Annotated in this window: 104 protein-coding genes, 1 tRNA gene, 1 pseudogene, 1 riboswitch and 3 other annotated features (2 of these 110 running past the window's edge); of the genes and pseudogenes, 17 read left to right on the top strand and 89 right to left on the bottom strand. The window is 45.7% G+C overall.

Annotated features, from left to right (window positions below; genetic code table 11):
• From ACQCV8_RS06590 to ACQCV8_RS06470, 25 genes are all read right to left on the bottom strand, one after another.
• Positions 1-793, bottom strand: partial view of a site-2 protease family protein gene (locus ACQCV8_RS06590; RefSeq protein WP_426843763.1) — the 5' portion only. Its footprint begins 74 nt before the window's first position; 793 of the gene's 867 nt are visible here — the first part of the coding sequence; its start codon is at positions 791-793; its stop codon lies beyond the left edge, outside the window.
• Positions 786-1574 (bottom strand): peptidoglycan DD-metalloendopeptidase family protein, encoded by a 789-nt coding sequence (locus ACQCV8_RS06585; protein WP_426843762.1) that lies wholly within the window; start codon positions 1572-1574, stop codon positions 786-788. The genes ACQCV8_RS06590 and ACQCV8_RS06585 overlap by 8 nt, the downstream gene beginning before the upstream one ends.
• Positions 1575-2388: 814 nt before the next feature.
• The gene (minD, locus tag ACQCV8_RS06580; RefSeq protein ID WP_426843761.1) at positions 2389-3192 is read right to left on the bottom strand and encodes a septum site-determining protein MinD; all 804 of its coding nucleotides are present in this window, start codon (positions 3190-3192) and stop codon (positions 2389-2391) included.
• Positions 3193-3194: 2 nt separating this feature from the next.
• Positions 3195-3887 carry a septum site-determining protein MinC gene (gene minC, locus ACQCV8_RS06575; protein WP_426843760.1) on the bottom strand — a complete coding sequence of 231 codons (693 nt, stop codon included), beginning with the start codon at positions 3885-3887 and terminating at the stop codon, positions 3195-3197.
• Between the two features lie 108 nt (positions 3888-3995).
• The gene (mreD, locus tag ACQCV8_RS06570; protein WP_426843759.1) at positions 3996-4511 is read right to left on the bottom strand and encodes a rod shape-determining protein MreD; all 516 of its coding nucleotides are present in this window, start codon (positions 4509-4511) and stop codon (positions 3996-3998) included.
• Positions 4508-5395 (bottom strand): rod shape-determining protein MreC, encoded by an 888-nt coding sequence (mreC, locus tag ACQCV8_RS06565; RefSeq protein ID WP_426843813.1) that lies wholly within the window; start codon positions 5393-5395, stop codon positions 4508-4510. The genes mreD and mreC overlap by 4 nt, the downstream gene beginning before the upstream one ends.
• Positions 5396-5491: 96 nt before the next feature.
• Positions 5492-6514, bottom strand: a complete 1023-nt coding sequence (locus ACQCV8_RS06560) for a rod shape-determining protein (RefSeq protein WP_426843758.1) — start codon at positions 6512-6514, stop codon at positions 5492-5494.
• 117 nt (positions 6515-6631) lie between these two features.
• Positions 6632-7321, bottom strand: coding sequence for a RadC family protein (gene radC, locus ACQCV8_RS06555; RefSeq protein WP_426843757.1), 690 nt, complete (start codon positions 7319-7321; stop codon positions 6632-6634).
• A gap of 33 nt (positions 7322-7354) precedes the next feature.
• Complete coding sequence (locus ACQCV8_RS06550) at positions 7355-7936, bottom strand: Maf family protein (protein ID WP_426843756.1); 582 nt, start codon at positions 7934-7936, stop codon at positions 7355-7357.
• Between the two features lie 119 nt (positions 7937-8055).
• A complete protein-coding gene (locus tag ACQCV8_RS06545; RefSeq protein ID WP_426843755.1) occupies positions 8056-9156 on the bottom strand; it encodes a GerAB/ArcD/ProY family transporter in 1101 nt (366 codons plus the stop codon).
• A complete protein-coding gene (locus ACQCV8_RS06540) occupies positions 9153-9320 on the bottom strand; it encodes a hypothetical protein (protein ID WP_426843754.1) in 168 nt (55 codons plus the stop codon). The genes ACQCV8_RS06545 and ACQCV8_RS06540 overlap by 4 nt, the downstream gene beginning before the upstream one ends.
• On the bottom strand, positions 9310-10500 hold the full coding sequence (locus ACQCV8_RS06535; protein ID WP_426843753.1) for a Ger(x)C family spore germination protein: 1191 nt from the start codon (positions 10498-10500) through the stop codon (positions 9310-9312). The genes ACQCV8_RS06540 and ACQCV8_RS06535 overlap by 11 nt, the downstream gene beginning before the upstream one ends.
• On the bottom strand, positions 10497-12023 hold the full coding sequence (locus ACQCV8_RS06530; protein ID WP_426843752.1) for a spore germination protein: 1527 nt from the start codon (positions 12021-12023) through the stop codon (positions 10497-10499). Before ACQCV8_RS06530 ends, ACQCV8_RS06535 begins: the two co-directional genes overlap by 4 nt.
• A gap of 337 nt (positions 12024-12360) precedes the next feature.
• Positions 12361-13329, bottom strand: coding sequence for an SPOR domain-containing protein (locus ACQCV8_RS06525; RefSeq protein WP_426843751.1), 969 nt, complete (start codon positions 13327-13329; stop codon positions 12361-12363).
• Between the two features lie 98 nt (positions 13330-13427).
• The gene (locus ACQCV8_RS06520) at positions 13428-14246 is read right to left on the bottom strand and encodes a hypothetical protein (RefSeq protein ID WP_426843750.1); all 819 of its coding nucleotides are present in this window, start codon (positions 14244-14246) and stop codon (positions 13428-13430) included.
• The gene (locus ACQCV8_RS06515) at positions 14230-14886 is read right to left on the bottom strand and encodes a hypothetical protein (RefSeq protein ID WP_426843749.1); all 657 of its coding nucleotides are present in this window, start codon (positions 14884-14886) and stop codon (positions 14230-14232) included. The genes ACQCV8_RS06520 and ACQCV8_RS06515 overlap by 17 nt, the downstream gene beginning before the upstream one ends.
• Before the next feature lies 1 nt (position 14887).
• On the bottom strand, positions 14888-15895 hold the full coding sequence (pilM, locus tag ACQCV8_RS06510; RefSeq protein WP_426843748.1) for a type IV pilus biogenesis protein PilM: 1008 nt from the start codon (positions 15893-15895) through the stop codon (positions 14888-14890).
• A gap of 40 nt (positions 15896-15935) precedes the next feature.
• On the bottom strand, positions 15936-16700 hold the full coding sequence (locus tag ACQCV8_RS06505; protein WP_426843747.1) for a prepilin peptidase: 765 nt from the start codon (positions 16698-16700) through the stop codon (positions 15936-15938).
• A gap of 89 nt (positions 16701-16789) precedes the next feature.
• Positions 16790-17248, bottom strand: coding sequence for a prepilin-type N-terminal cleavage/methylation domain-containing protein (locus ACQCV8_RS06500; protein WP_426843746.1), 459 nt, complete (start codon positions 17246-17248; stop codon positions 16790-16792).
• Between the two features lie 105 nt (positions 17249-17353).
• Positions 17354-18559 carry a type II secretion system F family protein gene (locus ACQCV8_RS06495; RefSeq protein WP_426843745.1) on the bottom strand — a complete coding sequence of 402 codons (1206 nt, stop codon included), beginning with the start codon at positions 18557-18559 and terminating at the stop codon, positions 17354-17356.
• Positions 18559-19599, bottom strand: coding sequence for a type IV pilus twitching motility protein PilT (locus ACQCV8_RS06490; RefSeq protein WP_426843744.1), 1041 nt, complete (start codon positions 19597-19599; stop codon positions 18559-18561). Before ACQCV8_RS06490 ends, ACQCV8_RS06495 begins: the two co-directional genes overlap by 1 nt.
• A 15-nt stretch (positions 19600-19614) precedes the next feature.
• Positions 19615-21276, bottom strand: coding sequence for a GspE/PulE family protein (locus tag ACQCV8_RS06485; RefSeq protein WP_426843743.1), 1662 nt, complete (start codon positions 21274-21276; stop codon positions 19615-19617).
• A 21-nt stretch (positions 21277-21297) separates the two neighbouring features.
• Positions 21298-22653 (bottom strand): VanW family protein, encoded by a 1356-nt coding sequence (locus ACQCV8_RS06480; protein ID WP_426843742.1) that lies wholly within the window; start codon positions 22651-22653, stop codon positions 21298-21300.
• Positions 22654-22667: 14 nt separating this feature from the next.
• A complete protein-coding gene (locus ACQCV8_RS06475) occupies positions 22668-23480 on the bottom strand; it encodes a PRC-barrel domain-containing protein (protein ID WP_426843812.1) in 813 nt (270 codons plus the stop codon).
• 34 nt (positions 23481-23514) lie between these two features.
• Entirely contained in the window at positions 23515-24858 is a 1344-nt protein-coding gene (locus ACQCV8_RS06470; RefSeq protein WP_426843741.1) for a hypothetical protein, read from the bottom strand.
• A 139-nt stretch (positions 24859-24997) separates the two neighbouring features.
• Between ACQCV8_RS06470 and ACQCV8_RS06465 the strand changes: the two genes are divergently transcribed.
• From ACQCV8_RS06465 to ACQCV8_RS06455, 3 genes are read left to right on the top strand one after another with little or no spacing between them, the layout of a single operon-like run.
• Positions 24998-25522, top strand: a complete 525-nt coding sequence (locus tag ACQCV8_RS06465; protein WP_426843740.1) for a type IV pilus modification PilV family protein — start codon at positions 24998-25000, stop codon at positions 25520-25522.
• A complete protein-coding gene (locus tag ACQCV8_RS06460; RefSeq protein WP_426843739.1) occupies positions 25506-26156 on the top strand; it encodes a type II secretion system protein in 651 nt (216 codons plus the stop codon). Before ACQCV8_RS06465 ends, ACQCV8_RS06460 begins: the two co-directional genes overlap by 17 nt.
• Positions 26157-26172: 16 nt before the next feature.
• On the top strand, positions 26173-27846 hold the full coding sequence (locus ACQCV8_RS06455; protein WP_426843738.1) for a hypothetical protein: 1674 nt from the start codon (positions 26173-26175) through the stop codon (positions 27844-27846).
• A 36-nt stretch (positions 27847-27882) separates the two neighbouring features.
• Here the strand turns inward: ACQCV8_RS06455 and ACQCV8_RS06450 are convergent, their stop codons facing one another.
• The 4 genes from ACQCV8_RS06450 to ACQCV8_RS06435 form a co-directional block, all read right to left on the bottom strand.
• Positions 27883-29544, bottom strand: a complete 1662-nt coding sequence (locus ACQCV8_RS06450) for a VWA domain-containing protein (protein WP_426843737.1) — start codon at positions 29542-29544, stop codon at positions 27883-27885.
• Positions 29545-30009: 465 nt separating this feature from the next.
• Positions 30010-31719: a diguanylate cyclase gene (locus ACQCV8_RS06445; protein WP_426843736.1), complete on the bottom strand. Its 1710-nt coding sequence runs from the start codon at positions 31717-31719 to the stop codon at positions 30010-30012.
• Between the two features lie 83 nt (positions 31720-31802).
• Entirely contained in the window at positions 31803-33119 is a 1317-nt protein-coding gene (locus ACQCV8_RS06440; protein ID WP_426843735.1) for a bifunctional folylpolyglutamate synthase/dihydrofolate synthase, read from the bottom strand.
• A gap of 100 nt (positions 33120-33219) precedes the next feature.
• Positions 33220-35865, bottom strand: a complete 2646-nt coding sequence (locus ACQCV8_RS06435; protein ID WP_426843734.1) for a valine--tRNA ligase — start codon at positions 35863-35865, stop codon at positions 33220-33222.
• 45 nt (positions 35866-35910) lie between these two features.
• Positions 35911-36143, bottom strand: a binding site (T-box leader).
• Between the two features lie 160 nt (positions 36144-36303).
• On the opposite strand from ACQCV8_RS06435, the gene ACQCV8_RS06430 reads away from it, so the two are divergent.
• Positions 36304-36495, top strand: a complete 192-nt coding sequence (locus tag ACQCV8_RS06430) for a hypothetical protein (RefSeq protein ID WP_426843733.1) — start codon at positions 36304-36306, stop codon at positions 36493-36495.
• 27 nt (positions 36496-36522) lie between these two features.
• Here ACQCV8_RS06430 and ysxE read toward each other — a convergent pair whose 3' ends face one another.
• The 8 genes from ysxE to hemA form a co-directional block, all read right to left on the bottom strand.
• Positions 36523-37533 carry a spore coat protein YsxE gene (ysxE, locus tag ACQCV8_RS06425; protein ID WP_426843732.1) on the bottom strand — a complete coding sequence of 337 codons (1011 nt, stop codon included), beginning with the start codon at positions 37531-37533 and terminating at the stop codon, positions 36523-36525.
• 114 nt (positions 37534-37647) lie between these two features.
• Positions 37648-38676 carry a stage VI sporulation protein D gene (gene spoVID / locus ACQCV8_RS06420; protein ID WP_426843731.1) on the bottom strand — a complete coding sequence of 343 codons (1029 nt, stop codon included), beginning with the start codon at positions 38674-38676 and terminating at the stop codon, positions 37648-37650.
• A 423-nt stretch (positions 38677-39099) separates the two neighbouring features.
• On the bottom strand, positions 39100-40386 hold the full coding sequence (hemL, locus tag ACQCV8_RS06415; protein ID WP_426843730.1) for a glutamate-1-semialdehyde 2,1-aminomutase: 1287 nt from the start codon (positions 40384-40386) through the stop codon (positions 39100-39102).
• A gap of 25 nt (positions 40387-40411) precedes the next feature.
• Positions 40412-41392, bottom strand: coding sequence for a porphobilinogen synthase (gene hemB / locus ACQCV8_RS06410; RefSeq protein WP_426843729.1), 981 nt, complete (start codon positions 41390-41392; stop codon positions 40412-40414).
• A complete protein-coding gene (locus ACQCV8_RS06405) occupies positions 41393-42169 on the bottom strand; it encodes a uroporphyrinogen-III synthase (protein WP_426843728.1) in 777 nt (258 codons plus the stop codon). It lies immediately after the preceding gene.
• A complete protein-coding gene (gene hemC, locus ACQCV8_RS06400; protein WP_426843727.1) occupies positions 42166-43101 on the bottom strand; it encodes a hydroxymethylbilane synthase in 936 nt (311 codons plus the stop codon). Before hemC ends, ACQCV8_RS06405 begins: the two co-directional genes overlap by 4 nt.
• A 30-nt stretch (positions 43102-43131) precedes the next feature.
• Positions 43132-43962, bottom strand: coding sequence for a cytochrome c biogenesis protein (locus ACQCV8_RS06395; RefSeq protein WP_426843726.1), 831 nt, complete (start codon positions 43960-43962; stop codon positions 43132-43134).
• Between the two features lie 15 nt (positions 43963-43977).
• The gene (gene hemA / locus ACQCV8_RS06390; protein WP_426843725.1) at positions 43978-45330 is read right to left on the bottom strand and encodes a glutamyl-tRNA reductase; all 1353 of its coding nucleotides are present in this window, start codon (positions 45328-45330) and stop codon (positions 43978-43980) included.
• A gap of 242 nt (positions 45331-45572) precedes the next feature.
• Between hemA and ACQCV8_RS06385 the strand changes: the two genes are divergently transcribed.
• Positions 45573-46055, top strand: coding sequence for a LiaI-LiaF-like domain-containing protein (locus tag ACQCV8_RS06385; RefSeq protein WP_426843724.1), 483 nt, complete (start codon positions 45573-45575; stop codon positions 46053-46055).
• Positions 46056-46175: 120 nt separating this feature from the next.
• On the opposite strand, the gene yihA is transcribed toward ACQCV8_RS06385, so the two are convergent.
• The 14 genes from yihA to ilvE all read right to left on the bottom strand — a co-directional run bounded on the left by yihA (position 46176) and on the right by ilvE (position 65524).
• Positions 46176-46766, bottom strand: a complete 591-nt coding sequence (gene yihA, locus ACQCV8_RS06380) for a ribosome biogenesis GTP-binding protein YihA/YsxC (RefSeq protein WP_426843723.1) — start codon at positions 46764-46766, stop codon at positions 46176-46178.
• On the bottom strand, positions 46763-49084 hold the full coding sequence (lon, locus tag ACQCV8_RS06375) for an endopeptidase La (protein ID WP_426843722.1): 2322 nt from the start codon (positions 49082-49084) through the stop codon (positions 46763-46765). The genes yihA and lon overlap by 4 nt, the downstream gene beginning before the upstream one ends.
• Positions 49085-49278: 194 nt before the next feature.
• Positions 49279-50925 (bottom strand): ATP-dependent protease LonB, encoded by a 1647-nt coding sequence (lonB, locus tag ACQCV8_RS06370; protein ID WP_426843721.1) that lies wholly within the window; start codon positions 50923-50925, stop codon positions 49279-49281.
• Positions 50926-51725: 800 nt separating this feature from the next.
• The gene (gene clpX, locus ACQCV8_RS06365; protein WP_426843720.1) at positions 51726-52991 is read right to left on the bottom strand and encodes an ATP-dependent protease ATP-binding subunit ClpX; all 1266 of its coding nucleotides are present in this window, start codon (positions 52989-52991) and stop codon (positions 51726-51728) included.
• Between the two features lie 430 nt (positions 52992-53421).
• A complete protein-coding gene (gene tig, locus ACQCV8_RS06360) occupies positions 53422-54708 on the bottom strand; it encodes a trigger factor (protein ID WP_426843719.1) in 1287 nt (428 codons plus the stop codon).
• 177 nt (positions 54709-54885) lie between these two features.
• Positions 54886-55908, bottom strand: coding sequence for a tetratricopeptide repeat protein (locus ACQCV8_RS06355; protein ID WP_426843718.1), 1023 nt, complete (start codon positions 55906-55908; stop codon positions 54886-54888).
• A gap of 312 nt (positions 55909-56220) precedes the next feature.
• Positions 56221-56811 (bottom strand): 3-isopropylmalate dehydratase small subunit, encoded by a 591-nt coding sequence (gene leuD, locus ACQCV8_RS06350; protein ID WP_426843717.1) that lies wholly within the window; start codon positions 56809-56811, stop codon positions 56221-56223.
• Positions 56786-58225 (bottom strand): 3-isopropylmalate dehydratase large subunit, encoded by a 1440-nt coding sequence (gene leuC / locus ACQCV8_RS06345; protein WP_426843716.1) that lies wholly within the window; start codon positions 58223-58225, stop codon positions 56786-56788. Before leuC ends, leuD begins: the two co-directional genes overlap by 26 nt.
• 25 nt (positions 58226-58250) lie before the next feature.
• A complete protein-coding gene (leuB, locus tag ACQCV8_RS06340) occupies positions 58251-59363 on the bottom strand; it encodes a 3-isopropylmalate dehydrogenase (RefSeq protein WP_426843811.1) in 1113 nt (370 codons plus the stop codon).
• 20 nt (positions 59364-59383) lie between these two features.
• Entirely contained in the window at positions 59384-60928 is a 1545-nt protein-coding gene (locus ACQCV8_RS06335; protein ID WP_426843715.1) for a 2-isopropylmalate synthase, read from the bottom strand.
• The gene (gene ilvC, locus ACQCV8_RS06330; protein ID WP_426843714.1) at positions 60915-61940 is read right to left on the bottom strand and encodes a ketol-acid reductoisomerase; all 1026 of its coding nucleotides are present in this window, start codon (positions 61938-61940) and stop codon (positions 60915-60917) included. Before ilvC ends, ACQCV8_RS06335 begins: the two co-directional genes overlap by 14 nt.
• Before the next feature lie 76 nt (positions 61941-62016).
• The gene (gene ilvN, locus ACQCV8_RS06325; RefSeq protein ID WP_426843713.1) at positions 62017-62532 is read right to left on the bottom strand and encodes an acetolactate synthase small subunit; all 516 of its coding nucleotides are present in this window, start codon (positions 62530-62532) and stop codon (positions 62017-62019) included.
• On the bottom strand, positions 62529-64250 hold the full coding sequence (gene ilvB, locus ACQCV8_RS06320) for an acetolactate synthase large subunit (RefSeq protein ID WP_426843712.1): 1722 nt from the start codon (positions 64248-64250) through the stop codon (positions 62529-62531). The genes ilvN and ilvB overlap by 4 nt, the downstream gene beginning before the upstream one ends.
• Positions 64251-64356: 106 nt before the next feature.
• Positions 64357-64600: a binding site (T-box leader), on the bottom strand.
• Between the two features lie 15 nt (positions 64601-64615).
• Positions 64616-65524 (bottom strand): branched-chain-amino-acid transaminase, encoded by a 909-nt coding sequence (ilvE, locus tag ACQCV8_RS06315; RefSeq protein WP_426843711.1) that lies wholly within the window; start codon positions 65522-65524, stop codon positions 64616-64618.
• 390 nt (positions 65525-65914) lie between these two features.
• On the opposite strand from ilvE, the gene ACQCV8_RS06310 reads away from it, so the two are divergent.
• Both ACQCV8_RS06310 and ACQCV8_RS06305 read left to right on the top strand, forming a co-directional pair.
• Positions 65915-66352, top strand: coding sequence for a hypothetical protein (locus ACQCV8_RS06310; protein ID WP_426843710.1), 438 nt, complete (start codon positions 65915-65917; stop codon positions 66350-66352).
• 55 nt (positions 66353-66407) lie between these two features.
• On the top strand, positions 66408-66764 hold the full coding sequence (locus ACQCV8_RS06305; protein ID WP_426843708.1) for a cupin: 357 nt from the start codon (positions 66408-66410) through the stop codon (positions 66762-66764).
• 278 nt (positions 66765-67042) lie between these two features.
• Here ACQCV8_RS06305 and ACQCV8_RS06300 read toward each other — a convergent pair whose 3' ends face one another.
• Positions 67043-67603 carry a DUF4256 domain-containing protein gene (locus ACQCV8_RS06300; RefSeq protein ID WP_426843706.1) on the bottom strand — a complete coding sequence of 187 codons (561 nt, stop codon included), beginning with the start codon at positions 67601-67603 and terminating at the stop codon, positions 67043-67045.
• 643 nt (positions 67604-68246) lie between these two features.
• On the opposite strand from ACQCV8_RS06300, the gene ACQCV8_RS06295 reads away from it, so the two are divergent.
• The 5 genes from ACQCV8_RS06295 (at position 68247) to ACQCV8_RS06275 (ending at position 73174) form a co-directional block, all read left to right on the top strand.
• Positions 68247-68480: a hypothetical protein gene (locus ACQCV8_RS06295; RefSeq protein ID WP_426843705.1), complete on the top strand. Its 234-nt coding sequence runs from the start codon at positions 68247-68249 to the stop codon at positions 68478-68480.
• 156 nt (positions 68481-68636) lie between these two features.
• The gene (locus tag ACQCV8_RS06290) at positions 68637-69236 is read left to right on the top strand and encodes a helix-turn-helix domain-containing protein (protein WP_426843704.1); all 600 of its coding nucleotides are present in this window, start codon (positions 68637-68639) and stop codon (positions 69234-69236) included.
• 386 nt (positions 69237-69622) lie between these two features.
• Positions 69623-70171 (top strand): tyrosine-type recombinase/integrase, encoded by a 549-nt coding sequence (locus ACQCV8_RS06285; RefSeq protein ID WP_426843703.1) that lies wholly within the window; start codon positions 69623-69625, stop codon positions 70169-70171.
• Between the two features lie 418 nt (positions 70172-70589).
• The gene (locus ACQCV8_RS06280; protein WP_426843702.1) at positions 70590-71705 is read left to right on the top strand and encodes a Shedu immune nuclease family protein; all 1116 of its coding nucleotides are present in this window, start codon (positions 70590-70592) and stop codon (positions 71703-71705) included.
• A 59-nt stretch (positions 71706-71764) separates the two neighbouring features.
• Positions 71765-73174, top strand: a complete 1410-nt coding sequence (locus ACQCV8_RS06275; protein WP_426843701.1) for an HNH endonuclease — start codon at positions 71765-71767, stop codon at positions 73172-73174.
• Between the two features lie 86 nt (positions 73175-73260).
• Here ACQCV8_RS06275 and ACQCV8_RS06270 read toward each other — a convergent pair whose 3' ends face one another.
• The 12 genes from ACQCV8_RS06270 to ACQCV8_RS06215 all read right to left on the bottom strand — a co-directional run bounded on the left by ACQCV8_RS06270 (position 73261) and on the right by ACQCV8_RS06215 (position 83217).
• The gene (locus ACQCV8_RS06270; RefSeq protein ID WP_426843700.1) at positions 73261-74277 is read right to left on the bottom strand and encodes a tyrosine-type recombinase/integrase; all 1017 of its coding nucleotides are present in this window, start codon (positions 74275-74277) and stop codon (positions 73261-73263) included.
• Positions 74278-74440: 163 nt separating this feature from the next.
• Positions 74441-74514, bottom strand: a tRNA-Arg gene (locus ACQCV8_RS06265).
• Positions 74515-74648: 134 nt separating this feature from the next.
• Positions 74649-75161 (bottom strand): metallophosphoesterase family protein, encoded by a 513-nt coding sequence (locus tag ACQCV8_RS06260; protein WP_426843699.1) that lies wholly within the window; start codon positions 75159-75161, stop codon positions 74649-74651.
• Positions 75162-75174: 13 nt separating this feature from the next.
• Complete coding sequence (locus ACQCV8_RS06255; RefSeq protein ID WP_426843698.1) at positions 75175-75771, bottom strand: XTP/dITP diphosphatase; 597 nt, start codon at positions 75769-75771, stop codon at positions 75175-75177.
• Between the two features lie 4 nt (positions 75772-75775).
• Positions 75776-76534 carry a ribonuclease PH gene (rph, locus tag ACQCV8_RS06250; protein WP_426843697.1) on the bottom strand — a complete coding sequence of 253 codons (759 nt, stop codon included), beginning with the start codon at positions 76532-76534 and terminating at the stop codon, positions 75776-75778.
• A gap of 114 nt (positions 76535-76648) precedes the next feature.
• A complete protein-coding gene (locus ACQCV8_RS06245) occupies positions 76649-77719 on the bottom strand; it encodes a GerMN domain-containing protein (protein WP_426843810.1) in 1071 nt (356 codons plus the stop codon).
• A 233-nt stretch (positions 77720-77952) separates the two neighbouring features.
• On the bottom strand, positions 77953-78771 hold the full coding sequence (gene racE / locus ACQCV8_RS06240) for a glutamate racemase (protein ID WP_426843695.1): 819 nt from the start codon (positions 78769-78771) through the stop codon (positions 77953-77955).
• Between the two features lie 9 nt (positions 78772-78780).
• Entirely contained in the window at positions 78781-79227 is a 447-nt protein-coding gene (locus ACQCV8_RS06235) for a MarR family winged helix-turn-helix transcriptional regulator (protein WP_426843694.1), read from the bottom strand.
• A 250-nt stretch (positions 79228-79477) separates the two neighbouring features.
• Complete coding sequence (gene gerE, locus ACQCV8_RS06230; protein WP_155111459.1) at positions 79478-79702, bottom strand: spore germination transcription factor GerE; 225 nt, start codon at positions 79700-79702, stop codon at positions 79478-79480.
• Positions 79703-80054: 352 nt separating this feature from the next.
• Positions 80055-80816 (bottom strand): succinate dehydrogenase iron-sulfur subunit, encoded by a 762-nt coding sequence (sdhB, locus tag ACQCV8_RS06225; RefSeq protein WP_426843693.1) that lies wholly within the window; start codon positions 80814-80816, stop codon positions 80055-80057.
• Positions 80813-82576 (bottom strand): succinate dehydrogenase flavoprotein subunit, encoded by a 1764-nt coding sequence (gene sdhA, locus ACQCV8_RS06220; RefSeq protein ID WP_426843692.1) that lies wholly within the window; start codon positions 82574-82576, stop codon positions 80813-80815. The genes sdhB and sdhA overlap by 4 nt, the downstream gene beginning before the upstream one ends.
• A 32-nt stretch (positions 82577-82608) precedes the next feature.
• Complete coding sequence (locus ACQCV8_RS06215) at positions 82609-83217, bottom strand: succinate dehydrogenase cytochrome b558 subunit (RefSeq protein WP_426843691.1); 609 nt, start codon at positions 83215-83217, stop codon at positions 82609-82611.
• 536 nt (positions 83218-83753) lie between these two features.
• On the opposite strand from ACQCV8_RS06215, the gene ACQCV8_RS06210 reads away from it, so the two are divergent.
• Entirely contained in the window at positions 83754-84209 is a 456-nt protein-coding gene (locus tag ACQCV8_RS06210) for a YslB family protein (protein WP_426843690.1), read from the top strand.
• 158 nt (positions 84210-84367) lie between these two features.
• Here the strand turns inward: ACQCV8_RS06210 and ACQCV8_RS06205 are convergent, their stop codons facing one another.
• From ACQCV8_RS06205 to zapA, 13 genes are all read right to left on the bottom strand, one after another.
• Positions 84368-85597, bottom strand: a complete 1230-nt coding sequence (locus ACQCV8_RS06205; protein WP_426843689.1) for an aspartate kinase — start codon at positions 85595-85597, stop codon at positions 84368-84370.
• Between the two features lie 118 nt (positions 85598-85715).
• Positions 85716-85895, bottom strand: a riboswitch (Lysine riboswitch).
• A gap of 65 nt (positions 85896-85960) precedes the next feature.
• Positions 85961-87733: an excinuclease ABC subunit UvrC gene (gene uvrC / locus ACQCV8_RS06200; RefSeq protein WP_426843688.1), complete on the bottom strand. Its 1773-nt coding sequence runs from the start codon at positions 87731-87733 to the stop codon at positions 85961-85963.
• A gap of 259 nt (positions 87734-87992) precedes the next feature.
• Complete coding sequence (gene trxA, locus ACQCV8_RS06195; RefSeq protein WP_155111453.1) at positions 87993-88307, bottom strand: thioredoxin; 315 nt, start codon at positions 88305-88307, stop codon at positions 87993-87995.
• A gap of 331 nt (positions 88308-88638) precedes the next feature.
• On the bottom strand, positions 88639-89616 hold the full coding sequence (locus ACQCV8_RS06190; protein ID WP_426843687.1) for an electron transfer flavoprotein subunit alpha/FixB family protein: 978 nt from the start codon (positions 89614-89616) through the stop codon (positions 88639-88641).
• Between the two features lie 50 nt (positions 89617-89666).
• Positions 89667-90440 carry an electron transfer flavoprotein subunit beta/FixA family protein gene (locus ACQCV8_RS06185; RefSeq protein ID WP_426843686.1) on the bottom strand — a complete coding sequence of 258 codons (774 nt, stop codon included), beginning with the start codon at positions 90438-90440 and terminating at the stop codon, positions 89667-89669.
• A gap of 89 nt (positions 90441-90529) precedes the next feature.
• Positions 90530-91303 carry an enoyl-CoA hydratase gene (locus ACQCV8_RS06180; RefSeq protein WP_426843685.1) on the bottom strand — a complete coding sequence of 258 codons (774 nt, stop codon included), beginning with the start codon at positions 91301-91303 and terminating at the stop codon, positions 90530-90532.
• A 19-nt stretch (positions 91304-91322) separates the two neighbouring features.
• Complete coding sequence (locus ACQCV8_RS06175; RefSeq protein ID WP_426843684.1) at positions 91323-91913, bottom strand: TetR/AcrR family transcriptional regulator; 591 nt, start codon at positions 91911-91913, stop codon at positions 91323-91325.
• A 133-nt stretch (positions 91914-92046) separates the two neighbouring features.
• On the bottom strand, positions 92047-93729 hold the full coding sequence (locus ACQCV8_RS06170) for an AMP-binding protein (protein ID WP_426843809.1): 1683 nt from the start codon (positions 93727-93729) through the stop codon (positions 92047-92049).
• A gap of 573 nt (positions 93730-94302) precedes the next feature.
• Entirely contained in the window at positions 94303-94707 is a 405-nt protein-coding gene (locus ACQCV8_RS06165; RefSeq protein WP_426843683.1) for a DUF350 domain-containing protein, read from the bottom strand.
• A gap of 18 nt (positions 94708-94725) precedes the next feature.
• Entirely contained in the window at positions 94726-97092 is a 2367-nt protein-coding gene (locus tag ACQCV8_RS06160) for an endonuclease MutS2 (protein ID WP_426843682.1), read from the bottom strand.
• A gap of 20 nt (positions 97093-97112) precedes the next feature.
• The gene (gene polX, locus ACQCV8_RS06155) at positions 97113-98834 is read right to left on the bottom strand and encodes a DNA polymerase/3'-5' exonuclease PolX (RefSeq protein ID WP_426843681.1); all 1722 of its coding nucleotides are present in this window, start codon (positions 98832-98834) and stop codon (positions 97113-97115) included.
• A 60-nt stretch (positions 98835-98894) separates the two neighbouring features.
• The gene (locus ACQCV8_RS06150; RefSeq protein ID WP_426843680.1) at positions 98895-99440 is read right to left on the bottom strand and encodes a CvpA family protein; all 546 of its coding nucleotides are present in this window, start codon (positions 99438-99440) and stop codon (positions 98895-98897) included.
• A gap of 8 nt (positions 99441-99448) precedes the next feature.
• Positions 99449-99706, bottom strand: a complete 258-nt coding sequence (gene zapA, locus ACQCV8_RS06145; RefSeq protein WP_426843679.1) for a cell division protein ZapA — start codon at positions 99704-99706, stop codon at positions 99449-99451.
• 123 nt (positions 99707-99829) lie between these two features.
• Here zapA and rnhC point away from each other — a divergent pair, with 123 nt between their 5' ends.
• Positions 99830-100768: a ribonuclease HIII gene (rnhC, locus tag ACQCV8_RS06140; RefSeq protein ID WP_426843678.1), complete on the top strand. Its 939-nt coding sequence runs from the start codon at positions 99830-99832 to the stop codon at positions 100766-100768.
• Positions 100769-100890: 122 nt separating this feature from the next.
• Here the strand turns inward: rnhC and ACQCV8_RS06135 are convergent, their stop codons facing one another.
• The 5 genes and pseudogenes from ACQCV8_RS06135 to ACQCV8_RS06115 form a co-directional block, all read right to left on the bottom strand.
• On the bottom strand, positions 100891-101394 hold the full coding sequence (locus tag ACQCV8_RS06135; protein WP_426843677.1) for an N-acetyltransferase family protein: 504 nt from the start codon (positions 101392-101394) through the stop codon (positions 100891-100893).
• Between the two features lie 388 nt (positions 101395-101782).
• Positions 101783-102917, bottom strand: a pseudogene (locus tag ACQCV8_RS06130) (IS256 family transposase).
• A 1210-nt stretch (positions 102918-104127) separates the two neighbouring features.
• The gene (gene pheT / locus ACQCV8_RS06125) at positions 104128-106542 is read right to left on the bottom strand and encodes a phenylalanine--tRNA ligase subunit beta (protein WP_426843676.1); all 2415 of its coding nucleotides are present in this window, start codon (positions 106540-106542) and stop codon (positions 104128-104130) included.
• 14 nt (positions 106543-106556) lie between these two features.
• Complete coding sequence (gene pheS / locus ACQCV8_RS06120; RefSeq protein ID WP_426843675.1) at positions 106557-107591, bottom strand: phenylalanine--tRNA ligase subunit alpha; 1035 nt, start codon at positions 107589-107591, stop codon at positions 106557-106559.
• A gap of 379 nt (positions 107592-107970) precedes the next feature.
• Complete coding sequence (locus tag ACQCV8_RS06115) at positions 107971-108726, bottom strand: TrmH family RNA methyltransferase (RefSeq protein WP_426843674.1); 756 nt, start codon at positions 108724-108726, stop codon at positions 107971-107973.
• 114 nt (positions 108727-108840) lie between these two features.
• Between ACQCV8_RS06115 and sspI the strand changes: the two genes are divergently transcribed.
• Both sspI and ACQCV8_RS06105 read left to right on the top strand, forming a co-directional pair.
• Complete coding sequence (sspI, locus tag ACQCV8_RS06110; protein ID WP_426843673.1) at positions 108841-109050, top strand: small acid-soluble spore protein SspI; 210 nt, start codon at positions 108841-108843, stop codon at positions 109048-109050.
• Between the two features lie 205 nt (positions 109051-109255).
• On the top strand, positions 109256-109708 hold the full coding sequence (locus ACQCV8_RS06105; RefSeq protein ID WP_426843672.1) for an N-acetyltransferase family protein: 453 nt from the start codon (positions 109256-109258) through the stop codon (positions 109706-109708).
• A gap of 86 nt (positions 109709-109794) precedes the next feature.
• Here the strand turns inward: ACQCV8_RS06105 and ACQCV8_RS06100 are convergent, their stop codons facing one another.
• Together ACQCV8_RS06100 and ACQCV8_RS06095 are read right to left on the bottom strand one after the other, a co-directional pair.
• Positions 109795-110880 (bottom strand): M42 family metallopeptidase, encoded by a 1086-nt coding sequence (locus tag ACQCV8_RS06100; RefSeq protein ID WP_426843671.1) that lies wholly within the window; start codon positions 110878-110880, stop codon positions 109795-109797.
• Positions 110881-111066: 186 nt separating this feature from the next.
• Complete coding sequence (locus ACQCV8_RS06095) at positions 111067-111561, bottom strand: dUTP diphosphatase (RefSeq protein ID WP_426843670.1); 495 nt, start codon at positions 111559-111561, stop codon at positions 111067-111069.
• 99 nt (positions 111562-111660) lie between these two features.
• Between ACQCV8_RS06095 and ACQCV8_RS06090 the strand changes: the two genes are divergently transcribed.
• Entirely contained in the window at positions 111661-112059 is a 399-nt protein-coding gene (locus ACQCV8_RS06090) for a sigma-w pathway protein ysdB (protein WP_426843669.1), read from the top strand.
• Here ACQCV8_RS06090 and ACQCV8_RS06085 read toward each other — a convergent pair.
• The 5 genes from ACQCV8_RS06085 to thrS form a co-directional block, all read right to left on the bottom strand.
• Positions 112054-112323 carry a DUF1294 domain-containing protein gene (locus ACQCV8_RS06085; protein ID WP_426843668.1) on the bottom strand — a complete coding sequence of 90 codons (270 nt, stop codon included), beginning with the start codon at positions 112321-112323 and terminating at the stop codon, positions 112054-112056. The genes ACQCV8_RS06090 and ACQCV8_RS06085 overlap by 6 nt on opposite strands.
• Before the next feature lie 124 nt (positions 112324-112447).
• Positions 112448-112807 (bottom strand): 50S ribosomal protein L20, encoded by a 360-nt coding sequence (gene rplT / locus ACQCV8_RS06080; RefSeq protein WP_426843667.1) that lies wholly within the window; start codon positions 112805-112807, stop codon positions 112448-112450.
• A gap of 40 nt (positions 112808-112847) precedes the next feature.
• A complete protein-coding gene (rpmI, locus tag ACQCV8_RS06075) occupies positions 112848-113048 on the bottom strand; it encodes a 50S ribosomal protein L35 (RefSeq protein ID WP_035410913.1) in 201 nt (66 codons plus the stop codon).
• Positions 113049-113069: 21 nt separating this feature from the next.
• Positions 113070-113573, bottom strand: coding sequence for a translation initiation factor IF-3 (infC, locus tag ACQCV8_RS06070; protein WP_426843666.1), 504 nt, complete (start codon positions 113571-113573; stop codon positions 113070-113072).
• A 99-nt stretch (positions 113574-113672) separates the two neighbouring features.
• Positions 113673-113802, bottom strand: a sequence feature (ribosomal protein L20 leader region).
• Between the two features lie 123 nt (positions 113803-113925).
• A protein-coding gene (thrS, locus tag ACQCV8_RS06065; RefSeq protein ID WP_426843665.1) for a threonine--tRNA ligase crosses the window boundary here: on the bottom strand, positions 113926-115343 show its 3' portion. It continues 514 nt past the right edge of the window; 1418 of the gene's 1932 nt are visible here — the last part of the coding sequence; its start codon lies beyond the right edge, outside the window; its stop codon occupies positions 113926-113928.

The raw sequence follows: 115343 nt of genomic DNA, 5'->3' as shown, positions 1-115343 counted from the left end.
TTTCATCCAGTTCCGACCACTTATCTCCTTCACGATAAACGATGATGGGATGCTTGCAGCCTCTCTTAAACCTGGACATCACGGCCAGCAGTTCTTCATCGGACTCCACATTTAGAGGATCGAGCTTTTGGATGGCTTTCTGGCTTCCATAGTAGCGGTCCATCAAAAACCGGAGATGAACAAACCGCCGCTGCTTATACTCATGATATAAGCTGTAGCATAAAAAGACGGTAATCATCCATAAATTCAGCTGAAATGGGAAAAGGGTGAGGACCGCCAGCTTGTAAACAATTAAAAAACAGGCAGAAAAAACGATCATTTGCTTATGCGCCGCCGGAAAGGGCTTATAAAGGGAAAACAGGATAAACAGAAGCTTCCCCCCATCAAGAGGCCAGATTGGAAGAAGGTTAAATAGAAAAATGGAGAGATTATAAAACGTGAAAAGCGAAAAATCATCCGGCGATACGAGGCCCGCAAGATACATCATCCAGACGAACCCCTGCATAAGAATATGCTGGCATGGGCCTGCAAGGATGACAGCGAGCTCCTCTTTGATGGAACGGTTGCCGTGCTCCTCCATTTCTGCAGCACCGCCAAATGGCAAAAGCACAATCGACTTCACTCTCCATGAAAAATAAACCGCACATACGGCATGCCCAAGCTCGTGAATCAAAACGATGATCAAAAGAAGGGCAAGCGTTTTAAACTGGGCCGTTGCTGCGCTGATTGCCATCATAACCCACATAAAAGGGTGAATGTGGATTTTCCGGAGCAAAGACCCGTATTTAGTCAAAGGAAATCACCTTATTCGGGTCAACAAAGCTGCCGCCCTGCTTGATTGCAAAATAATACGTTCCCTTTTTATTTTCATTCACCTTAATTGTCCCGACTTCCTTGCCCATTTTTACAAAATCATAAAGAGCAACATCCACTGCGTTAAGATTCCCGTACCACGTTTCACTGCCGTCTGCATGCTGAAGGACGACAGTCAGACCGGTATCCGGCTGCTGGTCCGCAGCAATAACGATCCCTTCGTTCATCGCTTTTACAGCCGGCTGAACAGTCTCCACCAACACGCCCTGGCCGTTCGCTTTAAAATTTTCCATCACCTTACCTGAAGCAGGCAAAGCAAACTCCGTTTTTGGGGACAGCTGCTCCGGAACCCCTTCATTTGGAGCGGCTTGAAACAAGGCAAGCGGGTGGCCAAACTGCTTCTGATACCAGGCTGAAACCGAAGCAAATTGAAATTCCTGGCTTAAAGCCGTTTCGACCGTTCCCCGGACAGGATCAAGTTTTGCGGTATGGTCCTTAAAAACGACCGCCATCGCCAAAACGAGACAGGCTGAAAGAAACAGTTTAAAAAGAAACACTTCGGGCTTAAACAAAGGGTGGCCGGCTTCCTTCAGCGTATCCGGTCCACCCTCATAGGACTGAAGAATTCCTGTATATTTTTCCTCTTCTTCAACAAAGGCTTCTTTTTTCCAGATTAATGGACTATCTGCTTTTTCCGCAGAAGGTTTTGCTTTTCTTCTTCTCGCCATCCGTCTCCTTATTTCATCGGCCCTTCTGGACATCCGCATCCTCCACCCTCTACTAATCATTTGTACAAGTCTATGACTTGTCCGTCGGAAATATGTTTTCTTCAGCATGAAAAAAGCCAGGCGGCGGTGCGCCTGCTCAAGGGATCTGTTTCCTCTGGGGTTCATGCTGCGATTAATAGGCTGACGGGGGCTTCTAACAGAGTTGCTGTGCCTCCTATGCTGCCTGAAGTGGAAAGGATCACCGATGCGGCTGATACGAACATGGCCGTACATGACCTATCTGACCGGGGGAGTGGTCGGTTAGAGGAGTTGGTGTGCAGCAGCGGGGCTTGCTCCTATTGCTAGTAACGGACCTAGCTTTGGCGAATTTTGTCGAAAAGTAATTATATCGAAAGTACGGACAATAAAATGAGGAGTACGGACAATAAAATAAAAGTTAGGACAATAAAATAAAAGTTAGGACAATAAGTTGAGGAGTACGGACAATAAAACAGAAGTAAGGACAATATCCTGATCATCCTCCCCTGAAACAGCTTCACAAGTATAAAAATAAGCTATGAAAAGTGCTCCCATCGCTAAAAATGTGAGTAAACGGTCTTATTGCCTTCAAAAAAGACCTGAAAAGTGCCCGCATGCTTATCCGCCAACTAAGTCCTCACGCTTCATTTCCCGCTTATTCGAAGATTCGGTCTGATGGGAGTCAAAAGGACGCCCCCCACCGCTCCGGACCGCTCTTCTCGCTGTTCAATCTCCGAAATAAACCCTGCTGTGAGAAAGCGTAAATGAAGCCCCGGCGCAAAAAAAAGCAACCCCCTTACAGGGATTGCTTCTGCATAGCCTGGCCCGGTTAAACCCTGGCCCCAAAGAACTTTTTAATTTTATCAATAAAGCCCAGATCCTGCGGATCGAGTGCCTGCAGCGGAACGGATTCGCCGAGGATTCGTCTGGCGATGTTCCGGTAGGCAATAGAGGCGCGGTTATTCGGATCCATCGCGATTGGTTCTCCGCTGTTGGAAGCTTTGATCACCTGATCATCATCGGCCACAATGCCGAGCAGATCAATGGAAAGATGCGCCACAATTTCATCCACATCCAGCATGTCGCCATTCTGGACGAGGTGATTGCGGATCCGGTTGATAACAAGCTTCGGCGGCTCAATGTCTTCTTTTTCAAGAAGTCCGATGATCCGGTCTGCATCTCTGACTGCCGATACTTCCGGGGTCGTGACGACAATCGCCTTGTCTGCTCCGGCTACAGCATTTTTAAAGCCTTGCTCAATTCCAGCCGGACAATCGATTACGATATAATCATAGTCCTGCTTGAGTTCATCGACGAGTTTTTTCATCTGCTCGGGCGAAACGGCGGATTTATCGCTCGTCTGTGCGGCCGGCAGCAGGTAAAGCAAATCATCAAACCGTTTATCCTTCACAAGTGCCTGGTGGATTTTGCAGCGCTCTTCGACAACATCTACTAAATCATAAATAATCCGGTTTTCGAGTCCCATTACCACATCGAGATTACGCAAACCAATATCGGTATCAATCAGACATACCTTTTTGCCCAGTATGGCCAGGGACGTTCCTAAATTGGCAGAGGTAGTGGTTTTCCCAACCCCGCCTTTTCCAGAGGTTACAACAATCGCCTCTCCCACGGTTACATTCCCCCCTCAAGCGTAGTTATATCAGGTCTTACATACATTACATTTTGGAGCCGGTCTCTTTTCATGTGCCCTTCATCGTCTATGTACGCACACTCCATCCCGTGTTCCTCTGCATGGATACGCTCAGGAGCCTGATTAAGAGAATCAAAGATTTTAAGCTGTGCCGGTGCCATGACAGACGCGGCGATAATCGCCCGGCTGTTTCCGCTGTACCCTGCATGTGCCATACCTCTCAGGACGCCGAGCACAAATATGCTGCCGTTCGCAATGACTGTGCCGCCGGGATTGACATCCCCGATTAAAAGAAGATCCCCTTCCACGTGCAGCACTTGTCCGGAACGGACAATTCTTGCAGCTTTCACAACCTCGGCCTCTTTTTTCAGCCTGTTGGCCTCTTCTTTTGTCACAACATCAGACTCGATCTGTTCGACGACAAGATTTTTCTTTTTTCGGATGGTTGTTTTCACCGTTTGCTGCTGCTCTTCTGTGAGAAGGCGCTTGCCGGACTTAACGCTCACCCCGATTAACGGGCCGTTTTCCTGTACGTATTGCTTTGAGGAAAGCATCTCTTCCAGTTCGGAGATCAGCGTTTCATACGTACAGCCATCATCTAAATAAAGAGTGAGGCCATCCTTTGTTCCTTTTATTGTCACATACTGCTGTTTTTGGGCTTTCACGATGTTCACCTCAATAGCATTACAAATTCGACAAACCGATCCGATTCTCCTTTTTTGCCGGTAACAGCTGCCCGGTCAATATTCCCTGCTGTAAAAGAGAGAATACGGCAGGTCTGGTTAGTCCTCTGTTTGCCTTCTCAGAGCAGTCAGGAACGTTTTTAAAGGAAAAATCATGACAAGACCCGCAATTGAATTTACGGCAAGCGTCGGAAGCAGTCTCCGGTTGGTAAATTCATAGAAATTGAGCGGATTTAAGCTGATAATCAGCTGAATTCCATATATATAGAATTCAAAAAGGCTAATGGCGAGCATCCCCACCAGTAATACAACGAAGGCATTGTTCTGAAGAACTCTAAGCGCTCTTCCTGCCATATACGTCAAAAAGGGATAGGCAATCAGATAGACTCCAAGTATTTCTGTGTAGACAATATCATGGAGCAGGCCGAATATGGCAGCATAGGGAATGGCAAAGCTGTCTTTAACGTAAACCGATATGAAAATTAACAGGAGCAGAACGAATCTAGGGATGTAAAACATATCCTCCGAAAAGGCTGGGACCAGAAACAAATCACCTGCTGTACTCTCCATAATAAAGAAAAACAAGACAACAAGCGGAAGAAGAAATCGCCTCAATTGGATTCCTCCTCCGCTTCACCGTCACTGACATCCCCTTCTGGAGGCACAGGGGCATCACGTTTAGCAATAAAGACGTTATCGACATCATATAGATCAGCTGCAGGTTTCACGTAGGCCATTTTCGTCAAGCCGTAGGAATCGGGCTGTACGTCTTCCACCGTTCCTATCAGGAGACCGCCTGGAAACACGCCGCCATTTCCGGCCGTAACGACCTTTTGTCCTTTTTTGATATCCATGCTTGTGTTGATGTTCCGGTACAGCAGCATTTCTTTTTTCTCATCATAGCCCGCAATGAGACCGAAAATCTCTTTGTCCCCCTCAACGATTGCAGGCACCTGGTTCACCCGGTCCTGGGCGCTTAGAAGCTGAACAGTGGAGGTAAATTCATTCACGCTTTTAATTTTTCCGATGAGCCCTTTGCCGGTCATGACCGCCATATCCTCGGTCACCCCATTTTTGTTTCCGCGGTCGATTGTAATGTACTCATACCAGCGGTCAGGGTTTCTGGCAATAAGCGTTCCCGTAATCGGCTCATATTTGCTCAAGTCTGTTTTGGCGTCAAGGTCGGTCCGAAGCTCTTCATTTTCTTTTCTTAGGCGCTGAACCTCGGAATCGAGGCTTGCATATTTTTCAATTCTGGACTTTAAATATTGATTTTCATCATATGTATTCTTCAAATCTGACATTCCTTCAAAGGCACCGCCGAAAAATTGGGCAGGCTTATGAAAAACAGATTGAAATACACCGGTCGTATCTTTGACAAACTTCTCGGGCCAGGTGAGTTCTCGGTCGCCTTTTAGAGAAAAGCCAATTAATGCAACGAGCAAAATGACGCTTGCCAGCAGCAGAATGAGTCGTTTGTTCATAAAAAAAGGCGGCATCATTTACACCTCTTCACATTTAGAATTCCTTTTCCTTACAATTATGCCTGAAAAGCATTCGGCGCCTCTTTAAAGAGACACCGAACGAATATACCTTCAGCGGAAATTTTTTGTTTTTCCTTTGAACAAATGAATATGCTCCAGAGCTTTTCCCGTTCCGATGGCGACGCAATCAAGAGGATTCTCAGCGATCAGAACAGGCATGTTGGTCTCCTCGCTGATGACTTTATCCAGGTTGCGGAGCAAAGCTCCTCCTCCTGTTAACACAATGCCGCGGTCCATAATATCGGCCGCCAGTTCAGGCGGAGTTTTTTCAAGCGTATTTTTTACCGTATCAACAATCGTGTACACCGTATCACGAAGGGCTTCAGCAATTTCCTTCGCCGTAATTTCGATGGTTTTCGGAAGACCCGTCAGCAAGTCCCGGCCGCGAATTTCCATATTGTCTACACTCTCATAGGATCCGGCAGAACCAACTTCCATTTTAATCGCTTCTGCAGTACGGTCCCCGATCATCAGGTTGTACGTTTTCCGGATATAATTAATGATGGCGTCGTCCATTTCATCCCCAGCTACCCGGATGGACTGGCTTGTGACAATTCCCCCAAGTGAAATGATTGCCACTTCCGTCGTACCGCCGCCGATGTCCACAACCATGCTGCCTGTAGGCTCCCAAACAGGGAGGTTTGCACCGATCGCAGCGGCAAAAGGCTCCTCTATCGTGTAGGCATCCCGGGCGCCGGCCTGTCTTGTAGCATCAATGACTGCGCGCTCTTCAACTGCCGTGATGCCGGATGGCACACAGACCATAACGTATGGCTTTCGTGAAAAAAGGCTTTTGTTTTTCGTAGCTTGCTTTATGTAATACTTCATCATTGTTGCAGTTGTCTCATAATCAGCAATTACGCCATCTTTCATCGGCCGCAAAGCAACCACGTTTCCCGGAGTCCGGCCAATCATATTTTTAGCATCGTTTCCGACGGCAACGATGGATTTGGTATCTGTTTGCAGTGCCACAACTGAAGGCTCACGGAGAACAATTCCTCTTCCTTTTACAAACACGAGGGTATTCGCTGTACCTAAATCTATTCCAAGGTCTCTAGTACCAATTCCAAACATTCATGTATCTCCCTTTCTGAAACGAATCACTTTTTTATTTATAAGGATGTCGTGCAATGAAAAAACTCATAAACCTTATTATAACGTAATTTGTCAAAAAAAAAAGTGAAATTCAGGTTACAAATAGCCTTTTTCCTTTAAGCTGATGTATTTTCTGTCACCAATGATCAGATGATCCAGCAATTCAATTCCAATCATTTTTCCGCATTCGGATAAACGTTTCGTCACTTCAATGTCTTCACGGCTGGGGGAAGGGTCCCCTGAAGGGTGGTTATGGATGCAGATAAACGAAGCAGCGGAGCGCCTGAATGCTTCCTTGAACACCTCCCTCGGGTGGACGATGGAAGCATTCAGGCTCCCAATAAAAACGGTGTGCTTATGAATGACGTGGTTTTTCGTATTGAGGTATAGACAGACAAAATGCTCCTGCGTCAGAAACCGCATTTCTTCCATTACATAGTTGGCTCCGTCCTGCGGCGACCTGATGACATATCTTTCTTCGTTTGAAAGCTTGAGAATTCTTTTTCCGAGCTCCATTGAAGCAAGAAGCTGGGTGGCTTTCGCCTGGCCGATTCCCGAAATCGAAGTAATCTCTTCAATCGAAGCATCCTTAAGGAGCTTCAATCCTTCAAAATGGGCGAGCAGTCTCGAAGCAAGCTGAAGAACAGACTCGCTTGCAGAGCCCGTTCTCAGCAGGATGGCAATAAGCTCCTGATTGGAAAGATTGCCCGGTCCATCGTTCAAAAGCCTTTCTCTCGGTCTTTCTTCTGCAGGGAAATCACGGATTTTAAGCAATGATGGATTCATTGTTCCTCCTTTTCCCTTTTGCGCTCATCTTTGCTAACAGGAAAACCCTATCTCTCTTAATTCACGGATCAGTCTGGAGACCGGGAGCCCGACTACGGAAAAGTAATCGCCGCTGATTTCCTTTACGAATGCTTTTCCCAGTCCCTGGATGCCATAGGAGCCTGCTTTATCAAGCGGTTCGCCCGTTTCAGCATAAGCTTGAATTTCTTCTCCGGACAAATTCCAGAATGTTACGTCTGTTGAAGTAAAAAAGGACTTTTCCTTTTTTCCTCTGAAAATGGAAACTCCGGTCAGCACCCTGTGAGTCTTGCCTGAAAGCTGTCCTAACGTTCGGATGGCATCTGATTCATCCCGCGGTTTGCCGAGAATCTGCCCGTTCAAAACCACAGCTGTATCCGCAGCGACAATAAAGGAGTCGGGAAAAGATTCTGCAATATGCATGGCTTTTCTCCTTGCAAGCTGCTGAACCGCTTCTTCAGGAGACACCTCTCCTTCAATGGTTTCATCGACATCGGTAATGATTACATTGAACGGAATTTGAAGACCTTCCAGCAATTCTTTTCTGCGGGGCGAACCAGAAGCTAAAATAAGGTGCTGCTTTAAATGTGCCTGCATAAAATAAACATTCATCCTTTCAAAAAGTGATTCTAAAGGGAGATACAGAAGTATCGTATCAAATAGCCCAATGAAGCACAATTTCTGAAATACGCCATTTACCGTGCCAAATCTGTTTTTTACCTGCCTTTTGTTTTTGCATGGTGTTTTTTCAGAACGATCCCGGCGGACAGCACAAGAATCATCAGGAGATACAGGACAAACCACCACAGCGTCCAGTATTTAAGGACGAAATTATTGAAATCTACCAGGCTTTCGTGTGTTTTATTTGCCATGATCCAGACAAACAGAGCAGATGGAAGGATAAAGGGTCGATAGGTGGAATGCTTTGTAAGAGTTTTAAATCCGAGCATTGCAGACTGCAGGCAAAACGTAATTTTAACAAAAATTCCAAATATCCAAAATACGCCAATCAATACTTCAACCCGTTCAAAAAGCTTCACAATGGTAATGTCCCTCATCATTTCAAAGGTGGAATAGGTTTGTCTTATGACAAGGTCATAGCCCTGAATGCCGATACTCAGCAGCACGATGACAGATAGGATCACCCCCCCAATGAGCAAGCCCGCCAAATACGTTCTTCCAAGTTTGTTTTTATCGCTCACATACGTAAAAACACACGACATGAGTATAATTTCAATAAATGGAAAGCCAAGGACTGTATACGCTCCATGCCAGATTGCGTGGAAGCCCCGTGAAAAATAGGGCTTTAGGTTCGCAAGTTCAAATTGATTCATAACTAGTAGAACAGAAAACAGCAGCAGGAGGATCATGACAGGAGTAAAAAATTCATTGACTCTCGCAACGTTGTTTAACCCGAAAAAAACGGAGTACATCACAACCAGCAAAATGAGGATTTGAAAGACGGCAGGACTGCTTTCAGGGCTTATGGAGCTGGTCATAAAGTTGCTTAAGTTTCTTAAAATGTATGCCGCAAGGTGCAGGGCGTAAAAAATGATAAGGACATTTACCAATACACTTGCATGCTTTCCAAGCACCTTTTCACAAACTTCAAATATGGATGCGTAATGATATTTTTTCAAAAGAAGGATTAAGGCAAAATTTAAGAGAAGTCCGATAACGAATGCAAGAATCATTGATAACCATGCTTCATTTTTGGCAAAGCCTGCAGTGAGACCCGGTGCCATTAAAACAGAGCTGCCCGTTATAAAACTGATGGTGATGTATAAGAGCTGCCGCTTGGAAATCACTTGATTCATGGCTGGTCTCCCCCTTCAAACAGGATAGAATAAAGAGGGTCAAGCGCAGCTGAAATCCATTCATCTACTGGAAAAACCTCGATTTGGAAAAAAGAGAAAATGCCATATCCAGCAGTGAAGAACCAGACAATCGCAAGCACTGCCTTGTATTTTTTATTTTTCATAAACACTCTTCACCCTCAACCCAGTCTGTTCAATGCTGATATCCACTGCCGGTTCAAGCTTTGCTGTTTTATAAAGCTGTTCCCATTGTTTTTTCATTCTCCTCCAGTCTGAATAATGATTTTCATAAAGCAGCTGTCCAAGCCCTAATGGATCTGAACCAGAAGAAACGGTTTTGGAAAAGGTTTTTTGCATCTCTTCTTTAAGTTTTTGCTCTGCTTTTTTTTCGATTTCTTTAAGGCCGCTGCCTTTTTCCAGAATAACGGGACATGTTACCTCTTGAATCACTGCTTTCGCTGAAATTCCAGCTGTATAAAGCAGTGGCTCCAACGAACTGACCCTGATCCGCCCTTTCGTCTGCTTAAACCGGAGCCCAACCTGCTCTCCCGGGTATCCGGGGCAATCGACACTGGTTTCAAATTCTGCTGCTTTACCTGTTAGCAAAGCCCATCCGCGTGATTCCTCCTGTGTAAACCATCCCGAGAGTTTACGATCCCCAAAGTATGCAAGCCCCGTCATTTCAAACATCTTTTGATCACCATCAATTTGTTCAAGCACAGAGGTTTCAGAAGCATCCATCTCGATTTTCTTTCTAATTCCCGGTATGACGGGATCTATGTATGAACCGAAGCTCCAGCGGACAACATCCTGGATTTCAATTCCTCTCTCCAGCCCCATGCTGCCCCCGTATATTTCAATTCTTCTGCTGATGGAGAGGGCAGGCATATTCTGAATTGGCAGATATACAGAAAGGATTTCCTTTGCAGAGCTTTCCTTTGCAACGAACATATTGATGTTATCCCTAATTTGGTAATAACGCTCCAGATAATCAATAATCGGGAGAAACCCTTTCTTTCTCGCGAGCTGCTCACCAATCAGAATAACGGACACATGAGAAAAATAGACTTTGCGAGAAAACAGATTTCTGGCTTTTTCCATGATTTCTGTAATGTTTCGGCCAGTAATAGTATAGGTAAATACAGATCCACCCGTACCTCCCGAATCATTTGCGCCTTTCGACTTTGCTGTAGCACCCGGATTAACGAGCTGCATGGACATACTGAGGCCCTCGGAACTTTCATCAAAACCGAGTCCGGAAATAATAGCAAGTTCGTTCAATTCTACTCTTCCACAGGATGCCAGCAAAATGCATATTGCTATTAGGAGCGGCCATTTTTTCATTGCGCACCACCGTTCTCCTGCCTGGCTTGGAGCCGCTTATACAGCTTTGTATTCGTAATCCATAGAGGCATTCTTAAAAAGCTGTCCTTCTGATCATCCAGTTTGAAAGGAGCAAACGGCTGAAAGTAAGGAACACCGGCAGACTCAAGCGATGCAAGATGAATGACGAGAGCGATAACGAATAAAGTCATTCCATATATTCCAATGGTTGAAGCGGTCACCATTAAGGCAAAGCGCAGCAGCCGGCTGGCGCCTGCAAATGAATAATAAGGAGCAACAAAGCTCGAAATCGCTGTCAGCGATACGACGATAACGATTCCAGGGGAGACAAGTCCTGCTGCAACCGCCGATTCCCCTATTACGATCGCACCTACAATCGATACGGCAGAACCGACCGGACGGGGCATACGGACCCCTGCTTCCCTTAAAATTTCAAAAATGACCTCCATTAAAAGGGCTTCAATGAAGGCAGGAAAAGGAACCCCTTCTCTCTGAGCAGCCAGACTGATTAACAGTTCAGATGGGATCAGCTCCTGATGAAATGTTGTCACAGCTATATATGTAGCAGGAAATGCAAGGGATATGATATAGGCAAGGAGCCTGATGACCCTCACAAGGGAAGCAATATCATAGTTTTGATAGTAATCCTCTGCAGCTTGGAAAAACGACCAAAACGTCGCTGGGGCAATTATGCAAAAAGGAGTGCCTTCCATCAGGATGATTACTTTTCCTTCGGTAAGAGCAGATGCCGCAACATCCGGCCTTTCCGTAGATAAAAATAGCGGGAAGGGCGTAAACAGGTTATCCTTAAGCAATTCCTCAATCATGCCCGTTTCGAACAATTTATCTGTTTCCAGTGTAGACAGCTTTGAATGGAGGTGATTGAGCACCTTTTTATCTGCAAGTCCTTCAACATATCCGATAATCAGCTTCGTTTGCGTAATTTTCCCTGCAGTCATGGATTGGAAATGAAGAAGCGGTGTTGAAATTCTTCTTCTGATCAGCGGAAGATTTTCAGAAAGAGTTTCCACGAATCCTTCCCTGGGCCCCCGGACCATTGTCTGTGACTGGGGTTCTTCGATCGTACGCGATCTCCAGGATGTCAGAGGAATTGAATAGGCTAAAGACAGCCCGTCTGCAAAAAGCAAAACTCCCCCTCTTAATAGAGAATCCGTTGATTCATTAAACTCCGTCAGATGCTGCATTCCTGCAGAAACCGCGAGCGTATCTTTTATCCATTCCGGACCGCCCACTGGAATATCCTGCTGCAGCTTCTGAAGAATAGGAGCTACGATAAATTCTTCAATTTGCTGTCTGTCTGTCATATTCTCAAGATAAACGATCATAAAGGAAAACGATTCTCGCTCATACAATTGAACAATTAAATCATCACTATTTCCGAACAGTTTGACAAGTGTCGCTTCATTCTCATATAACCGGTCCGAAACCGGAAGAGCGGCCCATTCCGACCTCTTTTCATCAAGCTCCCTGATCCGGTCTTTCTTCATTTTCAGATTTACCATAGAGCGCCCCTCCTCCCGGAACATTCGCTGCCAATAGTATGCTTCACAGAATTTTCCTTATTCAGCTATTTATGGCGGGCTGCACTAGTTGACGGGATTTGGAACGTGACGGATGGAATCAATGCTAATGCAAGGGGGCTAAGCGGCAAAACCCTGGAAAACAATAGGGGATACAGGCCCGGGTGAGTGGATGTGTTGCATGATCTGAAGGACATTAGGGGGAATAGCGGGTAGAACGTTGCTGGATAAAGGCTCGTTTAAAAAAACAATGACGGCTCTAGGGCCGCCACGAAAATGCCAATCTGACTTTTTTGCTTTCTATTTATGGGCAAGCCGTTTATTTCCCGACGTTTAGCCCATCCAGAATCATTTGCTGAGCCTTCCAGCCGCTTGCTGGCGAAGACTCTTTAGACAGCTGGCTGACAGCTTCAAGCAGGCTGCTGCTTAAAGAAGGCGAGGCGGATTTTATCTCTTCTGCTGCTTTTAAAGCTTCTTTCAGCTTACCTGCATCCAATTGGCTTCCATTAATGGCGGCTATGGCAAGCCCGGATGCATCTCCAACAGCTTTTTGCATATCTGCCGCAGCTTTTTCAGAGCCAGCCACTTCCCATTGGGCCTGCTTGCCTCCCCATGCGTCCAGCTTGCTTTCCTGATAAACCTTGCTCAGCCCGGCTGTTTCCTCCTTGGAAAGGCCAATTCCTCCATATACAAAGAACGAACCGTCCTCCTCACGGATGGCAGCTGCATACCCTTTGCCTTTTATTTCTCCTGCTACCTGATCAGCGGAAGCTTTTGAGGAAAATTTTCCATTCTGCACAACATAGGAAGTCAGATTTCCTGTCACAGCTTTTGCTCCATCTGCCGGCTTAGCATCAAGTGCGGCCGGAGCGGTTTCCCCTTCGCCTGCAGAGCCCTCCGTTTGAACAGCAGCCGGCATCTCATCATTGGAAATCACATTCAGCGCGATAAAACCAAACGAAACGCCTAATACAACAGCGACAATCACCGTAAATAAAAATTGTTTAACCGGGAACAGACGATCCTGGAGACCTGAGCTGCTTTCGCCCGCAAATGAAAATCCTTTCTTCTTTTCTTTTTTCTGAATGAGCACCTTAGGATCCTCTTCATATACTTCCGCGTCGTCATCAGGCAGCACCCAGTTAAACTCGTCTTTTTTCTCCGAAGCTGCGGCTGACTCTTTAGCAGCATTTTCTTCCCATGAAGAAAAAGGAATAACGGTCGGCTTCACCGATTCCCCGTTCATATTTATTTTAATGGTCCTTCCTTTTTTCTGCTGCTTGTCCATTTGCTCACCGCCCCTGCTGGCCATTTTCTTTCATGCTAGCATAGGAAATATAAAAAAAAACAAGACCTGTGTCGTCTTGTTTAAAAAGCTTTCGCCATCTATTCGGCTGATTCGCCAATGTTTTCAGTGGACGGAGATTCAAACGGATCTATGACGCTGCCGGGATTCGTTTTCGGAAACGGCGGCAGATCATCCTTCAGCTCTTCTAAGTTCGGCATATAGTAAGCAGAAACAATCACATCATATTTCAGCGTCTCCTCCACAGCTTCTTCCGGTATTGCTGTTTCCGGATTTGAAAGCGCCACAGACTCGATTTGGGTGATTCGCTTTAACGATTCCAGCGTTTCCAGAAATCGTCGAACGGAGCTGTAATCATCGGATTCAAGAGAAACCGTAACTGAAATTTTTTCCATCCCTGATGGAAGGGATGGTTCATCGGAAGCAGGCTGCGCTTCCACAGCCTTCTCTTCTTCTGACCCTTCTGCCGGTTCATCCGTCTCGTTCCCGGCATCAGCCGCTTCGTTCTCAGCGGTCTCTTCAGCCGAGCTGTCTTCCTCCGGTGCCTGCTCAGCTGTTTGATCAGAAAAGGTCTCATCAGCGAAGGCTGCTGATTTCACGGTGCTTCCGGATAGTGTTTCCGCTTTTTCAAGATCTAAAAGGAATTGCTCTTCAAAGCGGTTATTTGGCACTTCCATTTGAAGCTCAGCGAGAGAATACTGATTAAGAACAGCGCTCGGCGCCCCCGAGACATTCGCTGAGGAAAGTTCCTCCTCCAGACTTTCGATATTCTTCTCCTGCGTCTCCTGCTTCTGGACAAGCGGGCTGATAAGCAGGGATTGAAACGCGGCGTAGCCTGCACCAAGAAGGGCGAGTGTCAGAATGGAAGCAATAAGGTGTTTCTTATTGAATTGAATCATCCTGCACCCCCTCCTTCTCATTGTCTTCCGCTGCATCCTCCTGAAGCTCTTTCCATGCTGCCCTGTCCAGGTCCATTTCATAGGTGGCGGTATACGGCAGAGCCTCCTCCAATCCGGAAGGGACTTCCTCGCCTTCTTCGCTTGAGAGAGCGGGTTCCTTTCGTTCCTCGGCGTTCATCTCAAGCAGACGGACCGAGCTGAAATAAGGAATCTCCTTTAGCCTGTTAAGCAAAAAGGCCCCCTCCCTGGATTCTTCCAGTTTAACGGATAGAAGCAGCTTATTGGCTTCGGTATAGCCAATCTCCTCTATAAATCCCCCGTTCGGGAGCTTCAGTCTGAGCTCGTCCATGATCGGCGCAAAATCCACCGGGTATTCCTTCGTCCAGACAACCGCATCTGCGAGCGTCTCAAAGGCGTTCCCTCCTGAATTTTTATCGGCTGATTCCGCTTGCGCAATCATCTGCTCCTGGATCGTAAGGTATTCCTGCTCCTGCTTTTTTAAATGGCTTTCTTCAGTGGTATATTGATGCTGCATTAATAGCAGGACTGCAACAGCAGCCAGCGCAAGCAGGCCAAACAGAGCAAGGGTGGCATAATTTTTCCGTTTTCGTTCCGGAAGCAGGTTGATTTCGGCCAGCATGCTAATCCACCTCTTTCAGCGCAAGACCAAGCAGCACATTAAATTTCCCGGGCAATGCTTGATTATCCGGCGTGTATACGGTTTGGCTGCGGATATTGTTCACCGGCATGACAGCAGAGTCCGCAATTCTTTCCGTTAATTCACTGAGCAACGGATGGTCGCCGGTGACAAAAAGTTTTTCGATCTTCCGGCTGCCTTCATTTAACGTAAACTGATAAAAATTCATCACCCGTTCAATTTCCTTTAAGCTGTCCTCGAATGCTGAGAGGACTTCATCCGGAGACTGCGTTTTATGGATAAGCTGAAAATAATCTCCCGATACAGCCGAGTATTCACAATCCCATTCTTTAATTTGCGCATCAATCGGCAGGCTTCTCATCATCAGAAGCTCATCCTTTTCAAAAATAGAGAAAGTGACGCTCTTTACATTGGCCTGAACAAGGAGACTGCTGTTCTGCTCTCTGTTTTCACCCTGCAATTGATTGTGCAGCCTGAATAAGCAAAGCGGCGAAATATCGGCAGCGGAAGGCGAGAGCTTATGGGCCTCTAAAAACTGAGAATAATCGCGGACAACAGCTTCCGGTGCAGCAAACAGACAGACGTCCCGCTTTTGCCCGGGCCGGTCCAGGATCTGGATGTCAAAAAGAGGGTCCTCAAAGGGCAGATGAATGCTGTTTCCAAGCTCTACATACAAATAACTTTTCAATTCATCTCCGGGAATGTCTTCCGGAACTTCAATCTTCTTCACAACCACAAAGGAATCGGGAACGACAAACCGGATTTTCTTCTTTTTCAAATTCCATTCTTCCTTGCATTCTTCAAGAATAAGAGAAAGCTTTTCGGGGTCCTGAATTCTGCCGCCCGAAATAATCCCTTCTGGCAGGAAATGCTCCCCAAACCGGCTGACCCGGAGAGGATCTGCAGAGTGGAGCTCAAGGTATTGAATCGAATAATCCGTAAAAAGCAAGTTGGCAGCTGCTGATCTGGTGCGAAATAGTGATCGTTTCATACAAAAGCTCCTTTAGTAAGAATGACCGGCACTCCCGGCATTATAATGAAAACCATGATAAATACCAATCAATCAGTTCATAGCCCTTAAAGTACGAAACCAAAGCGCCAAGAACGAGGTAAGGACCAAACGGAAACGGTTTGCCCTTTTTCACTTTTCCTGCCGCCATGCCGGTCAGACCGGCGGCGGTGCCAAATAGTGTGGCAAGAAAAAACGCAAGCAGCACAAGCTTCCAGCCAAGAGCAAGCCCAAAAACTCCGAGCAGCTTCATGTCCCCCGCCCCCATTCCTCCCCCGCTTGCGAGAATAATAACGAACGGGATCAATGCGCCGAGCAAAAGACCCGCAATCGGATCCCACCAGGGTGCAAGCGGGATGAAAATGCGCTCTGCCGCGAGCAAGGGCAGGAAAAACAGGAGCACTTTATCCGGGATGATCATATAGCGGATATCTGAAACCATGACAATCAGGCAAAGGGAAATGAGTGTCCAGGCAACCACTAATTCCATCGTCCAGCCGATCAGCAGCGGAGTCATGGTAAAAAGCAGCGCCGCCGCCAGCTCCATAGCCGGATAGATGGGAGAAATAGATGTGCCGCACCTGGCACAGGATCCTTTTTGAAGAAAAAAGGAGAAAATCGGAATCAGTTCTTTCGCTGCCAGCTGATGACGGCAGCCTGGACAGGCAGAACGGGGACGGACAATGGACTGTCCTTCAGGTACACGAAGGCCGACGACGTTAAAAAAAGATCCAAGAACGGCACCGAGCGTGAAGAGATATGTATGGATGATGATTGGGAGGGTCATGGGTTCGGTTCACCTTCCTGCTGGAGTATAGAAGATTGAGTTAGTTATAGAAAAAGGGAGAAGTCCTCCCGGGGGAGGACTTGGAAAATTTATTCTTCTTTATAATCATCTCTTGTCAAATCTTTTGCGTCTATTTCATCTACACCATCAAGATAAGTACGATCACCGTTGGTTAGGGTAACATAGTAGGAAACAACATTATCATTGTCGTCAAGTTCCATAGTTACAGAAGAAGTGTTATCATATAGAGCATTATTATTACCTTCCGGATCCTTAACCTCTTCAACATGGCCTTCTGAAATCAGTGTAGCCAATGTAACTGTATCGTTTCCTTCAGCAGTAACATCTATCTTTTCAGTAGTTACATATAATCTGGCTCCGTTAGCTATTTGCTGTGCATTTGAAATATGCGAATCAATCTTAGAATTCTGAATCAAAGCTCCAATAGCCGGAATCGCAATCGCCGCAATAATCCCCAAAATAACAATAACAGCCAATAGCTCAATCAATGTCAGTCCGCGTTCATTTTTAAACAATTTCTTAAACATAGTCTTGGTTTCCCCCTAAATAATAGTTAGTAAATTTAACCTAATTTACTAGAATGATTATACAATATGATTGGTTATTTAGATACAGTTATTTGACAATTTTTATTACTGTATGTGGTTAAATATGTCGAACATCGGGACTATTATCGCTATGACAATGGTACCGACAATTCCGGCGAGAAGGACGATCATGAGCGGTTCGATAATCGATTTGAGACGGTCGGTGCTGTTTTCAACTTCCTCTTCATAAAAGTCGGCGACTTTGCCGAGCATGGCGTCGAGGGAGCCTGTTTCTTCTCCGATGGCAATCATCTGGGTGACGAGCGGCGGGAAGGCCCAGTGCTTGCGCATCGGCTCTGTCAGAGAGTATCCGTTTTCGAGGGAATTCCTCGATTCTGCGATGACTTTGGCGATGACGTCATTTCCGACGACTTTTTCAACGATTCCCATTGCCTGAAGAATGGGAACAGAGCTTGAAAACAGCGAGCTGAGCGTTCTCGTCATCCTGGCCAGCACTGCTTTTTGGATCATTTTTCCGAAAATCGGCATCTTTAGGGCGGAATAATCCAGGTAATAGCGGGTTACAGGTGTGTTTCTCATGACAATGAATGCACCTGCTATCAGGACTGCAGCAATCAGGACAACCCACCAGTAGCCCTGCATAAAATTGCTCGCGTTCAGTACGAGCTTCGTAATGGCTGGAAGCTCTGCACCGAATCCTTCAAACATCGAGACGAATGTCGGCACAACGGACAGGAGAAGGAAAATGACAACTCCCACTGCTACGACGGCGACCGCCATCGGATAAGCGAGAGCGGATTGGATTTTCTGCTTTGTGCGGTTTTGCTTTTCATAGTGCTCGGCAAGCCGTTCGAGCGTTTCATCCATATTTCCGCTCGCTTCCCCGGCCCGGATCATATTGATAAACATACCGGTGAATATTTTCTTGTGCTTTGCAGAAGCAGCGGATAGCGGATTTCCGGACCGCAAATCCTCTTCCATTTGCTCGAGCGCTCTTCTTAATGCTTTGCTTTCGGTTTGATTTGCCAAAATGTTGGTGGAATCTACAACGGAAATGCCGGCTTTGAGAAGGGTTGCAAATTGACGCAGGTAGATGACAAAATCCTGAAGCTTGACCGGATTTCCAATGCTGATGTCTTTAGTAAGTAGCGTCTCCGGCACCTCGGTGAGCTTCGTTACCCGGATCCCGGATTCACCGAGCTTCAGCACCGCTTCCCGTTTGGATGGCGCTGTCAGTTTCCCATTGACTTTCCCTGATTTCCCGCGGCCTTCATACGTATAGCGGCCCATTATTCTGCTGCTCCATTCATATATGGCAAGGCTGTTTCCCTGTCTATGATTCCGCTTTTGACAAATTCATCAAGCTTGCTTTGAAAGGAGTGCATTCCTTGAGCGCGGCTTGTCTGAATCACACTTGGAATCTGATGTGTTTTTTCATTGCGGATCAGGTTGGAAACAGCCGAATTGTTTAAGAGGATTTCCGTCACAGCCCGTCTTCCTTTACGGTCGGAGGTTGGAAAAAGCCGTTGGGAAATGACGCCAATCAATACAGAAGCGATTTGCATCCTGATTTGCGGCTGCTGATTAGCCGGAAATACATCAATCATCCGGTCGATCGTAGTGGCGGCGGAGGATGTATGCAGGGTTGCAAGAACAAGATGCCCCGTTTCGGCCGCTGTAATGGCCGTATGAATCGTTTCTAAATCGCGCAGCTCCCCGACTAGGATCACGTCCGGATCCTGCCGAAGCGCTGCCTTCAGCCCTGCTGCAAAGGTCATTGTGTCGAATCCGACCTCACGCTGCTCGACCACGCATTTTTGATGCTTATGCAAATATTCAATCGGATCCTCGAGCGTAATGATATGCTTGCGGATCGATTTATTCATGTAATCTATCATCGCGGCAAGCGTTGTCGATTTGCCGCTCCCGGTCGGCCCGGTGACGAGAATCAGGCCATGGGGCTTCTCGACGATATCCTTCAGGACGGGCGGAAGCTCCATTGAGTCAATGGAAGGAATGGTTCTTGGAACGATCCTGATAGAGAGGGAGATGCAGGAACGCTGCCGGAACGCATTAATTCTGAAGCGCGAAACACCAGGGATGCCGTAGGAAAAGTCCAGCTCGCCTTTTTCCTCGAACATCACCCATTTGGTTTTGCTTATAATGGTTTTGGCCATCCCCTCCGTGTCTGACGGCATAAGCGGTTTATCCCCGAGCTTTAGTAAATCCCCGTTGATGCGGAGTACGGGGGGTACCCCGACGGACAGGTGAATATCTGAGGCCTGCCGTTCAAAGGCCGTGGAAAGAATCGCATCGATCTCGTTTTTCATATCAGCTTTCCCCTGTTAATCCGGAATGGCGACCCGGAGGATTTCTTCTGTTGTTGTCAGCCCCTGCTTTACCTTTAAAAGGCCGTCATCAATCAGAAAGATTGTTTTATTTTTAACTGCTAAATCGCGGATAACCGATATAGGCTCGTTGTTTAAAATCATCCGCTTCATTTCATCGTTAATCATGAGAAGCTCATGGATGGCGATCCGGCCTTTGTAGCCGGTCATGCTGCACATGCCGCAGCCGGCACCCCTGATGGTTTTTTCAATCCGGAGCCCGCGTCTCGCAAAGATCTCGGCCTCCCGTTTCGTGACCGGCTGCTCCTTTGCGCAGTCTCTGCATACTTTCCGGACAAGACGCTGTGCCACCACTCCGCTAAGAGACGAAGCAACCAAAAACGGTTCAACTCCCATGTCAATCAGCCTTGTGATCGTTCCGAGAGAATCATTTGTATGGAGCGTGCTCAGCACAAGATGTCCGGTCAGAGAGGCTCTAACCGCGATTTCAGCTGTTTCGCGGTCCCGGATTTCTCCTACCATGACAATATTCGGGTCCTGCCTGAGGATGGAGCGCAGCCCCTTAGCAAATGTCATGCCTACGTTGGCATTCACCTGAATCTGGTTGATTCCTTCAAGCTGATATTCCACCGGATCTTCAATGGTGATGATGTTAACCTCTTCACTGTTCAGCCTGTTCAGCGCCGCATACAGGGTAGAGGATTTTCCGGAACCGGTCGGTCCTGTAATCAGGACGATACCGGTCGGCTGTTCGATCAGGCTGTGAAACCGCTGCAGGTTTAAACTGTTAAAGCCAAGCTTATTCAAATCATTCAGCGTACTTCCCAAATCCAGAATCCGCATAACAATTTTTTCCCCGTACACGGTAGGCAGCGAGGAAACACGAAGGTCTATCGGATGCAGGTCAATCGCCGTTTTAATCCGTCCGTCCTGCGGGATGCGGTGCTCTGTGATGTCGAGGTTCGCCATGATTTTGATTCGCGCTGTCAGGACGCTTTGCATATTTTTCGGCAAGGTGCGTTCAGTTTTCAGCACTCCATCGACACGGTAGCGGATGACAATTTTCGTTTCATGCGGATCCATATGGATATCGCTCGCCTTTTGCTGAACGGCGCTCTGAAGAATTTGGTTCACCAGGCGGACGACCGGAGAATCTTCCCCTGTGATGGCCTCTTCCTCCACTTTTTCTTCCGCGGTAATCTGGCTCATAATATCGGTCATGCTGTCGTCGGTATCATAATATTTCGCAATGGCTTTCATGATATCGTCTCTGGAAGCGATGGCCGTCTGGATCTGGAAGCCGGTTGCGAGCCGCAGATCATCGACGGTGTAAAAGTCCATCGGATCTGCCATGGCTACAAACAGCTTGTCTCCTTCTTTTTTCAGCGGAATGACCAGACTTCTTTTTGCCATCTCTTTTGGAACAATGCTCATCAGCTTCTGGTCAAACGGATACCTGAAAAGGCTGATATGAGGAATGCCGAGCTGAAATTCAAGCACTTCAATCAGCTGCTGCTCTGTTACATAGCCTCTTTCAACGAGCGCATCCCCGAGCTTTTGGCCTTTTTGCTTTTCCGAAAGAGATTGATTCAGCTGGTCTTCCGTGATTAGTCCGGCTTCTACAAGAAGATCGCCTAACCGCTTACGGATTGTTGTCATCTTCGTCCGCCCCCGCTGCTGTTATTTTTCAATGGGCTCTTCTGCCTCTTGCTCTGACGCTTCATCTGCCTCGGCAGAATCCTCCGCCGGCACGGTTTCGGTTTCCTCTGAGGGCTTTTCCTCACCCTCAGCGGTCTCTCCGCTTTCGGCCGGGAGCTCTTCCTCTCCTTCAGATGGAACAGCTGGATCTTCAGGGATGGAAGGCAATTCTTGTTCTTCTTCCGGCAAATCCGTTAAGACTTCATCTTGCGGTTCAACCGGTTCTTCATAGCGTTTCTCAATAATTTCATGAATCGGCGGGTAGAAATCCTCTGAAATCTCTTCGCTCTCTTTTTCGTTCCCCTGAAGGTCTGTCACGCTCCTCGTTACTTTTACAAAAAGACCGTCCGTCCCTTCACGGATTCTTCTTTCCTCACCGACAGAAAGAGCAGCGTTGTAGCGAATAATTTGTTTAAATGAAAAGTATTCAGGCTGGTCAATGACTGCTTTATACATATTCAAAAGAGGCTTCCCTGTAACCCTGACAATCAGGCTTTCTCCGCTTAGTTCAAAAGAAAGCGTATAGGCTGTATGATTTGGATTGAAAATCTTTAAGTCCATTTCCTGCGGTACAGCCTTCGCTTCAAAGCCCGGCTCCGTATATTCGGGAACGGTCATCCCTGTATGGCGCTCTACAATGGATAAATTCGTGCTGAGCACGGCTTTGTAAATAGCGGAAGCAATCATGCTGAGCGAATCCTGGCTGGTCGCTTCCGGAAATTGCTCCAGCAGGGACCACTGGGAGAGCGGCTCCATTTTAATAGATGGGTGCAATTCAACGAATTTGCTGATTTCAGGATCCCCAGCGGGAATCACAAGACTCTGTTCGGAAATGAGCTGGTCTTCACCGGCTACGTAGCTTTCCAGATCGTACTCCTGACCGGCTGCAAGGACTGCGGCTGATTCAGAGATCTGTTTTTTTACGTGATCCATATCAATCCGTTCTGCTTCATCTAAAGCTAAATCCAGCATAACCCGGTCTGCAAGCATACTGTCTATTGATACGAGCAGCGGAGAAGATTGCCCGTCTTCTGCTTCCCTGATGCTTTCCGTTACTTTAAACCGGATGGCTTCAGCCGGGAGGACCGCTTCCTGGTCCCGAAACATGAGCTCAACCGGGCTGGAAGCCTGCCATTCTTTAATTGAATCCTCTACTCTTTGTTCTGCTTCCCTTGCAGGAAGACCTGAGATATCAATCGATGCTATTTTCGTGTTGGGCTCAAACCGGTCCCCGTTGCTGAAGTAATCCCACACAGCTTGTCCTGTGTAGGAAAACCCAGTCAGATAAGCGGTACAAACAAGGAGGGCGAGGAATACTTTTAAACCAGAGTTTCTCACCTGTGCATGACTCCTTACATTTCTACATTCATAGATAATTCAACAATAATGCCCGGTCCTTCTTCCTGTGCATGGCGGATAGCCTCTGCCGAAAGCAGGCTGTCCTTTTTCACAAGAATATGGCCTGATTTTGTATAAATGTCTTTTAAAATCCGCTTGCCTTCCAGAAGCTGCAGCTGTTTTTCTTTTATTTCGTCCATCGGCTGGCTGCTGTATCCGTTTGAAAACGACAGCACTGAAGCTGATGGTGGCTCAGCCGGAGTGAGGGCAGGAGATTCTTCAACTACTCCTTCCAGCGCTTCCGGTGTCTCCTCTGCCAGCTCTTCAGGCTCTTCCTCAAGCTGTTCCGGGGCTGTGTAATAATGGACATCCTCTTTCACTACCAGAATATCTTTTCCGAATGTTAAAACATCCGCAGATTCAATAACGACCTGCTTTTCTTTTTGGCCTACCTGGATCCCAAGGATCGCGCCGCTGTCATCATCTACGAAAAATTCATTTGCTTCTCCAAGCAGCTGCCCTTTTCGGGTCATCACGCGGGTATCGTTTATTTTAATGCGCTTGTTAACGAGCTGATTCGCAATCGGAATTTCGTTTAAATCAATAATCGAATTCTCCGACTCGATCGTAACGGCATATTCCCCGATTCCTACAATTTTTTTAAACGGAATGGCTTTCACACTCACTTGCCATTCGGCATGCTCAACCGTTAAAAAATCGACAGTTCCCTTTTCAGGGTTAATAACAAGGGATTTCACTTCCCCAGCTTCTTTTCCTTCTGATATGCATACGATCGGCAATCCAACGATTTCGATACTTTTCTTCATCATTCACCACATCCAATAGATTAATAGATTCTTTTTACTGCTGATTAGTCCAGGATAATTGCTCTGTTAAAGATGGATAAGCCTCCAGATGCTCCAGAGCCTCGTCATATACATATTGAAATGCGCCTTTTTGACCGGCTTCCTGTAAATGGATCAAATACAGCTGAACGAAAACAAAATATTCCCTCACGCCCTTTGATTGAATGAGAACCTCGTCCATCATGGCGCTGAATTCTCCCGCCTCAGACGTATCCTTCAGCATAAGCAGCTGGTCATACAGGGCATGCAGCAGGTCATCCTGCATTCCTTTTTCAGGGATGGGTTCGGGTTCGGGTTCGAGTTCTGGGTCTGATTCCGGTTCCGGTTTTGACTCCGGTTCAAAATCAGCTTCTTCAGAATCGATCTCATAGCCGGAGCCGGACTCTGCGGGATCTGTACTGTCCAGTTCATGGTTGATAGGATTCATTGCCTGCAAATCCAGATCATAGTGCATTTCTTCTTCGTCTGGTTCTTCAAACAGTTTATGAAAAGCTTCTTTTTCTTCAGCGGATAAACTCAAACCGATCTCATCTGCTTCTCCGCTGTTATTTTGTTCCGGGTCTTCTGCTTCAGCCTTGCTCTGTTCAAACCATTCCGTTTCCCAGTCGTCAGACACCTCAGAAGCACTTATCTCCGGCTGGGCATCCAATTCAGTCTGCTTCGCATTTTTTTCGCCCGCACCGTCAGCCGCTAATTCATTTAAAAACTGCCGGTCTTCAGGAACAGAAGCCAGTTCAATACTTCCTGAAGAATCTGAAAGTTCCTGGTTTTCAAACCATTCTTCCAGGAGCTCAGGCTCTGACGGGACTTCAGCAGAAGGCTGTGGCTGCTCCACCTTTAATTCCTCTATCTCAGGATCAGCTGCAAACCATTCCGTTTCCCACTCGTCCGTTTTTTCTTCCTGTTCGTGATCTTCTGCTATCTCTGCAGACTCAAAGTCCTCATTCCGAACGTAGGCCTCTTCCTCATCTGCCGTCTCCGTCATGTCTTTGCTTGCGGCTGAGGAATACAGAGGCGCTTCATCATCCTGCCGGTCAAAATATACCGCCTCCGCCTCATCATCCTCCTCATGGAGCCCTTCAGCTGCAAGGAAGCTTGATCCCTTCTGCTGAACAAAATAAGCTGCCATTCCAAGAAGCAAAACTGTGATCAGGATGGCCTGCCACATTGGCAGCACTTGCGATGCAGCCAGATAAAGGACGGCTAATAAAAATGAAATACCTGTGATCAGCCACTTCCCCTCAGATCGCAATGGAAACGGTACAAGGAGGAATACAGGAATCCAGATCAGCAGCGCAATCAGTAAATATAAAATAAAATCCCAACTAAATAATTCCAATTCATCACCTCAGCCGAAAGTTTTACGCACAAAGAACTATCATACTCTTAAAACCAGTAAAAAAATCCCTAAAATAGACATTATTCGACTATCACTTATTGTATAATAAAGCTATTGAATTGGAAAGAAGGGATTTCCATTGTTTGAAAGATTTATATCTCCCGATAAGAACGGATTTACGCTGATTGAGGTCCTGCTTTCCATATCCATATTCAGTATCCTGACGCTCGGAATGCTGCAGTTTTTCACCCAGGCAATGGACTTTTCCGGTAAAAACGAAGACAAAACGATAGGCATTTATGTCGCGCGCAATATGCTGAATTATATGGAACAGCAAAGCTTCAGTGCCGTAAGCGGACATTATTTAACCGGCAGCGGACCCGTAAATATTACCGGAGAAGCCTGTCAGAGCGACAAGCTGTCTTCAGGCAGAACCGTGCTTAACCAGACGGAACAGATTGTGATCAGCGGAAACAGAACATCTAAATGTGAGCTGAACTTTTCTCCTGAAATCAATAACCGCCAGTATGAAGTTTCCGTTACAATCCAAAAACATTCATCCATAGATCTTCAGGATTCGCTTATTCCTATTACCGTTTCGGTGGAATGGGACGAGGACGATACAGAGCTCGGGGGGTATATCGCCATTGAAAAAAACCGCTAGCGCCCTGAGGAATGAGAAGGGCATCACACTCATTGAACTGCTGGCCGTTTTAGCCGTTTCCGGCATCTTTTTAACGGTCTTTTACAATGTGTTTATGATGGGTATAAAAACCTATGAAAAGACGTCGATCGAGGTTCAGCTGAGAGAAGAAGCAGATTATGTGCTATCCGCCCTACTGGATACACTGGATGAATCGAAAATTGATGCCGCCAGAAGCTGTACATCCATAAACGGTCAGCCCTGTCTCCAATTTATCCAGAACAAGGAGATTCAAAAGCAAAACAGAGCCGACGGCAGTGAAGGGGAAATTTTTGTTGAGGGAGAAGCATTGAGCGAAACGGTCATTACGTTTACCTTTGGAGAACAGGTAACAAAAGAAACGGCCATTGTCACGAAGAATGAAAAGAACGAAGAGGTCAGCAGAGAAGAGGATACCGCCACCCTGACAAGCCAGCCCTATGAGCTCGTCAACCCAACAGCTGACATCATCTGTCTTGAACGCTCCATCGACGAACCGGACAGCTGCACATCCGGTTTAATTGAAATGACGCTCAGCATCCAGGATGCCAACTACACAAAGGAAAGCCCCATTGCCGTTGAACCGATGACCTTAACCAGCCAATTTGGATTTTAATTTGGAGGAGCAGAAAATGCTGAACAATCAAAAAGGGCAAACCCTGTTAACCGTTATGCTCATTTCCCTTGTATTTACCGTCCTCGGTTTGACGATTGCAGCCGGCACGATCGGCGGTACGAAACGGACTGAAATCCGGGTGGATGATATACAGCTTACGGCTCAAGCAACGCGTAAACTAAACGAAGTGATAGCGGATTTTCGGGACAGCGTATCAGACATCAAGCTGACCGGCTCCAATCAAATTACTCAGGTGCACGCAGAGCTTAGAACGATAAACAATTCCTTGCTGGATAAAGAGGGAAAGCTGACCATCACAGATGAGTCTGAAGCGAGCGGCATTAAGGATCCTTCCTCTGTGCTGACGAAAGCCTACAATTTTTCTTATACAGACACAGATGGAAATTTAACAAAGACCGTTTCCAAAAAAGTGTTCCTCAGTCCTACCCCGACCTTTCTGAATTTTGCTGCCGGGACCGGTGATGGTCTTGATGAGTATGGTAATGATGAAGTTGATAAGGGCATTATGGAATTAAACGGGGCTTCAGAGTTTAAGGGAAACATTTATACAAAGGAGCTTAAAACGAAGGATACAGCGCGGTACGTTGATGAGGAAGCCGCTTTAAACAATACAACCGCAGAGACACAAACGAGGTATCCTAAGCTCGACGGGACAGCCACAATCCGGAAATCCATCAATGGAAAAGATATTTTGTCCGACTACTCTGTTCTTAAAGGCTACTTCGAGGAAGGCAGCAAAGTCACGTTCCGGAAGGACACGGAGGACTACATTCCCGTTGATTTTGAGCAGACACTGGCAAAGGTGCTGAATACCGTCAGCGGGACAGCTGACTACGTAAAGGAAGATATTACCGTTAAAAAAATTAATCAGGCACTCTCGAGTCTTAATTTCTGCAGCACTCCCATAACCGGGTGCACACTCCAAGTTGATGATGGGTTTTCGCAGCTGCTGGAAGATCTGAATGGTGCAGGAGAGCCGATTCCTGAAAACGTCATTTATTCCCCGTCAGCGAAATTGGAAGACCCTTTTACGATTGATTCAGATTTCTTGCTCGCCGATGAAAAATGGCTGATTGTAAATGGAAACTTAACCATAACGGCTGACACGGATAAACCGATTAAAGTAGCCGGCAATATCTTTGTAACCGGGGACCTAATTATAGAAGGAAATCAGACAAACTCCGCGGGCGGGACCGAAGCAGCGGAAGATGATGAGGTGCAGGTGGACTCCACCATATATGTGCTGGGCGAAACCTCTATTTCTAACACAAATATTAAAGGGTTAGATGATAAACAGCTTGTGGTCATGTCAAAGGAGAATCTATTCATGTCACGGATTAACGAGTTTAAGGATTATCAGCAATCGGAAGCGATCGACGCTTTTCTTTTCACAGAGCAGTCTGCAGAGCTTTATGGGGTAGGGTCCATCTTTAAAATTAATGGCGGTGTGTTCGCTGAGAAGAAACTGACGATTAACGCCATCAGACAGGACCGGATCAGCCGCTCTAAGAGGCTGGCGGATCAGATTAGTACCCCCTCCTACCAGAAAGGACAAAAATCACGCTTCTATGTTGAACACGATCCGAGCGTTCTGATTGATCAAATGGATGCCCTCCCCCGCGTGGAAACCTATCAAGTTATACTGGACGATACGATAATCAGCCGGTAACGCAGAAAACGCCTCCCAAACTGGGAGGCGTTTTTCTTACCATTTTAATGAGTCAGGGTCTTTTACATAAATCTTTCCTTTTGGCCTGAATACATTGTCACCGCTCAAAATCTCAGCTGTGATGTCATCAAATCCCGGACTTAGGCCGGTAGCCGTGAATATCCCGTTTTCTACGGAGATGGAAAATGCCTGATTGGAAGCGTTGGCCTTCTTTATCTTATCAAGTTTTTGGAAGGCGTTGGCCGGCTCAATCCTCAAAAGCGGATTTAAGGTGACCGTCTCACCGACTTCAATCGTAATCGGATCAAAGGCTGCAGAGGAAACCGGAATCGGCTTAACATTCAATACAGCTTTATTCGTCTTCTTGTATTCTCCCCCGTTGAAGCCCATCTCTAAATCGATGGAATAACTGCCCGGCTGGCTGAAGGTAATTGGAAGCGTGTAGTTGACCTGTTCAGGAATAGGCGTTCTATCGTATTCAATTCTTGTATCAAGATCAATTTGATATTTGCCCCCTGATAGCCTCCTCGCCTTTGAATCCGGATCCAGCGAAGCTCCTTCAGGAAGATTAAATTTAATATAGCCGCCTGTCAGAACCGGGACAGCGGATGAAATATTGCGGGAAATCGTCTGGAAAACCTCAACAATGCTGCTTCCTACCGCATTGATCGCCTGCCCTTTTCCTTTAAGAGAAAGATCATTTAGGAAATCCATGTCAATCTGTGAAGCATTCCGGGCTTCTCCAAATCCAATCGACTGCAGAGAAATGCCCTGGTCTGCTATTAACTGTGCCTGTTCGTGAATATGGCCTTCGATATCTGACTGAACCGCTGATGCGGATTTCAATTCAATATAATACTTGCCGCCGTGTTCTGCTATAACATAATTCTGGCTTGGATTGGAATCAAAATACTGTTTTTTAGTGCCTGTGATATACACATTGCGGTTGCCGGAATCACCGATTACATACGTACCGTTTTTGAAGGTGGTGACCATTCCCGAAAAATATTTAATCCAGAAAGATCTGTTCCCAAACCGGCTCGAGTAGTCGTCGACCTCGATCAGCTCTTTAAAGTTTCGGTTCGCTGCAGTTATTTTCTCTGAGTTGGTCGGCTTGCCGTCCGTCATAAAAATAATATACTGCTTTCGGTCAGCCGAATCCTTCCCCTGCTCCAAAATCTGCCTGGCTTTTTCAAGAGAATTGGTGTAATTCGTTCCCCCTTCAGCACGCATAGCAGAGATCTTCGAAGAAATTCCAGATGTATTCGAGGTAAGGGAAAATTGAGAATTGGCGTCACTGACTCCGGAATCAAAGGCTACCAGTGCAAAACGGTCTGAAACCATCCGGTTTTTGTTATTCTCATTAAAAGTGGAAAGCGCAGCATCCATCGCCTCTTTCGCGTGCTGCAGTTTCGTTTTTCCATTTACGGTGTCGTTCATCGAACCGGATTTATCAAATACAAATACCACATCAATCGGGGGCCGTTCCGTCTTGGGAGCTTCCCCTTTAGCCAGTATTTTCATTTCAAGAGATGAAGAAACGCTTTCCCCATACCCTATATTCATCGTCTCAGGAGAAGCAGATACCGATGTTTCAATATACATCCCGGTTGGAACGGAAGCAGAAGCACTAGGTAAATAGAACGTTGAAATCATCAAAGTCATTAGTAAAATAGCGGCAAAAATCCGTTTAAACATCGAACTGCTCCTCCTATAGTCTCGTATATTCTGTAAAACTTTGTCTTGTCAATCACATTATACCAAATTCATAGAAAAAGATAATCTTTTTTTCCTATTTACAGCCTATTATTTTTTCGGCATTGCCTTTTATTCAATGTGAGCCCTTGATCCAGTAAAAACCAAACCCCAAATTTCCATATAATGGTTTACCTCTTCGGATATCGACCTAAATTTTCGTTTATCGGCTATTATTTGATTTTATCGGCTATTATTGAATTTTATCGGCCGAAAAAAAATGATATCGGCTATTTTTTCAGAATATCGACTTTTCGACAAATTTCGTACAAAATTGCAGCTGACCGACACGGACACCCTGCTAAATTCCCGTTTAAACTCCTCCCATACCAGGGAGCTGGCTTCAAAAACCCAAAATAAAAACCCAAGTCCGCCTCAGCAGCGTTCTTGAGTCTTCGATGATCCCCTCTATTTCGAATATCCCGCCACTTTATTGCGGCCTGCCCGTTTGGCCCCAGTATACATGGCCCGGTCTGCATGGCGGACAAGAGATAACGGGTCATCTGCATCAGCGGGCGCTTCTGCAATGCCGATGCTTGCGGTCACACAGATCGGCTGTCTGGATGCTCCTGTCAGGTCTTGTTCTGCGATGAAGGGCTGATCAGCGATCTCTTTCCGCAAACCTTCCGCGAAGGACAGGGCGGCATTTCGGTCCATGCCGGGGAGGAGGACAACAAATTCCTCTCCTCCATACCTGGCAGCGGTTCCTTTGCTTCCGGTAAATCGCTCGAGTCTCTCAGCCAGCTGAATGAGTACTTCATTTCCAGATTGATGCCCATACGTATCATTGATCCGTTTAAAATGGTCGAGATCAAGGAGAACCAATGAAAACTGTGAGAGTGTCCCTTCCTTTAACCGGGTAAATTCTCTTACAAGCTCCGCTTCCATGAACCGGTAATTGTAAAGCCCTGTTAAAGAGCATTTTATGGTCTGATTTACTGTCTCTTCATGAAACCTTGCGTTTTCAATGGCTACAGCGAGATGGGCAATCAGGAGATTTACGATCATCAGCTGATGATTTTCGAACTTCCGCCTTTTATTGGATGCGAGGATTACGATCCCGACTACCTGCTGACTGCGAAATACCGGAAAGGCCATCAAGCTTTGTGCCGCTTTCGGCATGTATTTGCCCAAGTGCTCCCATTGGGTGCGTTTATGAAAGAGAAAGCTCTTTTTCCTTGCAAATACATATCCGCTGATTCCCTCTGTAATCCTGACGGTTTGATCCGGGCTTTTGTGGTGCTTTCCGTCTTCCATTTTGCGGATGATTCTGAGTGTGTTTTGATCGGTCACATCAATGATGTAGGCATAGTCTACTTGAATCATTGCTGTTATTTTATCCAGGAATACATCCAGGACATCATCTACGTTCAGTCTTTCTGTCAGCTGATAGCCCACTTCACTCGCTTTCTGCAAATACTCATTGATATGCTTCGCCGCATAATAATGATTGAGCATTATAGAGATTACGATAATCGGCAGCCCTACATAAAGGAGGGCCAGATTCCCATGCTCCCCGTACAAAACGTAGAGCAGAAAACCAAAAGGGGAAACGATGCTTGCTGCAAAGCCCTCCCATAGAAAGTCTCTTGAAAAGAACGGGGCTTTTCGTTTGTACATAAACCTCCAGATAATATTGTTCAGGATGAGGTGGTTTACAAACAGAGAGACAACCACATAGATCAATATTTCTCCTGCAAAGCTCCATGTCAGCTCCTGCTGTCCGTGACCGCCGCCCATCCACTCATAAACGGCACCGCTTGCAAGAGAAATAGCAAGAAACATCAGAAAATTAACAGGGTACCGGTACAGATCCTTCCATCCAATTCTTACCCTCAGGAGCAGGACGATCATCGCCAGCTGAATCAGCACCATCTCTGCAAAAAGGCCGAAGTATAAAAATACGGCAAGGGATACCCCTTCCACGAAAAACACCGGTGTGCCATTTACTACAATTGGGATGAGGGCCACTGTACACATTAGAATCAGAAACAAAAGTAAATCTCCGATCGATTTTCCTGCGAGATCAGGAGGCCATACTTGGTACGTTATATAAAAAATCAGCGGTGAAACAATCGCCCATGTCATCCACAAGGTGATTTGCACACGTTTAGCCAACGCAGCCCCCTCCTTTAGCCGTCCTCTATTTGTTCTATATTTTAGCAAATTTTCAGACGGTTGTGTGAATTATTTAGGTCTATTCACCTAAAATCTATTTTTTTATTTTCCGACAAGAACTGTCGAACCTGGGAAATAAAGTACAATGAGCCGCAAATCACAAGGACTTCATCCGGATTCATCCTGTTAGGGAACTCTGCAAGAAATGTTCTCCAGTCTTTAACGGCCGCTTCATTTTTTAAGCTGCCTGCCTCTAATAGCCGCTCACTCGAAGCCGCGCGAGGAAAATCAAACTCAGTTACGTACAGGGTATCCACAGCTTTTTCCAGCACCTGCAGCATTTTTTCGTATTCTTTATCCTCAAGGGCGGTAAACAGCATATGAACCTTTTTTCCCTTTTCGTGCCTGGCAATCGTTTCGGCAAGACTTTCTGCTCCTTCGAAATTATGGGCTCCGTCTAAAATAATCGCTGGATTGCTCCGCATCCTCTCATATCTTCCGCTCCACCTTGCCTTGAACAATCCCCTTCGGATGGACGGCTCTGTGACGCATGCTTTTCCCTTATGGTCCAGCAGGGCCACTGCCATTAAAGCAAGGGCTGCATTTTCAATCTGATGGGCACCGTACATGCTGATGCTTAAGCCGTTCCACTCTTTAAAAGGGGCTGAAAAATTGAATTCCTCCCCCTCCGCCACAGAGCGTATACCTCCGATGCGGAAATCCTCACCTAATACGAGCAGCTCTGCGTTCATTTCCTCTGCTTTAGAACGGATTTGATCCAGGCCTTTTCCCGCTTTCACCCCTGTAACAACAGGAGTATCCGCTTTAATAATCCCTGCTTTTTCAGCGGCAATTTCTTCAATTGAAGATCCTAAAATGTTCATATGATCATAGCCGGCGTTAGTAATCACAGAAAGCACCGGCTTTGCGATATTTGTGGAATCCAGGCGCCCGCCAAGCCCCGTCTCTAATAGAAGGTAATCAGGCGGCTGGACGCTACCAAAATATAAAAAAGCCATGGCTGTGATGATTTCAAATTCGGTCGGGTGCTCACCCAATTCGGCTTCTGCTCTTTCTGCTACACGCTTTACCCCATTCGCAAGATGAATGAGATCGCCGGTGCTGAAAGGCACTCCATTCATGCTGATCCGCTCATTAAACGACTCGATATAGGGGGAAGTAAACGTTCCAACCTGATAACCGGCTTCATTTAAAACAGATCTCATATAGGAAACCGTGGATCCCTTTCCATTTGTACCGGCTACATGAATGACCGGAACATTCAGATGCGGATTCCCGAGCTTTTCCATCATATACGTCATCCGCTCCAATCCGGGTTTAATCCCAAATCGCAGCCTTGAATGAATCCAATTCAGCGTCTCTTCATATGTTTTCAGCATTTTTTTCACCTCAGTAGAATGACGTTCCGGCTTCCGGAAGCTCCTTTTAATCACAATAAAAAAGCAGGTGATCATCTCTGTGATGATCACCCTACACGTTTCAGCCTTTCAGTTCAGCGATTCTGGCTAAAACGGAATCCCGTTTTTCTACGTATTCGTTTTCTTTCTGGCGTTCTTCTTGAATTACTTTTTCAGGCGCTTTTTTTACGAAGCCTTCGTTGCTGAGCTTTTTCTGAACACGATCCACTTCTTTTGTCCACTTTTCGAGCTCTTTCTCAAGACGCTTAATCTCTTCTTCCATATTGATAAGCCCTTCTAAAGGCAGAATCAGTTCTGCACCGGTTACGACGGCTGTCATTGCCTTGTCGTCTGCCGCTAAGTCTGTCCCGATCTCCAGCGTGCACGGGTTGCAGAAGCGGTCAAGATAGGAGCGGTTGTTTTCCAGCTGTCTGGAAACTTCTTCTTGCTTTGTCTTAATTTTTAAATGAATTTGTTTGCTCATTGGTGTGTTCACTTCAGCCCGGATATTTCTTACTGAACGGATGATCTCCATCAGCAGCTTCATATCACTTGCCGCCTGCTCATTGGAAAGCTCCTGTCTGACTTCAGGCCACTTGGCAACCGTGATGGACTCCCCTTCATGCGGAAGGCTCTGCCAGATCTCTTCAGTGATAAACGGCATAATCGGGTGGAGCAGTCTCAGCGTCTGGTCAAGCACATGCGCGAGGATCGACCGGGTTGTATGCTTTGCCGCTTCGTCTTCTCCGTATAATGGTATCTTCGCCATTTCAATGTACCAGTCACAGAAGTCATCCCAGATAAAGTTGTATAAAACACGGCCGACTTCACCAAATTCATACCGGTCAGCAAGCTTCGTCACCTGTTCTATCGTTTCATTCAAGCGAGTCAGAATCCATTCATCCGCCACTGATTTTTTGCCGGTCAAATCAATCTGATCATAAGCAAGCCCATCCATGTTCATTAGCGCAAAACGGGAAGCATTCCAGATTTTATTTGCAAAGTTCCAGGTAGACTCCACCTTTTCAAAGCTGAAACGCAGATCCTGCCCCGGTGAGCTTCCTGTCGCAAGGAAATAGCGAAGAGAGTCTGCCCCGTACTGGCCGATGACTTCCATCGGATCTACTCCATTGCCGAGGGATTTACTCATCTTTCTTCCCTGATCATCGCGCACAAGTCCGTGGATTAACACATCCTTGAACGGACGCTGTTCTGTAAATTCAAGGCCTTGGAAAATCATTCTGGAAACCCAGAAGAAAATAATATCGTAGCCTGTCACAAGGACATCCGTCGGATAGAAGCGCTGATAATCAATGGATTCTGTATCAGGCCAGCCCATCGTCGAAAACGGCCAGAGTGCCGAGCTGAACCATGTGTCCAGTACATCTTCATCCTGCTTCCAGTTTTCCGGGTCTATTGGAGGCTCATGTCCTACGTGAACTTCTCCTGTTTCATTGTGGTACCATGCAGGAATGCGGTGACCCCACCACAGCTGCCTGGAAATGCACCAGTCCCTGATGTTTTCCATCCAGTGCAGGTAGGTCTTCTCAAAGCGCTCGGGAACAAAATTCACTTTTTCCTCAGATGATTGCAGATCAACGGCTGCATCAGCGAGCGGCTGCATTTTCACAAACCATTGTGTGGACAAATAAGGCTCCACTACCGCCCCGCTTCGTTCACTATGGCCAACGGAATGCGGATGGTCTTCTACGCGGAAGAGGATCCCGTCTTCCTGCAGGTCCTTGACGATTTGCTTGCGGCAAGCGAACCGGTCCATGCCCTCGTATTTTCCGGCTTTATCATTCATTGTTCCATCTTCATTCATGACCAGGATCCTCGGCAGTTCATGACGATTTCCGATTTCAAAGTCATTTGGGTCATGAGCAGGGGTAATTTTAACAGCTCCGGATCCAAAATCCATATCGACATAATCATCGCCTACAATTGGAATCTCTCTTCCTGTGATTGGAAGAGTCACCATTTTGCCGATCAGATGCCTGTATCGCTCATCCTCAGGATGGACCGCAACAGCCGTATCCCCAAGCATGGTTTCCGGACGGGTTGTCGCAATCTCAATATGTCCTGAACCGTCTGTCAGCGGATAGCGCATGTGATAAAAGGCTCCCTGAACATCCTTGTAGATGACTTCAATATCGGACAGAGCGGTTTTCGTAGCGGGATCCCAGTTGATGATGTATTCGCCGCGGTAGATTAATCCCTTGTTATAGAGGGTTACAAATACCTCCCGAACCGCTTTTGACAGCCCTTCATCAAGGGTAAAGCGCTCACGTGAATAATCGAGCCCAAGCCCTAATTTAGACCACTGCTCACGGATATGGGAGGCGTATTCATCCTTCCACTTCCACGTTTCTTCCAAAAAGGCTTCACGGCCCAGCTCATAACGGGATTTTCCCTGCTCCTTAAGCTTTGCTTCCACCTTTGCCTGAGTTGCGATTCCTGCATGATCCATGCCGGGCAGCCATAGCACATCATAGCCCTGCATTCGCTTCATGCGGGTCAGGATATCCTGAAGCGTTGTATCCCATGCATGGCCCAAATGCAGCTTCCCCGTTACATTCGGCGGCGGAATCACAATGGTATATGGCTCTTTATCCTGATTGTTTTCGGCTTCAAAATACTTTCCTTCCAGCCAAAATTGATAGCGGTTTTGTTCTACAGCATTCGGATCATATTTAGTAGACAGGTTAGGCTGCTGATGATCGGTCATTTCCGGTTCCTCCTAAAAGTTGACAAAATAAAAACTCCTCCCATCCAAAAGGACGAAAGGAGCTGATTTCGCGGTACCACCTTTTTTCACGGGAAAACAAAGCCCTTTCCCATGCTCTTAAATGTTTTAACGGCCTCCGCCGGTCTTCCCTACTCATCTGTTCAGGAACACTGCTCAAGGGCGACTTCCAGATCCGCTTTCCTGAGAAATCTTTCAGCTGATGATTTCTCTCTCTTTAGGCGCGGGGTGCCTGTACTCTTCCCTATCCAAGCTTTTCATCATATCCTTTTATGCTTCTAGTCATAATAGTATTATATAAATGTTTTTTTCGTCAACATCTTCCCCGTTTTTTTATCATCTTATACGTCAAACAGGGCAGGCACAGGCGAGAAAATCGTTCATATGCTGATTATAACTCAAAGATGGAGGTGAATACCATTGCGAAAACGATTTAATTCATACACAGTTCCCCCCTGGGTAAAAGAGATTCGTGTCACTGCTGTCCAGTTTATTCTTCTGATCACCATCTTCCAGGGAATCAGAACCCTCATCTTTCCGACCGCTTTTGATATCATCCTCCTTGCAGCTCTGATTTTTCTTGCCTTATCCTTTCATCTTGGGTGGCTCTAGGCGCAAGAAAGAGGGGTTTCCCCCTCATCATGCCTGAGCCTCGGCATTTTTCTTATTTTCTGTATCGACGATTCTCATCACGAAGTATTCGTTGTTTTTGAAATACCAGTAGGCTTTGATCAAATCCTTGTTTTTTTGAAGCTGGGATGTACTCCTCCCATCCCGGTCAGGCGAGAGAACCGCGCGGTAAAGGGACTCAGGGTACGAAAGGTAGCTGATGAAAAGCGGCATTTCCTCCTTTGCAAAAGGAAAGTTCTTCTGATAGGTGTAGAACCAGTCCACGCACTCCTCACATCGGATTGGATAGGTGTAAAATGTCTTGTAATAGAATTGCAAAAGATCATTCATCGGAGGGGCCCGGTGCGCTTTTTCAAAATTGATCAAATAGCTTTTCTCGTTTGAATCATACACAACATGCTGGACGGACAGACTGCCGTGGATATAGGAGGTCCGGGCTGTATCATTTTCTTTCATTGACTCGTACCATTCCTCCAGTTTTTCAATTGCAAAATCGGTCGCTCTGGCTGTTTCTGTATAATACGTGAGAGCCTGCAGTTCAAATGGGGACAGATACCATTGCTTTTCGCACTTTTCTACGTATTGTTCATAGGCTTGCTTCTGTCCTTCCCATTGCTTTCTGGCTGTTTCATAGGTGGCTTTCATCTCCTCACCGGTTATTTTCACTTGCTTGACGGTTTGCCGGTGAAGTTTGGCGGCTTCTTTAAACAAATAGTCATGCCTTGCACTCCGTTCATCCGCTTGAGAATCGGGAAGCCATGGCATTAAATAGTAATAATTTTCACTTCCTGCTGTGACCAGATGCCCGTTTATGTTGCGGTAAATGGGCACTAAGCTCGTATAGCCCGCATCATAGACTGAACGGACCCTGTCTGCAAACCGGTCTGCTCTGGACGGCCTCAGTGTTTTCAAGGCAAATGTCCCCTGAGGAGAATACACTTTTACGAGCCTCGGACTATGCTGCTCGGCAAACTCCAGATTAACCTGGTATTGACTGAGTATCGCTTGAAAATCCTCCATTCGCTTTCCCCACTCGCCTATTTTAGTAGTGGCGCACGCCTGCTGCATCCAAAGCCGGGCAGCCCCTTCCATATGAAAAAAAAGCTGAGCAGCATCCTCAGCTTTTATTGCGTTTTACTTGCTGCCGGCATATTGAGGAATATAAAGCGTCTGCCCCTCGAAAACCTCTTTATCCTCCGGAAGATGGTTCACTCTGATCAGCTGCTGGGCCGAGCATTCATACTTTTCACAAATGCCGGCAATGGTATCGCCCTGCTGGACAATGCAGATTTTCAGCCTTGCCAGCTCTTCATCTTCTTCCCGGCCAAAAAGCTTGGTCAGAAGAAGCGAGTTCTCGCTTTTAGGGTCTGCAGCCTCCCGTGCTTCTTTCATCTCAGGACGATGCTCCGCTTGCTGCACCTGTTCTCCTTCCTCTTCAAAAAGGGGCTGGATTTCCTGATAGTCGTGGGTTTGCCTGCGGACTTCCACCTCAATCTCCGGATAATCGGATTCCTCATCCCTCGAAGAAACAGACGGATCCGCCTCATGCTCCATTACAGCTTGATCTTCTCCTCTAAAAGCATAAATTTCCTGGTAAGCCTGATCGTGTTCTTCTATCGGTTCCGCATCAGATGCATCTTCTCTTGACAAAGCTTCTGCTTCCTGGAATTCCACTGATTCTGCCTCTTGCTCCACCTCGTGGATTTCCTGGATGTCCGCTTCTTCATGCTCTCGGCTGTTTTCCGCAATGCCTGTAATAGACAAATCAGCATACAGCTTTAAGCATTTTGCTTCAGGGAGATCGTAGTCAAACGAATCGATCGACACAAACACTTCCTCAAGACGGTCAATTCTGTTTCTCGGGATCGTGATGTCAACCGGGAACCGGTGATGAATTTCGTTAGTCCCGTCTTCTCTTACCACTACTTCATTAACGAATCGGGCAGCAGAAAACTCAAAATCCTTTTCTTCTTGATCCGGATTCAGAACCGCACGGTATTCACCCGTAAGCTGAAGGGCTCCTCTTATAGAAACATACTGATCATGCTCTTCAATCACTATATTCGGATCCAGAGAAATCGATAGCAGTTCAAATACTTCCTGTCCTTTTTGAAACCATACAGACTCTTCAACAGAAAAGCGCAATGCTGCATCCTGTGACAAGCTGTTTCCTCCCTTCTTAAAACTGATCCATAGAATCATGACACTTCCAATTTATGAAGGGGGGGTGAAAAAAAGAACTGGAGAACGCGGCAGCAGGATCCTTAGGCAATTCCTCTGCTATAGGAGGATCCTGGAGCGCACTTGGATGAATCATTCATCTGGGTCCGGCTGTTTGCATGGGCTATTTGTCCACAAAAAAAAGCTCTATTAAACTAGCCGGTTGATTTCCGCTGCAGGCGTTCGCTTATCCAAGGGCGGGCGGTGAGCCTCCTCATCTTCGCGATTGCGGGGTCTCACCTGTCCCGCTGCTCTTGGCTCGGAGTTTCACGCCTTCCGCTCCAATCAACAGGTGTGAAAAATCAATTGTATGCTTTAACAAAGCCAAAAAATAAAAAGCTGTCCAGACATGCCGGACAGCTGATCTTAACGCAGTCTGCTGAACGCTTTTTCAGCTGCAGCAACCGTTTGTTGGATATCTTCATCAGAATGGGCAGTGGAAAGAAACAGCCCTTCAAATTGTGACGGAGGCAAAAAGACACCTTCATTGGCCATTTCTCTGTAATAGCCTGCGAAATAATCCAGATCCGATGATTTCGCTGTATCGTAATCCGTAACCGGCTCGTTCGTAAAGAAGATTCCGATCATGGAGCCGGCGCGGTTGATCGTATGCGGAACTTGATGTTTTTGAGCCGCTTCCGCCAACCCTTGCTCAAGAAGATCCGCTTTTCTGGCAAACTCTTTGTAGCTTTCAGGTGTGAGCTGCTTCAGCGTCTCCAGCCCGGCCGTCATGGCGAGCGGATTTCCCGACAGCGTTCCCGCCTGATAAATGGGACCGCTTGGAGCAATTTGCTCCATAATTTCGGCTTTTCCGCCGTAAGCTCCGACCGGAAGTCCTCCCCCAATGACTTTTCCAAGACACGTTAAATCAGGAGTAACACCGAAATAGCCTTGAGCACAATGATAATCCACGCGGAAGCCGGTCATCACCTCGTCAAAAATCAGCAGGGAGCCGTATTCACTCGTTACATCTCTTAATCCCTCAAGGAATCCCGGCTGCGGAGGGACGACACCCATATTCCCAGCGACCGGCTCCACAATCACTCCGGCGATATCTTCGCCAAATTCCTGAAAAGCTGCGCGAATGCTCTCCAGATCATTATATGGAACGGTAATTGTATTTTTCGCTACTCCTTCAGGCACGCCGGGGCTGTCGGGCAGGCCAAGGGTGGCAACACCTGAGCCCGCTTTGATGAGAAGAGAGTCACCGTGGCCGTGATAGCACCCTTCGAACTTGATGATTTTGTTCCGGCCGGTATATCCCCGAGCCAGACGGAGAGCACTCATCGTCGCTTCCGTGCCCGAGCTGACCATTCTTACAATCTCGATGGACGGAACGCGCTCGATCACAAGGCGGGCGAGTTCATTTTCTAAAAGGGTGGGGGCACCGAAGCTGGTTCCGGATTCCACTACTTTTTTTAAGGAGTCGACGACCTGCTCATTTGCATGTCCATGAATGAGGGGACCCCATGATAAAACATAATCAATGTATTCGTTTCCGTCGATATCATAAATTCGCGATCCTTTGCCGTGCTCCATAAAGATTGGATCGAGCCTGACAGACTTGAAAGCGCGGACCGGGCTGTTGACACCGCCGGGCATCAGCCTCTGTGCTTCCTTAAATGCCTGCTTCGATTTTTCATAGCTTCTCATATTGGTCTGCCCCTTTCCATTCTTTTTACTGCTCCTTTAGCCACCTTGCTGCATCCTTCGCATGGTAAGTGATAATAAGATCGGCACCTGCACGCTTCATGCTCGTCAGTTTCTCCAGAACGATGGCCCGTTCATCGACCCATCCGTTTTGAGCTGCTGCTTTTATCATGGAGTACTCTCCGCTGACATTATAGGCTACTACCGGCAGGCTGAAGCTGTTTTTCACATCCCGCATGATATCCAGATAAGAGAGGGCCGGTTTGACAATGAGGAAGTCAGCGCCCTCTTTTACGTCAGATTCGGCTTCCCTGATGGCTTCTATCCGGTTGGCCGGATCCATTTGATAGGTTTTGCGGTCGCCGAACTGAGGAGTACTGTGGGCTGCATCCCGGAAAGGCCCGTAAAACGCACTTGCATATTTTACAGCATAGGACATTACCGGGATTTCTTCAAATCCGTTCTCATCCAGTCCTTTGCGGATCGCTGCCACGAATCCATCCATCATGTTAGAGGGGGCAATAATATCTGCACCTGCCTTCGCCTGGCTAACCGCTGTGCGGGCAAGAAGATCAAGGGAGGGGTCATTCAATATTTTCCCTTCTTCAATGACGCCGCAATGCCCATGGTCGGTATATTGGCACAAGCATGTATCCGCCACTACCACGAGGTCCGGGAAGCCTGCTTTGATCTGGCGGATCGCTTTTTGGACGATGCCATGATCATGATAGGCTTCTGAACCTACAGCATCTTTATGGTCCGGAACACCGAATACAATAACGGAGCGGATGCCAAGGTCAAGAAGCTCCTGCATCTCTCCATTGAGGTGGTCAAGGGAAACCTGTTCTACACCTGGCATAGACGCTACGGCATTCCGCTTATGTTCTCCTTCCACTACAAAGATCGGATAAATAAAATCCTCCGGACGCAAAAACGTTTCTCGAATCATTGCACGCATTCCTTCACTGGAACGAAGTCTGCGGTGTCTGGCAAAATGCAAATCCATCATTTATTCCTCCTTGGGTGCTTCTATATGATCGATCATTTTCTTTACCATTCCTTCAATGGTATAAGGATCGGCTATAAGACAATCATACCCGTAATTTTTCACCGTTTCAGCTGTCACGTCTCCAATGCAGACAAAAGCTGGGGATGCACCCGGCTGCCTCTGTGCAGCCTGCATGTAGGAACGAACGATTGAAGGGCTTGTAAAGGTAGCAAAGTCAAGAATTCCTTCCTGAAGCAGCTCTGCCAGCTCCTGCTGGGCTCTCTTCAGAGGACTGTTGCTGTATAAAATCAGCTCAGAAGCCTGCACACCCATTTCCTTCATTTTTTTGTAGACTGCCTGCTTAGACAGGCTGCCCCGGATCACCAGTATGCTGTCGCCGGCTGATACTTCGCCTGCCAAAGCCTGTGCCAGCCCTTCTCCCGAGAAGGTGTGGGGCATGAGGTCGGCTTTTAGCCCAGCCTGCTCGAGGCTCTCGGCTGTTTTCTTCCCAACTGCACCTGTTTTGCAATGCTCAGGAAAAGAAAGTCTGAATTTTTCCATGAAACAGGTAAAAAAGCGAACTCCATTTGCACTCGTGAAAATAATCCAATCGTATTGATGCAGTTTTTCCATGCGGCTTTCGATATCGGCCTCATCAGCAGCCGGCTCAATTGCGACAAGCGGGATGACATAAGGGACAGCCCCCAGCTCTTCAATAAGACGCGCAAAAGAAGCCGCTTGGCTTTTCTCTCTTGTAATCAAGATGTGTTTCCCACTTAGCGGCTTCTTTCTATTCATTCTTGGTCCAGCTCCTCTTTCACCCTGGAAATAAGCTCCTTCGCTCCCTGCCCTTCCAGCTTTTTCGCGACTCTTTTTCCGAGCTCAGAGGGATCTGTTCCAACCATCGTTTCCCGGTACACGTTTCTGCCTTCAGGATCTGCAACCAGCCCGGTCAAGCGAACCTGACTCCCGCCCGCAAGCTCTGCATAACCGGCGATCGGAATCTGGCAGCCGCCCTCCATATCCTTCAGGAACGCTCTTTCGGCTTGAACGGTTAAGGAAGTATCCGCGTCATTGACATTTGCGAGAATCTCAAGCAATTCTTTGTCGCTCTCTCTGCATTCAATAGCCAAGGCTCCCTGGCCGACAGCCGGCAGGCATTCAGCAGGGTCCAGGTATTCAGTGACAATTTCTTCGCTCCAGCCCATCCGTGAAAGCCCGGCTGCCGCGAGGATAATCGCATCATAATCTTCATTTTTCAGCTTGCTTATGCGTGAGTCAATATTCCCGCGGATCCATTTAATTTGAAGATCCGGCCTGATCGCAAGAATTTGAGCACTTCTTCTAAGGCTGCTCGTCCCGATTACAGACCCGGGGGAAAGCTCGGAAAGCTTGCGTCCATCCTTTGAAATCAGCGCGTCCCTTACATCTTCTCTGAATGGAATACACCCGATTGTCAAACCTTCAGGAAGCTCGGCTGGCATATCTTTCATGCTGTGGACAGCCATGTCAATCTCTCCATCGAACATCGCCTGCTCGATTTCCTTAACAAATAAACCTTTTCCCCCTACCTTGGAAAGCGTTACATCCAGGATTCGATCCCCTTTTGTAACAATTTCCCTAACTTCAAATTCATAGGGAAGACCCAAGTCCCGGAGTTTTTGGATAAACCAATTGGTCTGGGTCAGAGCAAGCTTGCTTCTTCTAGAACCGATGATGATCTTTCTCATATGAATCCTCCCAATCTCCAATCCCGAAATCTATGAATACACATGAAATCGGGATAAGCTTCCAAACAGGAAAAAATTGATCAGCAGCACGAGAAAAGCTGCTGCATTCCATAAAGCAATCGGTTTCCCCTGCCGGTTTTTTACGATTCTTACATATAGATACACGCTGTATATAACAATGACGCCAAATGAACCCGTTACCTTCGGATCGAACCATTGAAAGTCCGGAAGTTTGATGAACGCCCATATGGATCCAAGAATCAGGCTGAGCAGGAGCATAGGCACTCCGATTACGTTCAATACATAGGCCATGTGGTCAAGCGTAGATAAGTCGTTAATGCGCAGAAGTTTTTTTCCCCACCTTTTTTTCTTAAGCAGCCGGTATTGCAGCAAATATAGCATAGAAAAAACGAAACTGAGAGAAAAAGCTCCATACGATAGAATGGCCATGGTGATATGAATGATGGAAAGCTCTGAAATCAGCTGCTCAGAAAGCTGGCCAGGCTGATTTTGCGAAAGGGCGAATGTGTGAAGAGCAAGCATAATAAACCCGAGCACACTAGTAAAAAACGGGATGAAATCCGCCTTTTGCAGCCAATTCAAAATCAGGGAAATCGTGACGAGCACCCATGTGTAGAAATACAGGCCCTCCGATATGTTCAAAATCGGAAACGTTCGAGAAACGGCTGTTTCATAAAACAAAAAAATTGTTTGCAGCAGCCAAACAATAGAAAGCAACCAGAAGGCAGCTTTGCTGGCCTTCCGGTTCGTATGAACAAAATCAATGAAATAAAAGAGGACACAACATGCATAGATAATAACCGCTGCTTCATTCAGCCGGTTCAGGTCCAACCCAATCATTAAGCCATATCCTTTCTAGTAAGATGGATACGAAACACTCTGAACAGCTTCGGTTTCATAGAACCGTTCAGATTGCCGGTTTTTTTCTTTTTGCTGTTTGACCTGTTCGCTAATATTAAAAATATCTGAGAAAAGCTCCAGCGCTTCTTCTCCATCCTCTTCCGCTGCCAATTCCTTAGCCTTCAGAATCGGATCTCGCAGAAGCTGGTTTATGATGCTTTTCGTATGCTTATTTAAAAGCTTGATATCCCGTTCAGACAAATCAGGCATTTTCCGCTCGATGCTCTGCATCGTATCCGACTGAATCAATAATGCTTTTTCCCGCAGAGCCGTAATGACCGGAACGACTCCAAGTGTATTCAGCCATTGCTTGAACTGGACGATTTCCAGTTCAATCATAAGTCCAACTCGTTCGGCCGCTGCATTCCGTTCCTTCATATTTGCTTCCACGATGCCTTCCAGGTCATCGATATCATATAGGAAAATACTTTCCAGCTCATTTATAGAAGGATCCAAATCGCGCGGTACGGCGATATCCACCATAAACAGCGGATTGCCTTTGCGTTTCTTCTCAACTTCTGCCATCATTTGCTTTGTTACAACGAAGTCTTTTGCTCCTGTCGAGCTGATCACGATATCCGCATCCTTCAGTGCCGCTTCAAGCTCGGCAAAGCTTTTAGGAACTCCGCTGAATTTATCTGCGAGCTGCCTGGCTTTCTCAAAAGTCCGGTTAACAACCGTCACCTGGCTTACACCGTTTCCATGCAGATTTTGAGCGGCAAGCTCGCTCATCTTCCCGGCTCCTAAAATGAGGACACGCTTGGAATTCAATCCTCCAAAAATCTTCTTGGCAAGCTGTACGGCTGCATAGCTGACTGAAACTGCATGACTTCCGATCTCGGTTTCGGAATGAGCCCTCTTGGCAAGCGTCACCGCTTCTTTAAACAAGTAATTAAAGACTGTGCCAGTAGTCTGAAGCTCCTGCCCCTTCAAAAAACTCGTTCGCACCTGTCCTAAAATTTGAGTTTCACCAACAATCATGGAATCAAGACCGCAGGAAACACGGAAAAGATGATCGACGGCTCCGTCATTTTCATAGAACGTTAAAAACGGGGCAAACTGCTCGATTTCAAGATCAAACCATTCGGCTAAAAAGGCTTTCAGATAATATCTTCCCGTGTGAAGCTGATCCGTAACGGCGTAAATCTCCGTACGGTTGCAGGTAGATACAATAATATTTTCAAGAACGCTTTTTTGCGTTTTTAGTTTCTGCATGGCTGATCCAAGTTCAGCAGGATCGAAACTGAGCTTTTCTCGTATATCAACAGGGGCAGTCTTATGATTCAGGCCTACAACTAAAATATGCACGATTTCATACCCCCTATATTCCTTACTTTCATTAGCAATAATTATTCTAAAGTAAAAATAATTCTTTGTCTAATCATTTACATCTCGTCTATTTTATATTATAACATGATAGAAAAGTCTTCATTTGATAAAATGTGAACAGAGTATGAAACAGAAAATGCTCAAATTTATGTATACCACCATGTACAATACCAAAAAAAGCGCTTTCTTTCAAGAGAGAGTCCTGTGAACGAGGTGTAAAAATGAAACAGCGTCCAGCATTCCCAGCCTATTTTCTAATTATCATCGGAGCCTATTTTCTTTTTCAGAAGCTTAACATTGTCCTATTTCCCGAGCAAAACAGCTGGCCGACATTGGTCCTGCTGTTCGGTGCTGTATTTCTCATCAGCAGTTTTACAGCTAAAGACGATGCCTACCTTGTACCGGGATTGATTCTAGCCGGCCTTGGTGTCCACTTTCTCATGTCCGGGAAAAACCCGTCCTGGCCGGATGATGCTGCAGGCATCACAATCATCATCGGAATTGCCCTCCTGATTGCTTCAATAAAAGCGAAAAACGGGTACATAACCGGCGCCATTGTCCTGCTGGCGGGGCTATTCCTCCATTACTTCGAGCAGATTACCGGCTCTTTCAGCCAGCTGGAAGAGGGCATCAGCTATGCCGAAAAATTCTGGCCTTTTTTGTTCATCGCTGCCGGTCTGTTCTTATTATTCAGGAAAAAATAAGAAAGTATACAAGCAAAACGCATCCTTGGGATGCGTTTTTTGTTCTATTGCTGCAGTTTTATACCGAATGAATGAACACCTCAAAAAGAAAACGCACCTTCAGGATGCGTTTTCTTCCTCTTATTTAACTCCAGTCAGTCTCTTAATCGCACCCCATGCTTCATCCTTGCCTTTTCCGGTCTCAGATGAAAACAGGACAATGGAATCCTCTTCATATAGATCGAGGGTTTCTTCTACGATCTTTACATGCTTTTGCCATTTTGACTTCGGAATTTTATCCGCTTTTGTAGCAACGACGATCACCGGGATGCTGTAATGCTTTAGAAAGCCGTACATCATTTGGTCATCGTTCGTCGGTTTATGGCGGACATCGATGATCAGGACGACCGCTTTTAACTCTTCCCGGTTCGTCAGGTACGTTTCGATCATTCTTCCCCAGGCATCCCGCTCGCTTTTCGATACTTTAGCGAAGCCGTATCCGGGTACATCCACAAAGTGGAGGACTTCATTAATAATGTAAAAGTTCAAGGTTTGGGTTTTCCCCGGCTTGGAGGATGTCCTGGCCAGGTTTTTTCGGTTCAGCAGCTTGTTGATAAAGGAAGACTTCCCTACGTTGGACCTCCCGGCGAGAGCAATCTCGGGAAGGCCGGCGTCAGGGTATTGTTCCGGTTTTACTGCACTTATTACAATTTCAGATGTGGTTACTTTCATTTCGTTTCTCCAGTCAATGCATGGTTTAACACTTCTTCAATATTGGAAACCAGGACAAAGGTTAATTCGTTGCGTACACTTTCAGGAATGTCGTCAAGATCCTTCTCATTCTCCTTTGGAATGATGATCTTCTTCAGCCCTGCACGGTGGGCGGATAAAGACTTTTCTTTCAGACCGCCGATTGGCAGAACGCGTCCCCTTAAGGTGATTTCTCCCGTCATGCCTACTTCTTTTCTGACGGGGCGTCCAGTCAGGGCAGAGATCAGCGCGGTGGCCATCGTAATACCCGCGGATGGGCCATCCTTTGGCACGGCTCCTTCCGGAACGTGGATATGAATATCATTTTTCTCGTTAAAATCCGCATCGATCTCAAGCGCAGCAGCCTTTGAGCGGATAAAACTGAATGCGGCCTGCGCGGACTCTTTCATTACGTCTCCAAGTTTACCGGTTAAGATCAGCTTGCCTTTACCGGGCGACAAGGATACTTCGATCGACAGAGTGTCTCCCCCGACCGTTGTATAAGCAAGCCCGGTGGCCACGCCGACCTGGTCTTCAATTTCTGCCTGGCCATAGCGGTAAATCGGCTTTCCGAGAAAATCAGGAAGATTTTTCTCTGATACAATAATCTTCTTTTTCTCCTCAGAAACAATCTTTTTCGCTGCCTTCCGGCAAATGGCCGCCAGCTGCCGTTCCATTCCGCGGACCCCGGCTTCTCTTGTGTAATAGCGGACCACATTTTGGAGAGCTGTTTCTTTTACCTGCAGATTCGCTTTTTTTAATCCGTGAGCCTCCAGCTGTTTCGAAAGGAGATGATCCTTTGCAATTTGGATTTTTTCAAGTTCGGTATAGCCGGCAATCGTGATGATTTCCATACGGTCTTTCAGCGGACCCGGGATGGTCGCCAGGTTATTGGCTGTCGCAATGAACATGACGTTGGATAAATCATACGTTTCTTCTATATAATGGTCACTGAATGTATGGTTTTGTTCAGGGTCAAGTACTTCCAGCAGGGCAGAGGACGGATCCCCTCTGAAATCACTGGACATTTTATCAATTTCGTCCAGCAAAAAGACAGGATTGATGCTGCCTGCTCTCTTCATACCCTGAATAATCCGGCCAGGCATGGCACCGACGTATGTCCGGCGGTGTCCTCTTATCTCGGATTCATCCCTCACTCCGCCAAGTGAAATCCTGACAAAATTACGGTTCAGTGATTTGGCAATGGAGCGCGCCAAAGAAGTTTTCCCTACGCCCGGAGGCCCTGCAAGGCACAGGATAGGTCCTTTCAGAGAGTTTGTCAGCTTTTGGACAGCTAAGTATTCAAGCACCCGTTCCTTTACTTTTTCCAAGCCATGATGGTCATCATTGAGAATTTTTTCAGCTACATTTAGATCAAGCCGGTCTTCTGTTGAATTGGTCCATGGCAGTGAAAGGAGCCAGTCAATGTAATTGCGGATAACCGCGCTTTCTGCTGAGCTGGAAGGAACCTTTTCATAACGGTCTAATTCCTTCAGAGCAGCCGCTTTAATTTCCTCGGGCATGCCGGCTTCTTCTATTTTACCGGAGAGAGAAGAAACTTCCCCTGTTTTTCCTTCTTTATCCCCAAGCTCTTTTTGTATGGCTTTCATCTGCTCACGCAAATAATACTCTTTTTGAGTACGTTCCATGGAGCGTTTTACACGCTGCCCGATTTTTTTCTCAAGGTTCAGCACTTCTTTTTCATTGTTGATCATGCTGATGACTTTATGAAGACGTTCTTTTATATTGACCGTTTCCAGGACTTCCTGCTTTTCCTTTAATTTTAAAGGCAGGTGGGAAGCGACGAGATCAGCTACACGTCCCGGCTCATCGATGTCAGCCACGGAAGCAAACGTCTCCGCTGAAACTTTTTTGGAAAGCTTAATGTACTGCTCGAAATATTCAAGCAGTGTCCTCATCAGCGCTTCGCTCTCTGTGTCTTTTGTCCCCGTGTCTGTAAGTGTTTCAATTGTCACCATCAGGGTATCGTTTTCTTCCTCAAAGGAATGGATTTCGCCTCTTTCCAAACCCTCTACGAGGACACGGATCGTCCCGTTCGGAAGCTTCAGCATCTGCTTAATTTTTGTATACGTACCGACCCGGTAAACATCATCCTCTGCCGGTTCATCTATGGAAATATCCTTTTGTGTTGCCAGGAAAATCATATGATTGTCCATCATTGCCGTTTCTAAAGCTTCTACTGATTTATCCCTGCCTACATCCAAATGAAGAACCATGGTTGGATAGACCAAAAGCCCTCTTAATGGAAGCAAAGGAATGGTTAGTTTATTGTCTGCCATACCTATGCACCTCCGTCTCTTTCTTGATAGCGTATGTGCGAGTTCTTGTCTAATTCTAACTTATTCTTTATAGGGTGTCTATTTGGATGATCATTTTTTGCCTATCGGCGGACCGAACCTATGTAATCAAGCAAATCAGCATAGGAAAACCCCCAGGCAGGCTGGAGGTTCACCGCTCTTAACTATATGCAGACTTATACTGATTTTTTCTCATTCAGCAAAAATTCGGCCGGCGGATTCAGTAGTGCATGATCAAGCACTTCCTGGAAATGTGAAACAGGAATAATCGTGATCCCCGGGATATCCTCAAGGATCGACTGGCTGTTTTCCGCAGGAATGATGACCTTCATGGCCCCGGCCAATTTAGCTGCCTTGATTTTAGGGACCACGCCGCCAATCGGCTTAACGTGCCCATGTATGCTGATTTCTCCAGTCATTGCCACAAGATGGTCGACTGGAATTTTATGAATGGCAGAAAAGATGCCTGATGCCATCGCAATCCCTGCCGAAGGCCCATCCACCGGAACCCCTCCCGGGAAGTTAACGTGAATTTCATAGTTGTCTGCTTCTACTCCCATTGATTTGAGGACCGTAATGACATTTTCCACCGATCCTTTGGCCATGCTTTTTCTGCGGATGGATTTTCCGCGGTCTCCAATGCTTTCTTCTTCCACAATCCCTGTTATGTTCACACTGCCCTTTTCTTTCGCTGGCAGAACCATTACTTCTATTTCAAGGAGAGATCCTGTGTTCGGACCGTGTACAGCCAGTCCGTTCACCAGGCCTATTTTCGCTTCCTCCCCAATCTTTCGGTCATACCTTGGAGACATTTGGCTGGAATGGATGACCCATTCAATATCCTTTAATGTAACTGCGCCGCGGTCTTCGTTCATCGCCATCCCCGCTACAATCTGCATCATGTTGACGATTTCCCGTCCGTTTCTGGCATAGGAGGTCATACGTTCAATACCTTCATCCGAGACATTCATCCCAATTTTCGCCGCTGCTTTGTTTGCGACGATGGAGAGCTCCTTTTGATCAAGCTCCCTGAAAAACACTTCTACGCAGCGCGACCGGATGGCTGGCGGAATTTCATTTGGCGTTCTTGTTGTAGCCCCGATCAGGCGAAAATCAGCCGGCAATCCATTTTGGAAAATATCATGGATGTGGCTTGGTATGTTTGTGTTTTCTTCACTATAATAAGCACTTTCCAAAAATACTTTCCGGTCTTCAAGAACCTTCAGCATTTTGTTCATCTGAATCGGATGGAGTTCACCGATTTCGTCAATAAACAAGACTCCCCCATGTGCATGTGTAACAGCACCTTGCTTAGGCTGAGGGATGCCGGCTTGTCCCATAGCTCCGGCGCCCTGGTAAATCGGGTCATGAACAGACCCGATTAGGGGATCGGCAATTCCCCTTTCATCAAAACGGGCTGTCGTTGCATCAAGCTCGACGAATACGGCATTCGAGCGGAACGGGGATTTCCCATTTTGTTTCGCTTCTTCAAGCACTAGTCTCGCAGCGGCTGTTTTTCCGACTCCTGGCGGTCCATAAATAATCACGTGCTGGGGATTGGGTCCGCATAATGCAGCGCTTAAGGAACGGATTCCATCTTCCTGACCGACTATATCCATAAATGTCTTAGGGCGGACTCTTTCCGCCAAAGGCTCACTTAACCGGATCGATCTCATTTTTTTCAGCTGTTCCATTTCTTTTTTCGATTCCCTGTCGATGGATACCTTTTGGGTGCGCTGGCTTTTTAACAAATTCCAAAAATACAAACCGATAATAATCCCGAAAAACAACTGTACAAACAATGCAATGCTTGTCCAACTCATACTGGTCCCTCCTGCTGCATTCTGTTTCTATGTAAAAGAGTCTTCCTCTCTTAGCCATAATGGTGTTTCCTTGCTCCTAGTATCTCCTCACTGAAAGCGGAATAAACCCGCAGAAAGAAGATTTGCAGGAAGAAGATTCGGCGGTGGCGGAGGGCAGCAGTGGAATTTCTAAAAAGCATACATCAATCTGTCTTTTCATGTTTCATCCAGGATTGTTCAGGCTGATTTCTTTCTCCTCCTACTATATATTTCCCACAGGACGGGCAGTGTCTTGCTTTGCAGCTGCGGATGGCTCCTCCTGTCCCGCCTTCAGCGGAAGTTAAGCACCTTTCGCAGTTAATACCAGACGGTTTCCATCAAAATTTTGTCGAAAAGTAGATATATTGAAAGTACGGACAATAAGCTGAGAGGGTAGGACAATAAAATGAAAGTACGGACAATAAAACAAAAGTTAGGACAATATCCTCTCCAATCAGCCCCCAAAGCAGCTTTGAAGACACCAAAAACAGCCTGATACCTGCAATTTTAACGGAGAACGAGTTCTGAACAGCACATTAAGGCGATTTTGAACCAAAAAGACGTGAACAGTGCCAGCGACTAAGGATTCCCGCTTTTTCAGCCCGCTAATGCCGATAAGACATAATCGTCAAGCCTCGCAGAATTCTCTGACTAAAGTTCCAAACACCAGATTTTCTTTACAGAACTGAACAAGAAGGACCGCCGCTCAAGCAATGAAAAAAAAAGGCTGCGCATGATGGCAGCCTTTTTTCCGTTCAATATTCGCCTCGATTACACGTTCCTCAGGCGGAAGTCTTTTTATCTTTTTCAATGACAGTACCGTCATTTGTGACAAGCTTAGGCGGAACCTGATCAGTAACGGTCGCGCCGGTAATGATACATTTCTCGATGTCCTCGCGGGAAGGAAGATCGAACATCATGTCGAGCATGATGCCTTCAATAATAGATCTTAGACCGCGGGCACCTGTTTTACGCTCGATTGCTTTTTTCGCGATTTCAACCAGAGCCTCATCCTCAAACTCCAGTTCCACCCCATCCAGATCAAGCATCTTTTGATACTGTTTGACTAGGGCATTTTTCGGTTTTGTCAGGATTTCAACCAATGCATCCTCGTCGAGTGGGGCAAGACTTGAAATAACAGGCAGACGCCCGATAAATTCAGGAATCAGACCGAATTTAAGCAGGTCTTCCGGAAGGACTTTGGAAAGAAGCATTTTTTGGTCCATATCTTCTTTCGAGTTGTCTGATCCAAAACCAATGACTTTTTTGCCGAGACGGCGTTTGATAATTTGTTCAATCCCGTCAAAGGCTCCTCCGCAGATGAAGAGGATGTTCGTCGTATCAATCTGAATGAATTCCTGATGAGGGTGCTTGCGTCCGCCCTGCGGTGGAACACTTGCAACGGTTCCCTCAAGAATTTTCAGCAATGCCTGCTGAACTCCTTCACCAGATACATCACGCGTGATTGACGGATTTTCGGATTTACGGGCAACCTTATCGATTTCATCAATATAGATAATGCCTTTTTCTGCTTTTTCCACATCGTAATCTGCTGCCTGAATCAGTTTAAGAAGGATGTTCTCTACATCCTCACCGACATATCCAGCCTCAGTTAGAGAAGTAGCGTCCGCTATAGCAAATGGAACATTCAGGATCCTTGCGAGTGTCTGCGCAAGAAGGGTTTTACCGCTTCCTGTCGGCCCTATCATCGCAATGTTGGACTTAGAAAGCTCCACATCATCGATTTTGCTGCTGGAATTTATCCGTTTGTAATGGTTGTATACCGCTACGGCAAGAGATTTCTTAGCCGCTTCCTGTCCGATTACATACTCGTTGAGAATTCCCTGGATCTCAGCAGGTTTCGGTACATCTTTAAACTCAACTTCCTCTTCCGTGCCTAGCTCTTCCTCCACGATTTCCGTGCAGAGCTCGATGCATTCGTCACATATATATACACCCGGTCCAGCTACAAGTTTACGAACTTGATCCTGTGTTTTCCCGCAGAATGAACATTTTAGCTGTCCTTTTTCATCATTGAACTTAAACATTGTTTCACCCCTTATTCTTTATCTCTTCATACAGTCAAAACCCCGTCCATCAGGGAATACAGCGGTTTTGTTAAACTTGGTGATGCGCTTTGGCAGCGTACAGCCATTGAGAGCAAATCAAGTATGCAGTGCATTTTAACATAAACGCTGCGGTGATGGATATTTAGATGTTTGAAGAATGTTTGCAGCTATGTATGCTTTTTTATATCCTACCCTATATTTTGAAGAAAAAACATCTTTTGCATACTCAGGCTGTTTATGACGGAGTACCCCCGAAAGGGCTATGTATTGATGTATGTATATGTATTCTAGCATGTTTCAGGTGAATTAGGAATGATCCTGCTTCTAAGTATATGTCGCCATTTTCTGCAAAAGCTTATGTTTAGAAAACAGGGCACGATCCAATCGCGCCCTGTCAGGTATTCTTATATTATGCAGCGGTTTTGCTGTTTTCCACAAGGAAATCAATCGCTTTGCGGATTTTCAAATCCTCTTTTACAGCATCAGTTGAGCCAAGTGCCTGCTTGATGCTGTCTACTGGCATGTTGTACATTTCAGCCATTTTAGAAAGCTCTTCGTTCACTTCTTCATCTGAAATTTCAAGGTTCTCAGCCTGAGCAACCGCTTCTAGAGTCAGGTTGAATTTTACGCGTTTTGCAGCATCTTCATTCATTTGCTGTTTAAGCGCATCCTCATCTTGACCAGAAAATTGGAAATAAAGCTCAAGGTTCATGCCCTGCATTTGAAGACGCTGTTCGAATTCCTTCATCATGCGATCCACTTCGCTGTCGATCATCACCTGAGGAATTTCAACTTCAGCATTTTCAGCCGCTTTCTCAACCAGTGCATCACGAAGCTTGTTTTCTGCTTCTGTTTTGCGTGTTTCCTGAAGGCGGTCTTTCGTTTTTGTTTTGAGCGCTTCAAGTGTTTCCACTTCTTCGTCTACATCTTTCGCAAACTCATCATCAAGCTCAGGTAGCTCCTTCGCTTTGATTTCGTGAATTTTCACTTTGAATGTAGCCGCCTTGCCAGCAAGATCTTCTGCGTGATATTCGTCAGGGAATGTAACTTCCACTTCCTGCTCAGCACCTGTTTCAAGGCCTACAAGCTGTTCTTCAAAGCCAGGGATGAAAGAGGCGGATCCGATTTCAAGAGAGTAGTTGTCGGCTTGGCCGCCTTCAAATGCTTCCCCATCTACAAATCCTTCAAAATCCATCACAACGGTATCTCCGTCTTCCACTTTTCCCTCTTCTTTCACGACAAGCTCAGCCTGGCGCTCCTGAAGCTGTTTCAATTCCTGTTCTACATCTTCATCCGTTACTTCTGTATCTTCTTTTTCAACTTCAAGACCTTTGTACTCGCCAAGCTTCACTTCAGGCTTAACGGTTACTTTCGCAGTGAAAGTCAGCGTTTCGCCTTTGCCCATTGAGTCGATGTCAATATCAGGACGGTCGATCGGCTCTATTTTAGCTTCATCGATGGCCTTCCCGTATTCAACCGGCAATAGAAGATCAAGAGCTTCCTGGTAAAGAGATTCTACTCCGAAACGTTTTTCAAACAGGCTGCGCGGAACCTTTCCTTTGCGGAAGCCTGGAATGGATACTTGCTGTACGACTTTTTTGAATGCTTCGTCAAGAGCGCTGTCGAAAGTTTCAGCATCCACTTCAACAGTCAAAATCCCTTGATTTCCTTCAAGTTTTTCCCATTTAGCAGACATGTGTTTCCCTCCAAAAATCTATAATATGTTTGTAGTTTCATGATTCATTAATTCAGCATAAGCATGCGCTTCTGCAGTATGTAAATTGAGCGTTTTCCGCTCCCCTTCACGATATGAAACCATTTCATTATAACACAGAATGACTTTGATTCAACCTATTCCAATATTTTTCTAAGTTTAGGCATGGCCGTTATCCAAATAGGACATCTTTTCAATTTGAAAGATCTTGCTGCACGCCTCGCCGAGCTGAAAAGAGGGGATTTCATATAATGAGCTGATCTCTTCTTCTTCCACATCAATGCCGTGCAGCTCATAGCCGGCTTTGTGCAGTGCGGCAGCCCAGAGTGAAGCATCGGCAGGTTTTGGGATAAATGGAAACAGCACAAACAGATGCCGGATCCACAGCTCCTTCACCGCTTCAAACAGCGCCGGATTTTCTGCCCCAAGTGTATCATCAAGCAAATTCAGCACCTTCTTCGCAAATGGAGTGTCTGAAAGGGAGAGGGCTGCGGGTACGACAGTCTGCACATCTCCAAACTTTTCTACGGTCACACTTTTGCTTACTTCATGCTCGATCAGAACTTGAAGAATCATCGTTTTAATAACCGGGTGGGCATGCGTGTGCTCAAGCAGAGACTTTAACGTCGGCATATGCTTCGCTACATTCCGGTCACGGATCGACTGAATATAATCAATTTGTTTGGCCGGCTCTGCCATAAAACCTTCTGACGTTGTCCAATCATCCGGCTCATACGTAAATTCTTCCTCCGGCTCTGCCTCCTGCCCGGAACCGCTCATTCTCCTGCTGAAATCGAGCAGCCTGTAGAATTGCTCGGCACTTTCTGCGGGCAGCTGATTTTCCTCGAGAACCGCTTCAATCGTAGCCTGAACTTCATTGTATTCCCTAAGCTGTATGAGAATCGTTAAATACACCTGCAGCACGGTAAAGTAATGGCCGATGTCTTCGTTCAGCATTTTTTTGCACACGCGGCTTGCTTCTTCCAGTTCTCCCATTTCCATTAGGCACAGGGCAATGCCAAGCTGGATTTCCGCCTGGTCCTCATCCATGTTCCGGGCTTCCGAAAAAAGGTCCAGTGCATCCTGAAACTGTTTCTTTTTCAAAGCATCCATTCCTTTATCTACAAGACGCTCTTTTAGATTAGGGAATGGAATGATCTTTGATTGTTTATCATCTTTCATGAACAGACCAACTCCGCGTACAATTTTGTTACAAGTTTACCAATGTGCTGAATGGAACACAAGCGGCAGGGAGTACGGTAGAATTAGGGGGTTCTGGGATGGAATGGGGTTTTTGCTGTTTGAAATACAGCTAGAGGGACCTGCTCTGGATGAAGATCGATTGACGAACCTTTCGTTTTTATCCTATTTCTATTAGTTGTAAATCTAACCATGCGAAACAGACGTAACGTTGATTCTTCGGGGCTGACTGCGCAGATCCGGTCCTTCATTGAAAAAGATGCAAAGACAAACCCTCTTTGCACCTCCATCCCGTTAGCCGATCCCCGATTTCTCAAAGTCCTGAATCTTGTCTTCATGAATCAGTGTATAGGCAATCTCGTCTCTTCCATTTAAAAGCATATCTTTCCAGTGCGGATCCATGTCAAAAGCCGCTTCCAGGCCGTTTTCACTCCAAATGGTCTGGTCTGCGAGATTAACTGTGAGTTCACATTTCCCACGGCTTGCCTGGTCCATCAGCTGAGACACTCGATTTTTTTCGAGGCGGACCGGCAGCATTCCATTCTTCAGGCAGTTTTGATGAAAGATATCGGCAAATGACGGGGCAATGATTACCCGGAACCCATAGTCGCTTAATGCCCAAGGAGCATGCTCTCTTGAGGACCCGCAGCCAAAGTTCTCTCCGGCAATCAGGACGGTCGCCCCCGAAAATTCCGGCCGGTTCAATTCGAAAGCAGGATCCGGCTCGCCATCGGCCTTGTACCTCCAGTCAAAGAAAGCAAACCTTCCGTAGCCCGTTCGCTCTATGCGTTTCAAAAACTGCTTTGGGATAATCTGATCTGTATCGACATTGTCTCTGTCCATTACGGCTGCCTTTCCTTTATGAAGACGAAATGGCTGAAGCATGGGTGTCCTCCTCCTTGAACGGTGATTGTCTTATATCAACGAAGCGGCCGTGGATTGCGGCGGCAGCGGCCATCACTGGACTAACCAGATGAGTTCTAGCACCTTTTCCCTGCCGGCCTTCAAAATTCCGGTTCGAGGTAGAAGCACAGCGCTCTCCTTCCGGTACAGCATCTTCGTTCATGCTGAGGCACATGCTGCAGCCGGAATGTCTCCATTCAAAGCCTGCTGCTTTAAAAATCTCATCGAGCCCTTCTTCCTCCGCTTTCCTTTTTACCGCTTCTGAGCCGGGAACGACTAATGCTCTTACAGAATCTGCTGTTTTTTTGCCCTGCACATAGGCTGCTGCTTTCCTTAAATCGTGAATCCGTGAATTTGTACAGGAGCCAATGAATACGTGCTGTACAGGAAGGTTTTCAATGGGGGCTCCAGGTGTCAGATCCATGTAGCAGAAGGCGCGTTCAGCTTCTCTTTTCTCCTCTTTTGACGTATACGAATCAATAGCCGGAAGGTGCTGGTCCACTGAGAGCGCCATGCCCGGATTGGTTCCCCACGTAATCATCGGGCCGACGTCTTCTCCGCGTATTTCCACGCTTCGGTCATATTCCGCCCCTTCGTCTGTCGCCAGCTGTTTCCATTGCTCAGCCGCCTTCTCAAACGCTTCCCCTTTTGGGGCGAATTTCCTTCCTTTTATATAAGAAAAAGTCGTTTCGTCCGGAGCAATCAGCCCGGCTCTTGCTCCGGCTTCGATGGACATGTTGCAGATGGTCATCCGTTCGTCCATCGAGAGGCCTTGAATGACGCTGCCCGTATATTCAATGACATAGCCCGTTCCAAAACGGACCCCATGCTTGCCGATAATATAAAGGATGAGATCCTTGGCCGTTACTCCATCCCCAAGCTCTCCGTCGATCCGCATTTGCAGTGTTTTCGGCTTTTGCTGCCAAAGCGTCTGGGTAGCCAGAACATGCTCTACTTCACTCGTTCCAATTCCAAAAGCCAAAGCACCAAAGGCTCCATGTGTAGAAGTATGGCTATCCCCGCAAACAATCGTTTTGCCAGGAAGAGTCAGGCCAAGCTCCGGACCGATGACGTGAACAATGCCCTGATCCTCGCTGCCGATATCTGCCAGCCGGATGCCGAATTCACGGCAGTTCCGCTCCAATGCACTTATTTGATTTTTAGCTGTTTCATCTTTTATCACAGCGGGATTTATTGTTGGAATATTGTGATCCATTGTGGCAAAGGTCCGTTCCGGTCTTCTGACTTTGCGGTCCTTCGTTCTTAGTCCCTCAAACGCCTGTGGAGAGGTTACTTCATGAATGAGATGCAGGTCGATGTAGAGAAGATCCGGTTTCCCTTCTTCACTATGAACCACATGCTGATCCCACAATTTTTCAAACAGTGTTTTCCTCATGGTTCTCCTCCTCCTTTACTAGATTTCAAGCATAAGCTTCCATTATATGAAGGATAGCATTATCGTCTGCCAGCCCCTCTTTTACTTCTTCGATCATCTCCGCTGTTGTAAGGCTGCGCTCCTGATCCACAGCCAAATCCCCTGTCCGTTTTCCTGCTTCAAGAACGTGCTGAACAGCTCGCTCGACCGCATCTGCTTCCTCCCTCAAGCCGAATGATGTACGGAGAAGCATGGCTGAAGACAATATCATGGCAAGCGGATTGGCTTTGTTTTCTCCGGCGATGTCAGGAGCAGACCCATGAACAGGTTCATATAGATGCAAACCGCCCGTCGACAGACTTGATGATGGCAGCATCCCGAGAGACCCGGTAAGCACGGAGGCTTCGTCACTTAAAATGTCACCGAACATATTTTCTGTTACGATGATATCGAATTGGGCAGGATTTTTGATCAGCTGCATCGCAGCATTGTCGACGAGCATGTGCTCAAGTTCAATCCCAGGGTACTCCGCCTTTACTTCTTCTGCCGTTTCTCTCCACATCCGGCTTGATTCAAGCACATTTGCTTTATCAACGGACGTCACCTTCTTTTTCCGCTGTGCAGCCAGTTCAAATGCAGCATTAAGAATGCGTTTGACTTCCTTTTTCGTATAATAAAGGGTATCAACTGCGGATTCTTCTCCGCCCTTAAAGGACCGCTCACTTGGCTTGCCGAAGTACAGGCCGCCTGTAAGCTCTCGGACGATGACGAAATCGACGCCTTCGAGAACCGACTGTTTGAAAGGACTTCGGCCGCTTAAACATTCGTAGGCTTTTACAGGCCGGATATTGGCATACAGGCCAAGTTCCTTCCGGAGCGCAAGCAGACCTTTTTCGGGTCTTCCGGCAGGCGGCTCCTGATCCCATTTTGGTCCGCCAACCGCACCAAGCATGACGGCATCCGCCTGGCGGCAAAGCTCCACTGTTTCAGCAGGGAGCGGCTCGCTGTGCTGGTCAATCGCGGAACCGCCAATCAGTCCTGATGTAAAATGGAATTCATGACCATATTGCTCGGCGATAACAGAAAGCACTTCTTGTGCACCTTGCATTACTTCTTTTCCGATCCCGTCTCCCGGAAGCATTGCGATTGTCTTCTTCATCATTCATCCCCCATTTTCAATTAGACTGGCAGCTGGATCGCCTCCTGCTCCTCCTTCGAGAATAAGAGCACCCGGTTAACTGCATTTACGTATGCCCGCGCCGAAGCTTCAAGGACATCCTGAGCCATTCCTCGGCCGCTGGTTTCAATCCCTTTAAATTCTGCTTTTACATAAACCTCTGCCAGAGCGTCTCTTCCTCCGCTGCTGGACTGGATGCGGTAATCCTTCAGATGCACAGCGGTCCCTATACAGCGTTCTAGCGTATTGTAAATGGCTTCAACACTTCCTGCTCCTGTTGCCGCCTCTTGTATAACGGTTTTGTCCGGATCCCTTAAGGTAACAGCAGCGGTTGTTATATTGGCCGTGCCAAACTGCACTTGAAGAGTGATAAGCTCATAGCCGCCAGCCCCGTTCGCTGCTTTTTCTTCCATTAAAATGGCCAGCAAATCGGCATCCGTAAATTCTTTCTTCTTCTCTGACCAGTCCTTAAACCGGTCAAATGCCCGCTTCAGTTCCTTTTCATCCAGTGCAAAGCCGAGCTCCTTCATTCTTGCTCCGAAGGCGTGCCGTCCGGAATGTTTACCGAGTACAAGGGAATTGGATGAGACCCCCACCATTTCCGGAGAAATAATTTCGTACGTTGTTTTTTCTTTCAGCACCCCGTCCTGATGAATGCCTGATTCATGGGCGAACGCGTTTTTCCCGACCACTGCTTTATTTCCGGGTACAGCCATTCCGGTAAGCTTGCTCACTATATCGCTTGTTCGTTTAATTTCATCCAGTTTCAAGTCAAAATAAGACTGATAATGATCTCCGCGTATTTTTAAGGCGACGGCAATTTCCTCAAGGGCGGCATTGCCTGCCCGTTCGCCGATTCCATTGATGGTTCCTTCGATTTGACCGGCTCCGTGCTCGATAGCAGCAAGTGAATTTGCAACAGCCATTCCAAGGTCATTGTGGCAGTGCGCGGAAAGAATCACCTGGTCAATGCCTGTGACATGTTTTGTTAAATAGGAGAAGATTCTCCCATACTCTATCGGATGAATGTATCCGACGGTGTCAGGAATATTGATAACATCTGCACCGGCTTTAATGATTTCCCCGACAATGTCACCCAAAAATTCAAGCTCAGTTCTGCACGCATCCTCTGCTGACCACTGCACGACAGGAAAAAGGGTCTTTGCGTATTTTACAGCTTCCACTGCGGCTTCTATGACCTGCTCCTTGGATTTTTTCAGCTTATATTCCCTGTGAATCGGCGAGGTTGCCAGAAACACATGCAGCCTTGGATCTGCCCCCTCTTTAAGCGCCTCCCAGGCGATATCAATATCGCTTTTAACCGATCGGGCAAGGCCAGTGACAGAGCTGCTTTTAACTGTACGCGCTATCTCCCTGACACTCTTCATTTCTGCTTTGGAGGAAGCGGGAAACCCCGCCTCCATGATATCGACTCCGAGCCTTTCAAGCTGCCGGGCTATTTCAAGCTTTTCTCCAAATGTGAGATTTACGCCCGCCGACTGTTCCCCGTCTCTTAGCGTCGTATCAAAGACATTAATTTTCCGCACCAGCGGTCACCGCCTCTTTTTCTTTAGGTTTTACAAACGGCATCATGCTGCGAAGCTTTCTTCCAACCTGTTCAATTTGGTGGCTATTCTCTTTTTGGTTAATCGCATTAAACTGCGGCCGATTCACTTGATTCTCGACAATCCAGTCTTTGGCAAACGTCCCACTTTGAATATCGGCCAGCACAGCCTTCATGGATTCCTTCACTCTTTCATCAACGATTCTCGGACCGGAAACAAAATCTCCCCACTGAGCCGTATCGGAAACCGAATATCTCATCCCTTCAAGCCCGCCCTCATACATGAGGTCCACAATCAGCTTCAGCTCATGCATACACTCAAAATATGCGACTTCCGGCTGATAGCCTGCTTCAACCAGCGTTTCAAAACCGGCTTTTACTAGAGAGGTCAGGCCTCCGCACAGTACAGCCTGCTCTCCGAAAAGGTCGGTTTCTGTTTCTTCCTTAAACGTCGTTTCCAGGACGCCCGCGCGGCCGGCTCCAATGCCCTTAGCGTAAGCGAGAGCTGTGTCCTTTGCAGAGCCAGATACATCCTGCTGAATGGCAAAGAGGGCAGGAACTCCGGCTCCTTCTGTATACGTTCTCCGCACAAGATGACCTGGTCCTTTAGGGGCTACCAGAAAAACATCCACAAATTCCGGAGGAACAATCTGATGAAAATGGATGTTGAATCCATGTGCGAAAACCAAGGATTTGCCAGGCTCAAGGGCTTCTTTAATTTCCGATTCATAAACCTTTGCCTGCTGTTCATCCGGCAGCAGAACCATGATCACTTCGGCCGCTTCAGCCGCTTCTTTTACCGAATAAACGGGATGTCCGTCCTGTTTCGCTTTATCAAACGATTTCCCTTTCCGGACACCGACCACAACATCCAGCCCGCTTTCCTTTAAATTTAGGGCATGGGCATGGCCCTGGGAACCGTACCCGATTACCGCGATTTTTTTCCCTTGAAGTGCCTGTTCGTTTACATCTCCGTTATAATATACCTTTACCATTTTCCATCTCTCCATTTCCAAATGTTAGTTGACGTCTTTCCACCGGCTCTCCTGCCATTTGTAAAAGTAGCGGGTTTCAGACGATGAATGCGGCTTTTGCGGATGCCTGTTTTTTGCTGCTTCTCGCAAAGGCTGTCGTGCCGGTCCTGGCAATTTCTTTAATGCCGTACGGCTTCAGCAAATCGATTAACGCTTCAATCTTTCCCGGTTCGCCAGTCGCCTGAATCACGAGGCTTTCTTTTCCGACATCAATGACCGAAGCTCTGAAAGGTTCAATGATCCCGTAGATTTCAAGTCTGGCTGCCGCCGGTGAATTGACTTTAATGAGAGCCAGCTCTCTCGCAACTACATGCTGATTGGTCATATCCGTTACCTTAAGGACATGAATTTGTTTGTTCAGCTGCTTGGTCAGCTGCTCTATCTGTTTATGGTCCTCCACATCTACCGTAAAAGTGATTCTGGAAACGCCATCTGTTTCTGTATGGCCAACTGTAATGCTTTCAATGTTATAAAGGCGTTTTGTAAAAAGCCCGGTAATCCGGTTTAATACGCCGGGTCTGTTCAATACGGTGGTCGTGATGATTCTTTTCACGGTTTCACCCCTGTCATTTGATGAATTCCCTTGCCTGGCGCAATCATTGGATACACATTTTCCTCTTTCTCCACGAGCGCATTTATGAGCACTGGCTCATCAGACTGAAGGGCTTCTTTCAAATCAGAATCTGCTTCTTTCATGCTGGTGATCGTCAACCCGCGGATTCCGTAAGCTTCTGCAAGCTTATTAAAATTGGGCTGTGATACAAACTTAGAGTGAGAGTAGCGCTCTTCATAAAAAATCTCCTGCCATTGCCTTACCATTCCGAGCGACTGATTGTTTAGGATGACAATTTTGATGGGGAGCTGCAATTCATAGATGACAGACAGCTCTTGAAGCGTCATCTGGAACCCTCCGTCCCCAAGAACCGCGACGACTCTTCTATTCCGGTCTGCCAGCTGGGCGCCGATCGCTGAAGGGAGCCCGAAGCCCATCGTTCCAAGCCCGCCGGAGGTTACCCAGCTGTCCGAATCCTTAAAGGGATAAAACTGAGCTGCCCACATCTGATGCTGTCCGACATCCGTCGTAACGATTGCCTTTCCCTCTGTAAAGATGCTGATCATCTCAAGCAGCTTTTGGGGCTTAATGATATCCGCGGAGTCGTTATACCATAGCGGATATTCTTTCTTGGAATCCTCTTGCTTTGCAAGCCATTCCTCTGAAGCTGCTCTTTTGCCGTTTTGATGAATGAGCTCCTTCAGCACGAGCTTTGCATCCCCTACAACCGGTATGTCAGTCGGAACGTTTTTGCCAACCTCAGCCGGGTCAATATCCACATGGGCAACCGTTGCATATTTGGCGAAATCATCCAAATTACCCGTGAGCCGGTCATCAAACCTGGCACCAATATTAATCAGAAGGTCACAATCGTAAAGCGCCATATTCGCTGTATACGTTCCATGCATCCCTGCCATTCCGAGAAACAGCTTATGATCAGCCGGAAATCCTCCGAGTCCGAGCAGAGTATGGACAACCGGAATGTCTTGCTGTTCGGCATAACTTTTCAAATATTCAGACGCTTTAGCGTGCAAAACACCCGCTCCAGCCAGGATGACCGGTTTCTTTGACCGGCTGACCGCCTCCACAAGCTTCCTGATTTGCAAATGGTTAGGCGCCGTAACCGGCTGATAGCCCGGCAGATCGGGGGTTTGATCGTACTTGAACTCTCCTTCGGATACCGCAACGTCCTTCGGAATATCGATCAGGACGGGACCGGGCCTGCCGGTAGAGGCAATATGAAAAGCTTCCTTAATCGCCATCGGGAGTTCATCCACATGCCTTACCTGAACACTGTGCTTTGTAACCGGCATCGTGATCCCCAATACGTCCGCTTCCTGAAAAGCATCTGAGCCAATAACGGTTGTCGCGACCTGACCCGTAAAAACAACGAGCGGCAGAGAGTCAATCATTGCATCTGCCAGACCGGTTACGAGGTTCGTCGCACCAGGCCCTGATGTTGCTATGACCACTCCGGGCTTTCCTGAAATCCTTGCGTACCCCTCTGCAGCGTGTATGGCTCCCTGTTCATGCCTTGTCAGGATATGAAAAAGACCTGAACCATAAAGCTTGTCGTATAACGGCAGAACCGCACCTCCGGGATACCCGAAAAGCACCTCCACCTTTTCCTGCTTTAATGCCTCGATAAGCATTGCGCCCCCCGTCATCCTTACAGGGTGTTCGAGCTGTGCCTCATCCATCTCCGCTTGAACCTTCATTTTTCTGCCTCCTCTTCTTTCAAAAACATTCCCAAAGTAGTTAGAAGCCGGTGATTGATTGCATATAAAAAACCTCTCCGCCCCTCATAAGACCCGTTTTTCGGATCAAAGGGGCGAAGAGGCTAGGAAACTCTCCGCGGTACCACCCTTTTTCATGGCCCTCAAGCCATCTCAAGAACAAGTATGTTCGTTTTAATAACGAGTGCTTCGGATGCACCCGGTCCCTCCTACTTGATTCAGAAAGACACTCCGGGGTGAGTTCATCGTCTATGCCACCGCCGGCTTCCAGCAACCCGGCTCTCTGAAGATGGCTGATATAAACAACTACTTATCCCCGTCTATGTTTTGCCCTATTAGGTTATCAATCAGCTTACGTGAAGACTTTCATCTGAAGGAAGATTCACTTTCTCCCCTTCATCGATTACTTTTTTTCTAAACTGTTCAAGCAGGTGGTTCGTATGCTCTCCAGGCTTCCCGTCTCCTATAACGCGGCCGTCCACCTTAACAACCGCGATGACCTCGGCTGCTGTTCCTGTGAGGAAAACCTCATCTGCCGTATAGACATCATGGCGGGTAAACGGTTCTTCGGAAACGGTATAGCCAAGCTCATTTGCAATATCGATGATGGCGTTTCTTGTGATGCCTTCCAGCGCTCCAATATATCCCGGCGGTGTGAGCAGTTTGCCTTTTTTATAGATGAAAACGTTATCCGCTGAACCTTCTGCAACATATCCCTGATCATTCAGCATGAGCGCTTCGCTTACGTTTGCCAGATGGGCCTCGATTTTTACGAGAACGTTATTTAAGTAGTTTAATGATTTTACTTTAGGACTGAGTACGTCCGGACGGTTTCGCCTGGTCGGCACCGTTACGATATCGATTCCAGTCTCATAAAGGTGTTTTGGGAAGATAGCAAGCGGTTCTACAATAATGACCACATTTGCATTTGGACACTTATATGGATCCAGACCGAGATCTCCAGCGCCTCTGGAGACAACCAGTCTGATGTAAGCATCTCTCAGTCCATTTTTTTCAACCGTTTTTATGACGAGCTCTGTTAATTCTTCCTGGCTGTACGGCATGTTGAGCAAAATTGATTTTCCGGATTCGTAAAGCCGGTCCATATGTTCTTTCATCCGGAAAATATTCCCGTTGTATACTCTGATCCCTTCGAAAATGCCGTCTCCGTACAAGAATCCGTGATCATATACAGAAATCTTCGCATCTTCCTTCCTTACAAATTCGCCGTTCAAGAAGATCCATTGATCACTCATGCCAGGTCACACCTTTCCTTTAATGTTAAGACGCTTTAAATGATTAGAAGATTACTTGTAAAAAAAGATCCTATAACCAATGTTATATGGATGATTTTAAGTTGTTTCGCTGCCGTGTTATGAATGTTTGAACCTATCTTACGCCCGTTGCGTACAAGAGTCAACACCCTTTTTTTGAATTAACTGATAATTTAGATTAGTTTAACAATTTGTATCCGCTTACATACGCGCTATAACAGGAAAGATCATTTTGCAATTTTTTTGTACTTTTTTCTGACAGGTTTTTTTGACAAAGGATGAATGTTCACTCCGGCACTCAAAATTACTCGCGCTTCAGATGACTGGAGGCGCTATTTCAATTAAATTTTTTATGGAATGGGGAGAGTTCGTATGATTGACCCTATCATTTATGATGCGGACACATTAGAAGGATCCAGCTATGTGGAAATAAAGCCTGGCCGATCTGCCGGCAGGCACTGGAACAAGGCCTCCATCTATTTGACGGATGAAACCTTTACCTTCCTTGCACCCGCCATCGTAAAACATCATAAAAATTACAGCTTATTCGGCATCAGCAGAATTGACAGGGAAACGTGGAAAAAGATCCTGACTGAGTTAGATAAGGTAAAACAAGCACTTGTGGACAAACCGGGTGCAGAAAATTTGAAAGACCTGATCGGTTTTTTGATACTCGAAGAAACAGAGAAGAATTTCAGAAAAAACCCGGATCAGAATTGTGGAGATTTGATCAGGTTGATAGCTGAATTTCAGACGTGGGTCGAAAATAAAACCAAGGATCATGATTACTTAACCATCTTGGGGATTTAAACAATTTTTAAAGGACCACTAAGCGGGTCCTTTAAGCAGGCGCAGGGGGGATGAGATGAAGATCTTTCAATTTAATAAGAATTCAGGCAGGAAAATCACAAAATCCGACTCAGATTTTGTACTGTCACCGATTACCCGGACAGAGAACGCGGCTCAAATAGGCTGCATGCATTTAGAGGCGAATGGAAGAATTGGCTATCATCAAGCTGCTGTTCCTCAGCTTCTTCTAATCGTGAATGGAGAGGGCTGGGTTAGGGGAGAATCGGAGGAATACACACACGTTCAAAACGGGGAAGCTGTACTCTGGGATAAAGATGAGTGGCACGAAACGAAAACAGATACCGGTTTAATGGCAATTGTTATAGAAAGTGAAGATCTAAACACTTCTGCACTAAAGCCTGGCAGCAGGTAATTGCTGGCCATTAGGTCCGTAATAACGCACTCATCCCTTTATCCACTTGGTTTGTTTTTTCTGATTTCCTCTCCTGGCTGCTCAGCAGCCAACGGGGCGGGCGGTGAGCCTCTTCATCATTCCGCGATGCGGGGTGTCACCTGTCCCGCTGTGCTTAGCTTGCAGCTTTATCACCAATCAAAAGGTGTAAAAATCAATAGGATGCCGTATCACTGCCCGAAAAACAGTAGGTTTGAGGTTCAACGGCGGCACCAACCATTCATATTTCTCACACTGCTTCAGACTCTCAGTGATCCGCGGAACCCTCTGGCACCATAATAGGAGTCTGCTCCATTATGGTACACAAACACGGTGTCGTAGCGGCGGTCACAAAAGAGCGCACCTCCGAGTTTTCGGATATCAGCAGGTGTACTCACCCAGCTCGATGTTTTCAGGTCGAAATTTCCTAGTTTTTGGAGCTCCCGGTACTGCTCCTCGGTTAATAGCTCAATGCCCATGGCAGCAGCCATATCCATCACATTATTTTCCGGTTTATGCTTTTTTCTCGACTCCAGCGCTTTCCGGTCAAAACAGACACTTCTGCGGCCTTTAGGGCTTTCTGGCGAGCAGTCGTAAAATACGATTTCTCCCGTTTTTTGATCACGGCCCACCACATCCGGTTCGCCCTCCGTTCTCTCCATTTCATAGAGAGACCAGAGTTTCGCAGGATTGTCTTCAAGACGGGACTTGACATCTTCCCATACAATTCCCTCATGTCTGTCCCTGTTTTTCTCAAAACGGGCTTCTAGCGTTTTGAGTAACTCTTCGCGTTGATCCGGTGATAATGCGTTCATCGCCATTCCCCCTTAATGCTGATAGCAGGATTCTTAATTCTTATATTAGCATATAGAGACATAGCTGGAGAATCTAAGGAACACTAAAAAGATGCGGGCACAGTGTTAAAGACTGTGCCCGCATCTCTTTATTATTCAAAACCCTGTCTCATCAGGGCTCAGTATGTAAATGAAATGGCGTCCCAGGAGAGATTCGAACTCCCGACCGTACGCTTAGAAGGCGTATGCTCTATCCAGCTGAGCTACTGGGGGGATGCTGTCCCTTATCAGCCAAAACACAGGCATATCAAAGGTTTGCACAGATTAAATTTTCACTGTATGGCTACAAGATATAATAGTAGGGATTAGTGCATTTCCCTAACAAAGTTCTATTACCTGTTTTAAAGAATAACTCAGTCCTATTATGTTATCAAGCCATTTATTTCCCCTTAAATTACAGATAATCAAGCAACTATTTCCCTAAATTGATTTGGAATCCCCTAAACTCCTCTACCTTTACTCTGCGAAAAAGAATTAATACAGTGATGTTCCACTTTTTCTTACCATGCTCCTTACAACATTGAAAGAATCTCAAGTACATCAGGAATTGTCACAGTTCCTCTACCCTTTCTAAATATAGTGATGAGGAAAGAAAGAGGAGGTAAAAATTATGCTAGGGTTTAATAATGTCAAGCTAACTGATAGGGATGTATATAAAATCTTATATTTTAGTAAAGTGAAAGGTCTGCTTCCTTATCAGATTGAGGAACACTTTACTGTATCAAGAGCAACTATAAAAAACATTGTCAATGGAAAGAGCAGAAGAGACTGTTATGAGGCTTTCATGCAATACAAAGCTAAGCATCCCCAAAAAGTAAAACTATTGTTTGAGGATGAGGGATGATTTTAGAAGTTTCATTTTAATACCATAACTAAATAACTGTATTAACTAACTAACAAAGTAACTTAATAACTCAATAACTATTTTGTAGCAAAGCTAGAGGCTAAGCCTCACATCATTGATCAATAAAAATTATTATTTGTAGAGGAGTATTACAACATGAGTAGGATTACTGATAATGATATACAGAAGTACAAAAACATCATGAAAAAGCAGTTAGAAGAAAGATACATTAAGCCTGACCAGGTTACTCAACCTCTATTTATTGTACAGAATATTATTACCTATGATGATTGGACAGAAGATGTAATCTATATTCCATATGTATCTACTAACATTGATAAAATTTACAAGAGTGGTTACTTGAAAGGTTTGCCTAATGGATTAATAACATTCATGCAAGCACTTTGTTCACATGTAGATAAAGATGGCTTTGCTTTCCCATCTGTAGATAGATTAGCAGAGATGACAGGATTGGGTAGGTCTACAATTCTTAGCTATATCAAGGCATTTGCTAATAACCCCATTAATGGAAAAGTATTATTTTATAAACAAACTATTAAAAGAGGTAAAGCACAGTATGATCTCAACATGTATTTTGTTCCAAATTGTATAGTTGCATTCACTGACATTGATGATTTAAAGACTGATGAGGAAAAGCTCCAATTGTTACAACAGGAGTATAATGAGACTAATATTTTTAAAATGCCTGATATTACAGATGAGTACTTTAATGATGAAGTGTCTAAACTTAAATAATTGAGTAAGTTAAGTGGAAGTAGTGTACTTCTGCTTTTTTTATTCCTCTAAACCCCCAACTCCTTCCCTGTCCTGAAAGTCTGGTCTTGGATTTATCACACTAAAGAAATACAGTGTTACTAAGGGATGTACTTTAAAATGTCCAAGAAAATAGGAGTCTTTGCAATATCAAAAACTTTTTCTGATCCTTAGACAATCAAAGAGCAATTTTTGCTAAAAGTACCTACCCCCTCATCCCTAAAAAGTAACACAATGTAATTATGTTACCTACAGAATGTTGTTATACCAAACTACAACTGCTATGATGGATAAAGATAATAATTTATGTAACATAATGATTCTTGAATATTACATTATTTTTTATATACAGCAGGGGGAAAATATAAGTGAATACAGCTCAGCCAATTACAGATATGAGACTGATAAAGGATGTTATGGAAGTTTATAAAAAGAGTTCTAAGCAGCATTTATTGCTAGCTTACAGTCTGAATACAGGGCTTAGAATATCTGATATACTGAGGGCTAATGTTAAGGACAGCTTGAGAGGTATCTGGAAGAACAGAGAGGAAAAGACCAATAAGGAGAAATTGATAGAGCTTAACCCTAAGTTACAGTTACTGATAAGGGATTATGTTGAGGCTAAGGGATTAGCTGAGGAGGACTTTCTCTTTTACAGTAATAAGGATAGGACTAAACCTATAAGCAGGGTACAGGCTCACAGGATAGTAGCTCATGCAGGAGATATGGTAAACATTACACTAAGCTGTCATAGCCTGAGAAAGACCTTTGGTTACATGGCTTATAAACAGGATGTAGACTTAGCATTGCTCCAATACATCTTTAACCACAGCTCACAAGCAGTAACTTTAAGATACATTGGTATTACTCAAGATGAGGCAAACAAAGTAACTACAGGATTATCAATAGGGATATAAGTAAATATTAGTTAGGATTAGGCAGATGCTGTAATGGTATCTGTCTTTTTATTTTTGCAAATATATCAGATTACCTCTAAGGCTGCTTATATTACTCTGCTATAAATAACTTCATACCAAAAGGATTCAAGTCTACATGAACTAACTGAAAAGTCTATCACTTACTCCCCCCCCATGGGGGAACAACCCCTCTAAAAACTTGGAGGAAGGCAAAAAACATACACATACTATTTTTATACAACATGGAATATAATACCAATTAACTTCGGTATAGATTTGTTCTAATTTATTTAGCATCCTATTTTTTATAAGCTGGCAGGATCATATCAAGTATGAGTCAATTATAACCTATTAAATCTAATTGAATTACAATATTAGGTTTTAAATGGTATTATTTATCTAAAAAGGATGTTTAAGGATGGAATATACATTAAATTCAACATCAAGAGACTCAGCCATGGGTAATGACATAATTTTGAGGGAAGGTCCTCTAATTAGATTAATTTTCAGACCACAGATTGTAAACAATCAACAAAATAGTGATGCACCTGTAAATGGTTGTTTTATCTACCAAAAGAAAAAAAAGAGTGATGATTGGGAAGATTTTAGAGACTTTGACCTTTCTTCTTTGAAAGCATATGAGGGAATCAAACTTGAATTAAAGTCAGATGAAATGCTAAAGCTAATGACTGAGGCAGATGTATATTACAAAATTTATAAAGAATATGGAATTGTTCAGGGTAGGAGCTTGTTTACCAAAGCAGATAATCAACTGCAAAAAGTAATAGAGATGTTTAAAAAAGACAGTAGCCTGTTTGAAACTCTGCTTGATGAAAATAAGCAAGAACTAGTCAAGCAAACATTTGAATGGATGGCTAACACTAAAAATTCAGAAGATATAATTTCAAGATTACTAGAAGTTAAGGGAAATGAACTAGACCAATTAAATAATCTAATTGGTATTACAAACATTAGAAAATTATTAAAGGTCTGGCAAGATAATTCAGATAATAATGATGAAGAGTTTTGGCAAGGGGTATTTACTGATAATGCTTGGGTATTAAGCCAAATCTTTGCCAGCCCAATGTTACTCTTTGAGGACAAAGCCTTTGTTGGAGGTAAAGGAATTGGAAATAAAGGTGGAAAAGTAGTAGATTTCATGTTTAAAAATGATTTATCTAATGATGTAGCATTAATTGAGATCAAAACACCAAGCACTTATTTACTTTCAAGTAAGTATAGACAAAATATATATTCTATACACAGTGACTTAACAGGAGCAATTGTTCAAGTGCTAGGATACAAAGAATCTTTACAAAGGGAGTATACAGCTCTGAGATCAAATTCTGAGGAGGATTTCAAAGTATTTAACCCTATATGTGTAGTAATTGCAGGGAAAATGAATGATCTGGAAGAACACAAATTGCAGTCATTTGAGTGGTATAGAAAGGAAATGAAAAGTGTAGTTATACTTACATTTGATGAACTATTTCATAAAGTGAATTTATTATTGGAATTACTATCCGAAAACTAAGAGAGCTGCAATCACTCTATAATTTTTTTTTAATCAGTATTATTTACCTGAGGTGATATATGGATAAAGTAGTAATTAGAAAAGATATAAAAAATGACTTTGTGAATAGAATTCATGCAGGTGGTCATATTTATCTTAATATCCTTAATTCTGCAGAAAGAAAGGAAAGGCAGTATAATAAAAATTTATTTCATTTTAATTTAGAAGAAATAGAAAATCTAATGAAATCCTATCAATTAAATACCTACAATAGCTTTAGAAATTATGCAGTAATTATTAAAGGGTATATCAATTACTGTTTAGAGATGGGGTACACAGATTCAAGTCCATTAGAGGATGTATTTGGGACAGTCTGGATAAAGAAACTTGCTCCACCCCCCAAAAAATATTTAACAGATCAGGAAGTTGAAAACTTAATATCTCAGTGTAAAAATGCTCAAGATGCAGTAATTATCAGGCTTTTATTTGAGGGGATATGTGGAGTTAAATATTCAGAAATATTGAACTTGAGAATTTCAGATGTGAATATTAAAACAGGTATCATAAGTTTAAACAACAATGGATTAATAAGAGAACTTAAAGTAAGTGATAAATGTATTGCGCTAATTAAAGAGGCAAATGCTCAAAAAATTTATTTAAACAAAAATGGTACAGCTATCAGAGGAATAGAAGCACCACTTATAGATAATGAATTTGTAGTTAGAAGTACAAACAGAGGTAGAATTGGTGATGAGAAAAATAAGGTTATTTATGACAAGCACCTTATACATAGGAGATTAAGAAGCTTAGCAGAATGCTTAAATTTGCCTTACTCTAATGCGAGATTTTACACTGACTCAGGAAAGATAGCTGTTGCCAAAAATGTCTATAGTGAATTAGGATATTCTGCTGAAAAAATAGCTTTAAAAGAAGTATCAAGGATTTTTAATGTAAAAATGGTAAACAACAATGGATATTACTCATACCCCCTGACTTTAAAAGAGTTAACTAATCCAGAATTAATACATTCTATTTACCAAATAGAGTTTAGAGAGAAAGAAACAGTTAGTTCCTTTAATTTAATTGATGAGCAATTGAAAATGCCTGAATCTTATAATGAGGTCACTGCTTTAAGAAGGGTTAAACAGAATATTTTCAGAGATACAATATTGCTTAACTATTCAGGAAAATGTTGTATAAGCAATGAGGGTTTAAAAGAAGTGCTTGAATCAGCTCATATTCAAAATTACATTAATGAACAAAGTCATCACCCACAGAATGGACTCTGCTTAAGATCTGACTTTCATAAACTCTTTGATAAAGGTCTGATAACAATTACAGATGATTATAAAATTCAAGTTTCTTCTAGACTTCATTCACCTTACTATAAAACTTTTAATGGGGTTACAATTTCCCTACCTAGTAACAAAGAATTATACCCATCCAAAAAAGCTTTATTATTTCATAGGGATAAAGTTTTTATTGAATAACCCTGAGACCTCTTCATATAATGGATTTTTATTGGTAGCTAATATGAATATATAAAACCCCCTGCTATAAATGCAGGAGGTGCATATTACAAAAAACCCCTTAGATTATTAGCAACTTCCTCAACATCTAAGTCCAGATACTGAGTTGTGACAGCTAGATTAGAGTGTCCTAATGCTTTAGAAATTAATGCAAGGTTTGCCCCTTTTTCTAATAAAGTCTTTGCATAGCCCCTTCTAAGGGCATGAGGATTAATGTTTTTTAACCCATATTTTTTAGCATATTTATTTAGCTGTTTTGAAATAGCATTATTTGTAGACTTTGTATTAAGAGAAGTTCCTTTGTAACCTATGAACAAGTATGAATTTTTCTGCCCATAGTATGCTCTAATTTTATTGTTCTGATTAATAAGCACCTTTAGCAAATGTAGTAATTCATCATCAAGAGGCAACTTTAAAATTTTGTGGTTCTTTAGAATTGTTCCCTCCATACAGAGCACCTTATTGTCAAAGTCAATATGCTTCTCTTGGAGTTGCCCTAGTGTGTTAATTCTTATACCTGTTCTATAGAGGGTTAAGACTGCCACAGCATCCCTTAAACCAATAAAGGTATTCAAGTCTAACAAAGATAGTAGAACCATAACATCATCTTTCTTAGCACCTTTTTTTACCTGCTTATCAACTTTAATATTAATGCCATGCCAAAACTTTGAGCTGAACCATCCATTATTAAAACACTTACCTAGTATAGCCTTTAGACATTTTAACCTTGTCAGTTTAGTCTGATTAGAAACAGCCATTGAATTAAGCCAAAGATATATCTTATCTGTTGTAATATCTTCAAGATATTCTACATTTGTAGCCTTCCTAAACTGTTCCATGTAGGTTACATAGTCCCTCATAGTTCTATCTCTGTACCCGCTCACTGTCATTTGCTGAATAATTATTTGCATAACACTTTCTAGGTCTCTGCCATCTTTCTTACTCGCTGCAATTGTTGTAGATGACTTAATACTTGATACTTTTTCCTGAATACCTGTAGCAGTTCCTTGTTTAAACAGATTAATGTCTGCATCTACCTCAAAGATGCTTTTTTTCTTTGTCATACTGTCTCCTCCACTGTGAAAAATATGTTGGAGGTAGCAGAACTTTTACTAAAATATATGTAGGCATAAAAAAGAGATACTACCACAGTGTTCTAATCTGCGTTAGTATCCCTTATCTGTCCAAAACCCTGTCATATCAAGAGTTTAGACTGTAAAACTGTGACGTCCCAGGAGAGATTCGAACTCCCGACCGTACGCTTAGAAGGCGTATGCTCTATCCGGCTGAGCTACTGGGACATGATCTTTTTAGCAGCTAATTGGGTGTTTCGTTATCAGCGACAAGATTTATTATATTTTCTTTAGATAATAAAGTCAATAACTATTGGAACTTTTTTTATGGAAAAGGAGGAAAGCTCTCCTCCTTTTCTATTCTATGCAAGAGAATAGGATTTTTCCAGTTCTTTTATAGGGTTTCCTTCCAAATCATAAAAGTTTACATCGGCACGCTGCTGATCTAATTGAATTATAGCATACGACCTTTCAGGACGCACCCGCGGCAGCCGGAGACTCCCCGGGTTAATGAACAAAATATTGTCCGTCATTTCTGACCCGGCTATATGAGTGTGGCCAAAGCAGGCAATTTGGGCTCCTGCTTCCCGGGCCTTATCCTTAAGCGTCATGAGTGAGGATTTCACTGAATGCAAGTGTCCATGTACGATAAGGAAGCGGTGCGGACCTGCTTCTTTCAAGAGCTCTTCTGGGAGCCTCGCGTCGAAATCACAGTTTCCCCCGACGATCCACATGGAGCCAACGGCCGGATCGTCTGCCTGCAGCTCAGAGTCTCCACAGTGGATCACAGCCGATATTTCGTCCTTGTGGCGGTCTGCTACTTTGGCTACTTCCTCAGTCCATCCGTGGCTGTCGCTCATAATCAATACCTTCATCGCACTCTCTCCCTTAAAAATACTCCCCAATCAGCTGATCCAGTTTCTTCAGGGCATTCGCCCGATGGCTGATTTTGTTTTTTTCTTCTGAAGAAAGCTGAGCCATCGTCACACCTTTATCCTTAACCATGAAGATCGGGTCATAGCCGAATCCATTCTCCCCTTCCGGCTTTTCTGTAATAAACCCTTCAACCGATCCTTCGACCGTTTTGGTTTCTTTTCCGGGAGCCGCAATAGCGAGTGCACATCTGAAACGGGCTGTTCTCTGATCCTTTTCAACCTCTTTCATGTTCTCAAGCACTTTCGCGATATTGGCTCCATCGTCTTTTTCTTCCCCTGCATAGCGGGCAGAATAAATGCCCGGATCTCCACCGAGAGCATCGATTGAAAGTCCGGAATCATCTGCAATAACAGGCTTACCGGTAAGCCTAGAGATGGTTTCTGCTTTTAAGATTGCGTTTTCTTCAAAGGAATGCCCCGTTTCTTCTACATCCGGAAGGTGTGTGAGTTCATTCAGCGAGGCAGCCTGCAGGCCCTTTGGTTCAAACAGCCGTTTGAATTCGGCTGCTTTTCCTTCATTCCGCGTTGCGATGATAATGGTTTGGCTCATTTGTTCATCCCTCTTTCGCAAGATTTTTGACAATATGAGAGGCCCAATCACCAAGAGCTGATTTTTGATACTCAATTAATGTATGTATACCCTCTTCTGCAAGATCTAACATTTGGTTGAGCTGTTTTCTTGAAAAAGTTGCTTCTTCCCCGGTTCCCTGAAGTTCTACAAGCTCTCCCTTAGAGGTCATGACGACATTCATATCCACTTCGGCAGAGGAATCCTCCAAGTAGTTCAAATCAAGAATTTCTCCAAGCTCTGAATCCAATCCAACAGATGTCGCGGCCAGGAAATCAGTAATCGGAAGCTCAGCCAGCACATTTTTTTCTGTCAGCCTTCCCAGTGCAATCGCCATTGCTGTAAAAGCACCGGTAATGGAAGCGGTTCTGGTTCCTCCGTCTGCCTGAATGACATCGCAGTCAATCCAGATTGTCCGTTCTCCAAGCTTGTCGAGATCCACTACCGCTCTGAGCGCTCTTCCAATCAGCCTCTGAATTTCCATTGTGCGCCCTGAAATTTTCCCTTTCGAGGACTCTCTGATTGTTCGCTGCTCTGTGGCTCGCGGCAGCATGGAATATTCTGCAGTAATCCAGCCCTTCCCCTGCCCTCTCATAAACGGCGGCACGCGGTCTTCCACACTAGCGTTGCAGATGACCTTTGTATTGCCTACACTTATTAAGACAGATCCTTCAGGGTGTGTTATAAATTCTGTCACCATTTCAACCGGTCTAAGCTGATTATTGCTTCTCCCGTCATTTCTCATCCGTAAAACCTCCATCACTAACGGGCCAAACGAACGGCCCGCAACAAATAAAAGGCAGCCCCATAACAAGTCTGCCTCTTTTCTTACCTTATTTAGTATATCAAATATTCGCTTCTAAAAACTACCGGTGTTCACATTTGCAGGACGCGCTACGGGTTTCGACAATTTTTCTCCCTTTTCATTCGTCAGATCCGCCTTGCCATCCACCGTCAGCGCTACCGTTTCTACGCCCTCCTGCTCCGTAAGGGTGAGCACAAGTGAGTTGAGCACATTTTCGGAAATAACCTTTTTCTCTTCATCAAAACTCCCGTAAATCGACTTATTGAAATCAAGCGTTACTTTTCCATTTTCATATTTTGGCTCACCATTCAGCTTAACTCCGCCCTGAAATTCATCCAGAAGCCCGCTTGTGCTTGAAGGACCTTTCAGAAGCTCTGAAACGGCAGCCGTGATCGGATCTTTTTCCGTATTGTCTACCCTTCTTGTAACAGGCACGTAATAGGTTCCATTCTCATTTTGGCCTAGGAAGTAAACGGTTAGCGGGTGAGTATTGGTAATGTCGGTGACATCTGCTGTATCTAAATTGATCCCATCCACTCTGCTCAGATCCTCTGAAATGGGTGTTCCGTTGACCGGCATTTCGTTCAGCGGATGGCCATTCACCCAAATTTTCACTTTTTTAACCGATTCAAATTGAGTGAGGGTATAGGTGACGGACTGAAGGATCTTCAGTTCATCCTCGCGTTTATAGTTGGCAAATTCCTTTGAGAAATCGGCTACAGCCGTCCCGTCTTTAATGGTAACCCCCAGCACTTGAGTCTCGGCAGGCAAAACGGCTCTAAAGCCATCTGGAAGCATGTTGCTGACCGGTCCTCCATCCACCAGGTATTCAAGAACCTGCTTGGCTGCCCCTTCATGCTTTGGAAGAGACAGAGCCTGAGAGACGACCATGCCGTTTTTGTCTATTAAATAAAGATCTCTCGTAACCGTCTCCACATTTTCCTTGCCCGATTTCGATTCTGCTTCCTTTTTTCCTTCAGCGTTTTTTCCATCCGTATAGGTGACATCCTGCGGCGGATCCACTTCCTTGACCGCTTGCTCCCCTCCACCGAATAAGCCGCAGCCCGACAAGATAACGGAAGTAACAGCAATAGCGGAAACAGCAATGGCCAACTTTTTATTCATAGGCATGAAAAATCCCTCCTGAGGCAGTTTGTACTACTATGTATACGAGCCCCGGATTATTTTATACCGCCATTCAGGAAGATTTTATACAGCCTGCATTTTCGATTCCTCTTAGCTGCTGATTTCCATAGCAGGCATTCGCTTTCAAAAGCCAGCAAGGAGTATCACGATTGTCACTCCAATCAGCAGGTGCTGCAAAATTTAATAAAAAAAATCCCGGACATCCGGGATTTTCAATAGGACTGCAGTGCTTTTTCAAGGTTGATGGTATGAACGCTGCCCACCGGCTCGCCAAACCATTTTTCAGCAAAGGACTGAAACAAGCCGTGCGGACCTGTCGTTAAAAACTGATGCTGCTTCTGTCCGTCTGATTCATTTAAAGCCTGGCTGTAAGACAGAATGGTGCTTACTTCCCTTGCCGTTTCATCCCCGGAGGAAATGACCTTCACCGAGGGCCCCATGTACTCTTCTATGAGCGGCCTCAAAATCGGGTAGTGGGTGCAGCCGAGGATCAGCGAGTCGAGCGACAGGCTCCTCAGCGGCAACAGGGACTGCTTAACAATCTCCCTCGCCAGCTCTCCTTCATAATTCCCGCTTTCCACCAGGGGAACAAATTCAGGACAGGCTGCACTCTCAACGGAAACGGACGCTTTTAACGCTTTCAGCGCCTGTTCATAGGCGCCGCTCTGAATGGTATTGTTTGTTCCGATGACGCCGATATGCTGATTTTTCTTCAGCTTTATCGCGGTTCTGGCACCTGGCTGGATGACTCCGATCACCGGAATGTCCACTTGTTTTTTAATTTCCTCAAGCGCAATCGCCGTTGCCGTATTGCATGCGATTACGAGCATTTTAATCCTGTGGGCAGACAAAAGATACTTTGTCATCTCCCACGTATATTGCAGAACTTGAGCTTCTGGACGGGGTCCATATGGACAGCGCTGGCTGTCTCCTAAATAAATAATTTCTTCCTTCGGCAGCTGCCTCATGATTTCTTTAGCTACCGTAAGACCGCCAATGCCTGAATCGATAACTCCTATCGGTCTATTCAAAAAATCGCCTCATTCTTCATTCATTTCCAGCTGCAGTTTAGTCAGTAAACGCTCAAACGTGAGCCTTTCTGATGAATCAAAATGGACAAGAAGGTCACTTAAGTACTCCTGCCTCTTCTTAATCACTTCTTCAATGATCCTCGCTCCCTCTTCAAGGAGATGCACCCTGACAACTCTTCTGTCATTCGCATCCTTAATCCGGATGACAAGCTGCGTCTTCTCCATCCGGTCCACGAGGTCGGTTGTCGTACTCCAGGCAAGATACATCCGTCCTGCAAGTTCCCCGACCGTCATATCTCCGTGATCAAGAAGCCATTGGAGAGCTACAAACTGAGGTGGAGTTATATTATATTGATTAAGGATCTCTCGTCCTTTTTGTTTAATGTTCCCTGAAATCCGCCTGAGCGATTTTTCAATATCCGCTACATGGCCAGCTTCAAATGTTGGTTTATTCATCGCGCCATACCCCGCTCATCCGCATTAGGAAACAGCATTACGCCATATCCCCTAGTTATTTTCCTAGTTTTCTGCAGAAAATGCAAGGATTGAGGAAAATTCATGAGCAGGGATTTTTCTGCAGGACTGGACTGGAGCAGCCTTTTTCGAGGGCAATCTTTAATTGAAAACCATCCCGGCTGGAGAACGCTTTAAGAAAAGATTAAATGAAAAAACCGGCGGTCCCTTATGCAGGCCTGCCGGCAATTTTTCAGAGCTCTAGTTCTCCCATACGCAGGAGCTCTACAACCGCTTGTGAACGCCCCTTGACTCCAAGCTTTTGCATCGCATTTGAGATATGGTTTCGAACGGTTTTCTCACTAATGAAAAGCTCTCCAGCTATTTCTTTTGTTGTTTTATCCTGTACCAGTAATTCAAATACTTCTCTTTCTCTTTTCGTGAGCAGTGGCTTAGATTGAAATTCGTTGTCCTTCAATTATTGTAACCCTCCTTGCTAGGTGAGAGCTGCTCTTGCACATGGGTATCCGATTAGTCAACATATAGTATGTGCTTTCAGGCATAGCGGTGACTGAATTGCTGATGAAAGCAGGGGAGGATGCGTCCATTTTTCAAAAGTTGGCTCCGGTATACCCGGCAGCTGATTTCTGCTGCAGGCATTCGCCTGCACATCCCGCCACTCTCCCTAAGGGTCCACCTTTAATCAAAATGAAAAAGAGCCGGGAATCCGGCTCTTTTACTGTCTTGAAGAAGCTCATTTTTTAATAAAGCGGTCACTTTGCGCTTTAATCCCTTGAAAGCAAGAAAAGCGCTAAGGCAGCCGGGGTGCGTTATGCCTGGTCGCTTCCAAAGAAATTGCGGAATGCCTGCAGGTTTGTATCTCTGTTAAGTGCTGCAATAGAGGTTGTCAGCGGAATGCCCTTCGGACACGACTGCACGCAGTTTTGGGAGTTTCCGCAGTCTGCAAGTCCTCCATCACCCATCAAAGCGTCTAGGCGTTCTGATTTATTCATAGCTCCGGTAGGATGAGCGTTAAACAAGCGAACCTGCGAAAGCGGAGCCGGTCCGATGAAGTTTGATTTGCTGTTAACATTCGGACATGCTTCCAGGCAGACGCCGCATGTCATACACTTCGATAACTCGTAGGCCCACTGACGCTTTTTCTCCGGCATGCGGGGTCCCGGACCAAGATCATACGTTCCATCAATCGGAATCCACGCTTTCACCTTTTTAAGGGAATCGAACATTCTGCTTCGGTCTACCTGAAGGTCGCGGATGACCGGAAATGTTTTCATCGGCGCAAGGCGGATCGGCTGCTCCAGCTGGTCGACAAGTGCTGTACACGACTGCCGAGGCTTGCCGTTGATCACCATGGAACAGGCGCCGCATACCTCTTCCAGGCAGTTCATATCCCAGTTTATCGGGGTAGTCGGTTCCCCTTTTGCATTAACGGGATTACGTCTGATTTCCATTAGAGCCGAAATTACATTCATGTTCGGACGGTGTTCAAGTTCGAACTCCTCATCATAAGGAACTGCATCCGGAGATTCCTGACGTGAAATCACAAAGCGAATGATTTTTTTCTCACTCATGCTTTTGCTCCTTTCTTCTTGGAATAATCCCTTTTTCTCGGAGTAATAAGAGATGTATCTACTTCTTCATAATGCAGAGCCGGAGCTTCATGGTCGCCCACGAATTTAGCCATCGTCGTTTTAAGGAAGTCTTCATCATTCCGTTCAGGGAAATCAGGCTTATAGTGAGCCCCCCGGCTCTCATTTCGGTTATAGGCTCCAAGTGTTATGACACGGGACAGGCTGAGCATATTCTTCAGCTGGCGGGTGAAAGCAGCCCCCTGGTTGCTCCATTTTGCCGTATCATTTATGTTAATGCGTTCATAGCGGTGCATCAGTTCCTGAATCTTCTCATCTGTTTCCAGAAGCTTATCGTTGTAGCGGACAACTGTTGCGTTCGCTGTCATCCATTCTCCAAGTTCTTTATGAATCACGTAGGCATTCTCATCTCCATCCATGCTCATGATGGAATCCCACTTTTCCTGCTCTTCCTTCTCGTGGCGTTCATAGACGCTGGATGGAAGATCTTCTGCAAATGATTCAAGTCCCTGTGCGTATTTCGCAGCACTTGGACCTGCCACCATTCCTCCGTAAATAGCGGAAAGAAGGGAGTTGGCACCAAGACGGTTTGCTCCGTGCATGGAATAATCGCATTCGCCTGCTGCAAACAGTCCCGGGATGTTCGTCATCTGATCGTAATCCACCCACAGTCCGCCCATGGAATAGTGAACGGCAGGGAAGATTTTCATCGGAACTTTGCGCGGATCATCCCCCATGAATTTTTCATAGATTTCGATGATTCCGCCAAGTTTAATATCCAGCTCTTTCGGGTCTTTATGGGATAAATCGAGATAAACCATGTTTTCCCCATTGATTCCAAGCTTCTGATTTACGCAGACGTCGAAGATTTCTCTTGTAGCGATATCCCTTGGCACAAGATTTCCGTAAGCCGGATATTTCTCTTCTAGGAAGTACCATGGCTTCCCGTCTTTATATGTCCAGACACGGCCGCCTTCCCCCCTTGCGGATTCACTCATGAGGCGAAGCTTATCATCCCCCGGAATCGCGGTCGGGTGAATCTGAATAAATTCAGCATTGGAATAATAGGCACCCTGCTGGTAGACGATTGAAGCAGCAGAGCCCGTATTTATGACAGAGTTCGTGGATTTGCCGAATACAATTCCAGGTCCGCCCGTTGCCATAATGACTGCATCGGACCGGAACGATTTGATTTCCATGGAGGACAGATTCTGAGCAGTAATCCCGCGGCAGACCCGGTCATCATCCAAAACGATTCCAAGGAATTCCCAGCCTTCGAACTTTCTGACAAGCCCTGCCACTTCATAGCGGCGGACCTGCTCATCCAGTGCATAAAGCAGCTGCTGGCCGGTTGTAGCGCCCGCAAAAGCTGTTCTGTGATGCTGAGTTCCCCCAAAGCGGCGGAAGTCAAGCAGTCCTTCAGGGGTACGGTTAAACATGACGCCCATACGGTCAAGAAGATGAATGATAGAAGGAGCAGCTTCACACATTGCTTTTACCGGAGGCTGATTCGCCAAAAAGTCTCCCCCGTAAACCGTGTCATCAAAATGCTCCCAGGGGGAATCCCCCTCACCCTTTGTATTCACCGCTCCATTGATGCCGCCCTGTGCGCACACTGAATGTGAACGCTTAACAGGAACGAGTGAAAAAAGATCCACGCTGACTCCCTTTTCGGCAGCCTTTATAGTAGCCATTAAGCCGGCCAAACCGCCGCCGACGATTGTAATCCGATTGTTGTTCATCTAGCCCACTCCCTTGATTGACGTTTCCTCAATTAAACAAATGCAAAGATGGAACTTACTCCTACGTAAGCAAGTGCAACAAACACAGCAAGTGTTACATAGGTTGAAATCAGCTGGGAACGAGGTGTAACCGTAATTCCCCAGGTTACGCAGAAAGACCAGAGCCCGTTTGCAAAGTGGAACACTGTGGAAACAACACCCACCACATAGAAAGCGACCATTGCCGGATTGCTAAGAATATTTTCCATCATTGAAAAATTGACCGTCGCTCCGAATGCAGCGGCAATTCTTGTTTCCCACACATGCCATGCAACGAATACAAATGTAACAATGCCGCTGAACCGCTGCAGGACAAACATCCAGTTTCTGAAATAGCCATAGCGGGAAGCATTATTTTTCGCCGTAAAAGCAATATAAACACCATAAATAGCGTGGAATAATAGCGGCAGGAAAATGATAAATGTTTCTAAAACAATCCTGAATGGCAGGCTCTCCATAAAATGAGCCGCCTCATTAAATGCTTCTTCTCCTCTAGTCGCAAAATTGTTGACAACAAGATGCTGAATCAGGAAGATTCCTACAGGAATAACCCCCAGCAGCGAGTGCAGTCTGCGCAGCGCAAACTCCTTATTTCCAGCCATAATTCCTTTACCCCCTAATCAATGATAATCTGTAGTTTTTATTGGGTTTTCTCCTATCCCCATTTTACAGTCTGGAGCATGGGAGGGCTTTGTCATGGCAAGCTATTAAAATAGCATTTTATCCAACCTTATTTCCCAATATGCTGTCATAATTCTCTCGCCCGGATGATCAGGGAGCATGACTTTGAATCTGGCAGTTCTGCATTGGAAACTTTTGACTAAACCGCCGCTCCATCATAATTATAAACTGATAAAATGTGACAAATTCATTTTACTCCTAACATAATAGAGCGTCAAGAAAACGTGTTCATAAATTATAATTTTCGGAATTATTTTCGTTCTTCACAAAATTAACTTTATTACTATATTGAAATGTGAGAGAAAATATGCTTAAGAGCTTAGTATGGCAAGAAGGAATCATTTCTTGCCCTTGGCCTCTCCTAATATGGAACCCTCTTAAGCCCGATCTTCCTTTTATTTCATGTTAATAGCCTACGGTCTTGATATATAATGAGCATAGAGAGAGGGGAAATGAAATGAAAACGACACGTAATCAAGTAGAGGCTGAAAAGTATGAGGAGCTGTCAGTCCCTGCTTTTGGCCATGAAATGCTGCGGGAGATCCTTCTTCCCGAAATCCTTGGTCAGGAGTATCCTTCTTTGCTTTACTGGGCCGGCAGAAAGCTTGCAAGGCACTTTCCGCTGGAAACTGCAGAAGAGCTTCCCCGTTTTTTTCTTCAATCCGGATGGGGGACACTGACACTCTTACATAGAAAACAGGGAGAAATGGAGTTTGAATTGACCTCCGACCTGATCCTGACCCGCTTTCAAGCTCAAAAGGAGCCATCCTTCCAGCTGGAGGCCGGTTTTCTGGCAGAGCAGGTTCAGACAATCGGGAAGCATGCGGCTGAGGCCTACGAGCAGGTAAAACGCCGCTCCGGCAAGGTAATCTTGACCGTTAAATGGGATAAAAAGGACATGATCACAGATTGACCGGAAGCCATGATTTTTGGATCCCGGCTTAACCTGGCTGTCTGTAAAGCAAGGGTGCACCTAAAGGAAGAGCCCGGGAATGCTTGGTGAATAAGCATTCCCGGGTTCTTTTTTGTTCGTGCTTCGAACAGGATGAAGATGTCTTTTGATTCTGTTTATTAAACCGGCGCCTTTTTGCCGGATAGCTCGAATGCTTCATGAAGCGCTTCAACTGCCCTCACCATATCATCCTGCTCAATTACAGTGGATACCTTAATTTCAGAGGTGCTCACCATTTTCACTTCAATGCCCTCCTTGGCGAGCACCGAAAACATCCCTGCCGCCACCCCGGGATTGGAAACCATGCCGGAACCGACAATGGAAACTTTGGATAAGCCTTTTTCCGATTCAATTTTCTTGAACCTTAATTTTTTCTTATGAGTCTCAAGCACATCGATCGTTTCTTCCAGATCATTTGTTTTTACTGAGAAAGAAATCGTGCCGTTCTCTTTATCTGTCAGACTTTGAATGATGATGTCCACGTTTACCCCATGCTCCGCCAGTGTCGTAAATATAGTCGAAAGGGTGCTTAAATCATTCGGCAGGCCGCAAACGGACACTCTTGTTACCTGGTCCTCAAATGCAATTCCTTTAACAATTAAATTTTCTTCCAATGCACTTTCCTCCTCAATAAGCGTTCCCCGCTCGCCCTGCATACTGGAACGCACTTCCAGTGGAACCTGATAATTTTTTGCAAACTCTACTGCTCTTGGATGAAGAACACCCGCACCAAGATTCGCCAGCTCCAGCATTTCGTCATAGGATAGGCCAGCAAGCTTTCTTGCTCCTTGGATATAGCGGGGATCGGTCGTATAGACCCCTGTCACATCGGTATAAATGTCGCATTTATCTGCCTTCAGCGCCGCCGCAAGGGCAACAGCTGTTGTATCTGAACCGCCTCTGCCCAATGTTGTAATTTCCCCGTTTTCATCTCTCCCCTGAAAACCTGCTGCCACAACGATTTTCCCCCGGGTCAGCTCTTCTGTAATGCGGTCATCTTCAATGCGGGTTATGCGTGCATTTCCATGCCGGGATTCAGTGAAGATTCCCGCCTGGCCTCCGGTCAAGGAAACGGCTTCATAGCCCTTGGCCTGGAGAGCCATCGCTAGTAAAGAAATCGTGATCTGTTCCCCTGTAGTCAGCAGCATATCCATTTCTCTTTTGTCCGGCTTCGATGAAAGTTCCCCCGCAAGCGATACGAGCTGATCGGTTGTTTTCCCCATGGCCGAAACGACGACCACCAGGTCATGGCCATTTTCTTTTTCCTGGATTACTCTTTTTGCAACATTCAAAATTCGATCTGCAGATCCTACGGATGTTCCTCCAAATTTTTGTACGATCAGTCCCACGTTATCGCTCCTCTAGGTCAATGGTATATCGCAAGTTCTTTCAGATAAGAGCCCAAAATAAAAAGCAATGGGATGCCCCTCCCATTGCTTGCATAAACGAAAAAATTCTCCGCCCATACAATGAGATAGCTCTCCAAGAATAAAAATCTTGACAGCCCTGCATTTATTCAATGCAAAACCAGAAGAATCAGCAATGGCACCTTTTCCTCTTCGGCGGCGCTCCCCTTTCGGCATACATAAACGGAAAACCATTTTCCTGCTTATGCCTACTATTGAAGTCCGCACCTCTATCGTCATTTAACGAACTAAACGACCTGATTAAATTAGTTTGTATTCTATCAGAGGATTTGGAAAAGCACAAGTCTATTCTTTTAGCTTTTCATAGATCAGCTCTGCAGCCGCATAAGGAACACCGGCTTCTTTAATCTGCTCAACGGTCGCTTCCTTCATTTTTTTAACAGAGCCGAAATGCTTCAGCAGCATCTTCCTCCGCTTTTCCCCGATGCCGGGGATTTCATCCAATATGGATTGAATCGCGTTTTTTCCGCGGAGCTGTCTGTGGAACGTGATCGCAAAGCGATGGACCTCATCCTGAATCCGCTGCAGCAGATAGAACTCCTGTGAGCTGCGTTCGAGCTGAACAAGCTCAAGCGGGTCTCCAATCATCAAATTGGAAGTTCTGTGCTTATCATCTTTTACAAGGCCGGATACTGGTATTTGCAGAGACAGCTCATTCTCAAGAACATCTTTTGCTGCAGAAATCTGCCCCTTTCCTCCATCAATCACGATAAGATCGGGAAGAGGAAGGTTTTCTTTCAATGCACGGGAATACCTTCTCCGGACCACCTCTCTCATGGACTCATAATCATCAGGCCCGGTAACAGTCCGGATTTTATACTTACGGTACTCTTTTTTGGCCGGTTTCCCATCGATAAAAACAACCATTGCGGAAACTGGATCAGACCCTTGAATGTTTGAGTTGTCAAACGCTTCGATCCGGATTGGCACGGCGATTCCCAGCTTATCGCCGAGATTCTCGATGGCCTTAATTGTCCGCTCTTCATCCCGCTCGATTAACGAAAATTTCTCGCGGAGTGCAATTTTCGCATTTTTGTGAGCGAGCATCAGCAAGTCCTTCTTCGCACCGCGCTTCGGCTGGACCGCGCGCACATTCAGAAGCTGCTCCGCCAATTCCAGATCAGCGCTGTCCGGAATCATGATTTCCTTCGGCAGGAAATGATTGCTCTGCTGATAAAACTGGCCCAGGAATGTCAGAAATTCTTCATCCGGTTCATTATAGATTGGAAACATCGAAATATCCCGTTCAATCAGCTTGCCTTGCCGGACAAAAAATACTTGTACACACATCCAGCCCTTATCAAAAGCATAAGCAAACACATCCCGGTCCACAAAATCCGTCATCGACATCTTCTGCTTCTCCATTGTCGCTTCAATATGGACGATCTGATCCCTGTACTCCTTTGCCCGCTCAAAATCCATAGCCTCTGAAGCTTTATACATCTTATCGGTTAAATCCTTTTTAATCTCCTTGTACCCGCCGTTTAAAAACCGGCTGATCTCCTCAACCATTTTCCGGTTTGTTTCTTCCGTTACTGTATATACACAAGGGGCAAGACACTGCCCCATATGGTAATACAGGCAGACGCGGTCTGGCAGAGTGTTGCATTTCCTCAGCGGATACAGCCGGTCCAGCAGCTTTTTCGTTTCACGGGCTGCCTGGACATTTGGGTAAGGGCCGAAATATTTCCCCCGGTCTTTTTTGATTTTCCGCGTAACAATCAGCCGAGGATGGCGTTCACCGGTTATTTTTATAAATGGAAAGGACTTATCATCCTTGAGCATCACATTATATTTTGGATCGTATTTTTTAATCAGATTCATTTCTAAAATAAGGGCTTCGATATTAGAGGACGTCACAATGTATTCAAAATCCTCAATTTCATTGACAAGCCTTTGCGTCTTCCCGTCATGAGAGCCGCTGAAGTAAGAACGGACACGGTTCTTTAATACTTTGGCTTTCCCGACATAAATAATGGTCCCCTGTCTGTCCTTCATGAGGTAGCAGCCTGGCTGATCGGGAAGAATGGCTAATTTTTCTCTGATTTTGTCTTTCATATAACCACTTCCATCCAGTCATTTGCCTTATATTGTACGATATATATAGGAAAATTACTAAGAATAGCGCTGGAAACAGTGTCAGGCGCAGAGTATTGGCCCGAGGAGGCAATTTCCGATCAGATACCGGTGGTGTCGGAAAAACGGACGGCAGCGGGAATGGCGCCCATCTTCTACACGAGCGGTTCCCCATGATGCAGCCCTCCTGCAAGAAAATAAAAAAACCAGACCAATAAATCAGCCTGGTTCCTTATTTCAATTAAGCGTGTTTATTAAGTAATTCAGCAAGAGCTTCTTTCGGCTGATATCCAACCGCTTTATCCACTACTTCTCCATTTTTGAAAACGAGAAGAGTCGGGATGCTCATTACGCCGTACTTACCAGCAGTTTCCTGGTTTTCATCAACATCAAGCTTAACGATTTTCACTTTGTCACCCATGTCTTGGTCAAGCTCTTCCAGTACTGGGGCAATCATTTTGCAAGGTCCGCACCATGGAGCCCAAAAATCTGCAAGAACAACGCCTTCTCCAGTCTCAGCAGAGAAGTTTTGATCCGTTACGTGTGAAATAGCCATGTAGAATTCCTCCTAAATCTTTAAGAATATGCACTTAGTATAGCACCTTCCTGTAAGGCGTGCTAAGATTTTGCCTCGAAGTCATTATACCCAATCCTAGCAGGAATAACCCGGTTCGGTACTGGTATCGCTTGACGCGCTGGAAGGGGACTGTATTAATTCTTATCTTCCTTAAGGTATACATATGTATGCGTAAGCTTGTGCAATTACACCTTCGACATCAGACCGTTTTTCCTGTCCGCTTGAAATCGGGTGAATGATCCTTCCTGACACAAGGTTTAAATAACATTAGAGCCCCCGCAAACAGGCTTTTTGCGGGGGCTGCACTGGCTTATGAATGAACTTTAAGCTTTTTAAACTCTTCGGTCAGCAGGGGGACGACCTCAAACAGGTCCCCGACAATGCCGTAGTCCGCTACTTTAAATATATTGGCTTCTGGATCCTTGTTGATGGCAACGATGACTTTGGAGTTGGACATTCCAGCCAAGTGCTGGATGGCTCCGGATACGCCGCACGCAATATAAAGGTCCGGCGTGACCACTTTACCCGTCTGGCCAATTTGAAGGGAGTAATCGCAATAATCTGCATCACAAGCTCCGCGGGATGCCCCGACAGCGCCCCCTAAAACATCTGCCAGTTCCTTAAGCGGATTAAAGCCTTCTGTGCTCTTAACGCCTCTTCCTCCCGCAACAATCACTTTAGCTTCAGAAAGGTCTACTCCCTCCGTTGCTTTGCGGATCACATCTTTAACAATTGTGCGCAAATCTTTAATATCGGCTGCTGCTGTTTGAACCTCACCTGATCTGGATTCGTCTTTTTCAAGCGGGGCAATATTATTCGGACGGATTGACGCGAAAATCATGCCATCCGTTACGATCACTTTTTCAAATGCCTTTCCGGAGTAGATAGGGCGGGTAAAGACAATATTGCCTCCAGCCTCCTCTACGTTAATCGCATCCGAAACCAGTCCCGTATTTAGTTTTGCTGCAATTTTAGGCGAGAGATCCTTTCCGAGGGCAGTATGCCCAAACACCATTCCTTCCGGATTTTCCTGCTCTATGACCGTCATCAGAGCCTGTGAAAACCCATCCGGTGTGTAAGCTGAAAGCTTCTCATTTTCTACAGCTATGACACGGTCCGCACCGTATTGAATCATTTCTTCCCCAAGACCGGATACTTGATTCCCTATAAGAACAGCTACAATTTCTCCGCCCTCCGCAACAATTTTCCCGGCAGCAATCGCTTCGAAGGATACATTTCTCAATGACTGATCTCGTGATTCTCCCAATACTAGAACTTTTCTTGCCATTTTCATTTCCCCCTATTTCTCCGTATTCCCTTGCCTGTCATGAATTCCAATCAGATGACCTTAGCTTCGTTCCTAAGCAGGCTGACAAGCTCCTTAACCTGCTCGTCCAATTCCCCTTGAAGGACTTTTCCAGCTTCTTTTTTCGCAGGCATAAAAATTTCAATTGTTTTTGTTTTTGGTTCAACATCGTCCTCTTCAATGTCCAAATCATCCAGCTCCAGTTCATCAAGCGGCTTCTTTTTCGCCTTCATGATGCCGGGCAATGACGGATAGCGAGGCTCATTTAATCCTTGCTGTGCCGTAACGAGCAAAGGAAGAGCTGTTTCGATGATCTCAGAATCACCTTCAACATCCCGTGTAACAGTTGCTTTACTGCCCTCAATCTCAAGCTTTGTAATGGTTGTTACATAGGAGATATCTAGCAGCTCCGCAAGACGGGGGCCAACCTGTCCCGAGCCTCCATCGATGGCAACATTTCCTCCTAGAATCAAATCTGCATTTTTGTCCTTTAAATATTCCGAGAGAATCTTGGCAGAAGTGAACTGATCTCCATCCTCCAGATCATCTTCCGTATTGATCAGCACAGCTTTATCGCATCCCATCGCCAAAGCTGTACGAAGTTCCTTCTCAGCCTCTTCCCCGCCAATCGTTACAACGGTTACCTCGCCGCCCTGGGCGTCTCTGATCTGAATAGCTTCTTCAATCGCATACTCGTCGTACGGATTGATGATAAATTCTGCTCCATCCTCTTGGATTCTTCCGTTGCTGATGGAAATTTTTTCTTCTGTGTCAAAAGTCCGTTTCATCATTACAAAAATATTCATTTCTCCATCCCCCTGTTTCGCATGTTCATTGCTTAAAACGCCTATTTGAATACGCTTCCATTGTACGGCCGGGGAAAGCCCCCGTCCAATCATTCTCCCTTGAACTGAGGCGGGCGCTTTTCAAGAAACGCCTGAATTCCCTCTTTAGCATCCTGCTTATCAAATACTTCTCCAAACAGGGCTGCTTCTCTTGCCATCCCTTCCTGGTAAGAAGAAGACTTCCGGATATTCAGCAATTCGATAACAGCTTTGAGGGTATTTGGGCTTTTTAAAGCCATTTTTCCTGCCAGCTGTTTAGCTTCATGCAGCAGCATCTCATCCTGCACTGCCTTGTTGGCGAGTCCAAGCTGCGCAGCTTCTGCTCCGGTGATCGGCTCGCTTGTAGCCATCATTTCGAGAGCCTTTGCTTCTCCAACATAGCGCGGAAGACGCTGAGTCCCTCCAAAGCCGGGAACAAGGCCGAGCTGCAATTCAGGAAGGCCTAGCTTTGCATTTTCAGTAACGATTCGGATATGGCAGGACATGGCAAGCTCGAGACCGCCTCCAAGAGCTGCTCCATGGATGGCAGCAATCACCGGCTTGCGGAAGCTTTCAATCCTATCGAACAGTTCCTGTCCTTTAGCTGCCAGCCTCGAAAATTCCTTTCCAGACTCGACCTTTGTAAATTCTTTAATGTCAGCCCCTGCGGAAAAAAATTTCCCCTCTCCATACAGCAAAATGGCCCGGATCGAAGGGTCATGTTCCGCATCCTCTATAAATGCAGCCAGCTCCTCTAAAACATAGGAACCACGTGCATTGGCAGGAGGATTATCAATTTTCACGATAGCGACGTATTCTTCTTTTTGTACGGATAAATATCCCACTGTACATCCTCCTGAATGGTTAAGATTGATTGTTTCCAAAGCCATGGACAATCATATGATGAACCTTTCCGGCTAAAGCCATCAGGTCATACTTTTCTTCATTCATTACCCAGGTGGTGACGATTTCGTCGATGGTCCCGAAAATCATTTGTCTTGCAAGCCGCAAGTCGAGATCTTCCCTGAACTCCCCGGACTCAATCCCCGTTTGAATGATGGAATCTACAACATTCAAGTATCCTTTTAGAACTTCATTGATTCTTAATCTGAGATCCTTGTTTGACTGTCTGAGCTCCAGCTGGGTAACGATCGCCAGATGGTGATCTTCTGAAAGGAGCGAAAAATGCTTTTCAATCAGGACGTACAGCTTATCAGCCGCTCTGGATTTCCCTGACGTTTCCCCTTGAATCTTTTCGATGAAGAGGCCCATTTTTTCTTTAAATAGAGAAACCAGAATATCCTCTTTGTTTTTAAAGTATAAATAAATGGTCCCGTCTGCTACACCGGCTTGCTTTGCGATTTTGGAAACCTGGGCTTGATGATAGCCGTTTTCAGCAATCACAATCACTGCCGCGTCAATAATCTGTTTATATTTCGGTTTGTTTTGTTTCAATGGACTACCTTCCTTTTCGAAAATGAATGAATCATCATTCATATTTCCATAATAGTAAATCCTTCAGGAAGTGTCAAGCATTATGATGGGGCAAGGGAAATTTCTTCAAAGAGAAATTCCCCTCGAACGTTCCTTAATTTGCGTTCTTTAGTTTTTCCTTTTCTTCCTCAACAAGCGTCCTTCTTAAAATTTTTCCTACGGCCGTTTTAGGAAGCTCGCTCCTGAACTCATATATTCTAGGGACTTTGTAGGCGGCAAGGTGTTTTCTGGAAAAAGTGTCCAGCTCTTCCTCTGAAATTTTTGCTCCATCCTTCGGCACTACATAGGCTTTAACCGTTTCTCCGCGATATGGGTCAGGAACCCCGGCTACCACTACTTCCTGTATTTTATCATATTCATAGAGAATTTCTTCTACCTCGCGGGGGTAAATATTATAGCCGCCAGCAATAATCATGTCTTTTTTCCGGTCAACTATATAAAAATAACCCTCTTCATCCATATAGCCAATGTCTCCTGTAAACAGCCAGCCATCCTTCAATACGGCTTCCGTTTCCTCAGGCTTGCCCCAGTAGCCCTTCATAACCTGGGGACCGCGAACGATAAGCTCACCCTTCTCCCCCGGTTCTGCCTGGCTGCCCGTTTCCTGTGACAGAATCATCGCATCTGTATTCGGCCAAGGAACGCCGATGCTGCCTCTTTTCCTGCGTCCCCATAGAAAATTAGAGTGAGTCACAGGGGATGCTTCAGACAGTCCATAGCCTTCTACAAGCTTTCCGCCCGTTTCGTTTTCGAACCGTTCCTGTACTTCAACCGGCAGCGGAGCAGAGCCGCTGATGCAGCTTTGAACAGAGGATAGGTCGTATTCTTTTAAATCCGGATGGTTCAGCAAAGCGATATAGATTGTCGGAGCTCCCGGAAAAAGCGTAGGCTTTTCTTTATGAATAGCCTTAAGCGTGTCTGTGGCATCAAATTTGGGCAAAAGAATCATATTGTAGCCCTCAGTAATCGATAAATGCATAACGGTTGTCATTCCATACACATGGAAGAACGGCAGAAGACCTAAAACCTTTTCCTCTCCGTGCCGGCAATTGTACATCCATGCCGAGCACATGACCGTGTTTGCCGCTATATTCTTGTGCGTTAGCATTACACCTTTTGGAAAACCGGTCGTGCCTCCTGTGTATTGAAGCAGGGCGATGTCTTCAACCGGATCTGCAGCCACGCTGGAAAACTCAGCCGGAGACTCTTTCATGATGACAGAGAATAGATGGGTCGTTCCTCCGTGCTTAACATCTACTTTTACCTTTGTTTGCTTGCGCTGAACAAATGGATAAAGCAGATTTTTAGGAAAAGGAAGGTAATCCTGAATCTTTGTCACGATGACGTGCTTCAGCTTTGTTAACGCTTTCACTTTAGAAACCCTTGGAAAAAGCAAATCCAGTGTAATGAGGAATTCAGCCTCGCTGTCATTCATCTGATACTCAATTTCTCTTTCTGTGTATAGCGGATTGGTGGAAACGACGATTCCTCCCGCCATCAGCACAGCATAATACGAAATAACCCCCTGAGGACAGTTTGGAAGCATAATCGCTGCCCGGTCCCCCTTCTTCATCCCCTGTTTTTGAAGATACCCGGCCAGCTTTTCAGCATCCTTGAGCAAGGCTGTGAAGGTCATTTTTTTTCCCAAAAAGCTGATTGCGGTCTTATCCGGAAACTTTTCTGCCGTCTCCAGCAAATAGGTTTGAAGCGTTTTCGGCTCAAAATTCAAAGCTTGCGGAATTTCTGCCGGATAATGCTCCAGCCACGGCCTGATCATATCCACCATTCCCATTTCCCCCTTGTGCCTTTATGACTTTCGGCTTATGCATTCATTATAACAGTATATTCAGAAATTTAAATATATTCTCTATTGCGTCCTGATGTTTTCTTTTAATCAGGCAAAGGCTGCTGGCAATGCTGGATTGATCTCCTAACCAAATGCCACTCCGGCTGGCTCTTGATTGGCTTCCCATATAGACCTTACTTAATGGTGGGATTTGTTTTCCGGATTACAGCATACATAGAGGATTACCCGATTTAAGGGGGAGGGACTTGTTGCAGTTTTTGAATGCAAATTATTGGTGCATTGCCTGGATCGGGCCATAATGCACATTAAATTCGCGCTGGAAAACGGCTTCGGCCGGCCGAATAAACACGTGTCCGCGGTATGCTGCTTTCTTCAGCTGGAGCACCTTGTTCAAAAGCAGCACAAAAAAATGCTCAGAGCCTGGCTCTGAGCACGGGTTTAAAGGTGGATCATGCAAAAAATATCAGGTAAAGAATCCCGATGGCGATAAAAATTCCGCATACGGCAAACAGCACTTTAGCTAAAGTTTTCATACTAAACCCCTTAAATGTTTGATCCGATTACGTAAGATAGTCCTATAGAAATAACCATAGATATGAATCCAACCGCTCTGTTATCCTTTTCAATTTCTTCATCGATACGGAATTTAGGTGTAAGGAACTCGTAAATAAAATAACCGAGCAGCAGGAGCAAAAAGCCGTAAAAGCCCCATCCGACCATTTCAAACAGGGAGTTGTGCTGTTCGATGGAAAAACGGAAAATGTTGGCGATCCCGAAGATCTTTCCTCCTGTCGTCATAGCGACAGCGATGTTTCCGTTTTGGATTTCATCCCAGTTTTTGTATTTGGTAACCAGTTCAAAAATCGACATGAATACAATCATACATAAGACGACTACACTGTAATAGGCTGCTGTTTGGACTAGCTCATTCTCCCAGAAAGGATTCATCTTGAGTATCGCCTCCCCTTATTTGAGTTCTACGATGGTGACACCGCTGCCGCCTTCTCCGGCCTCTCCAAAACGGGTGTTTTTTACACTGCGGTGATTTTGAAGAAGTTCCTGCACTCCTTTTCGCAATACACCGGTGCCTTTTCCGTGGATAATGGATACACGGGGATATCCGGCAAGTACTGCATCATCCAAATATTTTTCAACTCTGGAAATGGCATTCTCAAATCGTTCTCCCCTAAGGTCAAGCTCTAAGGAGACATGATAGTCCTTTCCTTTAATCGTAGCAAGCGGCTTCTCTGTGACCGGTTTAGGTCTGCTCATATATTGAAGATCGCTTTCCTTGACCTTCATTTTTAAAATTCCGATTTGCACATGCCATTCCTTGCCTCCTGATTTTTCAAGAAGGATTCCCTTTTGTCCGAAGCTGAGCACTTTAACCTCGTCTCCCGGCTTAAGGGTGTGATCAGCTTTCGGCTTTTCTTTCTTCTTTTGGGAGGCTGATTTGGCAAAGACCGGCTGCGCTTCCTCCAGCCGTTTTTTTGCGTCTATGAGTTCATGCTCTTTTACCGACGCGTGCTGTTCCTTCTGAAGCTTGCGCAGATGGCGGATGACTTCTTCTGCCTCATTCTTTGCTTCTTCCAGCCTTTCAGCTGCTTTTTTTTCGGCTTCTTCAAACAGCCTGTCCCGCTGTTCATTAAATTCCTGGATTTGCTTTTGCAGCTCTTTATGAAGGGCCTCTGCATCTTTACGGAACTGTTCAGCCTCGTTCGCTTCCGCTTCTGCTGCTTTTTTGCTTTCTTCGAGAGAGGCAATCATCGTATCGACTTCGTTGCTTTCCGCGTTCATGTTTGAACGGGCATATTCAATAACATGTTCAGAAAGACCAAGCCTTCTGGAAATCTCGAACGCGTTGCTCCGCCCTGGAACCCCAATCAGGAGTCTGTAAGTCGGACTTAGCGTTTCTACGTTAAATTCTACGCTTGCATTGACCACACCATCCCGGTTGTAGCCATATGCTTTGAGTTCAGGATAGTGGGTTGTCGCAACGACCGTGGCCCCTCTTCCATACACCTCATCCAGAATGGAAATCGCTAAAGCCGCTCCTTCCTGCGGATCGGTTCCCGCTCCAAGCTCATCAAATAGAACGAGGCTCCGATTGTTGGCTTTCTTTAATATATCCACAATGTTGACCATGTGGGAGGAGAACGTGCTCAGGCTTTGCTCGATGGACTGCTCATCCCCGATATCGGCATAGACAGAGTCAAAAACAGACATTTCACAGCCTTCCGCTGCCGGCACCTGAAGCCCGGATTGAGCCATGAGGGTGCACAAACCGATGGTTTTTAGAGTGACTGTTTTTCCTCCTGTATTCGGACCTGTTATAACAATGGTTGAGAACGCATCCCCCAGCAAAATATCGTTAGCTACAACTTCATCCGGGTCCAGAAGCGGGTGTCTTGCCTTGACCATGTTCATGTAGCCTTTATCATTTAACACTGGACGGGATGCTTTGATCGATTTTGCATAACGCGCTTTTGTAAACATAAAATCCAGCGCACCCAATACATCGGTATTGTTTAAAATGATATCGGCTTGGGCAGCGATTGCCTCTGAAAGCTCGCGCAGAATCCGCTCAATTTCCTGCTTTTCTTTCACTCTGGCCTGCTGAAGCGAGTTGTTCAGATCCACTACGGCCTGCGGCTCGATAAACAGAGTTGCACCTGAGGAAGATTGATCATGAACAATCCCGCCATAGGATGAGCGGTATTCCTGTTTAACAGGAATGACAAACCGGTCGTTCCGGATTGTAATGATGGCATCAGAAAGCATTTTTTGAGCAGAGGAGGAACGAATTATTGATTCAAGCTTTTGACGGACTCTTGATTCAAGGGTCCTCAGCTGCTGCCGCAGCGAGCGGAGCAGGTCGCTCGCGTGGTCAAGAATCTCTCCGTTGTCATCCACACACTGATTGATTTTCTTTTCCAAATCAGTCAGCGCTTCAATCATGAGTGCCTTTTCTTCCGAGTACGGAATTTCCAGCACCTCATCCTCCACCAGGTCAAGAATGAACTGTTTCATTTGTCTGCCTGCATAAAGCACCCCTGCTGTGCTCATGCATTCCTGCGCACTCAGCACTCCGCCGATTTTGGCTCTTTTCAGGCTCGCTCTAATATCTGTCAGCCCTCCAAATGGGGCGTGGCCTCTTAGTCTTAATATATCCGCCGCCTCGAAGGTCTCCTGCTGCCACCGGTCTGCCTCTTCCAGATCGTTTGCCGGGAGCAGCGCGCCCGCTTTTTCCTTCCCTAAAGAAGATGCGGCGTGGTTCATGAGCTGCTGTCTGATTTTATGAAATTCTAAAACGTGTAATCCCTTTTCCTGCAACGTGCAGACCTCCCAGATTCTCAGGAATGATGTCTGTTCAGAAATTGCTTGAGCTCATTCAGTTCCCAAGTGTTTAAGACATTTTCCCCTTTTACATTTCCTTTTATTGCTGTTGAAACTCCAATCGGCATGTGCTCCAGCATTTCAACACTGTGAGCATCCGTATTAATGACAATTTTAACGCCTGCTTCCTGCGCCTTCCGTACATGACCTGCACTTAAATCAAGCCGGTTCGGATTCGCATTCAGTTCCAGTGCCGTATCCGTTTCTTTAGCAAGGCGGATCAGCATGTCTATATCCACATCATACCCTTCCCTCCTGCCGATAAGCCGGCCAGTAGGATGGGCGATAATATCAACGTGATGATTTGTCAGGGCCGATTTCAGCCTCTCCATGATTTTTTCCTTCGGCTGGGAAAAGCTTGAGTGTATAGACGCAATGACAAGGTCCATCTCCTGAAGTAATTCATCATCGTAATCAAGTGTTCCGTCTGGCAGGATATCCATTTCAACACCTGCCAGAATCGTAAAATCATCAAATCCAGCATTCAAACGGTCAATTTCCTTCCGCTGTTCCCTCAGTCGTTCCGGCGTCAGACCACCGGCTACCTTCAAGTATTGGGAATGGTCGGTTATCGCCATATAGCGATACCCTTTTTCACGGCAGGCATTAGCCATTTCCTCAATGGTAAAGGCCCCATCACTCCATGTGGAATGCATATGGAGGTCCGCCACAATCCGGTCATGCGACACGAGCTCCTCCGCTCGAACCGGTTCTTCGACCTCTTTCCCGTCCTCCCTGAGCTCGGGCGGGATAAAAGGCAGCCCGAAATGGGCAAAAAAGGCGGTTTCATCCGCGAAGGTTTCGATTTTTCCCGACTCCAGATCTTCCACTCCGTATTCACTTATCTTTTTCCGCTGTTCCTTCGCAAGCTGCCTCAACTTGACGTTGTGATCCTTAGAGCCTGTAAAGTGATGCAGGGTTGTGGCGAATTCTTCATCTTTTACAATACGGAAATCAGCACTTACTGTAAAATCATAGGCAAGCTCCAATGAAACTTTTGTATCACCGCCGGCAATCACTTCCCCTTTATTAGGGATTTGCAGAAGGTAATCCCGGACTTTATCCGGGTGGGACGAAGAGATGATAAAGTCGAGATCCTTGATCGTTTCAGCCATTCTTCTCATAGAGCCCGCCCTCGAAAAGCGGATGATATCAGGACACTCCGCCAAATATGACTCAATATCCGCAGCAATCGGCAGCATAAAAGCCAGGGGAAGTCTTTCCGGTCTTTTTCCCATATCCTCAAGTGCGGCCATAATTTTTTCCTCGGTTTTCGTTCCAAAGCCTGCAAGGGCCTGAACCTTATGGTCAAGACAAGCTTTCTTTAGTGACCCTGCCCCGTCCACTCCCAGTTCTTTATAGAGCTTGGCAATCTTTTTGCCTCCAAGTCCCGGCAGCTTTAAAAGCGGCACGAGTCCTTCAGGAACTTCTTTTTTCAGCTGGGTGAGTGCATCCGATTCCCCGGTTTGGATAAACTCCTCAATCACTGCCGCTGTCCCTTTTCCGATTCCGGCAAGCTTTGTAAAATCATCGATCGAGTTCAAACTGCGGTCATCCTGTTCCAGCGCATTCGCCGCTTTGCGGAACGCGGATATTTTAAACGGATTCTCGCCCTTTAATTCCATGTAAACTGCGATCGTTTCAAGCAGTTTTACGACGTCCTTTTTATGTACAGCCATCTGGCAGCACCCCTTTAATTATCATTAAACATGGGAAAAAAACCTCTCATTCTGAGAAGTTTACGGCTTTCCTGTATATTGAATCCAGAGTTCATTCACCTTGTCAGAGAAATAGGGAGTGTGGTGAACGATCGTGTTGGCCAGCGCAGAATTTTCCATCGCATTCTGGACATTTTCCATCGGCAGCAAGCCTCCGGCAAATAAGAGAATAAATACGATAAGGTATATTTCCGCAAATCCGAGAATAGCCCCTCCCCACCGGTTCAGGTGCTTTAGTACCGGCAGCATGGCTACAAAGTCAAGCATGGACCCGATGATTTGCGTGACAATTTTCGTTCCAAAGAAAAGAATCGCGAAGGCGATGGCCCGGTAATAGGCCTCCTCCAGCTGCCCACCCGTAAAAAATGAAATTGCAGCCTGTCCTTCCCCCATAGAAGGGTAAGGAATCCACAGTTCCAGCTTGGGGGCTAAATCATCATAATATAAATATGCTACAATGTAAGCAGCAATAAATCCGGTCAGATGAACGAGCTGCATAATGAAACCCCTTCTCAAGCCGGTTAATATACCAAATAGCAGGACTACTGCCAGGATAAGATCAAGCATACTTTCATTCAATCCTTTTCTGAAAGCTTTCTTTCCAGAAGCTCATATTCTTCTTTTAATTTTAAGTATTCATGCACTACATTCACCGCTGTCAAAACGGCCAGTTTGTTTATGTCTAAAGAGGGATTATGGCTGTTCATCTCCCGCATTTTGTCATCCACAATGGAAGCGACAAGACGCATATGGCTTGTGCTTTCTGTACCTATAATGGAATATTGCTGACCATATATATCAACATTCGTTTTAGTCTTTGAACGATTCGACAACGTACATCCTCCATTCCTCGGAATCCTAATCTTTATCATAACACGTTTATTTCTGAAATGGGAAGCAGTCCGGGGCACGATCACATCGAAAATCCGTAATTTACCAGGGAAGGAAGAATCCACTTGTCACATTCTGTAATACAGGCCGATTCAAAACTGCTCGCTGAAGCAGCAAACTATTATAAAAGCCATTCCGCTGCTAAACTGCCCGCGGGAGCTGTGTTTTCCGCTAAAGTTGACGGCTGCACCGTCACCGGGTACAAATCCGGCAAAATTCTCTTTCAGGGAAGCGCCGCTGAGACAGAGGCCCGGCGCTGGGGAGAATCGAATAGGGCCAAGCCCGCCAAATCCGCTGCCAAAACCGTAAACGGATTTGCTCCGCCTCCTAACATCAGCGAGCTTTCTGCGATCGGTTCAGACGAAGTCGGAACCGGCGATTATTTCGGCCCGATGACCGTTACGGCTGCCTATGTCAGCCGGGAGAACCTCCCCCTCATAAAAGAAATGGGAGTCCGGGACTCTAAAGGCCTTAAAGATCCCCAAATTATTGAAATAGCCAAAAATCTCATCCATGCCATTCCATACAGCCTTCTCGTCCTGAAAAATGAGAAATACAACGAGCTGCAAAAAAAGGGCATGACTCAGGGAAAAATGAAAGCCTGGCTGCATAACCAGGCAATCCGGCATTTAATGGATAAAATCAATCCTGAAGAACCAGAGGCCGTTCTGATTGATCAGTTCGTCGATCCGAACATTTACTACAGCCATTTGAGAGGCCAAACCTTTTCGAAAAAAAATACATACTTCAGCACGAAAGCAGAGGGCATCCACCTGGCCGTAGCCGCCGCATCCATTATTGCCCGCTACTCGTTCGTTAAAGAATTTGATAAGCTTTCCAAAAAGGCGGGCATGACCCTTCCAAAAGGGGCAGGTAAGCAGGTTGATGAAGCAGCCGCAAAACTGATCAGCAAGCAGGGGGAACAAGTCTTACATACATACACGAAAACCCATTTTGCGAACACCCAGAAAGCTTTGTCCCTATTAGACCGGAAGCGTCCGTAGGAGAGCCTGAAAATAAAACAGCGGGATTGATTAAAATAAAAGCAGCGGGATTTCTAACTGGAAATCCGCTGCTTTTAATTTTGCTATGAGGTTGCGGCTGTCTCTTTCTTAATATAAGTGAATTATATTTCTTTATAAAAAATTACGGTTGTGTGGAGTGTTCCATCTGCTGACTTTGCATAGTTCGGGATTTTCCCTGCTGCTGTATACCCGAGTGAATGATAGAGCTTATTTGAGGGCGCTCCTTCTCTCGCATCAAGAACAAGCAGCGACCTTCCCTCTTCCTTTGCCCGCTGTTCTGCCTTTTCCATGAGAAGGCGGCCTATTCCCCTTTTTCGATAAGCGGGATGGGTCATCAGCTTTGCAATTTCTGCGCGATGGAGCCCATTTTGCTTAGGAGAAAGATGCAGCTGGACAGAGCCTGCAATTTCCCCGTTCACCTGAACGGCCAACAATAGCAAATTCTCACGCGTAAGGCCCAGCCAATATTCAGCTGCAGCTGCATCACTCATAGGCGGAAGAAACCCGAGTGAAGACCCCTCGTTAACTACGAGTTTTAGCATCGCTGCAAGTCCATCCAGATGGTTTGCCGCTTTAATTTCTTTTACAGCCTCATTCATGTTCATGAACTGCCCCCCTGATTAAGAAGATAGCTTGATTGTATGTAAGATCCGGTTCTATGTCACTCTTTTTTACACGTTTGCATAATTCTTGCTGATGAGTGAGAACGCCTCCGGAAATCGATGATTATCTAGCATTCTTATGGAGGGCTGCTCAGGATGTCATGCCATCGGAACGGTTGCTGTATGCGATCGCATTTTGTTTACCCTGTGCTGCTTCGATCTGTTTTACCATTAAATCGATTCAAATCGGTCAGTCGGTGAGTCGTAAGAACAGCAATTTTATCGGTAAGACTGGGCGTACAGGTCAAGTCCATTTTTCTGTGTAAAAGTTCATTACAATGTTTTCAAGTTTATAAATTGGATAGGGTATTAATTTATAAAGGGAGAGAACTTAGTTCTCTTGCCCGTCATACATGTACTTTCGATCTCCAGGATCAAGAGATTTTTCATAGTCCATCAAGACAGCTCCGATCAAACGAAAAGCAGACTGGGTATTGGGGAAGATCCGAATGACACGCTCTCTTCTCCTGATTTCCGAATTTAGGCGTTCCAGATTGTTCGTGGTCCGCAGCTTCTTTTGGAAGCCCAGAGGTTCATTCATAAATTGGATGGCATCTTCAAACCCATCGTCCAACAGAGTCAGGACCGTTTCATATCCTCGCTCTCCATCATAGGTCTGCATAAACTCTTCTTTTAAAGTTCTTGCCTTTTCAGGTTTCGCGGCATCAAAAATACGCAGGAGGGCGTGTTTTAAATCTTCTGCCTGTTTCTTCGGCATGCGGTCAAAGAGGTTCTTTTTAAAGTGAAACGTGCATCTCTGCCAGCTGGTTCCAACAAAGGATTCCTGAATCGCTGCCTTCAAGCCCTTGTGGGCGTCCGAAATCATCAGTTTGGGAGATTGAAATCCCCTGGATTTGAGGTAGCTAAAGAATTGGCTCCAGCCTTCTTTGGATTCGGAATGATTGACAGACAGCCCAATGACTTCCCGTTTGAGCTGGGAGTTGACCCCGACGGCCACATAAACCGCTTTGGAAACCACACGCTGATGTTCGCGGACCTTGATATACAAAGCGTCCACAAACACATACTTGTAGTACATGACATTCAGAGGTCGGCTAGCCCACTCGTTCACGATGGGATCAAGTTTTTTGGTTATCGTGGAGACAAGGGACTTGGACACACTTTCCCCGCAAAGCTGTTCCATGATCTTCGTCACTTTGCGGGTCGAAACGCCGTTGACGACCATTTCCATCATAGACAGGACGAGGGCCGTTTCGGGTACGAGGGACCTTCAGGTTAATTTTTCCGATGGAAACGAGAAAGTCTCGGTCATAATAGCCATTCCGATAGTCTGTACGGTCACTCGTCCTTTCATAAGCATCCGCGTTCAGGTGCTCATCCCTCTCACTTTCCATCATTTGATTAAGAATGAGAACAAGTGATGATTTCACCACAGCGTCCAAGTTAGAATGCATGAGGTGGTCTTTTAAGTCATCCACATTTAGGGTAAGATTAATCTGGGTCATATTCATCCTCCATTACATTTTTTCTTGGTCGAAAACATTGTAACATGAGGGTGATATGACCCTTTTTCTATTTACACAATTATATGGACTTTACCGGCGAACACCGTTTTTGCCGGCGCTTTTGAGGTTTTTTGAGGTTTTGTGGGATTTTTTGAGGTTTTGAGTGGTTTTTTGAGGATTAGCTTCATTTTTTGTGTCTCGGTTGTATTTTTGGGGCCTGTTTTTTGAGGTTTTAAGCTGTACAGGGAGTAGAATCTTTATTTTTCGGCCTGAACGGATGATTGTCAGGTCGAAGTATTGTCCTGCTTTTATTCTATTGTCCGTACTTTTTTTTATTGTCCGTACTTTCGTTTTATTGTCCGTACTTTTATTTTATTGTCCGTACTTTCGTTTTATTGTCCGTACTTTTATTTTATTGTCCGTACTTTCGTTTTATTGTCCGTACTTCTAATATAAAGACTTTTCGACAGAATTCGCTACAAACTGCCCACCACCCACTTCTTCTGAAACCCAGCACACGGAAGCATTTAGGTTTTAAGCTGTATGGGGGAGTGGAATCTTTATTTATCGGCCTGAACGGATGATTATCAGGTCCCTGTATTGTCCTGCTTTTAATGTATTGTCCGTACTTTTATTTTATTGTCCGTACTTTCGTTTTATTGTCCGTACTTCTAATTTATTGTCCGTACTTTCGTTTTATTGTCCGTACTTTCGTTTTATTGTCCGTACTTTTAATATAAAGACTTTTCGACAGAATTCGCTACAAACTGCCCACCACCCACTTCTTCTGTAAACCCAGCACACGGCCGCATTTAGGTTTTAGCTGTACAGGGAGTAGAATCTTTATTTTTCGGCCTGAACGGATGCTTGTCAGGTCCGGTATTGTCCTGCTTTTAATTTATTGTCCGTACTTTCGTTTTATTGTCCGTACTTTTAATATAAAGACTTTTCGACAGAATTCGCCAAAAACTGCCCTCCCCACCCACTTCTTCTATAAACCCAGCACACCGCCGCTGCGTGGGCAGTCCCGTCTTTATGAGACCCCGATACACTTGGCCTCGTTCTCTGCGCTCCACTATGTCCGTTTATCCGGATAACCAGCTGCCCGACTCTCCCCAGTCAAAAGGACGGTGCCCAGCACCAATCTAAAAAAAGTGCTCAGAATGGCTCTGAGCACTTTTTTTATTCACAGTGGACGGATTTCATTACATTATCCTCTCAACACCGCTCCGAATTTTTCAGAAACGGCATTCAGCACTTTTTCATGAGTTCTGGTTACTTCTTCATCCGTAAGCGTACGTTCCGCATCCAAGTATACCATGGAGAAAGCGACTGATTTTTTGCCTGGTTCCATTCGTTCTCCTTCATACAAGTCGAAGATTGCGGCTTCCTTGAGAAGCTTGCCGCCAGTTTCTCTGATGACGGCCAGGATGTCGCCGGCCGCTGTATCTTTATTGACAACTAAAGCGATGTCCCGGGTAATCGAAGGGTGTCTCGGTATGACCGAATATTGGATCTCTCCCGTTTCGATTTTGAACAGATCCTCGAGCATCAGCTCAAACACATAGGTTTCAGGTAAATCCATCTCTTTCTGGATGAACGGATGCAGCTGACCGATGACGCCTGCAAGCTTTCCAGCTGCATAGATTTCAGCGGTCCTTCCAGGATGGAAGCCGTCTCTCGCTGCTTGCCTGTACTCAATCTTTTCGGCCAGACCGAGTTCTGAGAACAACCCATCAAGAATTCCTTTTAGGACAAAGAAGTCGACCGGCTTTTTTTCTCCCTGCCATTGGTGGAGCTCCCACAATCCCGTAACAGCACCAGCAAGATGCTCTCTTTCACGCGGCTGCTGATCTTTTTCCCGGGTTAGAAACACAGAACCTGTTTCGTACAAAGCGGCATGGTCCATTTGGCGGGACAAATTGTGATTTAACGCTTCCAGTAAATGAGGAAGAAGGCTTTGTCTTAATACGCTCCGCTCCTCGCTCATCGGCAGAGCCAGTCTCGTTTGCCCGGTTTCCTCCAATGCAAATTGGACTGCCTTTTCTTTGCTTGTTAACGAATATGTGATCGCTTGAAGGAGACCGGCTCCTTCAAGGTATTTGCGGACCTTTCTCCGCTTTGCCTGATAATCTGACAGCTTGCCGGGAGTTGAGCGGAAATGAGGCAGTGTGGACGGAATGTTGTCATAGCCGTATAGTCTCGCCACTTCCTCCACTATATCCTCTTCAAGGGTGATGTCACCCCGTCTAGTCGGTACAGTCACGGCAAGCTTCTCCCCTTGCTCTGCTACTCCGAAGCCAAGACGGGTAAGGATGGCGGAGATCTCAGGCTTAGCAATATTCATTCCAAGCACAGAATTGATCTTTTCCTCTGTAATGAAAATGGTCTTTGGATCCGGATGATGATGCTTTTCTTCGGCAAAGCCTTCCATAGCTTCTCCGCCTGCATATTGAACCATCAGCTGAACAGCTCTTTTAGCGGCATCTTCCACTCTTTCCGGTGCTACTCCTTTCTCGAACCGGGCACTTGCCTCGCTTCGAAGTCCATGATCTTTCGAAGCTCTCCGGACAGTCTGGCCGTCAAAATAGGCAGATTCGAGCAGGACGTTCACTGTGTCCTCCCTTACCTCTGAATCCGCTCCTCCCATAACTCCTGCCAGTGCAACTGGAACCTTGCCGTTTGTGATCACCAGCTGGTCTTCTTTAAGCACACGTTCCTTTTCATCAAGCGTCACTAGTTTCTCGCCTTTTTGCGCCATGCGGATGACAGCTTCCCTTGAACCGAATCGGTCATAGTCGAATGCATGCAGCGGCTGTCCGTATTCAAGCAGCACATAGTTGGTAATATCCACTACATTGTTATGAGGCCGGATTCCGGCTGCTATCAGCCTGGTCTGCATCCAAAGCGGTGAAGGAGCAATGGTTACATTGCGGACAACGGCTGCGATGTAATGCGGATTTTCTTCCTTAGCTTCAATTTTTACGGAAATATAATCTGATGCTTTTCCGGTAACCATGTCGTAAGAAAGCTCCGGCAGCAAAACTTCTCTGTCCAGAATGGCCGCCACTTCATAGGCCACGCCAAGCATGCTTAATGCATCTGAACGGTTCGGTGTGAGGCCAAGCTCGAGCACTTGGTCATCGAGGTTCAGCTTTTGAAGGGCATCTTCCCCGGGCGCTGCTTCTCCAGGGAAAACAAAAATCCCTTCCGCATACTCTTTCGGAACAAGCTTGCCTTCAATTCCAAGCTCCTGAAGGGAACAAATCATCCCATTGGATTCTTCACCGCGAAGCTTTGCCTTTTTGATTTTAAAATTACCGGGCAGAACAGCTCCGACTGTTGCTACGGCTACTTTTTGGCCCTTATCTACATTTGGTGCCCCGCAGATGATCTGAACAGGTTGCTCCTGTCCGATGTCCACTAAGCATTTGTTCAGCTTATCCGCATCCGGATGCTGCTCCTTTTCGAGCACGTGCCCGATAACGACCCCGCTTATTCCATGATTGAGAACGTCAACGCCCTCAACCTCAATTCCGCTGCGGGTTATTTTTTCAGCAAGCTCTTCTGCGGTCATTCCGCTTAAATCCACATAGTCCCCTAGCCATTTATAGGAAACGAACATATCTATCCCTCCTGTTACGCTCTTTTGAATTGTTTTAGAAAACGAAGATCATTGGTATAGAAGTGACGAATATCATCAATTCCGTACTTCAGCATCGCAATTCGCTCAGGTCCCATACCGAAAGCGAAGCCCTGATATTTTTTCGAATCGAATCCGGCCATTTCCAGGACATTCGGATGGACCATACCGGCACCGAGAATTTCAATCCATCCGGTTTTTTTGCAGACGCTGCAGCCCTTCCCGGCACAGTTAAAGCAGGAAACATCCACTTCTACGGATGGCTCGGTAAAAGGAAAGAAGCTGGGGCGGAGACGGATCTCCCGCTCTTCTCCGAACATTTTCTTCGCAAATACTTCAAGTGTTCCTTTCAGGTCGCTCATACTGATTTTTTCATCAATCACGAGACCTTCAATTTGTGTGAACTGGTGGGAATGTGTTGCATCATCGTCATCGCGGCGGTATACCTTACCCGGACAGATGATTTTAACCGGACCTTTTCCTGCATACTTTTTCATCGTCCTCGCCTGAACGGGTGAGGTATGGGTGCGAAGAAGAATTTCCTCTGTGATATAGAATGAATCCTGCATGTCCCGTGCCGGATGGCCTTTAGGAAGATTCAGCGCTTCGAAGTTATAATAATCAATCTCAACCTCCGGACCTTCCTCAATGGAGTAGCCCATGCCGATAAACAAGTCTTCGATTTCCTCTACAACAGCTGTGATTGGATGGCGGTTTCCCGTTTTGACCGGACGGCCGGGGAGGGTCACATCAATGGTTTCGGCAGCCAGCTTTTTCTCTACTTCCTCTTTTTCCAGACGCTCCTGCTTTTCCGTGATTTTTGTCGCTATTGCTTCACGGACTTCATTCGCCAGCGCTCCCATTTTCGGGCGCTCCTCAGCGGATAGCTTCCCCATTCCTCTAAGTGCCTCTGTAATCGGGCCTTTTTTACCCAGATACGCTACACGGATGTCATTAAGGGATTTTAACCCATCAGCTTCTTCAATTTTCTGAAGCGCTTCTTGCTGCAATTGTTTTAATTGCTCCTGCATAGAAATCCTCCTTAAATTAAGTGATCATGAACCGAATGCGGCTGTCCGCAGTCCTAATTTTTCCAGGGGATACAAAAAAAAACCCCGCCCCTGGTAAAGGGGCGAGGTTTGAATTCGCGGTACCACCCTTGTTCGAGACTTCTGCAGAAGAAGTCTGTCGCTTTGGAAAGGATAACGGTTTTTAACCGGGGCACCTTTACGCAGATTTGCGGTCCTGGTGCCGGCTACAGAGGTGAATTCATAGGCTCCGGCCATAAAAATGCTTTCAGTCTGAGGCATTTTCTCCCTTGATGGCATATAAAGCTAACTACTTGTCTCTATCAACGCCGATTTATATTGGATAGCTTTATTATAGTGAAAAGGAAAGGGTTTCGCAACCTCATCCTTGCAAATGGTACATAAGGATTCCCGCCGCCACCGCGGCATTCAATGATTCTGCTGAACCTTTAATCGGGATATATAGGTTTTGATCGGTCTTCTCAAGGTGTAGAGGATCCATTCCTTTCCCCTCATTCCCGATAATGACTGCAAAATCAGGCTTTGGAGAAATCTCCTTATAGGAAACGGCCCCCTCCAGTGCACTGCCATAAACGGGGATCGAACGCTTATTGCATTCATGGATCCAGTTCAGGATGTTTCCTTTCACAATCGGAAGGTGAAATACAGACCCTTGGCTGGAGCGGATCGTTTTCGCATTAAAAGCATCAGCCGTTCCGTCCCCTAAAATGATCGCATCCATGCCCGCCGCATCCGCTGTCCGGATCATCGTTCCAAGATTGCCGGGATCCTGAACCGCATCAAGCAGCAGCAGCCGTTTCCAGATGCCGGCTTCTGCATTTGCCGCCGGCTGCCTGCAGACAGCGAAAACTCCCTGGGTCGTCTCCGTTTCAGCCAGGGACCTTACTACTTCGTCAGCTGCAAGATAGATGTCCATGCCATCCAGGTTCCAGCTTTTTGGGAATACCGTATTTTCACCGGCGATGATGTCCGCCACCAGTTCTTTTTGTTTTAATGCCTCTTCAACAAGGTGAAATCCCTCTATAAGAAACATGCCTGTTTTATCCCGCTCTTTGCGTGTATGCAGCTTTCGCCACTGCTTGACACGTGGATTTTGTGCTGATTCAATTCTTTTCAAGATTTCTAACTCCTTTATTTAAGCTGTCTCCATTATATCCTTTAATCTGTACATAATAAAATTCAATTTAGCGAATGCTACGGTCAGATGTAATTTTATAAGGAGGAATAAGGAATGAATCTTAATTTGCGCAATGCAGTTCTGCATAACGTGACAGGCAACTCTCAGGACGAATTAGAGCATACGATTGTTGATGCCATCCAGAGCGGCGAAGAAAAAATGCTTCCGGGTTTAGGTGTCCTTTTTGAAGTAATTTGGCAGCATGCGGATCAGACAGAAAAACAGGAAATGCTTGAAACGCTTGAAAGCGGTCTGAAGAAATAGAAAAAGCGCCCGTGATTCCGGGCGTTTTTTTGTGGGATTTTTTTTTTTACCGCGTTTTTATAAAAATGAAAGGCTCAGCGAATACTTGCTGGTAAAGTTCTGTTTACGTACATCTTTAATAATTGAAACTCAGCCAAATTCTTGATAAAATGGAAAAAAGAACAAGCGTTCCCTGATGTTCATGAGAGGAGGAGTACTTTACTATATGGAAATAAGAAAACCAGACGAATCAGAATATAAAAAGATTCTCTCCCTTTCACCACAAGCCTTATGCGATGGTACATTAGGCGAGGCAAAGCCTTCAGATGAAAAAGTCAGACAACTTATTCAGCCATTACTGCATAAAGGAAGCTATTATTTAATAGCAGCGGAAGGCGGCAAACTAATGGGCTGGATTTTTATAGGAGCAAGTAAAGACCCGTTAACTGAAAAGATCTGCGGATTTATTTATGAATTGTTTGTGTTGGCAGAATATAGAGGGAATGGAATTTCAAAACGTTTGATGGAGACTGGTATGAAACATCTAAAACAAGATGGATATACCGAGGTTCGTTTAAGTGTATATGCAGACAATCCAGCCATTAAACTGTATAAAAAATTGGGATTCACACCTAGAACCATTTCAATGAGTATGCCCATCCAGAACAACGAATGCTAACTAACTGTTATGGCTGCATTGAGGAGCGGGGAACCAAAACATCAGCATCTATGAAAAAAGCGCCCCCGCAAAGGAGCGCCTCAACATTAATCAAATGTGATGGATTCAACCGTGCTTCGATCCAATCTCTTAATCACTTCGACCAAAAGCTTTACTGTATTCTCATAATCGTCGCGGTGAAGCATGGCTGCATGAGAGTGGATGTAGCGGGTTGCAATCGTAATGGACAATGCAGGAACGCCGTTGGCCGTTACATGAATGGCTCCTGAGTCCGTTCCGCCTCCTGCAAGTGAATCGAATTGATAAGGAATTCCACATTCATCTGCAGTATCCGTCACTAAGTCACGGAGGCCCTTATGGGAAACCATAGAGGCATCATAGAGGATAATCTGCGGCCCTTCTCCCATTTTCCCGAGAGCTTCCTTCTCCGTCACTCCAGGTGTGTCTCCTGCTACCCCAACATCGAGCGCAAAGGCAATATCGGGCTGGATCATCTGAGCGGAGGTTTTTGCCCCGCGGAGTCCGACTTCTTCCTGTACGGTTCCTACACCGAACACAATATTCGGGTGCTGCTCATCCTTCAGCTTTTTCAGAACATCGATAGCGACCGCACAGCCGATCCGGTTATCCCAAGCTTTTGCGAGGAGCATTTTTTCATTTTTCATCACCGTAAATTCAAAATACGGGACGATTTGATCGCCGGGACGGACACCGAATTCGGCGGCTTCTTCTTTGCTTGAAGCACCGATATCCACAAACATATCTTTAATCTCAACCGATTTTTTCCTTACCTCAGGAGGAAGGATATGCGGCGGTTTGGAGCCGATAATACCAGTTACATCGCCGTGCCTTGTCACAATGGTTACGCGCTGTGCAAGCATAACCTGTCCCCACCAGCCTCCTACAGGCTGAAAGCGGATAAATCCCTTATCATCGATGCTTGTGACCATAAAACCGACTTCATCCAAGTGGCCTGCCAGCATAATTTTCGGGCCGTTTTCATCGCCGGTTTTTTTGGCGATCAAACTTCCAAGCCCGTCTGTTGTCACGTCTGTCGAATATGGAGCTATGTACTTTTTCATCACTTCTCTGGGCTCGCGCTCATTGCCCGGGATCCCTCTTGCATCCGTTAAGTCCTTCAGCATCTGCAAAGCTTCATCCAACAGTGCCATATATATGCCCCCATTTCTTTTTTTTACAAAACATTGTTTTCGATGTCCGCTATGGTGCATCCTTTCGCCGGAAGCGGTTCCTCAACAGTAAATTCTGCACCTGATGAAGCATCGATCAATCAATCCTGCTGTATCCTCTTATATTATACTCAATTATTGAACAATTCAGCAAAAAATACCTATTACCTAGTATCCTTTTTTCTGGCGGTCATGATTGATTTCATTTTTGAGGAGGTAGGCCTTTTCAATTTCATCTGCAGTGAAGCCCAGCAGCTCTCCGAGATATAAGTATTCCCCGAGCACCGTTAAATAGGACGGCAATTCAGGATTTTTTTCAAAGAGCGAGATGGATTCGAACACCATCAAAAATTGATGAGTCAGCGAAACGTCCCCGCTTCCGGATTTTAGATTAATGACCGTATCGTTTTCAAATCCTTGACCGATCCCAAGCGATAAAATAAAGTGGATGCCGTCTACGTATTCCTCCAGAATAACTGTTCTTTCTGAAGGAGCCTTTGTGCTCCAGAATTTAAAACAGCGGGTTTCATTTGCAAGTTCCCCGAGCTCAACAAGCAGCGCCAGGATTTTCCGCTGGGTCAGCGATTCATTCTCAAGTCCATGCTGCCGTTCAATTTTATTGTCAAGCGCTCTTTGCATATCGAATAAAGCAGAAATATTCATCCTTTATACTCCTATCTACTATCTGTTGTTTTTTTTATCATTTTGAAACCTTTTGTAAGACTGAAACGTATATAAGAAAAAATAGCTGGAGGCCTGACCATGTTTGTTTTGCTCATTAGACTCGTCCTCATTGCCCTGATTATTTTTCTTTTATACCGCGGGGTCAAGTTCATTTTAAACCCAAAAAGACGGCTTGAGCTAGCTCAGGAGAGAAAAGAATTTTATTTTTTGGATGACCAGGAAAATGTCCGGAAAAATTTTCTCATTACCTACAAAGGGGCCCTTTTTGAAGGGGAGAAATATCTCGGAACGACCGAACAGTCCTTCGAGGTCATTTCCATCTTCATTTGGAGCAGTACAGCATCCAAGCTAAAGGGCCTCACCATCGATGATTTTCGCTACTTGGAAGGCTTCATTAAAGAACGCTATCCTTGTGCCAAAATAGACTGGAAAAGTCCGATTCGGGAATTTTTAAAGGAAAAGCCTGTTCAATCATAAAATGGCGTAGAGATAAATGGCCAGCCCAAGATGGGCAGCTGAAAGAAATGGCATGCCGATCATAAATGCGGCATGCTTGGTTTTATGCCGGACCGTATACATGCCAATCCATGCTCCCCACGCTCCCCCAGCTATGGAAACAAGCCACAGTGTTTTTTCGCTTATTCTCCATTCCCTGTTTTTCGCCTTTCGTTTATCTGCTGCCATAATCAAAAATCCGGCAGCACTCATCATTGCATAAAAGACCAGGATGGCTTCTGGCATAACTTCAGCTCCTGTCATGAAAAAAGAGGCCGGTTTCCACTATGCAGGATTCTATAATCCTCCTTCAGAAAGGAGAATTATAGAATCAGCTGCGAATGAAACCAGCCTCTTTATTTATTTCAGCTTATTTATCAAGCTTAGCTTTTGCTGCATCAGCAAGCTGAGCGAATGCTTTAGCGTCTGCAACAGCAAGGTCAGCAAGCATTTTACGGTTAACTTCGATCCCGGCAAGCTTCAATCCGTGCATTAGACGGCTGTAGGAAAGTCCGTTGATGCGCGCAGCTGCGTTGATACGGGTAATCCACAGTTTGCGGAAGTCACGTTTTTTCTGGCGACGATCGCGGAAAGCGTAGTTGTAGGATTTCATTACTTGCTGGTTCGCTACCTTATAAAGCGTGTGCTTGGAACCGAAATACCCTTTTGCTAATTTAATGACCTTTTTACGACGTTTGCGTGTTACTGTACCGCCTTTTACTCTTGGCATGTCATTTACCTCCTAGTTTTGTTTCCGATCTATTTTGAACTTATTTAATGTTATCAAGCATGTGGCGAATACGTTTGAAATCGCCTTTGCTAACCAATGAACCTTTGCGGAGCTTACGTTTCGCTTTAGTGGATTTGTTAGCGAACAAGTGACTTGTATAAGCGTGTGAACGTTTAAGTTTACCAGATCCAGTCTTTTTGAAACGTTTTGCAGAGCCGCGGTGAGTTTTCATTTTAGGCATAGGGGTTTCCTCCTCGTGTGATTACTTTTCGAATTTCGGTGCTAATACCAAGAACATGCTGCGTCCATCCATTCTGGGTGAAGACTCGATAGTTGCCACGTCAGCACAAGCTTCAGAGAAACGATCCAGAACGCGCTGTCCGATTTCCTTATGGGTAATAGCACGTCCTTTAAAGCGGATAGAAGCTTTAACTTTATCGCCTTTTTCAAGGAACTTGCGTGCATTTCTCAGTTTTGTATTAAAATCATGCTCGTCAATTGTCGGGCTGAAGCGAACTTCTTTAATACTGATGATTTTCTGGTTTTTACGTGCTTCTTTATCTTTCTTCTGCTGCTCGAAGCGGAATTTTCCATAATCCATGATCCGGCATACAGGAGGTTTTGCTCCTGCTGCGACCATCACAAGATCCAGGTTTGCGCGAGTGGCAATCTCAAGCGCTTCCTGACGGGATTTAATTCCTAGCTGGTCACCATTTTGTCCGATTAGACGTACCTCACGAGCGCGGATGCCCTCGTTTACCAACATGTCTTTGCTAATAGTTAGCCACCTCCATGGTTTATTACTGAATAGTGTTTGGTGACAGCATTCAGCAGGCTGTCATCCATCCTGAGCGTTGCATTTTTGAGCATATAAAAAGTGCGGGCGCATGACACACCCACACTACGAATTCAAATAACCATGTTTTGATCTCGTTATACCTGCCAACTGCACATTGCGTCAATCAGGTGAGAAGCGGGTGCTTCTGCTTTTTCATCAAACAACTATTCAATTAACCTAAAACATCATACCATCCGTGTTCCAGGAAGTCAAGCCGCGTTGCTCTTTTTATCACTGTTTCTGATTCTAACAGAGACGGGAACCATTTGCAACAAATATTTTAACGGCTGATTTCTGCTGTCACCAGCTCAGCAAATTGGCTGAAAGGAATTGTTTCTGACTTCTGTTCTCCGTATTTACGGACGTTAACCGCACCCTCTGCAGCTTCATTATCTCCGACAACGAGCATGTAAGGGATTTTTCGGATCTGAGCTTCCCTGATTTTATAGCCCATTTTTTCATCGCGCGTATCAAGCTCGACCCGGAGTCCATCCGCCTGCAGTTTTTCCTGCACGTGCTTAGCATAGTCGAGATGCACAGATGGGGAAACCGGGATCACCTGAACCTGAACCGGTGCAAGCCATGTCGGGAAAGCCCCTTTGTATTCTTCGATCAGGAAGGCAACAAACCGCTCCATGGTGGAAACGACTCCGCGGTGGATGACAACCGGACGGTGCTGCTTGCCGTCTTCTCCAACATAATTCAGGTCGAATCGTTCCGGAAGAAGGAAGTCGAGCTGGACTGTTGAGAGCGTCTCATCTTTTCCAAGGGCTGTCCGTACCTGAACGTCAAGCTTCGGACCATAGAAAGCAGCTTCTCCTTCAGCTTCGAAATATTCATGCCCGAGATCATCCATTGCTTCTTTCAGCATGCTTTGCGCCTTTTCCCACATTGCATCATCATCAAAATATTTTTCTTTGTCCTCAGGGTCTCTGTAGGAAAGGCGGAATGAATAATTTTCAAGTCCGAAATCCTTATACACTTCCTCGACTAAACGGACAACACGGATAAATTCTTCCTTAATCTGGTCAGGACGGACAAAGATATGAGCATCATTCAGCGTCATTCCTCTGACACGCTGAAGGCCGGAAAGCGCTCCGGACATTTCATAGCGGTGCATCGTGCCAAGCTCTGCAATCCGTATCGGAAGCTCACGGTAGCTGTGAATATCGTGTTTGTAGATCATCATGTGATGAGGGCAGTTCATCGGACGGAGAACCAGATCCTCATTATCCATGCTCATCACAGGGAACATGTCTTCCTGATAGTGATCCCAGTGACCGGAAGTTTTATAAAGATCGACGCTTCCCATCACGGGAGTGTACACATGGTCGTAGCCAAGGCGGACTTCTTTATCGACAATATAGCGCTCAATGATGCGGCGGATTGTAGCCCCTTTCGGCAGCCACATTGGCAATCCCTGTCCTACTTTCTGGGAATTTGTAAACAGGCTCAATTCTTTCCCAAGCTTTCTGTGGTCGCGTTCCTTCGCTTCTTCCAAAAGACGGAGGTGCTCATCCAGATCCGCTTTCTTGAAGAACGCGGTTCCATATATGCGCTGCAGCATTTTGTTTTTGCTGTCGCCTCTCCAGTAAGCTCCTGCTACACTCAGCAGTTTGATTTCTTTCAGCTTGCCGGTAGACGGAACGTGAATTCCGCGGCACAGGTCAAAAAATTCCCCCTGCTCATAGATGGTCA

Origin of the sequence: Metabacillus sp. 84 (assembly GCF_050107715.1) — a bacterium.
Taxonomy (GTDB): Bacteria; Bacillota; Bacilli; order Bacillales; family Bacillaceae; genus Metabacillus_B.
Note: the sequence above shows the minus strand (reverse complement) of the source record. Positions and strands in the feature narration are given on the sequence as shown.

Coding starts and splice junctions, on each gene's coding strand:
- ACQCV8_RS06585 (WP_426843762.1), bottom strand. CDS start 1,574: ATGTCCAGAAGGGCCGATGAAATAAGGAGACGGATGGCGAGAAGAAGA.
- mreC (WP_426843813.1), bottom strand. CDS start 5,395: ATGCCGCCTTTTTTTATGAACAAACGACTCATTCTGCTGCTGGCAAGC.
- ACQCV8_RS06560 (WP_426843758.1), bottom strand. CDS start 6,514: ATGTTTGGAATTGGTACTAGAGACCTTGGAATAGATTTAGGTACAGCG.
- radC (WP_426843757.1), bottom strand. CDS start 7,321: ATGAATCCATCATTGCTTAAAATCCGTGATTTCCCTGCAGAAGAAAGA.
- ACQCV8_RS06550 (WP_426843756.1), bottom strand. CDS start 7,936: ATGCAGGCACATTTAAAGCAGCACCTTATTTTAGCTTCTGGTTCGCCC.
- ACQCV8_RS06545 (WP_426843755.1), bottom strand. CDS start 9,156: ATGAATCAAGTGATTTCCAAGCGGCAGCTCTTATACATCACCATCAGT.
- ACQCV8_RS06540 (WP_426843754.1), bottom strand. CDS start 9,320: ATGAAAAATAAAAAATACAAGGCAGTGCTTGCGATTGTCTGGTTCTTC.
- ACQCV8_RS06535 (WP_426843753.1), bottom strand. CDS start 10,500: ATGAAAAAATGGCCGCTCCTAATAGCAATATGCATTTTGCTGGCATCC.
- ACQCV8_RS06530 (WP_426843752.1), bottom strand. CDS start 12,023: ATGGTAAATCTGAAAATGAAGAAAGACCGGATCAGGGAGCTTGATGAA.
- ACQCV8_RS06525 (WP_426843751.1), bottom strand. CDS start 13,329: ATGGACAAGCAGCAGAAAAAAGGAAGGACCATTAAAATAAATATGAAC.
- ACQCV8_RS06520 (WP_426843750.1), bottom strand. CDS start 14,246: ATGATTCAATTCAATAAGAAACACCTTATTGCTTCCATTCTGACACTC.
- ACQCV8_RS06515 (WP_426843749.1), bottom strand. CDS start 14,886: ATGCTGGCCGAAATCAACCTGCTTCCGGAACGAAAACGGAAAAATTAT.
- pilM (WP_426843748.1), bottom strand. CDS start 15,895: ATGAAACGATCACTATTTCGCACCAGATCAGCAGCTGCCAACTTGCTT.
- ACQCV8_RS06505 (WP_426843747.1), bottom strand. CDS start 16,700: ATGACCCTCCCAATCATCATCCATACATATCTCTTCACGCTCGGTGCC.
- ACQCV8_RS06500 (WP_426843746.1), bottom strand. CDS start 17,248: ATGTTTAAGAAATTGTTTAAAAATGAACGCGGACTGACATTGATTGAG.
- ACQCV8_RS06495 (WP_426843745.1), bottom strand. CDS start 18,559: ATGGGCCGCTATACGTATGAAGGCCGCGGGAAATCAGGGAAAGTCAAT.
- ACQCV8_RS06490 (WP_426843744.1), bottom strand. CDS start 19,599: ATGAAAAACGAGATCGATGCGATTCTTTCCACGGCCTTTGAACGGCAG.
- ACQCV8_RS06485 (WP_426843743.1), bottom strand. CDS start 21,276: ATGACAACAATCCGTAAGCGGTTAGGCGATCTTCTTGTAGAAGCCGGA.
- ACQCV8_RS06475 (WP_426843812.1), bottom strand. CDS start 23,480: ATGAAGAAAAGTATCGAAATCGTTGGATTGCCGATCGTATGCATATCA.
- ACQCV8_RS06455 (WP_426843738.1), top strand. CDS start 26,173: ATGCTGAACAATCAAAAAGGGCAAACCCTGTTAACCGTTATGCTCATT.
- ACQCV8_RS06450 (WP_426843737.1), bottom strand. CDS start 29,544: ATGTTTAAACGGATTTTTGCCGCTATTTTACTAATGACTTTGATGATT.
- ACQCV8_RS06440 (WP_426843735.1), bottom strand. CDS start 33,119: ATGCTGAAAACATATGAAGAGACGCTGAATTGGATTCATTCAAGGCTG.
- ACQCV8_RS06435 (WP_426843734.1), bottom strand. CDS start 35,865: ATGACCGATCATCAGCAGCCTAACCTGTCTACTAAATATGATCCGAAT.
- ysxE (WP_426843732.1), bottom strand. CDS start 37,533: ATGGAGGATTTTCAAGCGATACTCAGTCAATACCAGGTTAATCTGGAG.
- hemL (WP_426843730.1), bottom strand. CDS start 40,386: ATGAGAAGCTATGAAAAATCGAAGCAGGCATTTAAGGAAGCACAGAGG.
- hemB (WP_426843729.1), bottom strand. CDS start 41,392: ATGATGGATTTGCATTTTGCCAGACACCGCAGACTTCGTTCCAGTGAA.
- ACQCV8_RS06405 (WP_426843728.1), bottom strand. CDS start 42,169: ATGAATAGAAAGAAGCCGCTAAGTGGGAAACACATCTTGATTACAAGA.
- hemC (WP_426843727.1), bottom strand. CDS start 43,101: ATGAGAAAGATCATCATCGGTTCTAGAAGAAGCAAGCTTGCTCTGACC.
- ACQCV8_RS06395 (WP_426843726.1), bottom strand. CDS start 43,962: ATGATTGGGTTGGACCTGAACCGGCTGAATGAAGCAGCGGTTATTATC.
- ACQCV8_RS06385 (WP_426843724.1), top strand. CDS start 45,573: ATGAAACAGCGTCCAGCATTCCCAGCCTATTTTCTAATTATCATCGGA.
- yihA (WP_426843723.1), bottom strand. CDS start 46,766: ATGAAAGTAACCACATCTGAAATTGTAATAAGTGCAGTAAAACCGGAA.
- lon (WP_426843722.1), bottom strand. CDS start 49,084: ATGGCAGACAATAAACTAACCATTCCTTTGCTTCCATTAAGAGGGCTT.
- lonB (WP_426843721.1), bottom strand. CDS start 50,925: ATGAGTTGGACAAGCATTGCATTGTTTGTACAGTTGTTTTTCGGGATT.
- clpX (WP_426843720.1), bottom strand. CDS start 52,991: ATGTTTAAGTTCAATGATGAAAAAGGACAGCTAAAATGTTCATTCTGC.
- tig (WP_426843719.1), bottom strand. CDS start 54,708: ATGTCTGCTAAATGGGAAAAACTTGAAGGAAATCAAGGGATTTTGACT.
- ACQCV8_RS06355 (WP_426843718.1), bottom strand. CDS start 55,908: ATGAAAGATGATAAACAATCAAAGATCATTCCATTCCCTAATCTAAAA.
- leuD (WP_426843717.1), bottom strand. CDS start 56,811: ATGCTTCAGCCATTTCGTCTTCATAAAGGAAAGGCAGCCGTAATGGAC.
- leuC (WP_426843716.1), bottom strand. CDS start 58,225: ATGAGGAAAACACTGTTTGAAAAATTGTGGGATCAGCATGTGGTTCAT.
- leuB (WP_426843811.1), bottom strand. CDS start 59,363: ATGAAGAAGACAATCGCAATGCTTCCGGGAGACGGGATCGGAAAAGAA.
- ilvC (WP_426843714.1), bottom strand. CDS start 61,940: ATGGTAAAGGTATATTATAACGGAGATGTAAACGAACAGGCACTTCAA.
- ilvB (WP_426843712.1), bottom strand. CDS start 64,250: ATGAAGGTTCAAGCGGAGATGGATGAGGCACAGCTCGAACACCCTGTA.
- ilvE (WP_426843711.1), bottom strand. CDS start 65,524: ATGAGTGATCAATGGATCTTCTTGAACGGCGAATTTGTAAGGAAGGAA.
- ACQCV8_RS06310 (WP_426843710.1), top strand. CDS start 65,915: ATGATTGACCCTATCATTTATGATGCGGACACATTAGAAGGATCCAGC.
- ACQCV8_RS06305 (WP_426843708.1), top strand. CDS start 66,408: ATGAAGATCTTTCAATTTAATAAGAATTCAGGCAGGAAAATCACAAAA.
- ACQCV8_RS06300 (WP_426843706.1), bottom strand. CDS start 67,603: ATGGCGATGAACGCATTATCACCGGATCAACGCGAAGAGTTACTCAAA.
- ACQCV8_RS06295 (WP_426843705.1), top strand. CDS start 68,247: ATGCTAGGGTTTAATAATGTCAAGCTAACTGATAGGGATGTATATAAA.
- ACQCV8_RS06290 (WP_426843704.1), top strand. CDS start 68,637: ATGAGTAGGATTACTGATAATGATATACAGAAGTACAAAAACATCATG.
- ACQCV8_RS06280 (WP_426843702.1), top strand. CDS start 70,590: ATGGAATATACATTAAATTCAACATCAAGAGACTCAGCCATGGGTAAT.
- ACQCV8_RS06275 (WP_426843701.1), top strand. CDS start 71,765: ATGGATAAAGTAGTAATTAGAAAAGATATAAAAAATGACTTTGTGAAT.
- ACQCV8_RS06270 (WP_426843700.1), bottom strand. CDS start 74,277: ATGACAAAGAAAAAAAGCATCTTTGAGGTAGATGCAGACATTAATCTG.
- ACQCV8_RS06260 (WP_426843699.1), bottom strand. CDS start 75,161: ATGAAGGTATTGATTATGAGCGACAGCCACGGATGGACTGAGGAAGTA.
- ACQCV8_RS06255 (WP_426843698.1), bottom strand. CDS start 75,771: ATGAGCCAAACCATTATCATCGCAACGCGGAATGAAGGAAAAGCAGCC.
- rph (WP_426843697.1), bottom strand. CDS start 76,534: ATGAGAAATGACGGGAGAAGCAATAATCAGCTTAGACCGGTTGAAATG.
- ACQCV8_RS06245 (WP_426843810.1), bottom strand. CDS start 77,719: ATGAATAAAAAGTTGGCCATTGCTGTTTCCGCTATTGCTGTTACTTCC.
- ACQCV8_RS06235 (WP_426843694.1), bottom strand. CDS start 79,227: ATGAATAAACCAACATTTGAAGCTGGCCATGTAGCGGATATTGAAAAA.
- sdhB (WP_426843693.1), bottom strand. CDS start 80,816: ATGAGTGAGAAAAAAATCATTCGCTTTGTGATTTCACGTCAGGAATCT.
- sdhA (WP_426843692.1), bottom strand. CDS start 82,576: ATGAACAACAATCGGATTACAATCGTCGGCGGCGGTTTGGCCGGCTTA.
- ACQCV8_RS06215 (WP_426843691.1), bottom strand. CDS start 83,217: ATGGCTGGAAATAAGGAGTTTGCGCTGCGCAGACTGCACTCGCTGCTG.
- ACQCV8_RS06210 (WP_426843690.1), top strand. CDS start 83,754: ATGAAAACGACACGTAATCAAGTAGAGGCTGAAAAGTATGAGGAGCTG.
- uvrC (WP_426843688.1), bottom strand. CDS start 87,733: ATGAAAGACAAAATCAGAGAAAAATTAGCCATTCTTCCCGATCAGCCA.
- trxA (WP_155111453.1), bottom strand. CDS start 88,307: ATGGCTATTTCACACGTAACGGATCAAAACTTCTCTGCTGAGACTGGA.
- ACQCV8_RS06190 (WP_426843687.1), bottom strand. CDS start 89,616: ATGGCAAGAAAAGTTCTAGTATTGGGAGAATCACGAGATCAGTCATTG.
- ACQCV8_RS06185 (WP_426843686.1), bottom strand. CDS start 90,440: ATGAATATTTTTGTAATGATGAAACGGACTTTTGACACAGAAGAAAAA.
- ACQCV8_RS06170 (WP_426843809.1), bottom strand. CDS start 93,729: ATGATCAGGCCGTGGCTGGAGCATTATCCGGCAGAAATTCCGCAAGCT.
- ACQCV8_RS06165 (WP_426843683.1), bottom strand. CDS start 94,707: ATGAATCCTTTCTGGGAGAATGAGCTAGTCCAAACAGCAGCCTATTAC.
- polX (WP_426843681.1), bottom strand. CDS start 98,834: ATGGCTGTACATAAAAAGGACGTCGTAAAACTGCTTGAAACGATCGCA.
- ACQCV8_RS06150 (WP_426843680.1), bottom strand. CDS start 99,440: ATGCTTGATCTTATCCTGGCAGTAGTCCTGCTATTTGGTATATTAACC.
- ACQCV8_RS06135 (WP_426843677.1), bottom strand. CDS start 101,394: ATGAACATGAATGAGGCTGTAAAAGAAATTAAAGCGGCAAACCATCTG.
- pheT (WP_426843676.1), bottom strand. CDS start 106,542: ATGTTCGTTTCCTATAAATGGCTAGGGGACTATGTGGATTTAAGCGGA.
- pheS (WP_426843675.1), bottom strand. CDS start 107,591: ATGCAGGAGCAATTAAAACAATTGCAGCAAGAAGCGCTTCAGAAAATT.
- sspI (WP_426843673.1), top strand. CDS start 108,841: ATGAATCTTAATTTGCGCAATGCAGTTCTGCATAACGTGACAGGCAAC.
- ACQCV8_RS06105 (WP_426843672.1), top strand. CDS start 109,256: ATGGAAATAAGAAAACCAGACGAATCAGAATATAAAAAGATTCTCTCC.
- ACQCV8_RS06100 (WP_426843671.1), bottom strand. CDS start 110,880: ATGGCACTGTTGGATGAAGCTTTGCAGATGCTGAAGGACTTAACGGAT.
- ACQCV8_RS06095 (WP_426843670.1), bottom strand. CDS start 111,561: ATGAATATTTCTGCTTTATTCGATATGCAAAGAGCGCTTGACAATAAA.
- ACQCV8_RS06090 (WP_426843669.1), top strand. CDS start 111,661: ATGTTTGTTTTGCTCATTAGACTCGTCCTCATTGCCCTGATTATTTTT.
- ACQCV8_RS06085 (WP_426843668.1), bottom strand. CDS start 112,323: ATGCCAGAAGCCATCCTGGTCTTTTATGCAATGATGAGTGCTGCCGGA.
- rplT (WP_426843667.1), bottom strand. CDS start 112,807: ATGCCAAGAGTAAAAGGCGGTACAGTAACACGCAAACGTCGTAAAAAG.
- rpmI (WP_035410913.1), bottom strand. CDS start 113,048: ATGCCTAAAATGAAAACTCACCGCGGCTCTGCAAAACGTTTCAAAAAG.
- infC (WP_426843666.1), bottom strand. CDS start 113,573: ATGTTGGTAAACGAGGGCATCCGCGCTCGTGAGGTACGTCTAATCGGA.